Origin of the sequence: Halolamina rubra (assembly GCF_000739555.1) — an archaeon.
Taxonomy (GTDB): domain Archaea; phylum Halobacteriota; class Halobacteria; order Halobacteriales; family Haloferacaceae; genus Halolamina; species Halolamina rubra.
The window spans coordinates 1-99,563 of record NZ_BBJN01000002.1 but is presented as its reverse complement, the minus strand read 5'-3'; the positions used below and the strand labels follow the sequence as shown (position 1 = coordinate 99,563).

At 70.5% G+C, this 99,563-nt stretch carries 92 protein-coding genes, 1 tRNA gene and 4 pseudogenes; 48 read left to right on the top strand and 49 right to left on the bottom strand.

The window, feature by feature from the left end; all coding sequences use genetic code 11:
* The 4 genes and pseudogenes from ACP95_RS00520 to ACP95_RS00505 form a co-directional block, all read left to right on the top strand.
* Nucleotides 1–742, top strand: a 742-nt coding sequence (locus ACP95_RS00520; RefSeq protein ID WP_049979332.1) for an EamA family transporter, incomplete at its 5' end; no start/stop codon positions are given.
* Between the two features lie 63 nt (nt 743–805).
* A pseudogene (locus ACP95_RS00515) lies at nt 806–1,320 on the top strand (helix-turn-helix domain-containing protein).
* A 60-nt stretch (nt 1,321–1,380) separates the two neighbouring features.
* Complete coding sequence (locus ACP95_RS00510; protein WP_049979331.1) at nt 1,381–2,574, top strand: serine-tRNA(Ala) deacylase AlaX; 1,194 nt, start codon at nt 1,381–1,383, stop codon at nt 2,572–2,574.
* A 348-nt stretch (nt 2,575–2,922) separates the two neighbouring features.
* On the top strand, nt 2,923–4,068 hold the full coding sequence (locus ACP95_RS00505; protein ID WP_049979330.1) for an acyl-CoA dehydrogenase family protein: 1,146 nt from the start codon (nt 2,923–2,925) through the stop codon (nt 4,066–4,068).
* Between the two features lie 95 nt (nt 4,069–4,163).
* Here ACP95_RS00505 and ACP95_RS00500 read toward each other — a convergent pair whose 3' ends face one another.
* Together ACP95_RS00500 and ACP95_RS00495 are read right to left on the bottom strand one after the other, a co-directional pair.
* Nucleotides 4,164–4,817 carry a class I SAM-dependent methyltransferase gene (locus tag ACP95_RS00500; RefSeq protein ID WP_049979329.1) on the bottom strand — a complete coding sequence of 218 codons (654 nt, stop codon included), beginning with the start codon at nt 4,815–4,817 and terminating at the stop codon, nt 4,164–4,166.
* Complete coding sequence (locus ACP95_RS00495) at nt 4,814–5,584, bottom strand: hypothetical protein (RefSeq protein WP_049979328.1); 771 nt, start codon at nt 5,582–5,584, stop codon at nt 4,814–4,816. Before ACP95_RS00495 ends, ACP95_RS00500 begins: the two co-directional genes overlap by 4 nt.
* Before the next feature lie 82 nt (nt 5,585–5,666).
* On the opposite strand from ACP95_RS00495, the gene ACP95_RS00490 reads away from it, so the two are divergent.
* Nucleotides 5,667–6,179: an HAD family hydrolase gene (locus ACP95_RS00490; protein ID WP_049979327.1), complete on the top strand. Its 513-nt coding sequence runs from the start codon at nt 5,667–5,669 to the stop codon at nt 6,177–6,179.
* On the opposite strand, the gene ACP95_RS00485 is transcribed toward ACP95_RS00490, so the two are convergent.
* Nucleotides 6,180–6,419 carry a DUF5822 domain-containing protein gene (locus ACP95_RS00485; protein WP_049979326.1) on the bottom strand — a complete coding sequence of 80 codons (240 nt, stop codon included), beginning with the start codon at nt 6,417–6,419 and terminating at the stop codon, nt 6,180–6,182.
* Entirely contained in the window at nt 6,419–7,189 is a 771-nt protein-coding gene (locus ACP95_RS00480) for an alpha/beta fold hydrolase (protein ID WP_049979325.1), read from the bottom strand. Before ACP95_RS00480 ends, ACP95_RS00485 begins: the two co-directional genes overlap by 1 nt.
* Before the next feature lie 244 nt (nt 7,190–7,433).
* On the opposite strand from ACP95_RS00480, the gene ACP95_RS00475 reads away from it, so the two are divergent.
* Both ACP95_RS00475 and ACP95_RS00470 read left to right on the top strand, forming a co-directional pair.
* Nucleotides 7,434–7,685 (top strand): DUF7127 family protein, encoded by a 252-nt coding sequence (locus ACP95_RS00475; protein ID WP_049979324.1) that lies wholly within the window; start codon nt 7,434–7,436, stop codon nt 7,683–7,685.
* Nucleotides 7,682–9,964, top strand: coding sequence for a CDC48 family AAA ATPase (locus ACP95_RS00470; protein WP_049979323.1), 2,283 nt, complete (start codon nt 7,682–7,684; stop codon nt 9,962–9,964). The genes ACP95_RS00475 and ACP95_RS00470 overlap by 4 nt, the downstream gene beginning before the upstream one ends.
* A gap of 47 nt (nt 9,965–10,011) precedes the next feature.
* On the opposite strand, the gene ACP95_RS00465 is transcribed toward ACP95_RS00470, so the two are convergent.
* Nucleotides 10,012–10,977: an oxidoreductase gene (locus tag ACP95_RS00465; RefSeq protein ID WP_049979322.1), complete on the bottom strand. Its 966-nt coding sequence runs from the start codon at nt 10,975–10,977 to the stop codon at nt 10,012–10,014.
* Between the two features lie 113 nt (nt 10,978–11,090).
* Here ACP95_RS00465 and ACP95_RS00460 point away from each other — a divergent pair, with 113 nt between their 5' ends.
* From ACP95_RS00460 to ACP95_RS00445, 4 genes are all read left to right on the top strand, one after another.
* The gene (locus tag ACP95_RS00460; protein ID WP_049979321.1) at nt 11,091–11,828 is read left to right on the top strand and encodes an ABC transporter ATP-binding protein; all 738 of its coding nucleotides are present in this window, start codon (nt 11,091–11,093) and stop codon (nt 11,826–11,828) included.
* Complete coding sequence (locus tag ACP95_RS00455) at nt 11,821–13,266, top strand: hypothetical protein (protein WP_049979320.1); 1,446 nt, start codon at nt 11,821–11,823, stop codon at nt 13,264–13,266. Before ACP95_RS00460 ends, ACP95_RS00455 begins: the two co-directional genes overlap by 8 nt.
* A 65-nt stretch (nt 13,267–13,331) precedes the next feature.
* Entirely contained in the window at nt 13,332–13,625 is a 294-nt protein-coding gene (locus ACP95_RS00450; RefSeq protein ID WP_049979319.1) for a hypothetical protein, read from the top strand.
* A 76-nt stretch (nt 13,626–13,701) separates the two neighbouring features.
* On the top strand, nt 13,702–15,423 hold the full coding sequence (locus ACP95_RS00445) for a glutamate--tRNA ligase (RefSeq protein ID WP_049979318.1): 1,722 nt from the start codon (nt 13,702–13,704) through the stop codon (nt 15,421–15,423).
* A 51-nt stretch (nt 15,424–15,474) separates the two neighbouring features.
* On the opposite strand, the gene ACP95_RS00440 is transcribed toward ACP95_RS00445, so the two are convergent.
* Complete coding sequence (locus tag ACP95_RS00440; RefSeq protein WP_049979317.1) at nt 15,475–15,888, bottom strand: EamA family transporter; 414 nt, start codon at nt 15,886–15,888, stop codon at nt 15,475–15,477.
* A gap of 105 nt (nt 15,889–15,993) precedes the next feature.
* On the opposite strand from ACP95_RS00440, the gene ACP95_RS00435 reads away from it, so the two are divergent.
* On the top strand, nt 15,994–17,307 hold the full coding sequence (locus tag ACP95_RS00435) for an aminotransferase family protein (protein ID WP_049979316.1): 1,314 nt from the start codon (nt 15,994–15,996) through the stop codon (nt 17,305–17,307).
* 180 nt (nt 17,308–17,487) lie between these two features.
* Here the strand turns inward: ACP95_RS00435 and ACP95_RS00430 are convergent, their stop codons facing one another.
* Nucleotides 17,488–17,733 (bottom strand): DUF5816 domain-containing protein, encoded by a 246-nt coding sequence (locus tag ACP95_RS00430; RefSeq protein WP_202593742.1) that lies wholly within the window; start codon nt 17,731–17,733, stop codon nt 17,488–17,490.
* A gap of 45 nt (nt 17,734–17,778) precedes the next feature.
* Nucleotides 17,779–18,450, bottom strand: coding sequence for an SDR family oxidoreductase (locus ACP95_RS00425; protein WP_049979315.1), 672 nt, complete (start codon nt 18,448–18,450; stop codon nt 17,779–17,781).
* A 96-nt stretch (nt 18,451–18,546) separates the two neighbouring features.
* On the opposite strand from ACP95_RS00425, the gene ACP95_RS00420 reads away from it, so the two are divergent.
* Genes ACP95_RS00420 through cruF form a run of 3 tightly spaced genes read left to right on the top strand, consistent with a single transcriptional unit; the run spans nt 18,547 to nt 21,802 of the window.
* Nucleotides 18,547–20,106 (top strand): phytoene desaturase family protein, encoded by a 1,560-nt coding sequence (locus tag ACP95_RS00420; RefSeq protein ID WP_049979314.1) that lies wholly within the window; start codon nt 18,547–18,549, stop codon nt 20,104–20,106.
* A complete protein-coding gene (locus ACP95_RS00415; protein ID WP_049979313.1) occupies nt 20,106–20,948 on the top strand; it encodes a prenyltransferase in 843 nt (280 codons plus the stop codon). The genes ACP95_RS00420 and ACP95_RS00415 overlap by 1 nt, the downstream gene beginning before the upstream one ends.
* Nucleotides 20,945–21,802: a bisanhydrobacterioruberin hydratase gene (gene cruF, locus ACP95_RS00410; RefSeq protein ID WP_049979334.1), complete on the top strand. Its 858-nt coding sequence runs from the start codon at nt 20,945–20,947 to the stop codon at nt 21,800–21,802. Before ACP95_RS00415 ends, cruF begins: the two co-directional genes overlap by 4 nt.
* On the opposite strand, the gene ACP95_RS00405 is transcribed toward cruF, so the two are convergent.
* Entirely contained in the window at nt 21,799–22,752 is a 954-nt protein-coding gene (locus ACP95_RS00405; RefSeq protein ID WP_049979312.1) for a phytoene/squalene synthase family protein, read from the bottom strand. The genes cruF and ACP95_RS00405 overlap by 4 nt on opposite strands.
* Before the next feature lie 134 nt (nt 22,753–22,886).
* Nucleotides 22,887–23,018, bottom strand: coding sequence for an HVO_2523 family zinc finger protein (locus ACP95_RS16410; RefSeq protein WP_272913157.1), 132 nt, complete (start codon nt 23,016–23,018; stop codon nt 22,887–22,889).
* 94 nt (nt 23,019–23,112) lie between these two features.
* On the opposite strand from ACP95_RS16410, the gene ACP95_RS00400 reads away from it, so the two are divergent.
* Entirely contained in the window at nt 23,113–24,618 is a 1,506-nt protein-coding gene (locus tag ACP95_RS00400; protein WP_049979311.1) for a molybdopterin-dependent oxidoreductase, read from the top strand.
* An 86-nt stretch (nt 24,619–24,704) separates the two neighbouring features.
* Complete coding sequence (locus ACP95_RS00395; RefSeq protein WP_049979310.1) at nt 24,705–26,096, top strand: sensor histidine kinase; 1,392 nt, start codon at nt 24,705–24,707, stop codon at nt 26,094–26,096.
* A gap of 24 nt (nt 26,097–26,120) precedes the next feature.
* On the opposite strand, the gene ACP95_RS16670 is transcribed toward ACP95_RS00395, so the two are convergent.
* The gene (locus ACP95_RS16670; protein ID WP_449271568.1) at nt 26,121–26,717 is read right to left on the bottom strand and encodes a TSCPD domain-containing protein; all 597 of its coding nucleotides are present in this window, start codon (nt 26,715–26,717) and stop codon (nt 26,121–26,123) included.
* A gap of 249 nt (nt 26,718–26,966) precedes the next feature.
* Nucleotides 26,967–29,132 (bottom strand): annotated as a pseudogene (locus ACP95_RS00390) (adenosylcobalamin-dependent ribonucleoside-diphosphate reductase); the annotation flags it as partial.
* A 541-nt stretch (nt 29,133–29,673) separates the two neighbouring features.
* On the opposite strand from ACP95_RS00390, the gene truA reads away from it, so the two are divergent.
* A complete protein-coding gene (gene truA, locus ACP95_RS00385) occupies nt 29,674–30,477 on the top strand; it encodes a tRNA pseudouridine(38-40) synthase TruA (protein WP_049979308.1) in 804 nt (267 codons plus the stop codon).
* Between the two features lie 320 nt (nt 30,478–30,797).
* On the opposite strand, the gene ACP95_RS00380 is transcribed toward truA, so the two are convergent.
* Nucleotides 30,798–32,117, bottom strand: a complete 1,320-nt coding sequence (locus ACP95_RS00380) for a M20/M25/M40 family metallo-hydrolase (protein WP_049979307.1) — start codon at nt 32,115–32,117, stop codon at nt 30,798–30,800.
* Between the two features lie 202 nt (nt 32,118–32,319).
* Between ACP95_RS00380 and pepF the strand changes: the two are divergent.
* From pepF to ACP95_RS00340, 8 genes and pseudogenes are all read left to right on the top strand, one after another.
* Nucleotides 32,320–34,118: pseudogene (gene pepF, locus ACP95_RS00375) on the top strand (oligoendopeptidase F).
* A gap of 101 nt (nt 34,119–34,219) precedes the next feature.
* On the top strand, nt 34,220–35,446 hold the full coding sequence (pan2, locus tag ACP95_RS00370; RefSeq protein WP_049979306.1) for a proteasome-activating nucleotidase Pan2: 1,227 nt from the start codon (nt 34,220–34,222) through the stop codon (nt 35,444–35,446).
* 7 nt (nt 35,447–35,453) lie between these two features.
* Nucleotides 35,454–35,810 carry a hypothetical protein gene (locus ACP95_RS00365; protein ID WP_049979305.1) on the top strand — a complete coding sequence of 119 codons (357 nt, stop codon included), beginning with the start codon at nt 35,454–35,456 and terminating at the stop codon, nt 35,808–35,810.
* Between the two features lie 52 nt (nt 35,811–35,862).
* Nucleotides 35,863–36,318 carry a hypothetical protein gene (locus ACP95_RS00360; RefSeq protein WP_049979304.1) on the top strand — a complete coding sequence of 152 codons (456 nt, stop codon included), beginning with the start codon at nt 35,863–35,865 and terminating at the stop codon, nt 36,316–36,318.
* A 46-nt stretch (nt 36,319–36,364) separates the two neighbouring features.
* Complete coding sequence (locus ACP95_RS00355) at nt 36,365–36,802, top strand: hypothetical protein (protein ID WP_049979303.1); 438 nt, start codon at nt 36,365–36,367, stop codon at nt 36,800–36,802.
* A 39-nt stretch (nt 36,803–36,841) separates the two neighbouring features.
* Nucleotides 36,842–37,315, top strand: coding sequence for a pyruvoyl-dependent arginine decarboxylase (locus ACP95_RS00350; RefSeq protein WP_049979302.1), 474 nt, complete (start codon nt 36,842–36,844; stop codon nt 37,313–37,315).
* A gap of 59 nt (nt 37,316–37,374) precedes the next feature.
* On the top strand, nt 37,375–39,786 hold the full coding sequence (locus ACP95_RS00345; protein ID WP_049979301.1) for a DUF2298 domain-containing protein: 2,412 nt from the start codon (nt 37,375–37,377) through the stop codon (nt 39,784–39,786).
* A gap of 33 nt (nt 39,787–39,819) precedes the next feature.
* Nucleotides 39,820–40,194 (top strand): DUF5811 family protein, encoded by a 375-nt coding sequence (locus tag ACP95_RS00340; RefSeq protein ID WP_049979300.1) that lies wholly within the window; start codon nt 39,820–39,822, stop codon nt 40,192–40,194.
* A 943-nt stretch (nt 40,195–41,137) separates the two neighbouring features.
* Here ACP95_RS00340 and ACP95_RS00335 read toward each other — a convergent pair.
* Together ACP95_RS00335 and infB are read right to left on the bottom strand one after the other, a co-directional pair.
* Nucleotides 41,138–42,352: a hypothetical protein gene (locus tag ACP95_RS00335; protein ID WP_154018387.1), complete on the bottom strand. Its 1,215-nt coding sequence runs from the start codon at nt 42,350–42,352 to the stop codon at nt 41,138–41,140.
* A gap of 337 nt (nt 42,353–42,689) precedes the next feature.
* Nucleotides 42,690–44,501, bottom strand: a complete 1,812-nt coding sequence (infB, locus tag ACP95_RS00330) for a translation initiation factor IF-2 (protein WP_049979298.1) — start codon at nt 44,499–44,501, stop codon at nt 42,690–42,692.
* Between the two features lie 143 nt (nt 44,502–44,644).
* Between infB and ACP95_RS00325 the strand changes: the two genes are divergently transcribed.
* Both ACP95_RS00325 and ACP95_RS00320 read left to right on the top strand, forming a co-directional pair.
* Entirely contained in the window at nt 44,645–44,890 is a 246-nt protein-coding gene (locus ACP95_RS00325; RefSeq protein WP_049979297.1) for a PRC-barrel domain-containing protein, read from the top strand.
* Nucleotides 44,891–45,349, top strand: a complete 459-nt coding sequence (locus ACP95_RS00320; protein ID WP_049979296.1) for an NOB1 family endonuclease — start codon at nt 44,891–44,893, stop codon at nt 45,347–45,349.
* Nucleotides 45,350–45,352: 3 nt separating this feature from the next.
* Here the strand turns inward: ACP95_RS00320 and ACP95_RS00315 are convergent, their stop codons facing one another.
* Nucleotides 45,353–46,075 (bottom strand): CPBP family intramembrane glutamic endopeptidase, encoded by a 723-nt coding sequence (locus ACP95_RS00315; protein ID WP_154018386.1) that lies wholly within the window; start codon nt 46,073–46,075, stop codon nt 45,353–45,355.
* A 96-nt stretch (nt 46,076–46,171) separates the two neighbouring features.
* On the bottom strand, nt 46,172–47,458 hold the full coding sequence (locus ACP95_RS00310; RefSeq protein WP_049979294.1) for a hypothetical protein: 1,287 nt from the start codon (nt 47,456–47,458) through the stop codon (nt 46,172–46,174).
* A 98-nt stretch (nt 47,459–47,556) separates the two neighbouring features.
* On the opposite strand from ACP95_RS00310, the gene ACP95_RS00305 reads away from it, so the two are divergent.
* Nucleotides 47,557–48,027 carry a universal stress protein gene (locus ACP95_RS00305; protein WP_049979293.1) on the top strand — a complete coding sequence of 157 codons (471 nt, stop codon included), beginning with the start codon at nt 47,557–47,559 and terminating at the stop codon, nt 48,025–48,027.
* 46 nt (nt 48,028–48,073) lie between these two features.
* Nucleotides 48,074–49,270 (top strand): DHH family phosphoesterase, encoded by a 1,197-nt coding sequence (locus ACP95_RS00300; RefSeq protein ID WP_049979292.1) that lies wholly within the window; start codon nt 48,074–48,076, stop codon nt 49,268–49,270.
* Between the two features lie 55 nt (nt 49,271–49,325).
* On the opposite strand, the gene ACP95_RS15420 is transcribed toward ACP95_RS00300, so the two are convergent.
* The 5 genes from ACP95_RS15420 to ACP95_RS00280 form a co-directional block, all read right to left on the bottom strand.
* On the bottom strand, nt 49,326–49,487 hold the full coding sequence (locus tag ACP95_RS15420) for a hypothetical protein (RefSeq protein ID WP_154018385.1): 162 nt from the start codon (nt 49,485–49,487) through the stop codon (nt 49,326–49,328).
* 78 nt (nt 49,488–49,565) lie between these two features.
* A complete protein-coding gene (locus tag ACP95_RS00295; protein ID WP_049979291.1) occupies nt 49,566–50,000 on the bottom strand; it encodes a DUF5807 family protein in 435 nt (144 codons plus the stop codon).
* 49 nt (nt 50,001–50,049) lie between these two features.
* On the bottom strand, nt 50,050–50,481 hold the full coding sequence (locus ACP95_RS00290; protein ID WP_049979290.1) for a DUF7112 family protein: 432 nt from the start codon (nt 50,479–50,481) through the stop codon (nt 50,050–50,052).
* 18 nt (nt 50,482–50,499) lie between these two features.
* Entirely contained in the window at nt 50,500–50,895 is a 396-nt protein-coding gene (locus tag ACP95_RS00285; protein ID WP_049979289.1) for a 30S ribosomal protein S6e, read from the bottom strand.
* Nucleotides 50,896–50,969: 74 nt separating this feature from the next.
* A complete protein-coding gene (locus ACP95_RS00280; RefSeq protein ID WP_049979288.1) occupies nt 50,970–51,464 on the bottom strand; it encodes a DUF7529 family protein in 495 nt (164 codons plus the stop codon).
* Between the two features lie 83 nt (nt 51,465–51,547).
* Here ACP95_RS00280 and ACP95_RS00275 point away from each other — a divergent pair, with 83 nt between their 5' ends.
* Nucleotides 51,548–51,835: a DUF7573 domain-containing protein gene (locus tag ACP95_RS00275; RefSeq protein ID WP_049979287.1), complete on the top strand. Its 288-nt coding sequence runs from the start codon at nt 51,548–51,550 to the stop codon at nt 51,833–51,835.
* 70 nt (nt 51,836–51,905) lie between these two features.
* Here the strand turns inward: ACP95_RS00275 and mutL are convergent, their stop codons facing one another.
* From mutL to engB, 3 genes are read right to left on the bottom strand one after another with little or no spacing between them, the layout of a single operon-like run.
* Nucleotides 51,906–53,573 carry a DNA mismatch repair endonuclease MutL gene (gene mutL / locus ACP95_RS00270; RefSeq protein WP_049979286.1) on the bottom strand — a complete coding sequence of 556 codons (1,668 nt, stop codon included), beginning with the start codon at nt 53,571–53,573 and terminating at the stop codon, nt 51,906–51,908.
* Complete coding sequence (gene mutS, locus ACP95_RS00265; RefSeq protein WP_049979285.1) at nt 53,570–56,215, bottom strand: DNA mismatch repair protein MutS; 2,646 nt, start codon at nt 56,213–56,215, stop codon at nt 53,570–53,572. The genes mutL and mutS overlap by 4 nt, the downstream gene beginning before the upstream one ends.
* A gap of 40 nt (nt 56,216–56,255) precedes the next feature.
* Nucleotides 56,256–56,879 (bottom strand): GTP-binding protein EngB, encoded by a 624-nt coding sequence (engB, locus tag ACP95_RS00260; protein ID WP_049979284.1) that lies wholly within the window; start codon nt 56,877–56,879, stop codon nt 56,256–56,258.
* A gap of 126 nt (nt 56,880–57,005) precedes the next feature.
* On the opposite strand from engB, the gene ACP95_RS15040 reads away from it, so the two are divergent.
* A complete protein-coding gene (locus tag ACP95_RS15040; protein WP_237560365.1) occupies nt 57,006–58,451 on the top strand; it encodes a TIGR00341 family protein in 1,446 nt (481 codons plus the stop codon).
* Here ACP95_RS15040 and ACP95_RS00250 read toward each other — a convergent pair.
* Nucleotides 58,349–59,314, bottom strand: coding sequence for an NOG1 family protein (locus ACP95_RS00250; RefSeq protein WP_049979282.1), 966 nt, complete (start codon nt 59,312–59,314; stop codon nt 58,349–58,351). The genes ACP95_RS15040 and ACP95_RS00250 overlap by 103 nt on opposite strands.
* 378 nt (nt 59,315–59,692) lie before the next feature.
* Here ACP95_RS00250 and ACP95_RS00245 point away from each other — a divergent pair, with 378 nt between their 5' ends.
* Together ACP95_RS00245 and ACP95_RS00240 are read left to right on the top strand one after the other, a co-directional pair.
* Nucleotides 59,693–61,093 (top strand): ammonium transporter, encoded by a 1,401-nt coding sequence (locus tag ACP95_RS00245; protein WP_049979281.1) that lies wholly within the window; start codon nt 59,693–59,695, stop codon nt 61,091–61,093.
* Entirely contained in the window at nt 61,086–61,439 is a 354-nt protein-coding gene (locus tag ACP95_RS00240) for a P-II family nitrogen regulator (protein ID WP_082224509.1), read from the top strand. Before ACP95_RS00245 ends, ACP95_RS00240 begins: the two co-directional genes overlap by 8 nt.
* Nucleotide 61,440: 1 nt before the next feature.
* Here the strand turns inward: ACP95_RS00240 and ACP95_RS00235 are convergent, their stop codons facing one another.
* Both ACP95_RS00235 and ACP95_RS00230 read right to left on the bottom strand, forming a co-directional pair.
* Complete coding sequence (locus ACP95_RS00235; protein ID WP_049979279.1) at nt 61,441–62,610, bottom strand: CBS domain-containing protein; 1,170 nt, start codon at nt 62,608–62,610, stop codon at nt 61,441–61,443.
* A gap of 95 nt (nt 62,611–62,705) precedes the next feature.
* Nucleotides 62,706–63,203, bottom strand: a complete 498-nt coding sequence (locus ACP95_RS00230) for a DUF367 family protein (protein ID WP_049979278.1) — start codon at nt 63,201–63,203, stop codon at nt 62,706–62,708.
* A gap of 69 nt (nt 63,204–63,272) precedes the next feature.
* On the opposite strand from ACP95_RS00230, the gene ACP95_RS00225 reads away from it, so the two are divergent.
* The gene (locus tag ACP95_RS00225) at nt 63,273–63,623 is read left to right on the top strand and encodes a nuclear transport factor 2 family protein (RefSeq protein ID WP_049979277.1); all 351 of its coding nucleotides are present in this window, start codon (nt 63,273–63,275) and stop codon (nt 63,621–63,623) included.
* A gap of 261 nt (nt 63,624–63,884) precedes the next feature.
* Here ACP95_RS00225 and serS read toward each other — a convergent pair whose 3' ends face one another.
* From serS to ACP95_RS00205, 5 genes are all read right to left on the bottom strand, one after another.
* Complete coding sequence (gene serS / locus ACP95_RS00220; RefSeq protein WP_049979276.1) at nt 63,885–65,258, bottom strand: serine--tRNA ligase; 1,374 nt, start codon at nt 65,256–65,258, stop codon at nt 63,885–63,887.
* Between the two features lie 390 nt (nt 65,259–65,648).
* Nucleotides 65,649–66,041 carry a hypothetical protein gene (locus ACP95_RS00215; protein WP_049979275.1) on the bottom strand — a complete coding sequence of 131 codons (393 nt, stop codon included), beginning with the start codon at nt 66,039–66,041 and terminating at the stop codon, nt 65,649–65,651.
* A 92-nt stretch (nt 66,042–66,133) separates the two neighbouring features.
* Nucleotides 66,134–66,793 carry a potassium channel family protein gene (locus tag ACP95_RS16580; protein ID WP_394324963.1) on the bottom strand — a complete coding sequence of 220 codons (660 nt, stop codon included), beginning with the start codon at nt 66,791–66,793 and terminating at the stop codon, nt 66,134–66,136.
* Complete coding sequence (locus ACP95_RS00210) at nt 66,712–68,010, bottom strand: cation:proton antiporter (protein ID WP_394324962.1); 1,299 nt, start codon at nt 68,008–68,010, stop codon at nt 66,712–66,714. Before ACP95_RS00210 ends, ACP95_RS16580 begins: the two co-directional genes overlap by 82 nt.
* Before the next feature lie 87 nt (nt 68,011–68,097).
* Nucleotides 68,098–70,071, bottom strand: coding sequence for an AMP-dependent synthetase/ligase (locus ACP95_RS00205; RefSeq protein ID WP_049979274.1), 1,974 nt, complete (start codon nt 70,069–70,071; stop codon nt 68,098–68,100).
* A 372-nt stretch (nt 70,072–70,443) separates the two neighbouring features.
* On the opposite strand from ACP95_RS00205, the gene ACP95_RS15415 reads away from it, so the two are divergent.
* From ACP95_RS15415 to ACP95_RS15405, 3 genes are all read left to right on the top strand, one after another.
* Nucleotides 70,444–70,935 carry a DUF1102 domain-containing protein gene (locus ACP95_RS15415; protein WP_154018384.1) on the top strand — a complete coding sequence of 164 codons (492 nt, stop codon included), beginning with the start codon at nt 70,444–70,446 and terminating at the stop codon, nt 70,933–70,935.
* Between the two features lie 119 nt (nt 70,936–71,054).
* Entirely contained in the window at nt 71,055–71,507 is a 453-nt protein-coding gene (locus ACP95_RS15410) for a hypothetical protein (RefSeq protein WP_161782041.1), read from the top strand.
* Nucleotides 71,508–71,538: 31 nt separating this feature from the next.
* Complete coding sequence (locus ACP95_RS15405; protein WP_154018382.1) at nt 71,539–72,117, top strand: hypothetical protein; 579 nt, start codon at nt 71,539–71,541, stop codon at nt 72,115–72,117.
* Nucleotides 72,118–72,261: 144 nt separating this feature from the next.
* On the opposite strand, the gene ACP95_RS00200 is transcribed toward ACP95_RS15405, so the two are convergent.
* The 3 genes from ACP95_RS00200 to ACP95_RS00190 all read right to left on the bottom strand — a co-directional run bounded on the left by ACP95_RS00200 (nt 72,262) and on the right by ACP95_RS00190 (nt 75,143).
* Entirely contained in the window at nt 72,262–73,170 is a 909-nt protein-coding gene (locus ACP95_RS00200) for an MBL fold metallo-hydrolase (RefSeq protein WP_049979273.1), read from the bottom strand.
* A gap of 199 nt (nt 73,171–73,369) precedes the next feature.
* The gene (locus ACP95_RS00195) at nt 73,370–73,783 is read right to left on the bottom strand and encodes an OsmC family protein (protein WP_049979272.1); all 414 of its coding nucleotides are present in this window, start codon (nt 73,781–73,783) and stop codon (nt 73,370–73,372) included.
* A gap of 223 nt (nt 73,784–74,006) precedes the next feature.
* On the bottom strand, nt 74,007–75,143 hold the full coding sequence (locus tag ACP95_RS00190; protein ID WP_049979271.1) for a thiolase family protein: 1,137 nt from the start codon (nt 75,141–75,143) through the stop codon (nt 74,007–74,009).
* Nucleotides 75,144–75,257: 114 nt separating this feature from the next.
* Here ACP95_RS00190 and ACP95_RS00185 point away from each other — a divergent pair, with 114 nt between their 5' ends.
* Together ACP95_RS00185 and ACP95_RS00180 are read left to right on the top strand one after the other, a co-directional pair.
* Nucleotides 75,258–77,075 (top strand): flippase activity-associated protein Agl23, encoded by a 1,818-nt coding sequence (locus ACP95_RS00185; protein ID WP_049979270.1) that lies wholly within the window; start codon nt 75,258–75,260, stop codon nt 77,073–77,075.
* A gap of 26 nt (nt 77,076–77,101) precedes the next feature.
* Nucleotides 77,102–78,433, top strand: coding sequence for an ATP-binding protein (locus tag ACP95_RS00180; RefSeq protein WP_049979269.1), 1,332 nt, complete (start codon nt 77,102–77,104; stop codon nt 78,431–78,433).
* 18 nt (nt 78,434–78,451) lie between these two features.
* On the opposite strand, the gene ACP95_RS00175 is transcribed toward ACP95_RS00180, so the two are convergent.
* From ACP95_RS00175 to ACP95_RS00160, 4 genes are read right to left on the bottom strand one after another with little or no spacing between them, the layout of a single operon-like run.
* Entirely contained in the window at nt 78,452–79,279 is an 828-nt protein-coding gene (locus ACP95_RS00175) for an ABC transporter permease subunit (RefSeq protein WP_049979268.1), read from the bottom strand.
* Nucleotides 79,276–80,016, bottom strand: coding sequence for an ABC transporter ATP-binding protein (locus ACP95_RS00170; RefSeq protein ID WP_049979267.1), 741 nt, complete (start codon nt 80,014–80,016; stop codon nt 79,276–79,278). The genes ACP95_RS00175 and ACP95_RS00170 overlap by 4 nt, the downstream gene beginning before the upstream one ends.
* Entirely contained in the window at nt 80,013–81,950 is a 1,938-nt protein-coding gene (locus ACP95_RS00165; protein WP_049979266.1) for a right-handed parallel beta-helix repeat-containing protein, read from the bottom strand. The genes ACP95_RS00170 and ACP95_RS00165 overlap by 4 nt, the downstream gene beginning before the upstream one ends.
* Nucleotides 81,950–82,561: a nitrous oxide reductase accessory protein NosL gene (locus tag ACP95_RS00160; RefSeq protein WP_237560364.1), complete on the bottom strand. Its 612-nt coding sequence runs from the start codon at nt 82,559–82,561 to the stop codon at nt 81,950–81,952. Before ACP95_RS00160 ends, ACP95_RS00165 begins: the two co-directional genes overlap by 1 nt.
* Nucleotides 82,562–82,709: 148 nt before the next feature.
* On the opposite strand from ACP95_RS00160, the gene ACP95_RS00155 reads away from it, so the two are divergent.
* The 3 genes from ACP95_RS00155 (at nt 82,710) to ACP95_RS00145 (ending at nt 85,499) form a co-directional block, all read left to right on the top strand.
* Nucleotides 82,710–83,477 (top strand): Nif3-like dinuclear metal center hexameric protein, encoded by a 768-nt coding sequence (locus ACP95_RS00155; RefSeq protein WP_049979264.1) that lies wholly within the window; start codon nt 82,710–82,712, stop codon nt 83,475–83,477.
* A 63-nt stretch (nt 83,478–83,540) separates the two neighbouring features.
* On the top strand, nt 83,541–84,656 hold the full coding sequence (locus ACP95_RS00150) for a deoxyhypusine synthase (protein WP_049979263.1): 1,116 nt from the start codon (nt 83,541–83,543) through the stop codon (nt 84,654–84,656).
* Nucleotides 84,657–85,499 carry a fructosamine kinase family protein gene (locus ACP95_RS00145; protein WP_049979262.1) on the top strand — a complete coding sequence of 281 codons (843 nt, stop codon included), beginning with the start codon at nt 84,657–84,659 and terminating at the stop codon, nt 85,497–85,499.
* Here ACP95_RS00145 and ACP95_RS00140 read toward each other — a convergent pair.
* The 3 genes from ACP95_RS00140 to ACP95_RS00130 are packed head-to-tail and all read right to left on the bottom strand — an operon-like array spanning nt 85,496 to nt 88,141.
* Entirely contained in the window at nt 85,496–87,040 is a 1,545-nt protein-coding gene (locus ACP95_RS00140; RefSeq protein WP_049979261.1) for a TrkH family potassium uptake protein, read from the bottom strand. The genes ACP95_RS00145 and ACP95_RS00140 overlap by 4 nt on opposite strands.
* Nucleotides 87,041–87,064: 24 nt before the next feature.
* On the bottom strand, nt 87,065–87,301 hold the full coding sequence (locus ACP95_RS00135; protein WP_049979260.1) for a hypothetical protein: 237 nt from the start codon (nt 87,299–87,301) through the stop codon (nt 87,065–87,067).
* 45 nt (nt 87,302–87,346) lie between these two features.
* The gene (locus ACP95_RS00130; protein WP_161782040.1) at nt 87,347–88,141 is read right to left on the bottom strand and encodes a DNA polymerase sliding clamp; all 795 of its coding nucleotides are present in this window, start codon (nt 88,139–88,141) and stop codon (nt 87,347–87,349) included.
* A gap of 113 nt (nt 88,142–88,254) precedes the next feature.
* Between ACP95_RS00130 and ACP95_RS00125 the strand changes: the two genes are divergently transcribed.
* Nucleotides 88,255–88,812, top strand: coding sequence for a hypothetical protein (locus tag ACP95_RS00125; protein WP_049979258.1), 558 nt, complete (start codon nt 88,255–88,257; stop codon nt 88,810–88,812).
* 162 nt (nt 88,813–88,974) lie between these two features.
* On the opposite strand, the gene ACP95_RS00120 is transcribed toward ACP95_RS00125, so the two are convergent.
* The 5 genes from ACP95_RS00120 to ACP95_RS00100 all read right to left on the bottom strand — a co-directional run bounded on the left by ACP95_RS00120 (nt 88,975) and on the right by ACP95_RS00100 (nt 92,435).
* A tRNA-Ser gene (locus tag ACP95_RS00120) sits at nt 88,975–89,059 on the bottom strand.
* Nucleotides 89,060–89,100: 41 nt separating this feature from the next.
* Nucleotides 89,101–89,595 carry a DUF7519 family protein gene (locus ACP95_RS00115; protein ID WP_049979257.1) on the bottom strand — a complete coding sequence of 165 codons (495 nt, stop codon included), beginning with the start codon at nt 89,593–89,595 and terminating at the stop codon, nt 89,101–89,103.
* 55 nt (nt 89,596–89,650) lie between these two features.
* Nucleotides 89,651–90,925: a DUF58 domain-containing protein gene (locus tag ACP95_RS00110; RefSeq protein WP_049979256.1), complete on the bottom strand. Its 1,275-nt coding sequence runs from the start codon at nt 90,923–90,925 to the stop codon at nt 89,651–89,653.
* Nucleotides 90,922–91,485, bottom strand: coding sequence for a DUF7269 family protein (locus ACP95_RS00105; protein WP_049979255.1), 564 nt, complete (start codon nt 91,483–91,485; stop codon nt 90,922–90,924). The genes ACP95_RS00110 and ACP95_RS00105 overlap by 4 nt, the downstream gene beginning before the upstream one ends.
* Entirely contained in the window at nt 91,482–92,435 is a 954-nt protein-coding gene (locus tag ACP95_RS00100) for a DUF4129 domain-containing protein (RefSeq protein WP_049979254.1), read from the bottom strand. Before ACP95_RS00100 ends, ACP95_RS00105 begins: the two co-directional genes overlap by 4 nt.
* A gap of 94 nt (nt 92,436–92,529) precedes the next feature.
* Here ACP95_RS00100 and ACP95_RS00095 point away from each other — a divergent pair, with 94 nt between their 5' ends.
* Nucleotides 92,530–93,573, top strand: coding sequence for an NAD(P)/FAD-dependent oxidoreductase (locus tag ACP95_RS00095; RefSeq protein ID WP_049979253.1), 1,044 nt, complete (start codon nt 92,530–92,532; stop codon nt 93,571–93,573).
* Here ACP95_RS00095 and ACP95_RS00090 read toward each other — a convergent pair.
* Entirely contained in the window at nt 93,570–94,625 is a 1,056-nt protein-coding gene (locus tag ACP95_RS00090; RefSeq protein WP_049979252.1) for a zinc-dependent alcohol dehydrogenase family protein, read from the bottom strand. The genes ACP95_RS00095 and ACP95_RS00090 overlap by 4 nt on opposite strands.
* Before the next feature lie 253 nt (nt 94,626–94,878).
* Between ACP95_RS00090 and ACP95_RS00085 the strand changes: the two genes are divergently transcribed.
* The 3 genes and pseudogenes from ACP95_RS00085 to ACP95_RS16205 all read left to right on the top strand — a co-directional run.
* Nucleotides 94,879–96,078 (top strand): glycosyltransferase family 2 protein, encoded by a 1,200-nt coding sequence (locus ACP95_RS00085; RefSeq protein ID WP_082224507.1) that lies wholly within the window; start codon nt 94,879–94,881, stop codon nt 96,076–96,078.
* Nucleotides 96,079–96,193: 115 nt separating this feature from the next.
* Nucleotides 96,194–98,479, top strand: a pseudogene (locus tag ACP95_RS00080) (type II/IV secretion system ATPase subunit); the annotation flags it as partial.
* Nucleotides 98,480–99,010: 531 nt separating this feature from the next.
* Nucleotides 99,011–99,563: type II secretion system F family protein (locus tag ACP95_RS16205; RefSeq protein WP_237560366.1), on the top strand; the 553-nt coding region annotated here is incomplete at its 3' end.

Genomic DNA, 99,563 nt, shown 5'->3' with positions numbered 1-99,563 from the left:
GGGCGGCGACGCGTTCGCGGGGCTGACGACCGAGACGCTCGCGGTGTTCGTCGCCGCGGGCGTCGTCGGCACCGCGCTGGGCAGGCTGGCGACGTTCGCGGGCGTCGACCGCGTGGGTGCGAGCGTGAACAGCGCCGGCGTCTCCGCGCGCCCGCTGTTCGCGACGCTGCTCGCGGTCGGCTTCCTCGGCGAGCCCGCGGCCCTGACCACCGCCGTCGGCGTCGTCGTGCTCGTCGTCGGCCTCGCGGCGCTCGCGCTGGCGAAAGGCGGCGACATCAGCGGCTGGGAGCCGTACGAACTCCTGTTCCCCGTCGGTGCGGCGGGCTGTTTCGCGATTGGCAACGTGCTGCGGCGCTACGGGTTGACGAGTTCGAGCGTGAGTTCGCTCGAGGCGGTGGCGCTCAACGAACTCGCCGCGCTGGCGGTGCTGGCCGGCTACGCCGTCGCCCGCGGGCTGCTGGGCGACCTCCGCACCGCACCGCGGGAGACCTGGAAGTACTTCGCCGGCAGCGGCGCGGTCACCGCGGTCGCGCTGCTGTCGCTGTTCGCCGCACTCGGCCACCCGGACGGGACCGTCGCCATCGTCGACCCGCTGGCGGCGACGGCGCCGCTGTTCACCACGGTGTTCGCGTACTTCCTGCTCGGTGATCTGGAACGCGTGACCCGCGGCGTCGTCGCCGGCGCGGCGCTGATCGTCCTCGGCGTCGCGCTGGTGACCGCCGGCCCGGCGCTGCTTCCCTGACTCGGGGGCAGGCGAGCGAGGCGACGACCACGAATTAATGTCGCCGCGGCACGTACGCCGGCCATGGCCAAGTACTCGACCGGCGGCGCCGGCGGCGGCGACGACGGGGACGCCTGCGAACTCTGCGGCACGGAGTCCGCCTCGCTCCGGAAGGCGAACGTGGCGGGCGCGGAGCTACTCGTCTGCTCGGACTGCGAGCCGATGGGCGCCAACCGCAACAAGGACCGCAAGAAGCGCGAACAGCAGGAGGGGACCCGGGACGGGGCACGGACGAACCGCAAGAAGCGCGCGGCCCAGAACACCGCGAAGCTGATCGACTCAAACGAACCCGACACCGACTGGGTCGAGGACACCGACTACGACGACGACAGCCTCCCGTACCTCGTCTCGGGCTACGGCGAGATGGTCACCGAGGCCCGACAGGACGCCGGACTCACGACCGACGAACTGGCCGCCGAACTCGAGGTCGACGAGGACGACCTGCTCGCCGTCGAGGACGGGCGCGCCATCCGCGCCGACGTTGGCGGGAGCGTGATCGCCAAACCGAGGACCGGTTCGGGATCGAACTCGCAGAGTAACCGACTACGGAGTTAGCCGGAGCCCGCGGGTTTTTGCGGGCCGGGCCACTTCCGGCGAGCATGGAGACGCTCGCCCCGGACAACCCCGAGACGCTATCCTTCGACACGACGGTCGCGGCCGTCGACGGCCGCGAGGTGCTCCTCCACGAGACGTACTTCTACCCGGAGGGCGGCGGCCAGCCAGCCGACCGCGGCGTGATCGACGACCTCCCGGTGGTCGACGTGCAGAAGTCGTCCGCCGGCGTCGCCCACACGCTCGCCGAGGAACCGGAGTTCGAGAAGGGCGACACCGTCCACTGCGTCGTCGACGCCGCGTTCCGCACCTACTGCAAGCGCGCCCACACCGCCAGCCACGTGCTGTTCGGCGCGGGCCGGCGCGTGCTCGACGACGTTGGCTACGCGGGTTTCGACATCGGCGAGGAGACCGTCCGCGTCGACTTCACCGCCGACACCGAGATCACCGACGAGCGCATGGTCGAGATGGAGCGCCTCGCGAACCGCGCGGTCTGGGACTCCCTGCCCGTGACGTGGGAGTACGAGGACACCAAGACCGCCCGCGAGCGCGAGGAGGTCGCGTTCAACACGAAGACCGAGGAGGGCGCGATGGCCGACGCCGACGAGGTGCGCGTCGTCACCGTCGAGGGGTGGGACGTGGCGGCCTGTGGCGGCACGCACGTCGCGAACACCCAGGAGATCGGCCCGATCAGCGTGCTCGAGCGCTCGAACCCCGGCGAGGGCGCGACCCGCGTCGAGTTCGCGGTCGGCCCGACGGCCATCGACGCCGCCGCCGACCGCCACGTGGCCGCCCGCGAGGCCGCACAGGCGCTCGACGTGTCGCCACCGGACCTCCCCGACGCCGTCGAGCGACTGACCGACGAGCGCGACGACCTGCGCGAGCAACTCGCCGACCTGAAGTCCGAACTGCTCTCCCTCCGCCTCGACGACCTCGAGGCCGTCGAGCGCGACGGCGGGCGCTGGCTCGTCGGCGCCGTCGAAGGGGCGACGCCGAACGACCTGGAGGGCGAACTCGCGGCGTACCTCGGCGACGACATCGACGGCGTCGCTGTCACCGGAACCTCGGGCGAGACGTTCGTCGTCGTCGCGACCGCCGGCGACGCCGACGCGAACGCGGTCGTCCAGGACGTGACCGGCGAGTTCGGCGGCGGGGGCGGCGGCAGCCCCACGTTCGCCCAGGGCGGCGGCATCCCCGTGCCGCCGCTGGAGGTCGTCGGCTACCTCCGGAACGGCGACTGAGCGATAGCTGCTGGTTCTGCTGCTGGATTTCGAGATGATTCTTGGCGCGAAACGGGCGCGGCCTACTGTCGCGCCTCAGCGCGAGGGACGAGTGAGCGACCGCAGGGAGCGAACGAGTCGGCTGGGGAGGCTCGTGGGCTGTGCGGGCGGGTGGGACTGAAAGGGGCTGTCGGCTCGACGAACCCCGGGGACGCAAGCACCGCAGGCCGAAGGCCGAGGAGCGAAGCGAGCCGCGGGAGTCGAGCCGGCAGGGGCTTTCACGGTGTTGGTGGCCAACGAACGGTCATCGACAGCTCCGAATATTCAGAAGTCGGACCGTTTTTGCGCCGTCCGGCCCACCACTCGCCCATGCATCTGCAGACCGACTCCGCGCTGACCGACGAGCAGCGCGCCATGCGGGACGCCGTCGAGGAGTTCGCCCTCGAGGAGCTCCGGCCCGAGGCGCAGGAGCTCGACGCCGAGGAGACGTTCCCCGAGGACGCGTGGGACGACCTCGCGGAACTCGACCTCACCGGACTAACGGTGCCCGCGGAGTACGGCGGCTTCGACGCCGACAAGACGACCTATTCGGTCGTGAACGAGGCCGTCGCCTACGGCCACCTCGCGGTCGCCACCGCGCTCTCGGTCCACTGCCTCGCGACCTCCTGCATCGCGGAGTTCGGCAGCGACGACGTGAAAGACGAGTGGCTGCCGGAGATGGTCGACGGCCGCCCCGTCGGCGCATTCTGTCTCTCCGAGCCCGGCGCCGGCTCCAACCCCGCGGAGATGACCACGCGCGCCGAGAAGACCGACGACGGCTACCGCATCACCGGCGAGAAGCAGTGGATCACCAACGGCGAGCGTGCCGGAGTGTACATCGTCTTCGCGAAGACCGACCCCGAGGACCGCGGCTCCATCACGCAGTTCCTCGTGCCCGCCGACTACGACGGCGTCGAGGTCGGGAAGAAGGAGCACAAGCTCGGTCTGCGGGCCAGCGACACGACGGGGATGACGTTCGACGGCGTCGAGATCCCGGAGAAGTACCGCCTCACACCGGAGGGGAAGGGGCTCTCCGCGGCGTTCAAGATCCTCACCGGCGGCCGACTCGGCATCGCCTCGCAGGCCGTCGGCGTCGCCCAGGCCGCGCTGGACGAGGCGATCGCCTACGCCGGCGAGCGCGAGCAGTTCGGCAAGCCCATCGGCGACATCGGCGCCATCCGGCAGAAGGTCGCCGACATGTCGACGCAGGTCGAAGCCTCCCGCCTGCTCTGTCGGGAGGCCGCCCGGCAGGCCGACGCCGGCGAGGACTCCCGGGTGATCGCGTCGATGGCGAAGTACTTCGCCAGCGAGGCGGCGGTGGACGTGACCAACGAGGCGGTGCAGATCCACGGCGGCTACGGCTACATGGCCGAGTTCGACGTGGAGCGGTTCTACCGCGACGCGAAGATTACCACCATCTACGAGGGGACCAGCGAGATCCAGAAGACGATCATCGCGCGGGAGTATCTGGACTGAATCGGTTTCGGGTGTTTTCGCGGCGTTCGTGGCCGCTCGAACGGCGGTTGCCGGCCGATTCGCCAAAACCCGGCCCAACCGTCCTCGATACGTGTTCACCGATACCCAGCACTCACCGTGATCGTCCCGAAGACGTACGTCTCGCTCTCGACCTGCTTCATCGACGCCTCCAACCCGGACCGGGCGGCCGCCGTCCGGCGGTCCAACTGCGCGAGCGCGTCCGTCCCCGAGGCGTCGAACAGTTCCGTACTCAGCCGCGTGAACGCCCACAGCGTCGCGTTCGCGAGCCGATTTCCTCGCGGCGCGAAGCTGGCGAGGACGACGGTGTCGGCCAGCCCGCACCACTCGCGAACCACCACCTCGGGGTCGGGAAACAGCGACGTGACGAACGTCGACAGCACCGCGTCCGCCGACTCGATCGGCGGCGTCGCGGCGTCGGCCTGCACGAGCGAGACGTTCGCCCAGCCGCGGCGGGCGACCAGCCGCCGCGCGCGGTCGAGCATCCGGTCGGTCACGTCGACGCCGACGACGCGGCCCGACGGCCCCACGGCTTCGCGGAGCGCCGGGAGGTTCGGGCCGGGGCCGCAGCCGAACTCGACCACCGTGTCGCCTGGGTCGAGCTCCAGCGCGTCGACACAGGCCGCCCGGACCCCACCCACGTCCGTCGTCGCCCGCGCGAACCAGTCGTAGAGCCGCGCCCAGCGACGGTAGCTCTCGCGGATGCGACGGCGGTGGGCGGGGTCGCTCATGCGCTGGGTTCGTCCTGGATCGCCCCGGGCGGCGTCTTGGGCCACCAGCGCTCGGGGCTCTCGCGGGCGACCGTGGAGTAGCACTGCTCGGAGTCCGCACAGCCCCGCGGGCGCTGGTAGTCGATGCCGCGCTCGGCGAGGTAAGTGACGTAGCCGTCGTCGACGCGGTCGAGTTTCTCGTGGCAGACCCAGCGTTTCCCGCAGCGGTCGGCGCCGAGGTTCCGGTACGGGCAGGTGAACGTCGTGCGCTCGGCGCCGTCGGCGGCGGTGTCGTCGATCCGGACGCCGACGGCGCGGTAGGCGAGCCTGAGCCGCCGAACCACCGACCGTGGTTCTCCGGCGCCGAGAAACAGCACGTGGGCGGCGACGTAGCCGAAGTCGTGCAGCGCGCGCTCGAACAGGGTGAGGTCGCCCGGGTCGTCCTCGAGGAGGGTCCGCAGGTCGCCGTACCACGCCGAGAGCGCGGCGATCTCTTGGTGCTCGTCGGCGGCGTCGAGGAGCGCCGCCCGGCGGGCCGGCAGCGGCGCGGCGCCGTCGCTGAGGCGGACGGACGGGACCCCCTCGACGTGTTCGAGGACGGTCTCGCGGAGGATCTCGCCCGCGGCGTAGGCGTCGACGAGCCGCCGGAGTTCGTCGCGCCACTCGCCCGCGATCCGGCGGTACGTGTCGCGCACGCCGTCGTCGACGGTCGAGAACTCGGGCTCCGCGGGCGGCTCGGGGAAGCGGTCGAGCAGGCGGCGAAGCTGCTGGGGGTCTGGCCCCGCCATACGCGATACTGGGCGCGAACGGCCTTGAAACCACCTGCGTGGGTGACACGACGCTTTTCCGCGTCGGCCGCCTCGATAGGCTATGCAGCGCGACCCAGTCGTCTACGACCTCGACGGCACGCTCGTCTCCCTCCCGGTCGACTGGGGGGCCGCACGCGACGACTTCGCCGCCGATCTCCGCGGCCTCGGCGTCGACCCTGGCGATCGGGACCTCTGGGGCCTGCTCGAACTCGCCGAGACGGCGGGGTACCGCGACCGCTTCGAGGCCGTCGTCGGCGAACACGAGCGCGAGGCCGCCCGCGAGGCGCCCGCGCTGGCGCTGGCCGACGAGCTCCGCGCCCACGACGGGCCGGCGGGCGTCTGCTCGCTCAACAGCGAGGCCGCCTGCCGGATCGCGCTCGACCGGCACGGGCTCGACGCCGACGCCGTCGTCGGCCGGGACAGCGTCGGAAGCTACAAGCCCGACCCCGAGCCGCTGCGGGCGACGCTGTCGGCGATGGGCGTCGACGGCGAGACGGCGGTGTTCGTCGGCGACTCCGAGCGCGACCGCGTGACCGCCGACCGCGCCGGCGTGCGGTTCCGCTGGGTCGAGTAGCTACTCCTCGCCGTCCCGCCAGCGCGCGTAGAGATAGACACAGAGCCCCGTGAGCACCCAGACGGGCGCGCCGACCCGGATCGCGAAAGAGACACGGGAGGGCCAGTCCGGCAGCGCCGCCTGCGTCGACAGCAGCGCCACGACCGGCGCGCCGACGAGGATCGTCAGCACGAACGTCACCTGCATCACCCAGCCGAAGTCGACGCCCTCGGGGTCGGTGGTGGCGACGCGCTCGGGCATCAGAAACGGTCGAGGAACGACTCGACGGCGCCGTTGAACGCGGCGGGCTGTTCGAGCATCGCCAGGTGGGCGGCGTCGTCGACGGTCGCCACCTCGCAGTCGGGGATCGACTCCGCCAGCGCCTCGTGGTAGTGTGGCGGCGTGAGCTTGTCGTGCTCCCCGACCACCGCCAGCGTCGGCACGTCGATCTCCTCCAGCCGGTCCCGAACGTCGAACTCGTGGCAGGTCCGGAAGTCCCGCGCGGTGGTCGCCCGGCCCGTCTCGCGCATCGCCGCCTCGCTGATTCCGACCAGCTCCTCGCTCGGCTCGTGGAACAGCCGGTCCGGCCCGTGGAGGAACTCGATCGCGCGGTCGAAGTCCTCCTCCAGCCAGACCAGCAGGTCGTCGAGCACGGGGAGCCTGGCGCCGGCGCCCGCGAGCACGAGCCCGTCGAGGTCGATCTCCCGGTCGAGCGCGACGGTCAGCGCGACGGCGGCGCCGAGGGAGTTGCCACAGAGCACGCGATCGCCGGTCTCCTCGGCGACGGCGACGACGTCGTCGGCGTAGCCCGAGAGCGCCTCGTACCCCGCCTGTGCGGTCAACGACCCGCTCTCGCCGTGGTCGCTCAGCTCCATCGCCGTCACCGGCGTCCGATCGGCCAGCCGCGACTGGGACTTCCAGACCCCCGCCGCCCCGCCGCTGCCGTGGATACAGAGCAGCCCCGGCCCCGCCTCGGTCCGCGCCGAGCGGCGGTACGCCGTCCCCCGACCGTGGTGCGAAACCCGCTTCATACCGTCGTGTCTCCCGCGCGCAGCATAAAGCCGCGGGACACGCGCCGCGGCCGCGGAGCCGCTCCCGCTCACGATCCCGCGACCGTCGCAGCGATCGGGGGGCGAAACCGACGGCGAGAGGGGCGTGGCCGACGCGTCCGCGAGTCTGAACCGCTACCCCACCCGTAATCTGTCGTTGTGCTCCCGTATGGCGATTTGCTGGCGACAGGTATAAATACTCTCGCCGATTACTTGGGGTTAGCTAATGACCACTCACCAACGCAGTATCAGTGACGAGGAGTTCGGTCGCGTCTACGAGTACGACGACAGCCTCGTGGTCGCGCTCGATCTCGCCGACGCCGAGGGGGAGGTCGCCGTCGACACCGTCGGCGAGACCGTCATCGTCGTCGTCGAGGGCGACGACGGCACGTCCACCGAGACCGAGTTCGAGCTGCCGGGCGAGGCCCGGGAGAGCACCGTGAACAACGGCGTGCTGACCGTGGAGGTGGACGCATGAAGCTCACCGTCAAGCCGCTGAAGCAGAAGGACGCCGGGCGCCGCCTCGCCGCGGTCGACCGCGTCGCCGCCGACGAGATGGATCTCTCCGGCGGCGACTTCATCCGCATCGAGGGTGGCCAGGGCGCCGCGATCGCCCGCGTCTGGCCCGGCTACCCCGAGGACGACGGCACCGGCGTCGTGCGCATCGACGGCCGGCTCCGACAGGAGGCCAGCGTCGGCATCGACGACCGCGTCGAGGTCGCGCCCGCCGACGTGAACCCCGCCGACAGCGTCACCGTGGCGCTCCCCCAGAACATGGGGATCCGGGGCGACATCGGCAGCCTCGTGCGCAAGGAGCTCTCCGGCCAGCCGGTCACCACCGGCCAGGACGTACAGCTCCCGCTCGGGTTCGGCCTGATGGGCGGGCAGGGGCAGGCGGTGCCGCTGAAGATCGCCGAGACCGACCCCGAGGGGACGGTCGTCATCACCGACTCGACGGAGGTCGAGATCAGCCAACAGCCCGCCGAGCAGATCCGCGAGGAGCGCGGCGCCGCGGCCGGCGCCGGCGGCCCCGGCGGCGCCGAGGGGCCAGACGTGACCTACGAGGACATCGGCGGCCTCGACGACGAGCTCGAGCAGGTCCGGGAGATGATCGAGCTCCCGATGCGCCACCCCGAGCTGTTCGGTCGGCTGGGGATCGAACCCCCGAAGGGCGTGCTGCTGCACGGCCCGCCCGGCACCGGGAAGACGCTGATCGCCAAGGCGGTGGCCAACGAGATCGACGCCTCGTTCCACACCATCTCGGGCCCCGAGATCATGTCGAAGTACTACGGGGAGTCCGAGGAGCAGCTCCGCGAGGTGTTCGAGGAGGCCCAGGAGGAGAGCCCGGCGATCATCTTCATGGACGAGCTCGACTCCATCGCGCCCCAGCGTGACGAAGCCGGCGGCGACGTGGAGCGCCGCGTCGTGGCCCAGCTGCTCAGCCTGATGGACGGGCTGGAGGAGCGCGGCGAGGTGGTCGTGATCGGCGCAACCAACCGCGTGGACGCCATCGACCCCGCGCTCCGCCGCGGCGGCCGCTTCGACCGCGAGATCGAGGTCGGCGTGCCGGACACCAACGGCCGCGAGGAGATCCTGCAGGTCCACACGCGCAACATGCCGCTTGCGGAGGGCGTGGACATCGAGGAGCTCGCGGAGAACACCCACGGGTTCGTCGGCGCGGACCTCGAGTCGCTGGCCAAGGAGTCGGCGATGATCGCGCTACGGCGGTTCCGCCCGGAGCTCGACCTCGAGGAGGACGAGATCGACGCCGAGACGCTCGAACGCCTCGACGTGACCGAGAAGGACTTCCGCGAGGCGCTGCGCGGGATCGAGCCCAGCGCGCTGCGTGAGGTGTTCGTCGAGGTCCCCGACGTGACCTGGGCGGACGTCGGCGGCCTCGAGGGGACGAAGGAGCGCCTGCGCGAGACGATCCAGTGGCCGCTCGACTACCCCGAGGTGTTCGAGCAGATGGACGTCGACAGCGCGAAGGGCGTGCTGCTGTACGGCCCGCCCGGCACCGGGAAGACGCTGCTCGCGAAAGCGGTCGCCAACGAGGCCGAGAGCAACTTCATCTCGGTGAAGGGGCCCGAACTGCTGGACAAGTACGTGGGCGAGTCCGAGAAGGGCGTCCGCGAGATCTTCAGCAAGGCCCGCGAGAACGCCCCGACGGTGGTGTTCTTCGACGAGATCGACGCCATCGCGACCGAGCGCGGCCGCAACTCCGGCGACTCGGGCGTCAGCGAGCGCGTCGTCTCCCAACTCCTCACCGAGCTGGACGGGCTCGAGGAGCTCGAGGACGTGGTCGTCGTCGCGACCACGAACCGGCCGGACCTGATCGACAGCGCGCTGATCCGTCCCGGCCGGCTGGACCGCCACGTCCACGTCCCCGTGCCCGACGAGGACGCGCGCCGCGCGATCCTCGACGTGCACACGAAGCACAAGCCGCTGGCCGACGACGTGGATCTCGACGAGATCGCGGCCCAGACCGACGGCTACGTCGGCGCCGACCTCGAGGCGCTGGCCCGCGAGGCGTCGATGAACGCCACCCGGGAGTTCATCAACAGCGTCTCGCCCGAGGAGGCCGCCGAGAGCGTGGGCAACGTCCGCGTGACGATGGCCCACTTCGAGGAGGCGCTCGACGAGGTGGTGCCGTCGGTCACCGACGAGACCCGCGAGCAGTACCGCAAGATCGAGGAGCGGTTCCAGAAGTCCGAGGTCGAGACCGAGGAGGAGCCCGCGGCTCCGACGTTCCAGTAACGCCGCGCCCGACGATTTTTCGGTGTTTTCGAAGCCGATAGCGGTAGCTACGCCTCGGGCAGGTCGTACGTGACGCCGGTGAGCGCCTCGGACACGTCCCAGAGTCGGTCGGCGGCGTCCTCGTCGTAGGACAGATCGCTCGACGCCTGTTTCGCCGGCGCGCCGCGCATGTTCAGCAGGCCGCCCGGGCCGACGTAGTCGCCGCCGTCGACGCCCTCGGCGGTCGCGGCGTACAGCATCGGCAGCGCCCCGCGCGTGGCCGACTGGCCGAACAGGGCGTTGGCGAGCTTCATCGCGTACAGCCGGACCGTGGCGCCTTCCGCCTCGGGCCCGCGGGCCTGGAGGTTCGTGTCGGCGTACCCCGGGTGACAGCCCACGCTGACGACCGCCGCCCCCGCGGCGTCGAGCCGGCGGTCCAGTTCGTAGGCGAACAGCAGGTTCGCCAGCTTGCTCTGGGCGTACGCGCCCCACTTGTCGTACGCCGCCTCGTGCTGGAGGTCACTGAAGTTGATGCTCCCCTGCTCGTGGACGCCGCTGCTCTGGGTCACCACGCGGGTCTCGCCCGCGGTGTCCCGCAGCGCGCCGAGCAGGTGGCCCGTGAGCGCGAAGTGGCCCAGGTGGTTGACGCCGAACTGGCGCTCGAACCCGTCTGCGGTCTCGCCGCGGGGGATCGCCATCACGCCGGCGTTGTTGCAGAGGACGTGCAGCTCGTCGAAATCCGCCGCGAACGTCTCGGCGAAGCTCGCGACCGAGTCCAGATCTCCCAGGTCGAGCGCCATCACGGTCAGCGAGCCCGCGTCGGGCGCCGACGCCCACGCGGGGCCGTCCGCCAGGCGCTCCCGGATCTCCTCGGCCGCCGTCCGCCCGCGGTCGAGGCTGCGACAGCCCATCACCACGTCGGCGCCGTGGCCCGCCAAGGCCAGGCTCGCCTCGTAGCCGAGCCCGCTGTTGGCGCCGGTGACGACGGCGGTCCGGCCGCCCTGTGCGGGCATCGACGATCTGTCCCAGCTCATGCCGGACCGGTCGGTCAGGGACGGGGTAACCGTTGGGGTGCCGGGGGGCGCCGAGTTTCAGAACCGATAGCCGGCGCCCGAGAACTATGGGCTCGCGGCCAGACCGGGCGTCCATGACCGCGATCCGGACCGACGACCTGCGGAAGGCCTACGGCGACGTGGCCGCGCTCGCGGGGCTCTCGCTCTCGATCGACTCGAGCGAGCTGTACGGGCTGCTCGGCCCCAACGGCGCCGGGAAGACCACCGCGATGGAGCTGCTGACTGGGCAGATCGTCGCCGACGCGGGGTCGGCCGAGGTGCTCGGCGTCGATCCCGCGGCCGACCCCCTCGGCGTCCGCGAACGGGTCGGGATCCTCCCCGAGAAGGAGTCGCCACCGAGCTTCTCGACGCCCCGTGAGTACTTCCAGTTCGTCGGCGCCGTCCGGGGGATGGCCGACGACGAGGTGGACGAACGGACCGAGCGCTGGGCCGAGCGCCTCTCCTTCACCGAGAAGCTGGACACGCTCTCGACGGATCTCTCGCGCGGCCAGCAGCAGAAGACGATGATCGCCGGCGCCTTCCTCCACGAGCCCGAGGTCGTGTTCATCGACGAGCCGCTGGCGAACCTCGATCCGATCGTCCAGGAGCGCGTCAAGCGGTTCCTGACGAACTACCGCGAGGCGGGCAACACCGTCGTCGTCTCGACGCACAACGTCGACGTGGCCGCGGAGCTCTGCTCGCGGGTCGGGATCGTCAACGCCGGCGAGCTGGTCGCGGAGGTGGAGCCGTCGAGCCTGAGCGCCGACGAGACGCTGCTCGACGCCTTCGTCGCGAACGTCGACGCCGGCGAGGAGTGGGACGGCGATGCCTGACGGAGAATCCCCTTCACGGTGGGAACGCGACAAGACCGTCTTCCGCGAGATGCTGCGCGAGGAGTGGCGCCTCCACAGCGAGCTGCTCGGCGGCGGCCGCTTCGGCGCGTTCCCGCTACTGATCGTCGCGCTCGTGGCGGGCGCGGTGTGGCTGCTCGACTTCTCGGGCACCGACCCCGGCGCCGTCGTCGCGGGGATGCACGCGCTGGCGTTCGTGTTCGGGCTGCACACAGGCTCGATCGGCTTCGTCGGCCGCGACGCGGTGGCGAACGTGCTGGGCGACGTGACGCTGATCGTCTTCTCCGCGCGCACGCTGCCGCTCTCCCAGAGCCGTCTGCTGGGGATCTTCGTCGTGAAGGACGTGCTCTACTACGCGGTCCTGTTCCTGCTCCCGATGGCCGTCGGCGTCGCCCCGGCGGCGCTCGCGGGCGCCGGGGTCGGACTGGCGACGATCCCGCTGCTCTGGGCGACGCTCGTGACGACGTTCGTGCTCGGGATCGGGCTCACGATCGCCGGCGTCGGCCTGTCGGCGAACGGGCTCCCGGGTCGCGCGCTCCTGCTCGGCCTCGTCGGCGGCGCCGTCGCGGCGTGGTACACGGGCGTCCCGGTCGTCGGCTACACACCGTACGGCCTCTACCTCGACCCGGGGCCCGAGAGCGCCGGCGCCTCCGCCGCGCTGATCCTCGCGGCCTACGCCGTCGGCGCGGCGACGTTCGACCCGCAGACGCAGTCCGCCGATCGCTCCGTCGGCCCGGCGTTCCGGCGCTGGCTCGCCCGCGTCGGCGACCCCGTGGCGGCGAAGACCCTCCTGGACGTGCGCCGCAGCTCCGGCGGCGTCGGGAAGCTGCTGTTCTCCGCCGCGGTGCTGCTGGGCGTCACCGCGGGGCTTGTCGACCTCGCCGCCGACATCACCGGCGTCGCGCCCTCGGTCGGTGTCTCCTTCGGCGCCGTGCTGGGGCTGACTGGGTTCACGACGTACAACTGGCTCACGACGAACGACGACGTGGAGAGCTACCTAGCCCACCCCATCGACACCGCGGCGGTGTTCCACGGGAAACTGCGGGCGTTCCTGCTGCTCGGCCCCGCGGTGGGGCTGGCGTTCTACGCCGTCGGCGTCGCCTGGCGCGGGACGCCGATCGCCGAGGCGGTCGTGGGCGCCGTCGTCCTCGTCGGCGTCGCCTGCTACGTGTTCGGGCTGACGATCTACCTCGCGGGGCTGTCGCCCAACGAGTTCCTGTTCGACACGGGGCTGTACGCCGCCTTCGGCGCCGCGATCGCGCTCCCGCTGGTGCCGATTCTGGTCGTCGCGTTCGCGTTCGCGCCGGTGTCGTCGACGCTGCTCGCGGCGCTCGGTACGGGTGGCGCGGTGCTGGGCGCGGTGGGGTTCGGGCTGTACCGGCGCTCGCTCGGGAAGTGGGGCGCGTACCACCGGGCGTAGCTCTGGACGGCGTCCGACTGGCGGGCCCACGAAGCTATAACTGAACCCCGGTACAGCACCCGCCCATGTTCGACGCCGACGATCCGGGCACCGTGATCAACGAGTTCCTGATCGTCCTGTTCGTGCCGGGTATCCTGCTGTTCGTCGCGCTCTGGGCGGCGTTCCGGCTCGCATTCGACGACGCGCTGCGGTCGGTGGGGCTAGCGCCGATCGAGCCCGCGATGGGCGCCGGCGCCATCGCCAGTGGGTACGGGCGGTTCTTCCTGCTGATCGTCGTCACGACGGCGCTGTTGCTACCCTACGCCGCCGTCTACCGGCGGTTCGTTCGCGACACGCTCCGCGCCCGAGGGATCGTCTGAGCGGCACGGTCGGCGCGTCGAGGGCGCTCGGCCGATTCACACCCCTTTTTGCGACGCCGGGCAGTACGATCCGGTAATGGACGAGGATCTCCGCGAGCGGGTCGAACGGGAGGCCGAGAAGCACGCCCTGTTCAACGCGCTCGAACACGGCAGCGACGCCGAGGTCGGCCCGATCATGGGGCCGCTGATGGGCGAGAACCCCGAGTTCCGCCAGCACGGCGACGAGATCGCGGGCGTCGTCGCCCCGGTCGTCTCGCGGGTCAACGGGATGGACGCCGACGAGCAGGAGGCGCGCCTGCAGGAACTGGACGAGGAGCTCTACGAGGAGCTGATGGCCGAGGAGGAGTCGGACGATCAGGTCCTGCCCGACCTCCCGAACGCCGACGAGTACGACGAGATCCGGATGCGCGCGGCGCCGAACCCCAACGGCCCGTGGCACCTGGGCCACGCCCGGATGCCGGCGGTGATGGGCACCTACACCGAGGAGGTGTACGACGGCCACTTCATCGTCCGGTTCGACGACACCGACCCCGAGACGAAGCGCCCGGACCTCGACGCCTACGACGCCATCCTCGACGACATCGACTACCTCGGGTTCACGCCCGACGAGGTGCTGAAAGCCTCCGACCGCGTCGAGACGTACTACGAGCACGCCCGGAAGCTCATCGACGAGGGCGGCGCGTACACCTGCTCCTGCTCGGGCGAGACGTTCTCGGAGCTGAAGAACGACGCCGAGGCCTGCCCGCACCGCGACAAGGATCAGGAGACCGTCCACGCGGAGTTCGACGACATGGTCGCCGGCGAGTACTCCTCCGGCGAGATGGTGCTCCGGGTGAAGACCGACATCGAGCACAAGAACCCCGCGCTGCGTGACTGGGTCGCGTTCCGGATGGTCGACACCCCGCACCCGCGCGAGGAAGCGAGCGAGTACCGCTGCTGGCCGATGCTCGACTTCCAGTCCGGCATCGACGACCACCTCACCGGCGTCACGCACATCATCCGCGGCATCGACCTGCAGGACTCCGCGAAGCGCCAGCGGTTCGTCTACGACTACTTCGGCTGGGAGTACCCCGAGGTGCTCCACTGGGGCCACGTCCAGATCGACGCCTACGACGTGCAGATGAGCACGTCGACGATCATCGAGAAGATCGAGAACGGCGAGCTCTCGGGCTGGGACGACCCGCGCGCGCCGACGATCGCCTCAGTGCGCCGGCGCGGGATCCGGGGCCAAGCACTCGTCGACGCGATGCTCGAACTCGGGCTCTCGACCTCCGACGTGGATCTCGCGATGTCGACGGTGTACTCGAACAACCGGAACCTGATCGACGACGACGCCGACCGGCGCTTCTTCGTCCGCGACGGCGTCGAGGTGCCGGTCTCGGGCGGCCCCGACGTGGCGAACCCGCCGCTGCACCCCGACCACGAGGAGCGCGGCACGCGGGAGATCCCCGTCGGCGACGCGGTGCTCGTCGAGGAGGAGGATCTCCCCGAGGCGGGCGAGAGAGTCTGGCTCAAAGGGTTCGGGCCCGTGCGGCGCACCGCCGACGGGTTCGAGTACACCGACGACGACCTCTCGGTCGTCAAGAGCGGCGACGTGGACGTGATCCACTGGGTGCCCGCGTCCGAGAGCGTCGACCTGCGCCTGCGGACGATGGACGGCGACGAGACCGGCCACGCGGAGCCCGGCTACGCCGACTACGACGCCGACGAGATGCTGCAGTTCGAGCGCGTCGGCTTCGCCCGCGTCGACGAGCAGCAGGAGGGCGGCGAGTCGGTGGCGTACTACGCCCACCCGTAGTCGGGAGCGGCGCCGTCGACGGCCGGATCGACCGCTCGCGCGGAGCCGGCGTCAGGAGGAGATGAGGACGACGGCGACGATCGCCAGCCCGACGCCGGCGACGTTCGCCGCGCTGAGCTCGGCCTCGAAGTAGAGCACGCCGACGATCACGGGGACGACGAAGTACAGCGCGGCGATCGCCGACACGATCGCGACGCTCCCGCGCTCGAGCGCGGCGTAGAAGCTGATGCTCCCGACCGCGAGAAACGCCCCCGACAGCAGCGCGAACGCCACGTCCGTCCCGGTGCCGCTGATCGGCCGCCGCGCCGAGAGCACGTAGCCGCCGACGAGCGTCAGGCTCGCCACGTACGAGAGGAACACGGCGTTGACGGCCGACAGCGACCGGGTGGCGACGCCCGCCGCCACCGCCCAGCCGCCGAACAACACCAGCGCGCCGAACGCGAGCACGATCCCGAGGTTGAGCACGTCGGTGGAAACCGAACCGGACGGAGAAGGGCTTCGGTCTCGACGGACGGGACCTCACAGTAGCCTGAGAGACAGAGTTAACCACGGGTTCGCCTTTGACAGCGTATGGCACGGACGGGCCGATCACGGAACATCCCGCACTGGTACGGGGGCGATGACGACGAGGTGCTGTCGCTCACCTCGGGCGAGGGCGCCCGAGTCACCGACGACGACGCGGCACAGTACCTCGACTTCATGGCGCAGCTGTACTGCGTGAACGCCGGCCACTCCTGTGAGCCGATCGTCGACGCGATGACGGCCCAGGCCCGGGAGATCCCGTACGTCTCCTCCTCGAAGACCACCCCGGCCCGCGACGAGCTGGCGGCGCGGCTGGCCGACCGCGCGCCCGGGGACCTGAACGACGTGTTCTTCTCGGTCTCCGGCAGCGAGGCCAACGAGTCGGCGATCCAGATCGCCCGGGAGCTGCAGGACGCGCCGAAAGTGCTGACGCGCTGGCGCTCCTACCACGGCTCGACGTACGCGGCGGGGGCGCTCTCGGGCGACCCCGAGACCCGGGCCGCCGTCGAGCGCCACGCCGGAACGACAGGCCACGGGAAGTTCCTTCCGCCGATGGTCAACAACTCCCCCTTCGACGGCGACACGCCCGAGGCGATCGCCGAGCAGGCCGCCGACCACCTGGAGTTCGTCATCAAGAACGAGGGGCCGGACTCCGTCGCCGCCGTGCTCACCGAGCCCGTCGCCGGCACCTCCGGCGCCTACCCGGCACCGCCGGGCTACTTCGAGCGCGTGCGGGAGATCTGCGACGCGTACGACGTGCTGCTGATCGTCGACGAGGTGATCTCGGGGTTCGGCCGCTGTGGCGACTGGTTCGGCATTGGGACCGAGGGCGTGGAGCCGGACATGATCACCTTCGCGAAGGGGGTCACCAGCGCGTACGCGCCGCTGGCGGGGGTGATCGCCGACGAGGGGATCGCCGCCGAGATCCGCGCGGAGGGCCACCCGCTCGGGCAGACGTTCGCCGGCCACCCCGTCGCCTGCGCCGCGGGCAACGCCGCGATGGACGCCTACGCCGACGGGCTGATCGAGAACGCCCGCGAGCTGGCGCCGTACCTCGAAGCCCGGCTCCGCGACCTCGAGGAGCAGCACGACGAGGTCGCGCACGTCCACGGTCGCGGGCTCCTGTGGGCGGTCGAGTTCGCCGACCCGGAGACCGGCGAGCCGTACGTCGATCCGCGGGTCGAGCCCGACGCCGACAACCCCGTCGAGGACGTGCGCGAGGTGGCGCGAGAGCACGGTGTGCTGTTCGGCTCGGGCCGGCCGGACACGCAGGTGCTGTGTTCACCGCCGCTGTGTATCGACCGCGACGACGTGGAGGAGGCCGTCGACGCGCTGGCGGCGGGGATCGAGGCGACGTTCTGAGTGGGGCGGCGCGGGTGGCAAGTCGTTCGCCGTAGTTACTCGTGAGAGAACCGCGGCATCGCGCTCCGACGGGCGACACGGCGGTCGACCGTGGTCACGCGCCGCGGTTCACTCGTGAAAAAATCACGCCAGAGTCTCCGTGGCCGCGCGACAGAGCGCGCGGCAGGTCGTTCGCCGAGATTATTCGTGCGCCGCGTCCCACTCGTCGGGCTTCTTCGCGTTCCCGCAGACGTTGCACTCGATCCGGCCCATCGGGTCGACCGCGTTGTCGGTCGTCTCGCAGTTGCCACAGAAGTAGCCCCAGCGCTCCTCGCCGGCCTCGGAGACGTAGGCGACGTAGAAGATCCCCTTCGACCCCCGCTCGCCGTCGGTGTCGTCGACGTACACCGTCTCGCCCTCCGCCGTCCGGATGGCCTCCAGTTGCATGGCCGAACCAAGACGGTGGGGGGTGAAGAACGTACGGCTCCCGCCCTACCGCGTCGCCCGCTTCCACTCGGCGAGCCCGAGCCGCCCGCCGTCGAGCTCCTCGGCCGGCGCCTCCGTCGCCGCCCAGCGGAACAGCCCGACCACGTCCGCGGGGTCGCGGCCCTGCCCGCCCGTGAGGTCGCTGTCGACGACGCCGGGGTCGACGACGCCGACGGGCTGGTCGACCTCGACGGCGAACTGCCGCGCCACGGCCTCCGCTGCGGCTTTCGACACGGCGTAGCCGCCGTAGCCCGCCTTGGCGTCGGTGGCGACCGACCCCGAGGGGACCAACACCCGCGCGTCGTCGGCGAGGTGGGGGAGCGCCTCCCTGATCGCGACGAACACGCCGCGGGTGTTGGTCCGGAGCTCGTCGTCGAAGGCGGCGTAGCTCTCCTCGGCGAGGCGCTGCTCGCCGGGCGCGCCGTGGAACACTGCCGCACAGGGGATCACGAGGTCGATCTCCGTGCCGGCCTTCGCCGCGCGCTCCATCAGGTACTCCACGTCGAACTCGTCGCGGGCGTCGACGCGCATCGTCTCGACGCCCGCGATCTCCTCGAACCGGCCCTCGTCTGCGTGGACGCCGGCGAGCACCGTCGCGCCCTCGTCGGCGAACGCCTCGGTCAGCGCGCCGCCGACGGCGCCGCCGGCGCCGGTGACGACGACTGTAGAGTTCTCCATGGCGGAAGATGGGGCGGCCGGAACTTAGCCGTACGGCTCCCGGACGGTGGGGGCCGGCGTCGCCCGTTTTAAGCCCTCCGCGCCCCTCCTCCGTGCATGGACGTAGCCCCGGACCTCGCTTCCCTCGCCGGCCGCGATATCGTCGTCGTCGGCGGCGGCGTCGGCGGCCTCTCGACGGCCTGCTACCTCGCCGACGCCGGCGCCGACGTGACGCTGCTCGAACGCAACGAGCAGTTGGGGGGCCGCGCGAGCGTGATGGAGCGCGACGGGTTCCGGTTCGACATGGGGCCGTCGTGGTACCTGATGCCCGACGTGTTCGAGCGGTTCTTCGCCCACTTCGACCGGGACGTGAGCGACTACTACGAGCTGAACCGGCTCGACCCCCACTACCGGATCCAGTGGAAGGACGGCGACTCGCTGGATCTCGCGCCGGACATCGAGACCAACGTCGAGCGCTTCGAGGCGTACGAGGCGGGTGCCGGCGACGCGCTCCGCTCGTACCTCGACGAGTCGGAGTACACCTACGAGGTCGGGATGGAACACTTCGTCTACGAGGACCGCCCCCGGCTCCGGGACTACCTCGACCCCGAAGTCGGGAAGCGGGCCCAGGGGCTCGCCCTCCTGGGGTCGATGCAGGACCACGTCGAGGGGTACTTCGACCACCCCAAGCTCCAGCAGGTGATGCAGTACACCCTCGTGTTCCTCGGGGGGTCGCCGCACAACACGCCCGCGCTGTACAACCTGATGAGCCACGTCGACTTCGACCTCGGCGTCTACTACCCAGAGGGCGGCCTCGCGGCCGTCATCGACGGGCTCGTCGACCTCGGCGCGGAGCTGGGCGTCGAGTACCGCGCCGGCGCCGACGTGAGCCAGATCCACGGCCGGCGCGGGGGGTTCAAGGTCGACTACGACGCCGCCGACTCCGCCGACTTCGCCCCGAGCGACCGCCACGAGGACTGGCGCGTCGATTCCGGCGGCTACGAGCTCGCTGACCTCGTCGTCAGCGACGCCGACTACGCCCACACCGAGCAGGCGCTGCTGCCCGAGAACAAACGGCAGTACGACGCCGACTACTGGGACTCCCGCACCTACGCCCCCTCGGCGTTCCTGCTGTACATGGGCGTCGAGGGCGACCTGCCCGAACTCGCCCACCACACGCTCGTCCTCCCGACGGAGTGGGACCAGCACTTCGAGACGATCTTCGACGAGCCGGCCTGGCCCGAGAATCCGGCGTACTACCTCTGTGCGCCCTCGAAGACCGACGACTCGGTCGCCCCCGAGGGCCACAGCAACCTGTTCGCGCTCGTCCCGATCGCCCCCGGCCTGGACGACGACGAGGAGACCCGCGAGGCGTACCGCGAGACCGTGCTCGACGACGTCGCCGCGAACACGGGTACCGACCTGCGGGACCGCATCGTCGTCGAGGAGACGTTCTCGGTGTCGGAGTTCGGCGCGCGCTACAACTCGATGCAGGGGTCGGCGCTCGGCCTCGCGCACACGCTCCGACAGACCGCGCTCCTGCGCCCCTCCCACGCCTCCAGCGAGGTCGACGGGCTGTACTTCACCGGCTCCTACACCACCCCCGGGATCGGCGTCCCGATGTGCCTGATCAGCGGCCAACTGACCGCCGAGTCGATCGCCGACCGCGAAGCCTGATGCTGCGCTATCTGCTGACGCTCTCGCGCCCGCGCTTCTGGCTGTACACCGCCGGCCCCGTCGTCGTCGGCGTCGCCTACGCCGCCGACGCGGTGGCCGACCTTTTCACTCCGCTCACGCTCGGGCTGTTCGCGTACTTCCTGCTGCCCGCGAACGTCTACCTCTACGGCGTCAACGACCGGTTCGACCGCGAGATCGACGCCGGGAACCCGAAGAAGGCCGCCGAGGGGAGCCCGGAAGCCCGCTGGCGCGACTCGCCGGCGGTCACGGCCGTCGTCGCCCTCTCCGGACTCGTCGGGCTCGCGCTGTTCCCGTTCACCCCGCGGGTCGCGTGGCCGTACCTGGCCGGCTTCTTCGCGCTCGCGACCGCCTACAGCGCGCCGCCGATGCGGTTCAAAGCCCGCCCGCTGCTGGACTCGCTCTCGAACGGGCTCTACCTCCTCCCGGGCGCGGCCGCCTACGCCGCGGTCACGGGGGGCCACCCGCCCGCGCCGGCGCTCGTCGGCGGCTGGCTCTGGACGATGGGGATGCACACGTACTCCGCGATCCCGGACATCGAGCCCGACCGCGCGGCCGGCGTCGACACCACCGCGACCGTGCTGGGCGAGGCGCGAACGTACCTCTACTGCGGTGGGTGCTGGGCGCTCGCCGCGGTCGCGTTCGGCCTGCTCGACCCGCGGCTGGGCGCGCTGCTCGGCGTCTACCCGCTGTTCCTGCTCGGCACCGTCGGCGCCGGCGTCGACGTGGACCGCGCCTACTGGTGGTTCCCGTTCGTCAACGGCGTCGTGGGGATGACGATGACCCTCGGCGCGCTGTTCGCGCTGCGGGGGTGGATCGCGTGAGCGTCGCCGCGTGGCTCCCCGAAGACCTCTCGGACCGCCGATCGTGGGAGGCGGCGCTGGAGGAACTGATCCACGATAACCGGTTCACGATCGCGGTCGTGTTCCCCGCGATCGGCGCGCTCTCGCTGGTCGCCAGCGCCGAGGGGTGGCTCCCGAAGCCGCTGGCGTTCAACCCGCTGCTCGTGCTGACGGGCGTGCTGGTGATGCGCTCGCCGCTCGTCGTCGGCGTCCTCCCGGTCGTCGACCGCCGGGCCGCGCTGGGCGTCGCCGCCCTCGCGGCGTACAGCTACGCCATCGAGATCGTCGGTGTCACCACCGGCTGGCCGTACGGGTTCTTCGAGTACGGCGTCTCGCTCGGGCCGATGCTGGGCGGCGTCCCGCTGGCGCTCCCGGTGTTCTTCCTCCCCCTCGTCGCGAACGCCTACCTGCTCTGTCTGCTCCTGCTCGGCACGCTCGCGGACCGCGCGCTCCCCAGACTGCTCTCGGTGATCGCGCTGGTGCTGGCGATGGACGTGGTGCTCGACCCCGGCGCCGTCGCGCTGGGGTTCTGGCTGTACGAGGGCGGCGGCGCGTTCTACGGCGTCCCGTGGTCGAACTACGCGGGCTGGATGCTCTCGGCGACGGTCGCGGTGGTCGTCCTCGACGCCACCTTCGACCGGACGGCGCTGGGCGCGCGGCTGGAGAGCTGTGAGTTCGCGCTGGACGACATGGTGAGCTTCGTGCTGCTCTGGGGCGGCGTGAACGCCGTCTACGGCAACTGGCTGCCCGCGGTCGTCGCCGCCGGTATCGGCGCCGGGCTGCTCCGGACCGATCGCTTCGACGCGCCGGTGCTGCCGTGGGTGTCGAAACGTTAGGGCACCGGCAGCCGGCCGGTGACGCGCTGGAGCCGCTGGTCGGTCTCGTCGCTCGGGATCGCGCTGACCGAGCGGAACACGGCGACAGGATCGGGGTTTCGTTGCCACGCCAGCCGCGCCCGGGCGGCGAGCCAGAGCTTCCGCGGCGTCGACAGCGAGGGCGTCGTCGACACCACGTCGTAGTCGAGGTCCCGGATCAGTCGGTGGTGGTCGACGTAGAGGATCGCCGCCAGCAGCACCGGGAACTGGCAGTCAGTCGGCAGCAGCTCGATGCCGGCGACGCCGTCGCGGTACAGCGCCTCCGCCCGGGTGAGCTCGGCCTGCACCGCGTCGGCGACGTTCCCGTCGAACTCCAGGCGGGCGATCTGCTCGTGGCTGGCGCCGTGGGCCTCAAGCGTCGCCGCGGGGAGGTACACCCGGTCGCGCTCGATCACGTCCTCGCGCACGTCGCGGACGAAGTTGGTGAGCTGGAACGCCTCGCCCAGCGCCGTCGCCGCCGGGAGCGCCGCCTCGGCGCGGTCCGGCGCCATCACGGCGGTCATCATCCGCCCGACGGCGGCGGCGGAGCCGTCCATGTACTGGCGGAGCTCGTCGTACGTCCCGTAGCGGGCCTTCGCCACGTCGGTCGCCATCGCGTCGACGAACGTGTTCACGTCCGATTCGGGGATACCGTGTTGCTCGCGGATCTCGGCGAACGCCGCGAGCACGGGGTCGTCGGTCGGCTCCTCGCCGAGCGCCGCGCGGCGGAACTCCTCCAGCCGCTCGGCGCGCTGCTCGGGGTCGAGGTCGTTGTCGCCGTCGACGACCTCGTCGGCGACGCGGAAGAAGGCGTACAGCACGTACGTCGGGTGGCGCACGCGCTCGGGGAGGAAGCGAGTGGCGACGTAGAACGTCTTGCCGGTCTCGCGGTGGATCTGCTTGCTGCGGGCGAGCTGTCGTTGTTCGACCATGGAGAGGCGGGTGACCCTCGCCGGCTACGGCGCGCGCCGTCGACACCGAGCGAAAAGTCAGTACCGTACAGGCAGTTGGACCCGGAGTGGCTTAACTGTGCGGTGCGGTGACATCGATTGAACGCGCCGCGCCGTCAGTAGAACGTGTCCGCGCAGTCGAAGACGACGCCGTGCTGGGGGCAGACGTACTCGCAGTGGCGGTGAACCATCGTCTCGCCGCAGTGGGGGCAGGGCCGCCCCGGCGCCGTGTGGCCGTCGTCGCTCACGCCCGCCAGTCGAACCCCCGGCGAGAAAGCAGTTACGGGCGGCGAGCGTGCCGCTGGGGGAACGCTTTCCCTCGCGGAGGCCTACCACACCGACATGAACCGCCCGAGCAGCGCGGGGTTGGTCGAGGCCGGCGTCGGCGTGCTCGTCGGGGTCGGCGCCGTCGCCGGCTCCCTGCTGGTCGCGGGCGACAGCCCGGCGTTCGTCGGCGCCGCCGCGGCCGCGGTCGTCCGCGACACGGCACCCGGGTTCGTCGCCGACGACGTTCGGTCGCTGGGTGAGCTGGCCCAGCCGCTGCTCGTGGCCACGACCGGCGTCCTGCTGCTGGGCGCCTACGCCGCGATCTCGGTCCTCGCCGGGCGCTACCTCCCCGACACGCGCAAGCGAGCGCTCGCAACGCTCGGCCTCGTCGGCGCCCTCACGCTGGCGCTGTCGGGAGCCCTCCTCGGCGCGCTGGCGGCCGGGATCGGCGCCGCGCTCGTCACCGTCGCCGCCGACGCCACGCTAGATCTGGGTCGGCCGGGCAGTCGCGAGACGCCGCCGGGGCGTCGACGCCTGCTCCAGGCTGGCGCCGCCACCCTCGCGGCGCTCGCGGCGAGTGCGATCCGCCTCCGCGAGCCGGCGTCGACGGCGGGGACGGCCCGCGAGCCGCCGGACCCCGGCGCCGCGGAGCTGCTGTCGGCCGCCGACGAGCGCTCGCTCTCGCTGCCCGACACCGACCCGCTCGTCTCCGACGGGTTCTACACCGTCGACATCGCGTCGGTCGACCCACAGCTCGGGCCGAGCGACTGGGAGCTCACCGTCACCGGAGAGGTGCCCGACGAACGGACGTTCACGCTCTCGGAGCTCCAGGCGTTCGACGCCGAGCGCCGGTTCGTCACGCTGCGCTGCGTGAGCGACCCGCTGAACGGGACGAAGATCGACACCGCGCTCTGGGACGGCGTCCCCGTCTCGACAGTGCTCGACGAGGCGGGCGCGCCCGAGAGCTGCTGTGTCACGCTCCACGGCGCCGACGACTACTTCGTCTCGTTCCCCCGCGAGGCGCTCGACGGCGGGCTGCTCGCCTGGGGGATGAACGGCCGGCCGCTCCCGCGGGGCCACGGCGCGCCGCTGCGCACGCTCGTCCCCGGCCACTGGGGCGAGACCAACGCCAAGTGGCTCACCGAGATCGAGATCCGGACCGAGCCCGAGGACGGCTACTGGGAGCAGCGCGGCTGGGAGGGCACCGGCGAGGTCAACCCCGTCGCCAAGCTCCACAGCACGACCGTCGACGGCGACACGGTCCGGGTCGGCGGCCACGCCTACGCGGGCACCCGCGGCGTCGACGCCGTCGAAGTGTCGACCGACGGCGGCGACAGCTGGACCGAGGCGACGCTGTCGGAGCCGCTGCCGGGCGCGGTGCCGCTCGACGCCGAGGCGCCCGAGCCCGACGGCGAGGCCGCCGACGCCTGGCGCATGTGGGAGCACGAGTACGAGGCCGGCGGCGACCACGAGGTGGTCGTCCGCTGTGTCGACGGCACCGGCGAGACCCAGCCCCGCGGGGAGGCGGAGGTCCGCCCCTCGGGGGCGACGGGGTGGGTCCGGAAGACGATCGAACTGTAACGTCAGGGTATATCGCGGAAGAACGGCAGGTTCGAAAAACCGGCCGTCCCGTGAGAGTTATCCCCATACGGGTTAATTTAGGGACGATGAAACAGTCCGAATCACTCGGACTTCTCCTGGATCACACCCAGGACAAGATCGCCCTCCTCGACGCCGACGGGACGTTCACGTACGCCAACCAGGCCGCGGAGCGGATCCTCGGCTTCGAGCCGAGCGAGCTGATCGGCGAGAACGCCTTCGAGTACATCCACCCCGACGACGTCGACGAGGTCCGGGCGGCGTTCGACCGCGCGATCGAGCGCGACACGCTCGTCGAGGAGACCGTCGAGTACCGCCACCGGACCGGCGACGGCGGCTGGGTCTGGCTGGAGAGCCGGATGTACAACCTCGCCGACGACCGGCTCGACGGCTACGTCATCAGCTCCCGCGACGTGACCGACCGCGTGGCGGCCGAGCGCGAGCGGATGGAGACCGCCACGCGCCTGGAGGAGCTCGCCACGATCTCGCCGGACGTGCTCTGGATGGTCGACGCCGACTGGTCGGAACTGCTGTTCGTCAACGCCGCCTTCGAGGAGGTGTACGGGATCGACGTCGAGACGTACCGGGCCGACCCCAGCACGTTCCTCGAGGCGGTCCACCCCGACGACCGCGACGGGGTTCGGGATGCGATGGCCCGCCTCTCCGCCGGCGAGTCGGTGGAGATGGAGTACCGCGTCAACCCCGAGGAGGCGTACGATCGGTGGGTCTGGGTGCAGGGGGAGCCGATCGTCCGGGACGGCGAGGTCGTCCGGATCACGGGGTTCACGAGGGACGTGACCGAACGGCGCCGCCGCGAGCGCCAGCTGGTCGTGATGGACAACCTGCTCAGACACAACCTCCGGAACGACCTCAACGTCATCCTCGGCCGGGCCGAGCTCATCGACGACGAGCTGTCGGGCGCGACCGAGCACACCGAGGCGATCCGCCGTGTCGGGGAGAAGCTCCTCGAGACCGCCGAGAAGGAGCGGGAGGTGATCGACCTGATCACCGGCCAGCAGGCGAGCGAGGCGATCGAGCTCCACCGCGTCGTCGAGGAGAGCGTCGAGTGCGTCCGCGATCGCCACCCCGAGTGCACCGTCGAGATCGAGTCGGTAGAGCCGACCGTCGTCGACAGCCGCCCCGAGCTGGTGCTGGCGGTGACGGAGCTGCTGGAGAACGCGGTCCAGCACTGCGACGCCGAGCGGCCGCGGGTGACGGTCACGCTGGCCCACGCGGGCGATCGCGCCGAGCTCGTCGTCGAGGACGACCACGAGCCGATCCCGTCGTTCGAGTCCGACGTGCTCACGGGCGACCACGACATGACGAACGTCTACCACAGCAGCGGGCTGGGGTTCTGGCTCGTCTACTGGGCCGTGGAGCTGTCCAACGGCACCGTCGACGTCGAGACCGGCGAGGAGTCCGGGAACCGGATCACGGTCTCGCTACCGCGAGCCGAGTAGCAGCGAGAGGGGAACTGCGCTAGCTCAGCACTCCGACCAGCCGCAGGACTCGCAGGTCTTGCAGCCCTCGGAGTAGTAGAGGCTCATCGAGCCACACTCGGGACACTCCGGGCTCTCGCCGGAGGCGATCAGGTCGCCCGTGGCGTCCTCCTTCGCGGCGTCGTCGGCTCCGGGCTCGGCGTCGACGTCGACGCTCGTCGGCTCGGACGGCGCCTCCGCCGCCGCCGCACCGCCGTCGGTCGACGCGTCGGCCGCCTCGTCGTCGAGCTCGTCGATCGTCTGCTGCTGGGGGATCCCCTTGTCGATCTCGCCGTCGAGGTACCGGCGCATCGCCGTGCCGATGGCGTCCGGGATCGACTGGATCTGCTCACCCTTGTCCCAGGCGACCTTCGGGCTGCGGATGCCCTGGAGCTCGCTGGCGATCTCGTCGGGGTCGACGCCCGAGCGCAGCGAGGTGGAGATCGTCTTCGCCAGCGCCTCGGTGAAGGAGGCGGTGAAGCCGCCGGAGTTGCCGATGTTGGCGAACAGCTCGAACGGCTCGCCGGTGCTCGGGTCCTCGTTGATGTTCACGTACAGCTTCCCGTAGCCCGTGTCGATGCGCTGGGTGACGCCGTGGAGCACGTCCGGGCGCGGGCGCTTGCGGCCGGGCGGCGTCTCGTCGCCGTCGGCGCTCGCGAGCAGGCTCTCGACCTGCGTGTCGAGGGCGGCCTGCACGTCCTCGTTGTCGAGGAACCCCTCGATCCCGCCGAACACCTCGGTGATCTGCTCGACGAGCGCCTCGGCGGCCTCGTCCTCGTCGGCGAACTCGGTGTTCTCCGCGCGGGTGGTGAGCACCTGCTTGCTGCGGGTGCCGTCGCGGTAGTAGGTGACGCCCTTGCCGCCGTTGTCGTACACGTACTCGAAGGCGTCCTTCGCGTCCTCGAGGCTGGCGTCGTTGGGCGCGTTGACCGTCTTCGAGATGGCGGAGTCGACGCCGGCCTGCGCGGCACACTGGATCGAGGCGTGCTGCTTGGCGCTCAGGTCGCCGGTGACGACGAACAGCTCGCCCAGCGCGTCCGGGACCGTCTCCAGCCCCTCGACGCCGTCGAACTCGTTGTTCGCCATCTGCTCCTGGGCCTCCTCCTTGACGGCCTGCACGTCGAGGTCGTTGTCCTCCAGCGCGCGGAGGAAGTAGTCGTCGAACTCGACGAGCATCTCGTCGCCCTGCACGTCGCCGCTGACGTTCTTGTAGTAGGCGACGTTGTAGATCGGCTCACAGCCGCCGGTCGTGTTGCCGATCATCGACGTGGTGCCCGTCGGCGCGATCGTCGTCGTGTTGTGGTTGCGCAGCGGGTAGCCGTCCGCCCAGTCCTGCGGGTCCTCGCCCGTGTGGTGCTCGAACCAGTCGGGGTAGGCCGTCGGGTCGGCGAACTTCGAGTCCTCCCAGTCGGCGAACACGCCGCGCTCCTCGGCGAGCTCGTGGCTGGCGTCCTTCGACCCGTGGTTGATGTGGGTCATCAGCTGCCGGGCGATCTCGTCGGCGTCGTCGGTGCCGTAGCGGACGCCGAGCTGGATGTACAGCTGGGCCAGCCCCATGACGCCGAGGCCGATCTTGCGCATCTGCCGGACCTTCTGCTCGATCTCGTCGACCGGGAAGTCCGACATCGTGACGACGTTCTCGAGGAAGCGCGTGCCGTAGGCGATGCGGTGGTCGAAGTCCTCCCAGTTCATCGCCTCGTCGAGGAACGCCGAGACAGCGTCCTCGTGGGAGTCGTACTCGTCGGCGTGCTCGTCGGCCCAGACGCGCCAGTCCGGCGCGTCCTGCGCCGCGAGCGTCGAGAGGTTGATGTGGCCGAGGTTACAGGCCTCGTACTCCTCGAGGGGCTGCTCGCCGCAGGGGTTCGTCGCGAGGATGCGGTGGTCGGGGTGCTCCTCCACGTCGAAGGAGTGGCGCTTGTTCACGCGCTCGAGGTAGATGACGCCCGGTTCGCCGTTCTCGTGGGCGCCCTCGATGAGCTGGTCCCAGAGCGCCTCGGCGGGCACCGAGAGCTCCTCGCCGACCTCGACGTACTCGCCGAGCCCGAACATGTCGTACAGCTCCTTCGTCTCCGGCGTCGCGATGTGGGGCTCCTCCGTCCGAGGGTTGGTGAAGGTGAACTCCTCGTCGTTCTTCAGCGCCTCCATGAAGTCGTCGGTGATGCCGACGGAGATGTTGAAGTTCGAGAGGTGGCCCTCGACGGCGTTGCGCAGGTGCTCGGGGACGCGACCCTCGTCGTCGATGAGCTCGCGGGCCTCCTCCAGCGCGTCCGCGAAGGAGTTGTGCGTGAAGTCGTCGGGGTCGTTGAGCCGCAGCGTGTTCGCGAGGCTCACGTCCTTGTTCTTCGCGTGGATGAACTGGATCACGTCCGGGTGCGAGACGCGCATCACGCCCATCTGGGCGCCCCGCCGGGCGCCGCCCTGCGCGATCGTCTCACACATCTGGTCGAACGTCCGCATGAACGTGATGGGCCCGGAGGCGATGCCGCCGGTCGAGCCCACGGAGTCGCCGTAGGGGCGGAGCTTCCAGAACGCGTAGCCCATGCCGCCGCCGGACTGGAACACCTCGGCGGCCTCCTTCGCCGTCTGGTGGATGTCCGTGATGTCGTCGGCGGGGGAGTCGACGAAACAGGCAGAGAGCTGCTGGAGCTCGTCGCCGGCGTTCATCAGCGTCGGCGAGTTCGGCATGAAGGAGAGATCCGTCATCAGCGTCTCGAACTCCTCGCGGGTCTCGCGGACCGACGAGGCGATCTCCTCGTCGAGTTCGGGAACGACGGTGTCGTAGGCGAACTTGTTGACGTTGTGCTCGGTCAGCACCGTCTCGGTGTCGGCGTCGGCGTCGAACCCTTTGCCGAACACCTCCTCGGCGAGCTCGTCGCGGCGCGGGTGGTCGGGCTTGAGCTGGTCGGGCGTGACGGTCACGTCGACGCCCTGCCGCTCGGCCTCGTAGACGGCCTCGGCGAGCGCGATGTTCTTGGCGACGCGGGCGAACAGCTCCTCCTGATCCTCGGTGACCTCGCCGTCGGCGTTCTTCCGGAGGTAGCGAGCCGGCAGGATGTTCTCGTAGGCGTTGTCGGTCAGGCGGTCCTCGAGCGTCTCCCCGTCGGTGCGCTTGATCGGCAGGGTCAGCTCGTCGGCGCTCAGGTCGGGCGTGCTCACTGCGCGCTCACCCCGAACGCGGCGCTGTCTGGCCGAACGCGGGTCTCGATGGTGGTGGGTAGATCGGACATCTGTGACGGAGAAGTCCTATCTCGTGGACCCCCATTAACCGTTTGGTTCCCGGTGCGGTTGTAGTAGTACAAACTCGGTTGTTTACTCTGGGTGCTGTTGCTGGTCATCGTGTGAGGCGTGTGGCCGCCGTCGCGGCACTCGTGTGGGGCTACGTGCGGGACGAACATAACGCTGACCGAACCGCGGTGAAAGTGAATCGACGCCGGCGACGCCGCCGCGACTTCGGCGAGTTTTCGACCCGAACGGAAGGGGTGTCGGCGGGGGCGAGAGGGGCTGCTCGGCGCCGCGGGTCGGCACCGTTTTTGCCCCGCCGGCCGGACTCGACCGATAGATGCGCGCGTTCAGGCTGGCCTACGACGGCCGGGAGTTCTACGGGTTCCAGCGCCAGCCCGACGTGCCCACCGTCGAGGGGACGCTGCTCGAAACGCTCGCGGCGGCGGGCGTCGTCGACGACGGCGAGACGCCGCCGGGGTACGCCGCCGCGGGCCGCACCGACGCCGGCGTCTCCGCGGTCGCCCAGACGGTCGCGTTCGACGCGCCGGACTGGTGCACCCCCGCCGCGCTCAACGGCCGGCTCCCGGGGTCGATCCGCGCGTGGGCGGCCGCCGACGTGGACGACGAGTTCCACGCGACGCACTCGGCCACGGAGCGCAGCTACACCTACCACCTCCACGCGCCGGACGCCGACGACGACGCCGCCGAGGCGGCCGCGAGCCGACTCGCCGGCGAGCACGACTTCCACAACCTCACCAGCGACGAGACGGGCACCGTCCGCGACGTGACGATCGGGGTCGACCGCGACGGCGAGTTCCTCGTGATCACGGTCTCGGCGGGCGGGTTCCCCCGTGAGTTCGTCCGCCGACTCGTCGGCGTCATAGACGAGGTCGCCGTCGACGGCCAGCCGCGCTCCCGGGTCGACGAGGTGCTGGGCGAGAGGTCGCTGCAGGGCGGCAAGGGCGTGCCGCGGATGCCGCCCGAGCCGCTGGTGCTGACCGGCGTCGCCTACCCCGGCGTCGAGTTCGCGGTCGACGGGGAGGCTCTCGAGAGCGCCCGGGGCGTGTTCGACCAGCGGCGCGTCGACGCGCTGGAGCGGGTTCGCGTGGCGGAGACGGTGCTCTCTGGGTTGGGCGAGTGAGCCGGGGTCTGGGGGAGTCACGCGCCAAGGTCGGTTACACAACCACGGCATCGGCTCCGCAGCCGCGCGACGGAGCGCGCGGGAGGTCGCACAGTCACGGGATCCGCTCCGTGGCGACGGCACAGAGGCCGTCGCCGGTCGCTCCCCGTGACTGGCTTCGCTCGCCGTGATCGGTTACACAACCACGGCATCGGCTCCGCAGCCGCGCGACGGAGCGTGCGGCTGGTCGCGCGCCGTGGTTGGTGTTACTACACGATCACGGCATCACGCTCCGTCGCCGAGACCTTCGGGTCTCGGCGGGTCGCTAGCCGTGATCGGTTCTACTCCCACCCTTCGGGCCACAACGACGCCGCCTTCATCCCGGTCTCGAACTCCAGCTCCCGGAACGCCTCGGCCAGCTCCTCCTCGTCCAGCCGGTCCGCCCGCGTCGACGCCAGCTCGTCGACCAGCAGCGCGGTCAGCACGCCGTGCTCCCGGAGGTTCCGCTCGTCGACCTTGTCCCGGGTGTCGGCGTGGGTGTGCCCCCAGCCGCGCCCGCGCTCGCCGCTGTCGCTGTGGAGCTGCACCGACGGCACGCCGCCGCGGACGAACGGCCACTGGTCGCTGAAGGGATGCGGGTCCGACTCCACCTCGACGGGGTGGTTCGCGCGCTCGCTCACGCGCTCGGCGGCCTCGGCCGTCGACTCGGAGGTGTGCGTCAGCGCGACCAGATCCCGGTAGCGCCCGCCGCCGTCGACGTTCACCACCGCCGCCACGTCGTCGAAGTCGACCGACTCGGCGAGGTGTTCGGCGCCGAGCAGCCCCACCTCCTCGCAGCCGACGGCGACGACGCGCACGCCGCGGGCGAGGTCCGCCTCGGCGTCGCTCAGCACGCGGGCGGCGGTCAGCACCGTCGCGACCCCGCAGCCGTTGTCCAGCGCTCCCTCCGCGATGTCGTGGCCGTCGTAGTGCGCGAGCAGGAGCAGTTCCTCCTCCGTGTCGGGGCCGAGCCGCCCCTGGACGTTCTGGCTCCGGCCCGCAGTGGTCTCGGCCTCGACGGTCAGCCGGACCCGGGTGTCCTCCGCCGCGAACTCGGTGAGCCACGCGCCGGTCTCCTTGCTCACGCCGACCGCGGGCGCCTCGGCCTCGCGACCGAACGTGAGCGACCCCGTCGGCGGCAGCTGCCCGGGGACGTGGTTGACGAACACGAACGCCGCGGCGCCCTGGCCGACCGCGTAGCCGAACTTCTCCATGCGGTGGATGAACCGGCCGCCCTCCGGCGTCGTCGTCGAAGCGACGACGATCTTCCCCTCGACGTCGAGCTCGTCGATTTCCTCGGGCGTCCCGTAGCCCGCGTCGACCAGTTCGCCCTCGACCTCGCCCGCGGGGGAGTACGGCAGCGCGACGGTCTCGAACTCCCGCTCGACGGGGCTGTGGACCCGCAGCGAGGAGTCCCCGCGGTGCCAGGCCTGCATCTCGAAGGGGTCCTGTTCCACCTCGCGCACGCCGGCGTCCCGGAACGCGTCGGCGACGATCTCGGCGGCCCGCGCCTCGCCCTCGCTGCCGCCCATCCGGCTCCCGATCGCTGTCAGGTCGGTGAGGAACTCGCCCGGCTCGTCGTCGGTCCACGTGCGCCCGATCGCGGCGTCGAACCCGTCCATGTCCCGGCGTGTGGGAGGGCGACGCAAAGGCGTTCCGGCAGAGGGGCCGGGCGGTTTCACGCGGTCACGGCATCGCGCGCCGATGGTGGGTCCACGCAGGCCGCGAGCCGTGACCGGCAACCCGGCAAATACGGCCGTCTCCTGCGGTCTCGCCGCGTGAAGTGGGAAGACTTACCACCGGATCCGACACTACGCTATCACGATGAGCACTGTCCCCGAGCGTGAGGACATCGACGAGGAGTACAAGTGGGATCTGGCGTCCATCTTCCCCGACGAGGAGACGTGGCAGGAAGCGTACGACGACGTGGAGGCGCGCGTCGACGACCTGCGGGAGTACGAGGGGCGCGCGACCGAGAGCGCCGAGACGCTCGCCGAACTGCTCGAAGCGTACGAGGACGTGATGCGCGACGTGGCGAAAGTCGCCGCCTACGCCCGCCTGCGGTCCTCTGAGGACACGCGGAACCAGGAGTACCAGGCCATCGCCGCCAAGGCCGAGTCGCTGCAGTCGGAGGCGTCCAGCGCCACCAGCTACCTCGAGCCCGAACTCCAGGAGCTCGACTGGGAGGAGGTCGAGGCGCTGATGGCCGAGGAGCCCGCCCTCGAGGAGTACGAGCACTTCTTCGACGACGCGCTGCGGATGAAGCCCCACACGCGCTCGGCGGAGGTCGAGGAGCTGCTGGCCGAGCTCTCGGAGATCACCGGCGCGCCCTCGGACATCTACGGGATGCTCTCGAACGCCGACCTCACGTTCCCCACCGTCGAGAAGCCCGACGGCGAGGAGGTCGAGATCACCCAGAGCAACTTCACGAAGCTCCAGAAACACGAGGACCGCGAGTTCCGCCGCGAGGTGTACGAGCAGTACTACGAGACCTGGGACGACTACCGCAACACCGTCGGCACGTCGCTGCAGAACTCCGTGAAGAAGGACGTGAAGCTCGCCGAGGCGCGGAACTACGACACCGCCCGCGAGGCCGCCCTCGACGACACCAACGTCCCGACCGCGGTGTACGACAACCTGGTCGACACCGTTCACGACAACCTCGACTACCTCCAGCGCCACGCCGACCTGAAGCGGCAGGCGCTGGGCGTCGACGAACTGGGGATGCACGACGTGTACATGTCCCTGACGGGCGAGGAGGGGCCGGACGTGACCTACGAGCAGGCGAAGGAGTGGGTCGTCGAGGCCGTCGCGCCGCTGGGCGAGGAGTACCAGGCCCGCATGGAGCAGGGCCTCGAGAGCCGCTGGGTCGACGTGTACGAGAACCGCGGGAAGCGCTCGGGCGCGTTCTCCTCGGGGACGTACGACACCCAGCCGTTCATCCTGATGAACTACCAGGACGACGTGAGCTCGATGTACACGCTGGCCCACGAGCTCGGCCACTCGATGCACTCCGAACTCGCCGCCGAGGAACAGCCCTGGCAGTACTCCAGCTACGAAATCTTCGTGGCCGAGGTCGCGAGCACCGTCAACGAGACGCTGCTCACCCACTACCTGCTGGAGAACGTCGACGACGACGAGATCCGCGCCCACGCGCTGGACCAGTACCTCGAGCGGTTCCGCTCGACGCTGTACCGCCAGACGATGTTCGCGGACTTCGAGCAGCGCGTCCACGAGCGCGCCGAGGACGGCCAGCCGCTCACCCCCGACGCGTTCGACGAGGTGTACGGCGGGCTGAAGGCGGAGTTCTACGCGAACGCCGACGTGGACGACCTGATCGCCAAGGAGTGGATGCGCATCCCCCACTTCTACTACAACTTCTACGTCTACCAGTACTCCACGGGCATCTCGGCGGCGGTCGCGATCGTCGAGAAGATCCGCGAGGAGGGCGAGTCCGCGGCCGCGGACTACCGCGCGGCGCTCGAGGCCGGCGGGAGCGAGTACCCCATCGACGTGCTCGACGTCGCCGGCATCGACATGACCAGCCCCGACCGATCGAGTCCGCGCTCTCGGTGTACGGCGACCGACTCGACGACGCCGCCGAGCTGATGGACCTGGAGTAACGCCCGTTCGGGCGCCTCCTCGCTCCGCCGTCCGGGCGTGTCGGCGCCGATTCCCCGACCCAAAGGCACATTTACGCCTACCCCTAAACCCGTACAGAGAGATGTCACGCAGTCCTTCCCTTCCCGACCGTCCCCGGCTCGACCTGGACCCCGAGATGTCCCAGGCCGAGCGGCTGGAGGCGATCCGGGAACACTTCGAGCGGCTCGTTCAGGTCAACGAGGAGCTGGACGAGCGCCTCCACGACGCCGAGGGGCGCAAGGAGGAGCTCCGCGAGGAGGTCGACCAGCTCAAACGACGCAACGAGACGCTCAAGACGTCCTCGCTCTACCTCGCGACGGTCGAGGAGCTCACCGAGGACGGCGTCGTGATCAAGCAGCACGGCAACAACCAGGAGGTGCTCACCGAACTGTCCCCCGCCCTCGAAGGGGAGGTCGAGGCGGGCGACCGCGTCGCGATCAACGACTCCTTCTCGGTCCAGCAGCTGCTCGACGACGAGACCGACGCCCGGGCGCAGGCGATGGAGGTCGAGGCGTCGCCGGACGTGACGTACGACGACATCGGCGGCATCGACGACCAGATCCGCGAGGTGCGCGAGGCCGTCGAGGACCCGCTGATCAACGCCGAGACGTTCCGCGAGGTCGGCGTCGAGCCGCCGAGCGGCGTGCTGCTCCACGGCCCGCCCGGCACGGGGAAGACGATGCTCGCGAAAGCCGTCGCCAACGAGACCGACGCGACGTTCATCAAGATGGCCGGCTCCGAGCTCGTCCGGAAGTTCATCGGCGAGGGCGCCCGGCTCGTGCGGGACCTGTTCGAACTCGCGAACGAGCGCGAGCCCGCCGTCATCTTCATCGACGAGATTGACGCCGTCGCGACCACGCGGACGGACTCGAAGACCTCCGGCGACGCCGAGGTCCAGCGCACGATGATGCAGCTGCTCTCGGAGATGGACGGGTTCGACGACCGCGGCGAGGTGCGCATCATGGCCGCCACCAACCGCTTCGACATGCTCGACGAGGCGATCCTGCGGCCCGGCCGCTTCGACCGCCTCATCGAGGTGCCCAAGCCCGGCGTCGAGGGGCGCAAGCGCATCCTCGAGATCCACGCGAGCGAGCTCAACCTCGGCGACGACGTGGACTTCGACGAGCTCGCCGAGGAGCTGGAGGAGTACTCGGGCGCCGACATCGCCGCGCTCACGACCGAGGCCGGCATGTTCGCGATCCGCGACGAGCGCGAGGAGGTCCGGATGGCGGACTTCCGGGACGCCCACGAGAAGATCGAACAGGCCTCCGGCGAGGGGCCGACGACCGGTCCCGTGGCGTTCCAGTAACGGGCGGATGAGCCGGCCGGGCCCGGACGACGGCGGGATGCCGATCACGGGCAGTCGGCCGGCACGCGGGCTCGCCGCCGCGGCGCTTCTGGCGTTTCTCGGCGTCCTCGTCGTGTACCTGGACCGGCCGGGCTACACCCCCGCGCGGCTGGCGCTGTTTCTCGCACTCGGCGGCGCCGCCACGCTGGGCACCACCGGCGCCGTGCTCGGGCGGGCGTCGATCGCGGCCGTCGGCGCGCTGCTGCTCGCACTGCTCGGGTTCTGGCAGGCGACGCTGTGGATCTTCGTGCTCCCGATGGCCGGCGTGCTTGCGGCCGCGAGCCTGCTGATCGCGCTGGACGAGCGCACGGTCGAGGACCGCTAACCGCCCCGTCCACACCACAAAACGTTTCTCGGCACCGACACCATCGCCGGACATGCTCCCCGGTATCGTCCCCGACCTCCTGCTGGGGCTGCTGGCGCTGACCGCGTTCGACGCCGTCGCCCTCCTCCCCGTACTGCTCTCCGGGGCGGTCCGCCGACTGGGCCGTCGCTGGCCGACCGACTGGCTGCCCGCGAACTACCTCGTCGCCGTGACGGGGTTCGCCGCTACCCACTTGGCGGCGATTATGGCCGCCGTCGCGCTCCACGGCGGCCGGCTCCAGCAGGACGTGCTCCAGTGGGTCGCCGGCATCACGCTCGGGAACGCGCTGCTGTGGTGGGTCGCCGTCGCGGTCGTGCTCCCGATGCGCGGCGTCTGGGCGCCGAAAACCGACGGCGAGTACGACGGCCGGATCGCGCTGACGGTCGGGCTGCTGGGCTACGTCGTCGCGACCGGCGCGGCGCTGCTGGTGATCGTCGTCGTCGCCATCGCGTTCTACGCGCCCTGGTAGCCCGCGTCGCCGGAAAGCACTTACTGGCGCCGGCACCGCCCTCACCATGGACCCCATCGCTCCCCTGCTCCTCCTCGGCGTCTGGCTGTTCGACGTGGCCGCGCTGTCGCCGCTGCTGCTGTTCGACGCGACGAGACGGCTGCTCGCCGGGCGACCCACGGACAGCCTCGTCGCGAACCACGTCCTCGCGGCGACGGGCTACGCCGTCGTCCACGTGCTCGTCGCGTTCGCGCCCGGTATCGCGACCGGCAACGTCGGCTTCGGGTGGCTGGCGGCGTCGACGCTCGGGCTGCTCGGCGGGGCCTGGGTCGCGCTCGCCGTCGTCGTGCCGCAGGTCGGCTGGTGGGACCCCGCGGAACGGGACGGCCGGGACGGGCGGCTCGCGCTCGGGACGGTCGCCGGTGGCTACGTCGGCTTCGTCGCAGCGTTCGCGGTGGTCGCGGCGCTCGGGCTGCTGGCGGTGTTCGCTGCCTACCCCGGCTGACTCCGTAGCCCCTTTCTCCACCGGGCGCCGCGTTCGACCGTGAGCAGCACCATCCACGTCGTCGGCGGCGCCGGCACCGCGCCCACCGAGAAGGCCGCCTACGACGCCGCCCTCGCCGACGCGAACCTCCACAACTACAACCTCGTCCCCGTCTCCTCGGTCGTCCCCGCCGACGCCGAGGTGGTCCGGGTCGAGGAGGCGCCCGACCTCGGCCCCGCGGGCAACCGCCTCAACGTCGTGCAGGCCGAGGCCAGCGCGGTCGGCCCCAAGACCGTCGCCGCCGGGATCGGCTGGGCGACCGGCCCCGGCCCGGGGCTGTTCTACGAGGCCGACGCCGAAGCCGAGGCCGACGTTCGGGACCGCCTCGAAGCCGGACTCGACACGGGCCGCGAACTGCGGGACTGGTCGTTCGACCACGAGGAGACGCTGATCGAGAGCGCCGAGGCCGCGCCCGGCGAGCACACCTGCGTGGTCGTGTTGGCGGCCTACGGCGAGAGCGAGCCGATCTGCTGAGCCAAGTCGACCCTCCGCGTCCCAGAAAGGTGAAAACGGTTGGGCCGTAGGGCTACCCCATGGAGTGGATCCCCGTTCTCGCGTACCTCCTCGTGGCCGCGGCGTTCACCGCCGTCGGCGCGCCGATCGCCGCCGCGCTGTTCCGGCATCTCCCCCGGAACGGCGCCGCGTTCGCGCTCCCGACCGCGCTGGTTCCCTTCGCGATCGCCGTCTTCTGGATCGGCCAACTCACCTTCGGCCTCCACACGCTGCTGCTCGGCGTCGGGATCGTGCTCGCCGGCGCCGCCGTCGCGTACCGCGTGGGCGCCCGGCCCGACTGGCGGTCGGTGGCGGCGATGTACGGCGTGTTCGTCGTCGGCTTCCTGATCATGCTCGCGTTCCGGGCGGCCGACCCCGCGATCACGCCCCAGGCCGGCGAGCAGTTCCTCCACTTCGCGCTGGTCAACACGCTCGAACGCGCCGAGAGCCTCCCGCCGGAGGACATGTGGTTCGCCGGGGAGCCGCTGCGGTACTACTACGGCACCCAGCTGCAGGTCGCCAGCCTCGCGATGCTGACGGGGACGGCGATGCGCTACGGCTTCAACCTCGGCATCGCGACGTTCTACGGCATGCTGTTCGTCGTCGCCTACGGCGTCGGGAGCGCCGTGGTCGCCCGCCGGGGGCTCTCGGCCCGGGCCGGCGGCGTCGCCGGCGCGTTCTTCGTCGCCCTCGGCGGCGCAGCGACGACGGCCGTCCGGCTGGCGACGCCGTACCTCCCCGACTCGATCCGGGGCGTCGTCGAACAGGCCGCGTTCGGCTTCGTCGCCCAGCGCTTCGAGGGCGGTGACCTCGCGTCGACGGTCGAGAACCTCTCCCGGCCGCTCGACTGGGGCTGGTGGTACACCCGCTACGTCATCCCGGGGACGATCCAGGAGGTGCCGCTGTACTCCTTCGTCAAGGCCGACCTCCACGGCCACACGTTCGCCAACCCATACGTGCTGTTCGCCGGCGCGCTGGCGCTGGCGTACTACGCGACGCCGGCGGCGGAGCGCAAGCGCCGGCTCGCGCTGGTCTTCGGCGGGCTCGGCGCCGTCGCCGGCCTGTTCGGCTTCATGAACACGTGGTCGCTCCCGACCGCCGCGGGGCTGGCCGCGCTGACCGTCGGCGCCGCCGACGCCCACCCGGCGACGCTGCTGCCGGACTCGCTCGCGGACCGGCTGCGGCCCGACTCGGCGGCCGAGAGCCGCGCGGCGTGGCTCGCCCACGAGCTCTGGCGGGTGGTGCTGGCGGCGGTCGCCGGCGGCGTGGTGCTGCTGATCGGGATCGCGATCGCCTCGCCGTTCCTGATCTTCGGCCACGTGCCCAGCAACGAGGGGATCGGCTTCCTCCCGCCGCGGAGCCCGCTGCCCGCGTTCCTCGTCATGTACGGCGCGCTGATCGTCGCCGTCGCGGCCTACGTCGCGAGCCGGGGGTGGCCGGCCGTCGACGACCTCCCGGCGCCGTGGCTGGGGGCGGCCGGGCTGCTCCTCCTCGGCGCGGTCGGGGCGGCGCTGGTCGTCGAGAACCTCGCGGTGCTGGCGCTGCTCGGGACGCTGATCGTCGCCGGCTGGCTGCTCGTGCGGTCGGGGCGGGCCGGCTTCGGGATGGTGCTGCTCGTCGCCGGGCTGGGGCTGCTGGCCGCGCTCGAACTGGCCCACGCCCGCCTGCCGCTGATCGACAACCCGCGCTGGAACACGTCGCTGAAGGTGGGCGTGCAGGCGTGGACGCTCGGCGCCGCCGGCGCGGCCGCCGCGTCGGTCGTCCTGCTCCGGCGCCACGGCGGCCGGCTGGCGTCGCAGGTCGACGCGCTGGGCGCCGACACGGCGCCGTCGCCCGACGCCCGGGGGGCGCTGACCGCGGCGCTCACCGTCGCGCTGGTCGTCGGCGTCGTCCTCACCACCGCGGTGTTCCCGGTGATGATGTTCGCCGCCGAGGTCGGCGGGCCGGTCGCCGAGGGGCACTACGACCCCTCGCTCGACGGGACGAAGGCGGTCCAGAACTTCCACGCCAACGAGTACGAGGCGCTGCAGTGGCTCGCCGACCGGGAGGGCCGGCCGACGATCGTCGAGGTGCCGGGCGGCTCCTACGGCTGGACGAGCCCGGCGTCGACGTTCTCGGGGCTGCCGACCGTCGTCGGCTGGGACCACCAGGCGGAGTACCGGGGGATGGACGCCTACGAGCGCCGGGTCGGCCACGTCGACACGATCTACGCCGGCGACTGGGAGCAGGCCGCGCCGCTGCTGGAGCGCTACGACGTGACGTACGTGTACGTCGGCCCGAACGAGAAGGAGCTGTACGGCGACGCGATGCGCTCGTTCGACCGCGAGGCGTTCTCGGTCGCGTTCCGGGAGGACGCGGTGACGATCTACGAGGTCGACCAGTCCGAACTGCCGGACGACGACGGCGCGGCGTCGACGCGGTCGCCCGACTCGGCGGCGCTCCACCGCCGGTGACTTTATCAGTGGATACCGCCAAACACCGACGACATGAACGGGACTGATTACGCCGGGGCCCCCGGAATCATGGGGGGGTCGTCGAAGGATATCGAACTCTCGCCCGACGAGAAGCGGGGGCTGCGGCGCGCCGTCGCGGGGATCGTCTCCCGCACGGAGTCGTACCTCCCCGAGGGGTACGTCGTCGGCTCGGAACTCACCTACGGCTCGAACGGGCCGGAGGCGACCGTGGCTGTCCGCCCGCCGGCGGGTCACCCCGTGAGCGCGGGGTTCCAGCCCGACGCCGACGACATCGAGGCGGGGCTCGACGACGCCGACCGCGACGAGGTGGCGAAGGGGCTGGCGGCGAGCGCCGCGGCGCAGGTGATGTACGCGATGGGCGACGATCCGGTGCCGGTCGCTCGGTAGCAGGAACGGTTATTGCGGTTCTGTGGTTCGTTTTTCGCGAATTCGGAGCAACCGCTCGGTGTGAAGGCTATCAGCGGTTGCTGGCTCGGCGGTCGAAACGCTGGAAGATTGGGAGCGTTCGAGGGTGGTCCGGTTGAACGCTCTTCGTTCAAGACGACTTTTGGTGAAACAACCGGCAAGTGGGGTTGCAGATATACCATCTATGAACATTCGACGGTGACTATTGGGACCCCAACAGCGAGTTCCCCGTGTTGGCCGTGCTACCGGGGGGAGTTTGACGTACCGAGCCCGAGCACCGGCGAGAAGTAACCTAGGTGCCGAACCCGCCTAAGACACTATCACAGGAGGGGCAGACAACTAAACCGACACTCACCTCGGAGCCGATGCCTTGCAACCAGCCGGTCCCTTGAAGGTTATCTTGAGCTATATCTTCACTATGTCCACATTCTGGACAGGTCGCCATACTGGACAGGATACACGGATTCATATGAAGGTTTGTTTGAGGTAATGTAATGCATCCACCGTTCGAGGTGTGTCACGGTGTCCGGGAACGTCGTGGTTTATTACAAACACCGATGCACACTATTTTCTCGCGGTGATGAACACCCACATTGCACTGAACGGTAGGTATGCTCTCACCATCCAATCTGAAGTGAAACAGCCGTTAAGTTGGATTGCTCATTGACCGCTGGAATTCCTGCCCATCAGCGTATCTATTTGAAGGGTCGTGATGAGTACACAGCGCATATTACAGCATTTCACTCGGCACGAACGTCACGGGCACTGAATAGAGATAATCGGTACGATCAACTCGAAGGAGCAGATTGAGGGCCGGTACCGAGCGGAACAGCCATTTATTCGGCGCGGTTCCAAGCCTCGCGAGACCACCGATAGAGGATCCGGGAGGTGATCACCCCCGGTGGCTGATCTGCCGGGTCCCGGGCTACTCTTCGACCTCCCACTCGGCTTCGCCGCACGAAGCCAAGTCAGTGTATTCCCTGGTCGTCGCGACGGGGTCGCTCAGGGTGCCGTCAGTCAGGTCGACCGTGTACCACTGGCCACCGCCTGCCGCATGGGCCCAGAGGGTATCATTCTCGAAAGCAAGCTGCTTGCCCGTGGCGAACTCCGTCGAGCCCGCGTTGTCCTGCACGATCAACTGCTGATCGGACGTGTCGTTCAGATCGACGCTAAAGAAGATCGACCCGATATTCGAACTGGTGGTGCTCACGTAGAGCATCTCGTCCTCGTCGACGGCGAGGTCTCCGAGTCCGATGTCGGACCAGTTCAGACCGGCAAACGTGGAACTGCTGACCGAACCGCTGCTAATGTCGGCCGTCCAGAGCTCATCGCCGCCATTCGGAATGTAGTAGTAGAGCCCATCGTGGAAGGTCGCTCCGGCAACGGGTTCGTCGCCCGGGGTGATGACGCCGTAGGTCTCGATGCCGAGTGCGCCGTCCTCGTTCATCGTCTTGAGGACGCCGTTTTCCTCTGCGAAGTACCAGACGTCGTTATCGTCGTCGAAGGCCAGCCCGTTGGGGTAGTTGCTGTTATCGAAGTCGTCTGGGATGTCACCAACTACTGTCTCAGTAATCTCGTCGGCGTCCGGATCGTAGCTAATGCTGACGATGGACGTCGGATCCTCCCGAGAGGTGCCATAGAACGGGCATTCCGGGAACGGCGTCTCTTCGAGGCAGAACTGAAGGTTGCTGATCGCAGCTGTGTTCCCGCCGTTGTTCTCGAGACCCGACGTGTAGCCGGTACCCGGATCGCCCACTGTGTCACAGTCGTTACCGCCGAAGGCCATTACCGTCGTCGCGACGTATCCGTCTGCCTCCCATTCGACGGAGACTGGCTCGCATTCCTCCCCGTCTTTGCTGTCCCAGTCCGTTATCTCGACGAGTCCAGTGTCCGTCTCCTCCTCAAAGTAACAATCGGTGGTGTTCCCGTCTTCGTCCGTCTCAATAACGAACTCGAATTTGACGTAGGTTCCACCTTCGTCACATTCGAAGTCTTTGTGGCAGGGTCCCCCGTGTCCCTGCGCTGCGCCCACGCCACTGAACGACGCTCCGACGAACGCTGCACCAGAGGCTGCCCCCGTGCTTTTCAGTATAGTTCGCCGGTTTATACTACACTCCTTGTTGGATTCCTCGTCTGTCATGGTAATTACCAGAAGTTCAGAGCATCGTATCCCGACGGCTGAGAAATTCGTCCCAGTGTCGTGTATGAGCTCTGAAAATGTCAATACACCGCAGACATCATATGGTTATTTACCACTTCTATATGCTATAGTTACCAATTGAGTAATCGCTGTATTTGAAGAATCACATCAGTTATTGTGACATAATCCGAATTGCCACCTGATCATATTTATCAATATAACTATATTAACAGCTATCAATCACGTCCATTCCGAGATTGGGAACTGTTTGAACTGTACTTGCCAAACCACAACATACCGACCACCGGCCGAAAGAATGCAACAGAACCGATGAGCGTCACTTCCCCCAGAACGGATCGCGTTTCCGCATCTTCTCCAGGTACGCGTTCAGCGCCTCGCGCTCGTCCGCCGGGATCTCCTCTTTCAGCTCCTGCTCCAGGATCTTCGCGTGCTTCTCCGGCAGGTCGATCCAGAGCTCGTCGCCCTCCTCGATGTCCCGGCCCACCGTCGGGCCGTCGATGGCGACGCTGACGCGGCTGCCGGCGCGGGCCTCGTCGACGTCCTCGCCCTGCTCCTGCATCCCCGAGAGTTCGCCCACCCGGGTCGACTCGCCGTTCTCGAACTTCGCGACCCGGCGGTTGTTCTCGATCGTGCCGGCGAGGATCTCGACGCCGACGACCGCGGGGTTGTTCTGCCGGAACGTGTGGTCCTCCAGGATGCGGAACCGCGCGGGGCGGTGGATCTTGTCCAGCACCGTCTCCTGCTGTTCGCGCTCGCGCTCCTCGACGAACGCCTCGTACTCCTCCACCAGCTGGTAGATCACGTCGTCGTTGAACAGCCGCACGCCCTGCTGGTCGAGCTCGCGCTCGGCGTCGGGGAGCACCTCGACGTTGAAGCCGAGGATGACGCGGTGCTCGGCCTCGTTGGCGGTGCTGGCGACCGCCACGTCCCGCGGCGCCACGTCGCCGACCTCCGCCCGGAGGATGGGGATCTCCGACTCCCGGAGCGCGTTCGCCATCGCCTCCAGGCTGCCGAGCGTGTCGGCCTTGACGACGACGCCCTCCTCCTCGGTGTCGACCTCGATTTCGGAGAGCTCCTGCTCGACCTCCTCGATCACCTTCTCCAGATGCCGGCCCCTGACCACGCGGACCGGCGCGCCGGCCATCGCGTCGTCGAGATCCGGCGCCGCGAGCTTCACGCCCGAGGCGGCCTGCACGGAGTCGAGGCGCTCGAACTCCGCCTCCGTGCGGATCTCCGAGAGCGCCCGCGGGCGCAGGAGCGCGCGGACCTCCGTGACGATCGGCCCCTCGACGCCGCCGACGACGATGCGGTCGCCCTCCTCGACGGTGCCGTCGTACAGCACCACGTCCAGCGTGGCGCCGAACCCCTTCTCGTCTTTCACCTCGAGGACGGTCCCCTTCCCGGGGCCCGTGAGGTCGATCTCCATCTCCTCCTTCATGTAGCGCTGGGAGAGCCCCATCAGCACCGCGAGCAGGTCCGGGACCCCCTCGCCGGTCATCGCCGAGATCGGGACGACGCCGATGTTGTTCTGGAAGTTCTGGACGCGCCAGTAGAGATCCGCCGAGAACCCCGCGTCCGAGAGCTGGCCGATGATCTCGTACAGGTTCTCGTCGAGCCGCTGGCGGGCGCGGTCGGTCTGGTCCTCGTACGTCTGCTGGACCGGCGCCTCCGGGTTGGGGTTCCAGCCCGGCGTCGTGTCGATCTTGTTCGCGGCGACGACGAACGGGGTCCCCGTGCGCTGGAGGATGTCCAGCGCCTCCTCAGTCTGGGGCTGGAACCCGTCGTTCACGTCGACGACGAGGACGGCGATGTCCGCGAGCGCGCCCCCGCGGGCCCGCAGCGTCGAGAACGAGTGGTGGCCCGGCGTGTCGATGAACAGCAGGCCCGGGAGGTCGAAGTCGTCGGCCATCACGAGCTCGCCGGCCATCGACGACACCGTGTCCAAGGGGACGGCGGTGGCGCCGATGTGCTGGGTGATGGCGCCGGCCTCGCCCTCGCTGACGGCCGAGCCGCGGATCTTGTCGAGCAAACTCGTCTTCCCGTGGTCGACGTGACCGAGCACGGCGACGATGGGTGTCCGGAGCGAGCCCGGGTCGGCGCTGGCGTCGGCGTTGTTGGCGTCAGGCATCGAAAATCACCGAGAGAACGTCTCTTGACTGAAGCGAGTCGCGGGCGCCAGTTACCTGTTTCGACTCTCCGCCGGCTGTCGTCGGCGCCGCCGCCGACGGCGCCCCCGTGGCGTTTATCACGCCACGGCCTGTGTAGGGCCGTATGGCCGACATACTCGCCGAGAACCTCTCGGGGAAGGCAGTCATGGGCTCGGACGGCACCGAGCTCGGCATGCTGTACAACATCACGATGGACCTCAAGACCGGCGAACTCCACGACCTGCTGGTCTCGCCCAACGAGGACACCCCGCGCGGCAAGATCAACTTCGAGCGCGACGAGGGCGGTCGGTTCCGGGTGCCAGTCTCCCGGGTGCAGGCCGTGAAGGACTACATCGTCATCCAGCGATAGATGCAGGTCCTCGACACCTCGGCGTTCATCCACGAGTACCACACCGACGACGAGCAGGTGTCGATCCCGCTCGTCAAGGAGGAGCTCGAGGGCGGTAACGAGTACCGCTTCGACGCGATGGAGGGCGCGGGGATGGAGCTCCACCTCCCGGCCGAGGAGACGGTCGACCGCGTGCGCCGCGCCGCCGGCGAGACCGGCGACGCCGACGAGATCTCCGACACCGACACGCGCCTGCTCGCGACGGCGTTCGAGCTCGACGCGACGCTCGTCACCGACGACTACGCGATGCAGAACGTCGCCGAGAAGCTCGACATCGACGTGCAGGTGATCGCCCGCGAGGGGATCGAGGAGGAGCGCGACTGGAAGTTCCAGTGTGCGGGCTGTGGCCGCGAGTTCGACGAGGACCGCGAGCGCTGCCCCATCTGCGGCAGCGACCTCTCCCGGAAGAACCCCGCCTGATTCTCAGCCGAACGTTACGTACTGGACCGCGTAGATGATCGCGTTGTAGCCGCCGTGGGCGACCATCGGCACGAACAGGTTCCCGGTTCGCTCGTACAGGTAGCCCAGCAGACAGCCCAGCAGGAACGAGAACGCCACGTACGCCAGCGCGCCGGTGCCGCCGCCGATGTAGTGCAGCGAGCCGAACAGCGCGCTCGCGCCGACGATGCCGGGCCACGGCCCCCACGCCCGCGTCAGCAGCCCCTGGATCCCGCCACGCACGAGGAGCTCCTCCGCGGGCCCGACGACCAGCAGCGAGAGGGGGATCATCAGCAGGAAGTACGTCGCCTGCCGCCCCGACGGGTCGACCGCGGGGTTCTGTGACGGGGACACGTCGATCAGCGAGAACGCGCTGAGCAGCGCGATCTGGCCGAGGTAGAGCGCGACGACGGCGCCCACCGCGATCGCCGCCTGCCGGGCGTCGGGCCGCCCCCACGAGAGCAGTTCGCGATCGCCCGCGGCGGCGACGAACAGCCCGACCGGCGCCACCAGCCCCGCGAACTGCGCGACGGTCTCGGCGATCTCGTAGGCGGTCGTCCCCTCGGCGACGCCCAGCGCCGGCGCGGCGCCGGCCCACAGCGAGGTGCCGACGGCGCCGCCGACGATCGCCGCGACGAACAGCACCAGCGCCTGGAACGTCCGGAGGGCTTTCGACCCCATCGCCGATGGCTCTGCGGGCTGGCTCATTACCGGAGCCAGCGGCCCGGGCGGCAAATCGGTGACGGTCGGGGGCGGCGAGGCAGTCGAGCACCTCCCCACGCCGTCCCGCGGGGCGTCGACGCCCTACTCCACGACCAGCCGGTCCTTCCCGCGCACTGCCTCGGCCTCCGCGAACTCGCCGCCGCCGAGCAGGCCGCGGGCGGCCCGCTTCCCCCACTCCACGGCGGGCTGGGTGAACGTCGAGAGGTCCGCGAGCTCGCCGTAGCAGACGCAGGCGGCCTCCATCCCGAACAGCAGCTCGCCGAGGCCGCGCTCGTCGACGCGGTCGATCTCGAGCCGGATATTCGGGCAGTCCGCAGCCGTGAGGCTCGCCTCCGTCGCCTCGAACTCGGCGTCCAGCAGCGTGCCGAGCGACTGGCCGCCGAGGTAGGAGAGCCCCTCGAGGTCGGTCTCGGGAATCCCGCGGTCCGCGCGCTCGGTCGGGCGCACGAGGGTCACGAGCTTGTCCCGCGGGCCGGCGCGGTAGAGCTGGAGCTGTGAGTGCTGGTCGGTCGCGCCCAGCGCGCGGGCCGGGGTCTGTCCCCGCCCGTCCTTCCCGAGGCTCTCGGCCCAGAGCTGAGCGAACCACTCGGCGAACGTCTCCAGCGATTCGGCGTAGGGCATGAACGCGTTCGTGACGGCGCCGCGCTCGGCCAGCGCGTACGTGGTGGCGCCGTAGGCGTAGGCGGGCGAGTCGTACAGCGAGCCCGCGAGCCGGTCGCGCTCGTCGGCGGCGCCGGCGAGCACGGCGTCGATATCGTGACCCTGGATCGCCGCGACGGCGAGCCCGACCGTCGAGAGCACCGAGAACCGACCCGGGACGCCCGCGGGCACGTCGAGGGCGGGCAGACCGTGCTTCTCGGCGAGGTTCCGGAGGTTCCCCTCCGGCCCCGTCGTGACGAACGTCCGCTCGGTCCAGTCGACGCCCGCCCGCTCCATCGCCTCGCGGACGACGAGGAAGTTCGACAGCGTCTCCGCGGTCGTGCCGGAGTTCGAGACGACGTTGACGGCGGTCCGGGAGAGGTCGAGGCTGTCGAGCAGGCAGCTCGTGTGCTCGGGGTCGACGTTGTCGAGGAAGTACGCGTCGACGTCGCTCGAAAGCGCGTTCGCGAGCGTCGCCGCGCCGAGGGCGCTGCCGCCGATGCCGACCGTGAGCACCGCCTCGCTGTCGGCGAAGGGGGCGACCGCGCTCCGGATCCGGTCGGGGTCGGCCGTCTCGGGCAGGTTGAGCGCGGCGTAGCCGAACTCGTCGTTCCCCATCCCGGCGGCGATCCGCTCGTGGGCCGCGGCCACGTCGGCGTCCAGTTCGTCGAGGGCGTCGCGGGTCAGGGCCGGCTCCCCGCCCAGCGCGTTGCCGATGTCGGTGCGCATGGTCGTGTGAGTGGTCGGTACGGGGAAGTAGCTTCTGAGAGCGCGACGCCCCAGTGCGGGCCCGTCGGAGTTATGCCCCCAGGCCCGAACCTACACCCATGTTCGACACCATCGTCATCGCGACCGACGGCTCCGCCAGCGTCCAGCGGGCGGTCGACGTGGCGCTCGACTTCGCCGAGCGGTTCGACGCCGACGTGCACGCGCTGTTCGTCGTCGACGAGGGGGAGGTCGAGTCCTCGCCCGAGAGCGTCCGGGCGGAGCTCCGCGAGGGGCTCCGCGACGACGGCGAGGACGCAGTCGCCGCGGTCGCCACGCGCGCCGAGCAGCCGGTCACCACGGCGGTCCGCGAGGGGCGGCCGGCCGCGACGATCTCCGACTACGCCCGCGAGGTCGGCGCCGACGTGGTCGCCACCGGCACCCGCGGGCGCCACGGCGAGAACCGCTACCTCATCGGCGGCGTCGCCGAGAGCGTCGTGCGGCGCTGCCCGGTGCCGGTGCTGACCGTCCGCCAGCTCGAGGGCGAAGCCGAGACCCAGACGGGCGGGCAGGACGCCGAAACGACGGCGTAGCGGACGGTTCCACGGTTCTTTTACCCCGGCTGGGCGTCGATCCCGTATGGACGACGAACTCATCGAGGTCGACGACCTCTCGCTACACCGCCGCTCGCTGCTGCCCGGGAAGGGCTTCTTCTACCCCGACTCGCTGGACGAGGACCGCACCGAGGAGCGCGTCGCCGAGGCCGTCGACGGCGCCGAGGCGGTCGTGATCACCGACTCCGACGCCGACGGGCTGGGCTGTGTCGCGCTGATCCGCGAGGCCCGCGACGCCGCGCTCGACGTGGCGCCGTTCGAGGAGGCGCTGGCCGAGGCGATGGCAGACGAGGAACCCGAGGCGGACGAGGACCAGGCTGAGGCGGACGAGGAGGACGACGAGCCCGAGCCCCACGAGCGATCGACGGTCGCGCTGGTGGCCTCCGGCCCGGGGGACATCGAGGAGTCGCTGGAGCTCGTCGCCGAGTACGCGGAGGCGGGGACGGACATCTACGTCTGCGACATCTGCCCGGACAGCTACGAGTACGTCGCCGAGGACCTGGAGACGCTGGTCGAACTCGGCGGCGGGGTGCGGTGGTTCGACCACCACCAGTGGGACGAGGCGCTCGAACGGCAGATCCGCGACGCCGGCGTCGACCTCGTGATCGGCGACAGCGAGGAGGAGTGTACGACCGACGTGGCGCTGCGCTCGCTCGACTACGCGTTCGACGAGCGCTACGCCGAGCTCGCCGAGGTCACCCGGGACCACGACCTCTGGCTCAAGCAGGACGAACGCAGCGACGACCTCGCGGACTACGCCTACTGGAGCGGGCCGGAGGAGTACGCGACGATCGTCGGCGAGTACGGCGCGGCGCTCCCGGAGACGGTGCTCAAGTACGTCGCGCACCGCCGCGTGGAGAAGGAGCAGCGCATCGAGGCCGCGGTGTCGCGGGCGAACGAGCGACAGATCGGCGACTGGACCGTCGGCTTCACGTACGGTCGCTGCTCGCAGAACGAGGTCGCCGAGGCGCTGCGGGAGGACGGCTGCGACGCCGCGGTGATCGTCAAACCCTCCGGCAGCGCGTCGATCCGCGGCTCCGAGGGGTTCGAGCGCTGCCACGAGGTCGCCGGCCAGGTCAACGGCGGCGGCCACCCGAAGGCCGCCGGCTGTAAGCCGGAGATCTACGACGACATGCTGGACATGGCCCAGCACTGGACCACTGAGGGGCAGGCCGCACGGACCGTGATCCGGCGGGCGTTCGAGGAACTGGTCGAGGCGTAGCGCGGCGACGACTCTCGGCGGGTCCCGTGAAAACGGCGGGGAGGGTGTCCGGTTCTCAGGCGCCAGCCGTCACCAGCACGTACAGCAGCAGCACGGCCGTGCTGGCGAGGAGGAGGTGTCCCACGACGCCGATGATCGCCGGGATCCCGGCGAGGACACGCTCGGCTGGCGTCAGCGGTTCTCCGAAGAACTCGGCTTCGAGTGCTGTGAGAGCCATTGTCCCTCTACTTCGACGTAGGCGCCGACGGGAAAAGGAAGGCGCGGCGATTCCGTGGAACTGGGAACGGGCGAGGGGTTACTCCCCGGACCGACTCCCGACCACCCACTTCTCGGAGTACGACTCCCCGCAGGCACACTTCGCGTAGGCGTGGATCACGTCGCCGTCGGCGTACATGCCGCCCACTTCGGGGTTCTCGGCCTCCGCGAACGCGAACACGTACCGGACCTCGTGCTCGTCGCCGTCGCCGGCGGGGCAGTCACCGCCCGCGAGGTCGGCGTCGACGCTGCCGCCCTCGCCCATCGCCTCCTTCGCGAACTCCATCGCGTCCTGCCCGGTGCCGGCGCTGAACAGCTTCCGGCCCTGCTCGCCCGGGCGCACGAGCACGACGCCGCCGTCGACCGCCTCGCCGGCCTCTGCGAGTTTGCCCGCCTCGTCCAGCTGGTCCTCGGCGAGGAACAGCGCCACGTCCTCCAGGCGCTCGCCCGCGAGGAACTCCGAGAGTTTGCTCATACGGGCCGGAGGCGCTTCTCCGGGAAAAAGCGACCGCGTTCCGCTCGGCTCAGTCGCCGTCCAGATCGCTCGCGATATCCTGCAGCGATCCACCGGGGCCGCTGGCGTCGCGGTAGAACGTCCGCTCGCCCGGGAGCCGCAGCCCGTAGCGCTCGCCGGCCTCGATCTCGTCGATCTCGACGGGGTCGCCCGGCTCGCGGTTCTGGGCCTGCAGCCACTCGACGAGCCGGTTCTCGGCCCGGCCGGGGTCGCGGGCCTCGCTCTTGAGGTCGTAGGCACCGCGGAGCAGGAACCCCGACCGGTGCTCGCGCACCTCGGCGTGGTACTCGTCGCCGTCCATCACGAGCCGGACGAACGCGCCGGCGTCGAGATCCAGATCTCCGGGAAGGTGGAGACAGGGCCGGCTCGTGCCGCCGCTGCGGGCCACCTCGGCCCGTTCGGTGCGAACGCTGGCGTGGTCGCTGGGGATCCGGTCGGCCATCGAGAACTGGGAGAGAACTTACTCGGCGTCTTCTTCGTCGCCCTCGCCGAAGGCGGCGGCGACGTCCTCGTCGCCGACGACGCTGGCGTTGACCTGCGCGCTCTCCTCGCTGAACTCGGCGCCGCGGACCGTGATGCGCCGACGCTCGCCGTCCTTCTCGGGGTTGAAGCCGACGCCGCCCTCGAGCAGCAGCTGCTTGAGGTTGGAGCCGGGGACGTCCTCCCGCATCGGTCGGCCGGCGGCGTCCGAGCCGCCGGTGAGCTTCAGCGTCGACTCCGAGAGCCCGACGACGTCGCCGTCGACCTCCTCGCCCAGCGATCGCCCGAGGAACCGGTTGGCGTCCTGTCCGTCGACCTCCGTCTGGTACGTGTTGCCCGTGTCGGGGTCCGACACGACGAGCTTGAGTTCGGCCATACGCGAAAATCAGGGCCGCGGCTGAAAAACACGTCGAAACCGCCCGTTCCGGCAGGGGCCGACCGAACGCGGCGTTACTCCTCGCCCGGCAGCAGCGCTTCTGGCTGCTGCTGGACGAACAGCACGCGCTCGCTGTCGTCGAGCGGCCGGACGAACAGCCGGCTCTCGCCGGCGGCCTCGATGCGCTGGACGGTCTCGACCGCCTCGTCGGCGCGGTAGTAGATGGGGACCAGCACCGCCCGGCCGGCGTCGGCGGCCTTCATCACGACGACCGCGAACACGACGCCGTTGGCCTGGGCGTTGTACGCCTCGTACTCGTCGTACTCGGCGCCGTCGACGGCGTCCTGCACCGCGGAGAACTCGTTGCCCGGCACGAGCACGTCGAACCCCGTGCGGTCGTCCTCGTAGCCGTCCTCGGTCTCCAGCCGCGGCAGCGGCGTCACCGCGCCGGGGTGGAGCTCGACGGTCTCCCAGCCCTCCTCCCGCAGTTCGGCCGCGGTGGCCTCCATGTCCTCGACGGTGTCGTCCCAGAGGTCGGTCATGCCCTGCAGCGGGTGTCCGGGGTCCATGCCCGCCTCTCGGCCCGTCAGGGGTGAAAAGCGTTCGCTTGCGGGACGCCAACGCTAAGCCCCCGCCGGCCCCACCTCGGCCCATGAGCGACGACGCCAGCCTCACGGATTTCGCGGGCGGCGACGCCGGGGAAGCGGACGACGAGGCAGGGGCGGGCGACAGCGAGATCGACGAACTCGAGCGCGACGAACCCGACGCCGACGCGACCGAGACGCCGACGTACACGTACACGTCGACGCCCGACGGCGCCGAGTGCGACGCCTGCGGCGAGACTGTCGAGACGCGCTGGCACGCCGGCGAGGGCGGCGCCGCCGACGCCCCCGATCTCGACCCCGACGCGCTGGTCTGTCCGGACTGCAAGGAGTGGTGAAACGCGACCCCGGCGCGCGACCGGCGACGGGGGCCTGCCCGTCGTCCCGGAGCGACTGCCGGGTCGTGGCCTACTCCCGTTCGAACCCTGCAGCGAGGGTCTCCTCGCTCACGCTGAGCACCGTCGGCCGGCCGTGCGGGCAGGCGAACGGCTGCTCGCACTGCCCCAGCCGCTCCACGAGCGCCTGCGCTTCCGCCGTCTCGAGCGCGTCGCCGGCTTTGAGCGACGGGTGACAGGCCAGCTCCGCCAGCGCCGACTCGCGGGCGTCGGCGGGGTCGTCGCCGCCGGCCAGCGCCGCCAGCGTCTCCCGGAACGCCCCGGCGTCGGCCGGCCGCCCCATCGGCGCCGGCACCGTCGAGAGCTTCGCCGTCGTGCCGCCGAACGACTCGGCGTCGAACCCCAGCGCCGCGAGCGCGTCGGCGTGCTCCTCGACGACGGCCGCCTCCGCGGGGGCAAGCGACACCGTCTCCGGCGGCGAGAGCTCGGCCCGCTCGACCGACTCGCCCGCGACCGCGGCCCGCAGGCGCTCGAAGTTCACCCGCTCGTGGGCCGCGTGCTGGTCGACGACGAGCAGGTCGTCGCCCTCCGCACAGAGGACGTACGTGTCCCGGAACTGCCCGAGCACCTCGGCCTCGGCGAGCGCGGACTCCTCTGCCTTCGGCGCCAGCGACTCCTCGAGCCCCATCGCCACCTCGCCCGAGCGCCGGAGGTCGGCGGTGGTGAGCGCGTCGCTCACGCCCGTCTCGACCGCCGCCTCGACGGCGTCGCGGACCGAGAGCGCGACCTCGGCCTTCGCGGGGTGGACGTTCGCGTCGACGCTCGCGGGCGGGATCGAGACCGAGACGACCGCGATCGGGTGGCGGCCGTCCGGGAGCAGCGTGCCGTAGCCGCGCTCGACAGCGCGCCGGACCCCCTCGTCGACGACCGGGCGGTCGTTGATCGCGGTCCGGAGGTGCGAGCGGTCCGCGCGCGTCGTCGACGGGGAGACGAGCACCCCCTCGACGCCGATCGCGGCGCCGTCGAACTCGCCGCCCGAGAGCGTCGTCTCGTGGGTGAAGGTGGTCGCCCGTGCGGCGACGTGGCGGTCGTACACCGCCGCCAGCGCGTCCTCGGAGGCGCCGCTTCCGGGCGTCTCGAACAGCTCGCGGCCGTCGTGAGCCAGCGAGAACGACACGTCCGGGCGAGTCAGCGCGTAGCGCGCGACCAGCGCGGACACCTTCGCGAACTCCGCGCCCCCGCCACCCAGCGCCTCGCGGCGCGCCGGGCGGTCGGCGAACAGGTCCCGGACGGTCACCGTCGTCCCGCGGGCCCGCCCGGCGTCGCTGACCTGCACGTCGTCGCCGTCGACGGTCAGCCGCGTCCCCGGCTCGCTGCCGTCGCTGGTGACCAGTTCGAGCCGGGCCGCGTCGGCGATGCTCGGGAGCGCTTCGCCCCGGAAGCCCAGGCTCGTGGTCTCGGGGAGGTCGGCGGCGTCCCGGAGCTTGCTGGTCGCGTGGCGCTCGATCGCCCGCCGGGCGTCCCGCCGGCCCATCCCGTGGCCGTCGTCGGCGACGCGGATCCGTTCGGTGCCGTCGCCGTCGATCTCGACCCGGATCGCCTCGGCGCCGGCGTCGAGCGCGTTGTCCAGCAGCTCGCCCACGACCCGCGCGGGCCGGGTGACCACCTCGCCGGCGGCGATCCGGTCGACCGTCGCCTCGTCGAGGCGCGCGACCGTCGGCGGGTCGGTGGCGTCGCTCATTCGTCGGTGACGCGGTCCTGCAGCGCCTGCAGGCGGTTCAGCGCCTCGATCGGCGTCGTCCGGGCGAGGTCGAGCTCGCGGAGTTCGGCCGCGATCGCGTCGAGGTCGTCGTCCGGTTCGACCCCGGGCAGCGTCTGCTGGCCCGGCGGCGGCGAGGAGTCGCCCCCCTCGGCGGCGTCGACGCCGGCGCCGTCGGTCGCCGCCTGCGCCGCGTCCGGGGCGGCGTCCGTGGCGGCCGCGTCGCCCTCGACCAGCTCCCGCGAACGCTCGACGACCGGTTCGGGAACGCCGGCCATCCGCGCGACCTCGACGCCGTAGGAGGAGGAGGACGGCCCCTCGTCGACGCGGTGGAGGAAGGTCACGTCGTCACCGTCCCGGATCGCGGTGAAGTGCAGGTTGAACACGCGCTCGCGCTCGTCGGCCAGCGCGGTCAGGTCGTGGTAGTGAGTCGCGAACAGCGTCCTGGCGCCGACCTCGTCGTGGAGGAACTCCGTTGCGGCGCGGGCGATCGCGAGCCCGTCGGCGGTCGAGGTGCCGCGCCCGACCTCGTCGAGGAGGACGAGGGAGTCCTCGGTGGCGTCGTGGAGGATGTCCGTGAGCTCGCTCATCTCCCGCATGAACGTCGACTGGCCGCCCGCGATGTCGTCGCTGGCGCCGACGCGGGTGAACACGCGATCGAGGACGGGGAGGCTCGCCGACTCCGCGGGGACGAACCCGCCCGCCTGCGCGAGCACGCAGATCAGCCCGACCTGGCGCATGTACGTCGACTTCCCGCTCATGTTGGGGCCGGTGATCAGCGCGACGCTGCCCGCGGGCAGGTCGGCGTCGTTGGGGACGAACTCCTCCTGGGCCGCCGCGACGACAGGGTGGCGCCCGGCCTCGATCGCGAGCGGCTCGTCGCCGTCGTGGAACGTTGGCCGGCAGAACTCCGGCCCCACGGCGACGGTCGACAGCGAGAGCAGCGCGTCGAGATCCGCGAGATCGTCGGCCAGCGCCTGCAGGCGGTCGGCGGCGTCGGCGACCTCCGCGCGGACCGCACAGAAGATCTCGTACTCCAGCGCGTCGGCGCGCTCGGCGGCGCCGAGGATCTCGTCCTCGCGCCGGCGGAGCTCGGGCGTGACGAAGCGCTCCGAGTTCTTCAGCGTCTGTCGCCGGCGGTACTCCTCGGGCACCTCGTCGAGGTGGCTGTCGGTCACCTCGATGTAGTAGCCGTGGACCTGGTTGTGGCCGACTTCGAGGTTGTCGATCCCGGTCCGCTCGCGCTCCTGCTCCTCGAGGTCGGCGACCCACGCCCGCCCCTCGCGTTCGGTGCGCCGGACCTCGTCGAGCTCGTCGTCGAACCCGTCGCGGATCACCCCGCCCTCGGTGATCTCCTGGGGCGGGTCCTCGGCGATCGCGCGCTCGATCAGCTCCCGGGTCTCCCGGAGCTCGTCGAGGTCGTCGCTGAGGCGCCGGAGCCGGTCGGAATCGGCGTCCTCGAGCGCGTCCTTCAGGTCGGGGACGATCGCGAGCGTCCCCGCCACGGAGCGCAGGTCACGCGCGTTCGCCCGCTCCCGCGACACCCGGGAGACGAGCCGTTCGAGGTCGTACGCCGCACCCAGTTCGTCGCGCAGCTCCTCCCGCAGCAGCGTGCGCGTCGAGAGTTCGTCGACGGCGTCGAGCCGGGCCTCGATCGCCCGGCGGTCGACCAGCGGCCGGCGGAGCCACGACGAGAGCCGGCGGCGCCCCAGCGCGCAGACGGTCTCGTCGACGCGCTCGAACAGCGTGTCGCCGTCGCGCTCGCCGCCCGCGCGGTTCTCGAACAGTTCGAGGCTCCGGAGCGCGGCGGCGTCCAGCCGTAGGCAGTCCGCGGGGTCGTAGCGCTGCACCCGCGAGACGTACGCGAGCGGGCCGTCGTCGCCCTGCGTGTACTCGGCGTACGCGAGCAGCCCGCCGACGGCGCGGGTCTCGACGGTCGAGAAGCGACCCGGGTCGGCGTAGGCGTCGAGGGTGTCGGCGGCCGCGCCGGCGTCGAACGCGGCGTCGTCCCAGTCGGTGACGGGGCAGTCCGGGTCGACGTCGGGCGCACCCGGGCCCGCGAGCAGCTCCGCGGGCCCCACGCGGGCGACCTCCTCCTGGGCGCTCGCGCGGTCGGTGGCGCCGGCGACCCGACACTCGCCCGTCGACACGTCGACGCTGGCGACCGCGAAGTCGGCGTCGTCGGCGTCGCTCCCGACGACCGCCGCGACGTACGTCGAGTCCGGCGAGAGCAGTTCGTCGTCGACGACCGTGCCGGGGGTGACGATCTGGGTGACCGCGCGCTCGACGATCCCGTTGGTCTCGCTGGGGTCCTCGACCTGGTCGGCGATGGCGATCCGGTGGCCGGCGTCGAGCAGGCGCTCGACGTACTCGGCGGCGTTGTCGACGGGGATCCCCGCCGCGGTGTACGTGCCAGTCGAGTCCTCGCGCTCGATCAGCGTGAGCTCGCAGATCCGGGCGACCTCCTCGGCGATGCCGCAGAACGTCTTGTAGAAATCCCCAACCCGGAACAGCACGAGCGCGTCGTCGTGCTCCCGGCAGCGGTCGACGTACTGCTGGAGCATCGGCGTGAGCTCGTCACGGCGCTCGTCGAGCTCCGGCGGGGGCCCGGTGACCGCAGACATGGCCGAAGGAGGGGGGCCGAGGCGGAAGAGCGTTACGCGCTCAGCTGACGAACTGCAGCAGCTCGTCCCGCTTGGCGTCGCGGAACCGTCGGGCCAGCGCGTCCTCCAGCGGTTCGATCGAGCCCGTCTTCGCGGTGATCGGACAGATCGTCTCCCGGTACTGCTGCCACGGCGGGAACAGCCCGAGTCGATCGCAGAGCTCGTCCAGCCGGTCGTCGCGGTCGTCGACCTTGTCCATCTTGTTCACCGCGACGATGGGGTCGATCCCCACGTCCTGCAGGAACTGGAACATCTCCACGTCGTGGGGGATCTCGCCGTTCCCGCGGTGGCGGTCGATGATGTCGATGACGGCTTTGCCGTCGACGACCAGCACGCCCGCGAGGATGTTCTCGGCGTTGTCCTCGACGTAGCGCACCACGTCGGTCTTGATCTGCTCGCGTTTCCCCTCCTCGACCCCGGACATGAAGCCGAACCCCGGCAGGTCGGTGAACATGAAGTCCGGGCCGGCCCAGTCGTAGTGGTTCGGCTGGCGAGTGACGCCGGGCTTCCCCCCGGTGTCGAAGCTGTGGCCCGTCAGCTCCCGCATCAGGGTCGACTTCCCGACGTTCGACCGGCCGACGAGGACGACCTCGTCCCCGCGGTCCGGCCGGTTCTCGAAAGGCATGCCCGACCGTAGCCGGTTCGCGGGGTTAACGCTCACGGGTTACAGTGTAAACCACATACAGCGATATCGAATCTCGATGGTCGGCGCCACCGCCGGCTATTTGCCCGGTCCCCGAGAGACACAGCCGTGCGACTCGTACAGGTGATGATCCCCGCCGGGAAGCGCGAGGCCGTGCTCTCGGTGCTGGACGACAACGGGATCGACTACGCGCTCTCGGACGAGACCAGCGGCCGGCGCTACACCGGGCTGGTGTCGTTCCCGCTCCCGACCAACGCCGTCGAGCCGGTGTTGGACCAGCTCAGGGAGGAGACCGGGATCGACCGCGACGCCTACACGGTGGTGCTCGACGCCGAGACGGTGGTCTCCGAGCGCTACGAACAGTTGGAGAAGGAGTGGACCGAGGGGGAGGAGGGCGAACGCATCGCCCGCGACGAGCTGGTCACCCGGGCGTCGGATCTGGCGCCGGACTGGGTGCCGTTCGTGGTGATGACCGCGATCAGCGCCGTCGTCGCGACAGCCGGGCTGCTGATCGACTCGCCCGCGGTCGTCGTCGGCTCGATGGTGATCGCGCCGCTGATCGGGCCGGCGATGGCGACCAGCGTCGGCTCGGTCGTCGACGACCAGGAGCTGTTCGTCCGGGGGATCAAGCTCCAAGCCGTCGGCGCCGTGCTGGCGGTCGGCAGCGCCGCCGCCTTCGCGGGGCTGTTACGCTTCGGCAACATCGTCCCCCTCGGCGTGAGCGAGGTGTTCGCCATCGGCGAGGTGCGCGAGCGACTCTCGCCGGGGGTCCCCTCGCTGGTCGTCGCGCTCGCGGCCGGGATCGCGGGCGCGCTCTCGCTCTCCTCGGGGATCTCCTCGGCGCTCGTGGGCGTGATGATCGCCGCGGCGCTGGTGCCGCCGACCGCGGTCGTCGGGATCGGGATCGCGTGGGGGCGGCCGGAGGCGGTCGTCGGCTCGGCGGTGCTGGTGGCGGTGAACTTCCTCTCGATCAACCTCGTCGCGCTGGCGACGTTCTGGTACCAGGGGTACCAGCCCGAGGACTGGTTCGACGTGGGCGAGGCCCGCCAGGACACCGCCAAACGCATCGGCGCGCTCGCGGTGACGATACTGGTGCTGTCGAGCGTGCTCGCGGGGGCGACGTACGCCTCCAGCCAGCGCGCGGCGTTCGCCGACGACGCCCGGGCGGAGACAGCGTCGCTGCTCGCTGGCGAACCGTCGCTGTCGCTGGTCGACTTCGAGGTCGAGGCCGGGACGGCGTTCCCGTTCCGGAGCCCCCAACGCGTGGTGGTGACGGTCGGCTACCCGCCGGGGGAGGAGCCGCCGGCGCTGGCCGAGCGGCTGGCCGCGCGGATCGGCGCCATCGAGAACGGGCCACTGGGGCTGGGGAGCGGGGAGGGCGTCGCGGTGTCGGTGCGCTACGTCGCCGTCGATACCGCGGGCGAGGACTCGGCGGCCGGCGCGTCGACGGCTCAGGCGTTCCGCGACGGCGGGATGTCCGGCGTCCAGTCGACGGCCGCGACCACCGTGTCGAGCACGTCGTCGACGTTCTCGCCCTCGGTCACGCTCATGTAGGCGTCGGCGTCGACGTCGGTCGACACGTCGGACTTGTTGCAGACGGTGACCATCGGCGCGTCGAACTGCCCAGCGAGCTCGTCCCGCAGCTCGAGCTGGGCCGGCAGCGGGTAGCCGCACTGGCCGGAGGCGTCGACGACGAACAGCACGGCGTCGGCGAGGTGACGCAGCGCGGAGACGGCCTGGGCCTCGATGTCGTTGCGCTCGTCCTCGGGGCGGTCGAGCAGCCCCGGCGTGTCGACGATCTGGTAGCGGATCCGGTCGTGCTCGAAGTGGCCGACGTGAACCGCCGTCGTCGTGAACGGGTAGGACTCGATCGCGTTGCGCGCGTTGGTGACCTCGTTGACGAACGAGGACTTCCCCACGTTGGGGTAGCCGGCGACGACGATCGCGGGCTCGTCGGGGCGGATGTCCGGCAGCGTCTTCAGCTCGTCACGGGCCTCGCCGACGGCGAGCAGGTCGTCCTCGATCTCGTCCATGATGTCGGCCATCCGGGCGAACGCCTGCTTGCGGTGTTTCTTCGCCGTCTCGGTGTCGCTGTTCCGGATCTTCGAGGCGTACTCGTCGCGCAGCTCCTCGATCTGGTTGCCGGCCCAGGTCACCTCGCTCAGCGCCTGCCGGAGGCGGTCCACGTCGACGATGGCGTCGGCGAGCTCGTAGTAGAACGGGTCGACGTAGTCGAAGTCCGGCCACGCGGTCGCGACGTTCTGGAGGTTGTCCGAGAGGATGTTCCCGGCGGTGCGCAGCATGGCCTCCTGGGCCTCGTAGGGCTCCTTGGCGCGTCCGGTCCGGGCGGCCCGGGAGAACGCCTTGTCGAGGAGCTCCTCCGACCGGGGCGTGGTCGGGAGATCTTCGAAAGTCATTGATTACGGGAGCGTAGCCGCCCAGCGCGTAAAAACGCGTCCGTTCGGTGAACGGTCGCCCGCGCCCGCCAGGCCCGGGCGTCGACGACGCCACATCGGTCGCCGACGACGAGACAAAGAAACACCGTATCTATCACGATTTTACACTACAGACACCGCCGTTAAACCTCTACTACTGGCTGTTTGTCCATATATTCACCATAGAGATTTAGATACGCAACCAAGGGATTAGGTACCACGGGTCGCAGAGAGTCGACTGCACATGGAGTCAACGAACGTCGCGAACTCGTCCGCAGACGCAAACGAACGTCGTAGTCTTTCCGGAAGAACTGTGGAAAACCGAAGCGAAACGCGCGAAACAGTCGGAGGTGTGTGGTGATGCCCGTCGAACCCGCCGTCGCCGACGGGATCAACACGGTCTGGGCGCTGGTGGTGGCGTTCCTGATCTTCTTCATGCAGCCGGGGTTCGCGCTGCTGGAGGCCGGCCAGGTCCGCGCGAAGAACGCGGGCAACGTGCTGATGAAGAACATGACCGACTGGACGCTGGGCGTGCTGGCGTACTTCGTCGTCGGCTTCGGCCTCTCGGCCGTCGTCGCCGGCCTGACGAGCGCGTCGGCGGTCGACGTGGGGAGCGCCTTCGCGTACCTCTCGGACTCGGGCGCGTGGGTCGGCTGGCTCGTCGGCGCGGTGTTCGCGATGACCGCCGCGACGATCGTCTCCGGCGCCGTCGCCGAGCGGATGTCGTTCGGGGCGTACGTGTTCGTCGCGGCGGCGATGACCGCCGTGATCTACCCCGTCGCCACCGGGATCACCTGGGGTGGCGGCCTGCTGGCCGCGGGGGAGAACCCGGGCTTCGTCGCCGACCTGCTCGGCGTCGGCTACCTCGACTTCGCCGGCGCGACGGTCGTCCACATGCTCGGCGGCCTCGCCGGGCTGACCGGCGCGTACATGGTCGGCCCGCGCAAGGGGCGCTTCGACGAGCACGGCGACAGCCAGCCGATCCCGGGCCACTCGATGCTGCTCGCCGTGCTGGGGACGCTGATCCTCGCGTTCGGCTGGTACGGGTTCAACGTCGGCACCTCCGCGATCTTCGACGGCAGCAACGAGCTGCTCACCGCCCAGCTGGGTCGCGTCGCGCTCAACACCACGCTCGGGATGGGCGCCGGCGCGCTGGCGGCGATGGCGGTCTCGGCGTACTGGCAGGGGAAGCCCGACCCGCTCTGGACCGCCAACGGGCTGCTCGCGGGGCTGGTCGCCGTGACCGGCGCCGTCCCCCACGTGACGTGGTGGGGCGGGCTGGTTCTCGGCGGCCTCGGCGGCGCGATCGTGCTGCCGACGTACCGCTTCGTCGTCGACGACCTGGGCATCGACGACGTCTGCGGCGTGTTCCCCGTCCACGGCGCCGCGGGCGCACTGGGGACGATTCTGATCCCGGTCTTCGGCGTCGAGGGCGGCTCGTGGTCGTTCCTCGGCGTCGATCAGCTCCTGATGCAGCTCGTCGGCGTCGCGGTCGTCGGCACCTGGGCGGTCGTCGGCAGTGCGGCGGCGTTCGCGGTCGCCGACGCGCTGTTCGGCCTGCGCGTGAGCGAGGAGGCGGAGGAGCTCGGCCTCGACGAGGGGGAACACGGCGTCTCGGTGTACCCCGAGTTCACCGGCGACGGCGGCCCCGAGCCGACGGTGGCCGCCGACGGCGGCAGCGTCGAGACCGACGGCGGCGTCCCGATGGGGGAGCCGATCCGCGACGACGCCGCGGTCGACGGGGGTGGGGCCGATGAGTGACGCCGACGTGGAGATGGTCGTCGCGGTGATCCGTCGGGAGAAAGTCGGCGACGTGAAGGCGGCGCTGGCGGAGGTCGGCGCCCCCTCGCTGACGGTGACGGAGGTCACCGGCCGGGGCTCCCAGCCGGCGAAAACCGAGCAGTGGCGCGGCGAGGAGTACACGGTCGACCTCCACGAGAAAGCCAAGATCGAGTGCGTCGTCGCCGACGCGCCCACGGCGGCCGTCGTCGACGCGATCCGCGACGCCGCCCACACCGGCGAGAAGGGCGACGGGAAAGTGTTCGTGATCCCGGTCAGTCACGCGGTCCAGATCCGGACCGGGAAGGAGGGGCCCGAGGCGGTGTAGCCTACGAGCGCGGGCGCAGCTCCTCGCCGCCCAGCCCGGCGAGCCCGCCGCTGCTCTGGGAGATGTTGAACGCCATCACGAGGTCGGTCTGGGAGAGCAGCCCGACGATGTTCCCCTCGCTGTCGGCGACGGGAAGCCGCCCGGTGCGGTGGGACTGCAGCGCGTCGAGGGCGTCCATCACCTCGCTGTCGGGTGAGAGCGTCGGGGTGTCGTAGTTCATCACGTCCTCGACGCGGTAGGCGTCGCGCTCGACTTCCGGCACCGACTGGGTGTCGTCCAGGGTGACCATGCCGACGAACTCCCCGTTGCGCATCACGGGGTAGCCGACGTGGCGCTCGCGCAGCATCCGCTGGATGAGCTCGGCGATCGTCGTCTCCTCGTCGACGGTCTGGAGCTCGGCGGCGGGGGTCATGATCTCCCGGACGGTGACGCCCTCGAACGCCGCCTTCAGCACGCTGCGCTGGGCCTCGCTCGAGGCGCCCATGTAGATGAAGAAGGCGATCGCAAGCAGGATCAGGTCGAAGCCGATCAGGCCGACGAACCCCATCAGGATCGCGAACCCCTTGCCGACCGTCGTCGCGATCTGGGTCGCGCGGACGTGCGAGCGGTTCCGCGCAAGCAGCGCGCGCAGCACGCGCCCGCCGTCCATCGGGAACCCGGGAAGCATGTTGAACACCGCCAGCATCACGTTCACCAGCGCGAGGTAGCCGAACACGAACTGCACGGCCGGGAGCTCGGCCGGGATCGTGGTGAACACGCCGTAGGAGACGACGCCCACGAGCACGCTCACGATCGGGCCGGCGACGGCGACCGTGAACTCCTGTCTCCAGTCCTCGGGCATCTCGGTGAACTGGGCGACGCCGCCGAGCAGCCAGAGCTTGATCGAGTCGATCTCGAAGCCGTAGCGCATCGCGACCAGCGAGTGGCCGAGCTCGTGCAGGAGCACGCCGACGAACAGCCCGATCGCCGACGCGGCGCCGATGAGCCACGGCGTGTTCCCCGCGGTCAACGGCGCCTCGCCGGGCACGCTCGAGGGCAGGATGCCGAGGATGTCGACCCAGAAGCCGACCTGCGAGCCGATCACCCACGCGAACAGCGGTAGCACCAACAGGAACGTCACGTCGATCTTGATCGGGATCCCGTAGATCCGCCCGATCTGGAAGCTCGCCATGTCTCTCGGTAACGGGGCGCCGCAGGTAAGTTGACTGGTGGGGTGAACAGGCCGGAGGGAGGCCGACCCAAAGATTCTGTATCGCTAAATGTGGTTTATCGATCCAGATACTCCTGCTGGATCGCCACGACCGCCGCCGAGTCCTCGCACTCCGAATAGCGCCGCAGCGGCTCCTCGTTGAGTTCGAGGAACGTCTCGCCCCAGGTGAACTTCGAGAGGATCCGCTCGGCGTGGTCGGCCTCGCCGAGGATCACCAGCGCGCCCGCGAACGCCTCGACGGTCGTGAGCTGCATCGGCTTCCCGAAGTTCACGGGGTTGGCGGCGACGAGGTACGGCAGCGCGCGGTGGTCGCCGTCGATGGTGAACTGCTTCTCGCCGGCGGACTCCCAGGAGCAGTCGAGCGCGACCAGCGCGTGCTCGGCGGCCTCGCGGTCGGCGGGCGACAGCGCGCGCTCGGCGTGGGGGTTGAGCACCACCCCGTAGGGTGTCGCGCGGTCCGAGCGGTGGAGTTCCGCGAGGTCGAACCGCGCGAGCTTCCGGGCGGTACATTTCTCGGGGTCGTCGTCGCCCTCGTACCGGACGTGCAGGTCCACACCCGGGCTCGGCGCCCGAGCGACAAATGCTCCCCGACCCTTCTTGGGGCCGCTCCCCCGACGTGGCGTATGAGCCACACAGAGTTGGTCGAGCGCTACTACGAGGCCGTCGACGCGATGGACGCCGAGGGCCTCGAGAGCGTGCTGGCCCCCGAGTTCCGCCAGGAACGGGGCGACAGGAGCTTCGAGGGGCGCGACCGGTTCGTCGAGTTCATGATGACCGAGCGACCCCGCACCGACACGGTCCACGCGGTGGATACGCTGTTCCGCCCGGCCGTCGACGCCGACGACGCCCGCGGGCGCGAGGTCGCGGCCCACGGGCGACTGTTCGGCGAGGACGGCGAGGAGCTGTTCGCGTTCGTCGACCTGTTCAGCGTGGAGGACGGGGAAATCGTCGAGCTACGGACGTTTACCAAATGAGCCGCGGCGCGCGACCGGCGGCGGCCTCTGTGCCGCCGCAAGGAGCCGATGCCGCGGCTCTGTGAACTGAAACGCAGTTCCTGACCGCGTGGATCCTCCCCTCCAGTTCGCGGGGGCTCCGTCGCCGGCTGCTCGCGGGCCCGGCGGTCCCGCGTTGCTCCAGCCTCGTTCTACTCACGCTCGCTACCGCTCGCCGTTCGTTACCCGGGACTGTTTGCCTCCGCTCGGTCGCTAACTCCCTCGCGAAGTTTGCCTGTCCCGTTACTCGTCCCCCACCGCGCTCTCGCCGACCGGCTCCTGCCCCTCGATGACCTCCTGGCCGCCCATGTACGGCTGGAGGGCCTCGGGCACGTCGACGGTGCCGTCCGCGTTCTGGTAGTACTCCAGGATCGCCACCACCACGCGCGGGACGGCGACGCCCGAGCCGTTGAGCGTGTGGAGGTACTCCGCCGACTCGTGCTGCTCGGGTCGGTACTGGATCCCCGCCCGCCGCGCCTGGAACTCACGGAAGTTCGACACCGACGACACCTCGAGCCAGCGGCCGCCCTGCTCGGGGCCGTCGGCCATGTCGTCGCCGGGCGCCCACACCTCGATGTCGTACTTCTTGGCCTGCGTGAAGCCGAGGTCGCCGGTACACATCTCGAGGATGCGGTACGGCAGCCCCAGCGCCTGCAGCACCGACTCGGCCTCCGAGACCAGCCCCTCGAAGCGCTCCTCGCTCTCCTCGGGCCTCACGAAGTTCACCAGTTCGACCTTGTTGAACTGGTGGACGCGGACGATCCCCCGCGTCTCGGTGCCGTGCTCGCCGGCCTCCTGCCGGAAGTTCGGCGAGTACGCCTGGTACTTCAGCGGCAGGTCGTCGTCGAGCAGGATCTCGTCGCGGTGGAGGTTCGTGACGGGCACCTCCGCGGTCGGGAGCAGCCACAGGTCGTCGTCGTCGTACGGCTCGTCGTGGCTCCCCTCGAGTCGGTAGGCGTCCTCGGTGAACTTCGGGAACTGGCCGGTTCCCTCCATCGACTTGCTGTTCACCGGGATCGGCGGGAACACGTCGGTGTACCCCTGCTCGCGGTGGGTCTCGAGGAAGAACTGGATCAGCGCGTGCTCGAGCCGGGCGCCCTCGCCCTTCGCGAAGTAGTAGCCGCCGCCGCTGACCTTCGCGCCGCGTTCGAAGTCGAGGATGTCGAGCTCCTCGCCGAGGTCGTAGTGGGGCGTCACCTCGTCGGGGAGATCGCGCAGGTCGTCGAACCCCTCGCGCCGGCGCTCGACGTTCTCGCTCTCGTCGGCGCCGCGGGGCACGTCGTCGTCGGGGAGCATCGGGATCCGCATCATGCGCTCCTCGAGCTCGGCTTCGAGCTCGTCGGCGCGATCCTCGACCGCCTCGAGGCGCTCCTTGAGCTCGCTCGAGCGGTCGATGGCCTCCTGCGCTTCCTCCTCCTTCCCGTCGCGTTTGAGCTCGCCGATCTCCCGGCTGACCTCGTTGCGTTCGTGGCGGAGGTCGTCGCCCTCGGCCTTCAGGTCGCGCCACTCGTCGTAGATCTCGAGGATCTCGTCGAGCTCCACGTCGTCGACGCCCTTCGCGTCGAGCGCGTCCCGAACGCGCTCTGGCTCCTCTCGGAGGGTCTGTCGGCTGATCATGGGCGGAATTCTCGGTGATTCGGGAAAACCGTGTCGGGTCCGTGGGAAGATATGGCGGGAGGTGGGGTGGAAGACGCCGGTTGCGCTTAGGGCGTGATCAGCGGCTCGAACGGCGCCCGCAACAGCATCTCGATCGTTGGCCACTTGCGACCGCAGGCTGCCGGGCACAGGGCCCGGCACAGTTTCGAGTCCCCATCCCTCCCCCCGCGAGCAGCCGGCGACGGAGCGACCCCCGAGCAGTGAGGGCTGTGTGGGCGGTGGGGTCGCAAATGGTCTATCCTCGAGACGCTGTTGCGGTGCGGGCAGACGCTACAGATCCCGCCCCGAAACCAACGTCGCCGTGGCGACGTCGTTCTCGCTGTTCCGCCACACCGACGAAACGATCCCGTCTCAGTCCTGGCCCGCGAAGAACATCTCCAGCCCGTTGCGCGTGATCCGCACGTCGATCGTCCCCGTCCCGGTCACGTCGACCTCCTGAACGTCCTCGTACGGACCGGTGACGACGTGAACCCGGACCGGGATCGCTGCCTCGCCGTCGCCGGGCGAGGGCGCCACGTCGGGGATCAGCTGCCGGGAGCCGGGCGGGACCGTCCCCTCGAAGTCGGGCTCGGGCGGGTCGTCGGCGTCGTACTCCGCGACCGGCGTCGCCGTCGCGGTCACGTCCCGCGAGCCGCCGCTGCGGTTCTCGATCGCCATCTCGACCTCGTCGTTGGTCAACGAGGTACAGCCGGCGAGCGCGACGGCGACCGGGAGGGGCAGGAACGAACGACGGGAGAGCGCCATCACCGGGAGTCGGCGTTCCGGAGAGAAACCGTCGTCGGTATCGGCCGACGGGCGACTCCGTCGCGCGGGTAGCGCGACGGTTTCCCACCTCGCTACTCCTCGGGGTGGGCCCACTTCATCGCCTCGCGGACCGACTCCTTCCGGCCGATGAACGTGACGCGGTCGCCGCGTTCGAGCGTGAGGTCGGCCTCGGGCACGAACGTCTCCTCGTCCCGGGCGACTAGCCCGATCAGGCAGCCATCGGGGAGTTCGGGGCCGAGTTCGCGGATCGACTGGCCGATCAGCGGGTCGGCGGTGACCTCGATCTCCTGCACGTCGCCGGTCTCGCCGATCCCCTGCATCCACCGCGCCATCGACGGGCGCTCGATGTAGTCGTCCATCGCCTGCGCGGTGGCCATCGCGGGGGCGATGGTCCGGACGCCCAGCTCCTCGAAGGCGTCGACGTTCTCGGGGTTGTTCGTCCGGGCGATCACGCGATCCGGCGAGAACTTCGACTGGGAGAGCTGGGAGATGAGCAGGTTCGCGTCGTCGTCGCCGGTCGCGGCGACGATGATCTTGGCGTTGTCCGCGCCCGCGGCCTGGAGCACCTCCGTGTCGGAGCCGTCGCCCTTGTGGACGGCGAACCCCGCGTTGCGGGCCTGCTCGATCCGCTCTTGGTTCTCCTCCACGATCACGACGTTCTCGCCTCGGTCTTCGAGGCGGGTCGCGAGCTCGCGCCCGACCGACCCCCCTCCGACGATGATGACTCGCATGGGTATGACGTGAGTTTCTCTGCGATCTGGCGGGCCAGCCCCGCCTCGAACACGACTGTCAGCAGGATGGTCAGGAACACGGTGCCGACCAGCACGTTGGCGGCGTCGGGCATCCCGACGGCCTCGCTCCGGAACTCGATCGCGAACAGCGTCGCCACGGACGCGGGGATGATCCCGCGCGGGCCGACGAAGCTCATGAACAGCTTCTCCTCCCGGGTGAAGCGGTCGCCCGCGCTGGAGACGAACACCAGCAGCGGCCGCAGGATCAGCGCGACGACGACGACGACGCCCAGCTTCCGGAGCCCGAGCTCGAGCACCACGCCGAAGTCGAGCAGCGCCGCCAGCGTGATGAACACGAACGAGAGCACGATCAGCGTTATGTCGCCTTTGAACGCCGCGATCTCGTCCTCGTACGGCACGTCGGCGTTGCCGAGCAGCACGCCCGCGACGGCGACGGCGGCGACGCCGGCCTCGCTGGCGAGGTAGTTCGCGGCCGCGTAGGCGACCAGCGCGCCGGCGAGCACCAGCAGCCGAGCGTTCCGCGGCGCGTTCCCCGGCGAGAGATCGACGTACTGGAGCGCGTAGTAGAGCGCCCCCGCGACGAGGACGCCGACGAACAGCCCGTAGGAGAACCGCCGGACGAAGTCGACGACGATCGCAGTCGGGCCGGAGACCGGTCTCGTGATGATGTTGAAGATCACGACCGCGGTGATGGCGGCGGTCACGTCGTTGACGATCCCCTCGGTGTCGAGCGCGATCCCCACGCGGTCCCGGACGGGGACCACGTCGAGGATCGGCGCGATCACTGTCGGCCCGGTCGCGACCAGCAGCGAGCCGACGAGGAAGGAGACCGGCCAGCCGACCTCCAGCAGGTAGTGGACGGCGATCCCCGTGCCGACCAGCGCGATCAGCGCGCCGACGGTGACCAGCCTGAAGGCGGTCTTCGGCGCCTCCCGGATCTCGTCGATCCGGAGGTGGAACGCGCCCTCGAACACGATGATCGCGACCGAGAGGCCGACGATCGCCGACAGCGCCGGCGTCCCGAACGACTCGGGGTTGAGCAGCCCGGTCACCTCCGGGCCGAGCAGGATCCCCGCCGCGATCAGGAACACGATGCTCGGCACGCGGAAGCGGTCCGAGAGCACCTGGGCGATCACGCCGATCCCGATGACGCCGGCGACGACCGCGATGAGCACGGCTGCCTCGTTCCCGGCCATCTACGGCACCTCGGTTTCGACGACGCTGTTCGCCTGCACGTTTGTAGGAACCGCTGGGGGCCGCTTAAACGTGGCTACCGCGGTCGATTACTCGTAGAGGTCCTCGACCTCGTCGCTCCAGCGGTCCAGGATCTTCCGGCGTTTCTTCTTCATCGTCGGCGTCAGCAGGTCGTTCTCGGGCGTGAACTCCTCGGGCACGAGCCGGAACTGCTTGATCTGCTCGTGGCTCTCGAACTCCTGGTTGATCGCCTCGACCTCCGACTGGATCAGGTCGCGCACGCGGTCGTCGTGACAGAGCGCCTCGTCGTCCGCGGGGAGGTCGAGCCCCTCGCGCTCCCCCCACGCCCGGACCGACTCGAACGCCGGCACGATCAGCGCGCCGACGAACTTCCGGGCGTCGCCGACGACCATCGCCTGCTCGATCAGCTCGTTGTCGGCGAACGCGTCCTCGATGGGGCCCGGCGGCACCATCTTCCCCGTCGAGAGCTTCAGCAGCTGTTTCGCCCGCTCGCGGAACGCGATGTAGCCGTCGGGCCGGATCTCGACCACGTCGCCGGTCCGGAACCACGGGTCGCCGCCGTCGTCGGCCTCGTCGAACGCGTCGGCGGTCTCGTCGGGCTTCTCCCAGTAGCCGTCGGTGACGTTGGGGCCGCGGACGAGCAGTTCGCCCGTCTCACCCTCGATCTCGTCGCCCATCACGCCGATGGACTCGTCGAGCTTCGTCTCGACGTCGACGACCGGCGGGCCGATCGTGCCCGGCTTGGGGTCCTCGATGGGGTTGACGGTGAGCACCGGCGCCGTCTCCGTGAGCCCGTACCCCTCGAGGATCGGGATCCCCATCCCGTGGAACAGCCGGCAGAGGTCCTCCGAGAGGCTGCCGCCGCCGGAGACGAAGAAGTCGACGTTGTCCCCCAGCGCCTCGCGGACGCTCGAGTAGACGAGCTTGTCGCCCACGTCGTGTTTCAGCGAGAGCAGCGTGCCGGGGTTCTCGGCCCGCTCGTACTCCCGGGCCACGTCGACGGCCCACTCGAAGATGCGCTGTTTGATCGGCGACTCGCTGGCCTGCTCGCGCACCGCGGCGTAGAGCTTCTCGTACACGCGCGGGACGCTCGTGAACGTCGTCGGCCTGACGAGCTTGAAGTCCTCCCGCAGCGTATCCGGGCTCTCGGCGTAGGCGATCGTCGCTCCCGAGGCGAACATGAGGAAGTGCCCCGAGAGCCGCTCGAACACGTGCGCGAGCGGGAGGAAGGAGAGCGCGACGGTGTCGGTGTCGGTCGTCGGCATCTCCGGGTCGCGGTCGGGCCGCGGGCCGAAGCGCCGGTAGCACTGGTTCACGTTCGACCGGAAGTTGCGGTGGGTGAGCTTCACGCCCTTCGGCTGGCCGGTGGTGCCGGAGGTGTAGACGAGGCTCGCGAGGTCGTCGGGATCGCGCTCGTCGAGCCAGCCCTGGTAGGCATCGGCGTCGAACGCCTCGGCGCCGCGGTCGTGGAGCTGGCCCAGGGTGAGCACGTCGTCGCGGTCTCGGACCGCCGCCGCGGCGCCGCTGCCGTCGGCGGGCTCGTCCATCACGACGACGAAGGAGAGGTCGAGCTCGTCCTCGACGTTCAACACGGTGTGCAGCAGGTCGCCGTTCTCGACGACGACGCCGTCGGCGCCGGCGTCGCCCAGCAGGTACTCGGTCTGCCCCTCCGAGGAGCCGCTGTAGACGGTGTTGACGACGCCGCCGGCGGCGAGCACGCCGAAGTCGGCCTGGGCCCACTCCATCCGGGTGTCGGCGAACAGCCCCACGCGGTCGCCGGCCTCGATGCCCAGCTCGCGGAACCCGGCCGCGAGGTTGCGCACGATCTCCTGGGTCTCCCCGTACTGCAGGTCGGCGAACTCGCCCGCGGGCGCCTCGGGGATGACGCCCTCGGCGACCAGCGAGCGGTCGTAGATCCCGCCTTTGTAGCGCTGGGCCACCTCGTCGGCGTTGCGCTCGGCGCTGGCCTCGAACATCGCCGGCAGCGTGTCGTCCTCGATGACGGGGTGATCGAACCCCCGTTCGGCGTCGCGGATATCCATGAGTCGGGGCTGTGTCGGGAACGACCATAAAGTTCCGTACACCACGGGGGTGTTGCTCGGGGTTGATTCGGCGGGCGTCGACGCCGATTCGGCAACGCGAGGGCAGTTGTTCAGGGTTGTTTCTCGATCGGCGGGTTCGCGGTGAAAACGGCCGACGGGAGCGGTTTCGGCGGTCGTCTCAAGAACCGCTTGAGGCGGTGTCAGACCGGGGCTGTGGGTTCGCGGGCGGTTCTCAGGCCGGGCGGGAGACGTTTCGTGTCGCTAACTGGTTCGGTCTGAATCGTGTCAGCTGTGTCAATACTACTTACAAAGGGGGGTATTTGTCGGGTGAAGCGTTCCCGAGGGAGCTCGGGGGCGCGAGGTAATACGACAATGGATCGACGAAAGTTCATCGCAGGGCTCGGATCGCTTGTCGCCGCCGGGGCGGCGGGCATTGGTACAGGCGCGTTCGAGAGTGTTGAAGCAGAGCGTGACGTGACCGTCGAAGTCGGGGGCGACAACAGCGCATATCTTGGACTGGAGGCAGTGCGCGACGACATCATCAGCGATGACGGTGCCTCTGGGCAGCTTACCCTCGACCTCGGTTCGCAGCAGATTGATAACGGTACGAACCACGAGGGTGACGGATTTAATGCAGATGCTGTGACCGAGATCAACGGTGTGTTTCGGATTAAGAACCAGGGGACGAAAAGTGTCAGTATCACGATTGACGAATCGGCTCTTGACGATGGTGTCTCGTTTGAGGCACAGACGTCAAACTTGGGTGTTGGTACCGGCACACTCGTTGATCTTACCGTTGACACGCTTAACGAGAGCCCCGCAGGTGACGCAGGTAGCGTGACCATCCTTGCAAACGCAAATTAATAACAATGAAACGACGTAACTTCGTCGCCGGTCTGGGCGCATTGACTGCAAGTACCGCTGCTGCTGTGGGGACTGGTGCGTTTACTAGCGCTGCATCAGTCCGTTCTGCCACAGTTAACGTGGCTGGTGACTCAGCAGCGTACCTTGCTTTGGAGTCAGCGAGTGAATACGCCGTAGAACGTAGTAATACTCTCGAAGTAGACTTTGGTCAGGCCGTGAGTGGCGGTGGCCAGAATGTGGGGGAAGATGGATATACAACTGTAGATCCGGCATTTCGCGTTAGGAACCAAGGAACTAATACTGTCGAAATAACCCCTCAATGGATTGAAATTGCATATGACACCGACGGGGATATTCTACGAAGAGCAACCTCTGAGAATGGAAAGCAGTCGGTCTTCACAGCTACTCCAGAGGGAACTGAACTTGCAATAGGGATCTACAATAAATTTTACGAGGGGGCAGCAGAATTAGATGCCGGGGATTCACTTGATTACTATGTTAATGTCGCTACTCTGGACGAAACGCCTAGCTCTGTGAGCCCGACATTCGAGATCAACGCGAACGAGGTCTAAAAAGGAGTCTTCGAAGCCCCACACCCAAATTATGAAACGACGTACATTCGTACTCGGCTTGGGCACGACGGCCACTGGAGCCAGTACATTGATCGGTAGTGGGGCGTTCTCAAGCGCCGAAGCAGAGCGCGCTGTTAGCGTCGAGACTGCTGACGATGACGACGCATACTTGGCGTTAATTGAGGGAGAGAGCGCTACTGATGATCGGTCATACAGAGACGATGGACAACTGAGCTTCAGCTTCCCCGGCCTTCGAGAGAGGCTCGATGGGCCAGGAGATACCAACCCAGAGAATCCGGAAGGGCTCGGGGAAGACACAGTTTACCGATTCGGGAGCGAAACCGACGGAGACCCGCTGTTCTTTGCGAGGAACCAGGGAACGCAGACGATTGAGCTCTACAGTCGGCAAGATGATACAGACGGACTCCCCCACGTTAAAATATTCAACAGGAACACCGGGAACCTGCTAACCGAAAACGGAACTAAGGCAGTTCTGGAGAGTGGTGAATCCGTACCGCTCGGCCTCCTGATCGATACGACGGGAATTGACGCACAAGAGAGTGCATATAGTGTACCGCTGACAATTGTTGGCAAAGCGATGAATGGGTAACCTTCCAGTATACGGGACGAGCGACCAACTGGAGGCGATGCACTCGCCGGACCAACCACTTTTTATCCGGTTATGAAGGAGGAAGCGGGTGACTTACAGAGCAAACAGGAACGAAGCGAAAGATGATTTACTGACTCCCGGGACTCACTCCTCCTCCCCCAAGTACGCCAACACCCCCCGCGTATTCAGCCGCGCCTCCGCCTCGGCCTTCCGCTGGCCCCACACCTCGGCGCCGGCCATCTCGTCGGCGTGCTCGACGAAGTGCTGGATCACCGCGTCGTCGTCGCCAAGTTCCGCCCGCTTCCGCCGAACCGCCTCGACCCACTCCATCAGCGTGCGCTTGTAGCCGTTCAGGAACGCCTCGTCGAACGCCCGCGGGCCGAAGTGCGAGAACGCCAGGATCTCCGGCTCCAGGTCCGCGATCGTCGACACGTCCCGGCGAGCCTGATCCAGGTCGAACTGCGGCGGCGGCGTCGTCTCCCGGATCGAGTCCACCGCCGGGACGTACAGCCCCGCGGCGTCGCCGGTGAACACGATCCCCGCGTCGGCGTCGTGGAACACGTGCTGGTGGGGGGCGTGCCCCGGCGCCTCGTGGGCGACGAGCGTGCGGTCGCCGAGATCCACCGTGTCGCCGTCCGCGAGGCGGGTGACTCGCTCGTCCGGGATCGGCTCCGGTTCGGCGTAGTACTGCCACTGGTCGCCGACGGCGTCCTTGGTGCCGGCGACGAGCCGGTCGGGCTCGATCAGGTGCCGCGCGCCGCGCTCGTGGATGTACGCCTGCGCGTCCGGGTGGGCCGCGAGCAGGTGGCCGGCGCCGCCGGCGTGGTCGAGGTGGACGTGCGTGAGCACCACCGCGTCCAGTTCGTCGACGCCGAGTTCGTCCAGCGCGCCGGCGATCCGCTCGTAGTCGCCGCCGGTGCCGGAGTCGACGACGGCGGTGCGCTCGCCGTCGATCACGTACACCGAGCCGTACTCGGGCACGTCGTACATCCCGGTGTCGACGTAGTGGACGTCCTCGGCTCCTTCGACCGCGGTCACGTCGCCGATAGCCATGGCCAGGCGTTGGTGGCTGCGGGTGAAAGCGGTTCGGGTACGTCGACTTCGGTCACAGGGACGCAGTTGGTTCCGGTTGAACCCGCGATCGCTGGTCAGTTGTCTCGACTCGACTGCAGAGACAGCCCCCATCGACGGCCCTCGAAAAAGGCAGCATACGCGTCCCAACCCCTGTGGGCCGGATCTCACGCGGTTCTGTTCAATCGATCGAGACCGAGACGCCGGTCTCGTTTTCGACGTTATCAGTGACCGGGCACCGATCTTTCACATTCGACAGCCACGCGTCGAGGTCCGCATCGCCCGCCGTCTCGACCGACAGCGAAACCTCGACGCCCTGGAGCCCCGCTCGGTCGTCGACGTCTTCGCCCCGGTACGTCGCGTAGTTCACGTCCCCCTGGATCGTCGCCTCGAGGGACTCGATGTCGATGTCCATGTCTCGTGCGACCATCGTCCCGGTCAAGTTGAGACAGGCAACCAGGGAGCCGAGCAAGTACTCGACGGGGTTTACGTCCTTACCGACGACGAACTCGGCGTCACCAGTACTGACTTCCGTCCGTCGGGGGCTGAGACGCGATGCTGTGAGTTCGTAGTTCGAGAGTTCTGAATCGCCCATGTGTGGACAGTTACGCGGCCAAGAGTATACCGTTTGTTTTCCCGCCCGGGAGCGGCGTCAGCTAGCCGCTCCGAGCCAGGAGCGAACGGAGCGTCCGGTTCACCCACCGAACTCGACTGGGAGGCCCCAGCGGTGGGGCGGTGCGGTCGCAAGTGGCCAAGCAGCGAACGGTTGGCGCTGGTCGCCGTCGCGGTCGACCAGCCACAAAACCGCAGTCGCGGCCTCAGTCCATCAGGAACTCGATCGCGGCGCCCTGGCCGAAGCCGACACAGAGCGTCGCCAGCCCCCGACTATCCCCGCGCTTCTCCATCTCGTGCAGCAGCGTCACCGGCAGCCGCGCCCCGCTGGCGCCGAGCGGGTGACCGATCGCGATGGCGCCGCCGTTGACGTTGAACTGGTCGTCGTCGATCCCCAGCTCCTCCTGGGCGTACACACACTGGGAGGCAAAGGCCTCGTTCAGTTCGACGAGGTCGTAGTCCTCGATCTCCGTCCCGGCGCGCTCGAGCAGCCCCTCCGTCGCCGGCACGGGACCGATTCCCATCACCGTCGGGTCGACGCCGGCGACCTCGTTCGTGCCGATCTCGGCCACGATATCGAGGCCGTTCTCCTCGGCGAACTCCTTCGAGGTCACCATCACCAGCGACGCGCCGTCGGAGATCTGGCTGGAGTTGCCCGCGGTCACCGTCCCGTCGCCCGTAAACGCCGGCGGGAGGCCGGACAGCTTCTCGGCGGTGGTGCCGGGGCGGATCCCCTCGTCCTCCTCGACGACGCCCTCGTCGGTCTCGATCGGGACGATCTCGTCGTCGAAGCGGCCGGACTCGGTGGCTTCGACCGCGCGCTGCTGGCTCCGGGCCGCGTACTCGTCCTGCTCCTCGCGGGAGACGCCGTACTCCTCGGCGACCTTCTCGGCGGTCATCCCCATCTGGAGCTGGAAGATGTTGTACTGCTCGCCCAGTTCGGGGTGGAGGTGCTCGTAGGAGTCGCCGTCCATCGGCACGCGGCTCATGTTCTCGACGCCGCCGGCGACGATGCAGTCGCGGTTCCCGGCGGCGATCGCGTCCGACGCCGAGATGATCGCCTGCATCGAGGAGGCACACCAGCGGTTGATCGTCGTCGCCGGCGTCCCCTCGCCGAGCGAGGAGAGCAGCGCGATCACGCGGGCGACGTTGTTGTCCTGCTCGCCGCGCTGCTGGGCGACGCCCCACATCAGGTCGTCGACCTGCTCGGGGTCGACGCCGGTGGTCTCGAGCGCGTCCTCGATCAGCGGCACCGAGAGGTCCTCGCTTCTGGTCTCCGCGAAAACGCCGTCCTCCTTCCCCTGCGGGGTCCGGCGCGCGTGTACGACGACAGGTGTCGACATACCCCGGACTCCGTTCGGGACGGGCATAAATCCGACCGAACGCCGCGTGCGTGGTCGAGGGTTTCCGCCGGCGACGGGGAAAGTACTTACAGCGCCGCCCGAACCCTCATCACCGTGTCACGCCCCGCTCGCTGGGCGCGCCGCCGGCCGGTCGCGGCCGTGCTGGCGCTGACGGCGCTCGCCCTCCTCCTCCGGCTGGTCGCGCTGGGCGACCGAACGATGCACTGGGACGAGGCCCGCGTCGCCTACTGGACGCTGCGCTCCGTCCGCGGCGCCGGCGTCGCCTACCGGCCGATCATCCACGGCCCGTTCCTCCCGATCGTCGTCGGCGCACTGTTCGAACGCCTCGGCCCGACCGCGTTCGCGGCCCGGCTCCCGGTCGCGGTCGTCGGCGGCCTCGCGCCGCTGTCGGCGCTGCTGTTCCGCCGGCCCGCCGCGTCGTCGACGACGGCCGCCGGGAGCGCCCGGTTCGGTCTGAGCGACGAGGAGACCGTCGCGCTCGCCGCCCTCCTCGCGGTCACGCCCAGTCTCGTCTACTACTCGCGGTTCATGCGCTCGGACGTGCCGCTGGCCGTCTTCGCGCTGTTCGCGCTCGGCTTCGCGGTCCGGGCGCTCGCCACGGGGCGCCGACGCCACGTCGTCGCCGCCGGCCTCTTCGTCGGCCTCGCGGTGCCGACGAAGGAGAACGTGCTGCTGTACGCCGCCTGCGCGGGCGGGGCGGCGGCGGTCGCGGTCGGCTGGCCGGCGGTCGCCCCGCTGCTCCCGTGGCGCGAGGAGGGCGACCCCCGACCCGCGGCGTCGGCGGCGCTCCGCGACTCGCTCGCCCGGGCCCGGCGCGTCGCCGCCCACCACCTCCCCGCAGTCCCCCTGGCGCTACTCGTCGCGCTCGTGCCGGTCGTGTTCTTCCTCGCCCCGCGAGGGCCGGCGGGCGACCCCAATCTCGGCATGGCGCTGGCGGGCGACGCGGGGTGGCTCGCGCTGATCGAGCGCGCCACCGTCGGCACGTGGGAGACGTTCCGGTCGAGCCTCTGGACCGGAAGTCGGAGCCACTCCTACCCGGAGTACGCCGGGAAGCTCTGGGGCTACGTGCTCGTGGGGGCGCTCCCGGTCGCCGTCGGCGCCGGCGCCGCGTTCGTCCGGGAGCTGCGCTCGCCGTCGCGGCCGCTGGTCGTCCCGCTGGTCGCGTGGGGCGTCGCGTCGCTGCTCGGCTACCCGCTAGCGACGGACATCCCGGCGCCGTGGCTCTCGATCCACCTCGTGGTGCCGCTGCTCGTTCCAGCGGCGGTCGGCTGCGTCGCGCTCGTCCGCGAGCGGGCGTGGGAGTTCGAGGTCGATCCCCCGGACGCCGACGCCCGCCGGCGGTACGCCCGCTACGCGCTGGCCGCGCTGGTGGTGCTCTCGGCCGTCCAGGTGCCGCTGGTGCTCGCGGCCACGTCGATCACCCCGCCGCTGTACGTCAACGTGCTCGCACAGACCGCCCAGCCGCCGGAAGACCTCTCGCCGATGCGGGAGACGGTCGCGGACGCGGCCGACGACGGCGGCGTGCTGTTCTACGGCGAGGAGTACCACCTGCCCGACGAGCGCGTCGCCGACCGCCCGCCAGCAGAGGGCGAGAACTGGCTCGGCTGGTGGCTGAACCGCCTGCCGATGGCGTGGTACGCCGAGCGGGCGAGCGCGCCCACGGCCCACGTCGGCGACGCCGAATCGCTTCGCGAGACGGAGCCGATCCCGCCGGTCGTGTTCGCCGACCCCAGTGAGGCCGAATCGGCGGCGGCCGTGCTGGAGCCTCGGGGGTACGAACGGACGCGCTACGAGCTCGGGCTCTACCACGAGCAGGCGGTCGTGGTGTTCGTCGACGCGTCGCGGCTCGACCGTCGTGGAACGGACAGATCCGTGCACTCCCCGCCGATGGTGGGGGTCCGACGCGCTTAACCGACTGGGGTGGCAACCTCGATGGGATGAGCGACCCCGCCGTCGACGTCGTAGAGTTCCTGTTGACTGCACACACGTACACCGAGGCGGAGGACCTCGACGAGGACGACCTCCCGCCCCGGTACCGGCAGGTGTTCTGGTCCGACGGGTCGATCGAGCGCCCGCTGGCGGTCACGCAGGACCGCGCGCGCACCGCCACCAGCGTCGATCACCCGTGGGACGCCGTCTCTGATCTGCTCTTCACCCAGCGGACGGAGTTCTCCGGCGAGATCTCGCTGACCCAGCCGGAGATGGCGCTGGAGTGGTACCTCGACCACGTCGACGAGGACCGCCTCGCCGCCAACCCGACGCTCGCCTACGCCGCGGAGCACGACGACGACGCGAACGTCGACGTGAGCCGCGAGCAGGCCCGCGAGGAGAACCAGCCGATCCAGGCCGACCGCGTCTGGATCGACTCGCTGCTCGACGAGTACTTCGACGAGGATGACGACGCCGAGATGCTCGACCTCGTCCACATCCTCGCGCCCGAGGAGATCGAGACCACGCTCGACGACCTGGTGCTGACCGAGGACCAGCAGGAGGAGGTGAACAAGATCGTCACCGCGATCGAGAACCGCGACTACCTCGCCAGCATCGGCCTGAGCGAGATCGGGAAGATCCTGTTCGTCGGCCCGCCGGGCACCGGGAAGACCACCATCTCCCGGGGGCTGGCCCACGAGCTCGGCCTCCCGTTCGTCGAGGTGAAGCTGTCGATGGTCACGAGCCAGTACCTCGGCGAGACGGCGAAGAACGTCGAGAAGACGTTCGAGGTCGCCAAGCGGCTCTCGCCGTGTATCCTGTTCATCGACGAGTTCGACTCCGTCGCCAAGACCCGGAAGTCCGACGAGCACGCCGCGCTGAAGCGCGCGGTCAACACCCTCCTCAAGAGCATCGACGACATCTCGCTGGTGCGCGACGAGGTGCTCACCGTCGCCGCGACGAACCACCCCGACCAGCTCGACGCCGCCGCCTGGCGGCGCTTCGACGAGGTCGTCAACTTCCCCAAGCCCGACCGCCAGATGCGCGCGGACATCCTCCGCATCGTCACCCAGGACATGCAGATGGCGGAGTTCGACCCCGAGGCCATCGCCGACGAGACCGAGGGGCTCACCGGCTCCGACCTGCGGATGGTGCTCCGCGAGGCCGTCCTCCAGGCGCTCACCGAGGGGCGCCGCGAGCTCACCCAGCAGGACGTGATGAACGCCGTCCAGGGGTTCGAGGAGCGGGACAACCTGAAGAACATGGACATGATCGACGGCGAGGGCGCCGCGATCGCCGGCGACGGCGGCCACGACCACGGGCACGACCACGACCACTGACCGCGGCCTCCCGTCGCGCTACTTCTCGACCGGCCGCCACACCGCGACCGCCGCGACCGCCAGCGCCGCCACGGTCCAGCCCGCGAGCCCGAACGCGCTGACCAGCGGATGCGCCGTCGCGACCCCCGGGTCGGCCGCGATCGCGGGCCGGATCGCCAGTTCGAGCACGAGCCCGCGGAACGCGCTCGCGGGCGCCAGCCCGACCAGCACGCCGATCAGGTCGCCGACGAACCCCGTCGTGAGCAGCGCCACGAGCGCGAGGTCGGCGAGGAACGCGACAACCACGACGACGCCGACGCCGGCCGCGAGCGCCTCTCGGTCGGTCCGGGCGAGCGCGGAGCCCGCGAGCACGAACGCGACCGTCGCGAGCGTGTACCAGCCGGCGAACAGCACGAACCGGCCGTAGATCAGCGGCGTGTCGCCCGCCGAGTGGGTCGCCAGGAACGACGACGTCTCCGGGGCGCCCAGCCCCGCGACGACGCCGGCGGCCGCGAGCGCCGCGACGACGAGCACGAACGCGGGGAGCGCGCGGCCGACGAACACGCCGAGGACGTACTCCGCCCGCGAGACCGAGTACGTCCGGAGGATCGACAGCGTGCCGCGCTCGTCGTCGCCCCGGATCGACTGGAACGCGACGGCGAACGCGAGCACCGGGACGAGCAGTTCGACCGGCAGCAGCAGGTCGTACGTCAGCGAGACGTAGCCGCCGGGCGAGCCCATCGAGGCGCCGCCCAGCCCGACCACGACGGCCGTAAACACCGCCGCGACGGCCAGCAGCGCCCGGTTCCGCAGCAGCGTCCGCACCTCCCGGTTCGCGACGGCGACGACCGGGCGAGCGCGGATCACTCCCCACCCCCGTCGGTCGGCGCGTCGACGTCGACTGCCGCCCGCCCCGAGCCGGCGACCGTCGCCGAGAACACGTCGCGGAGGCTTGTCTCGCCGGCCCCCTCGAGCAGCGCGTCCGGCGAGCCGTCGAGCACGAACTCGCCGTCGGCGATCAGCAGCACGCGGTCGGCGTAGCGCGAGACGGCCTCGAGGTCGTGGCTGGTCGTGAGCACGAGCCGGCCGTCGGCGGCCATCGCCGCCGCGGCCTCGAAGATGTGGTCGGCGATGTCCGGGTCGAGCCCGCTGGTCGGCTCGTCGAGGACGACGACCGGCGGGTCGCCGATCAGCGCCTGGGCGAGCCCCAGCAGCCGCGTCATCCCGCCGGAGAGCGCGTCGACGCGCCGGTCGGCAGCGCCGGTCAACCCCACCCGGCCGAGGATCGCGTCGGCGTCGACGTCGGTCTCGACCAGCGAGCCGTAGAAGTCGACGACCTCGCGGACGGTGAAGCCGGGGCGGAACCGTGGCGACTGCGGCAGGTACGCGACGGTCCGGCCGGTCGTCGTGGGCCGGGTGACCGTCCCGGCGTCGAGCGCACGCAGGCCGGCGAACAGCTCCAGCGCCGTGGTCTTCCCGGAGCCGTTCGGCCCCACGAGCGCGACGAACGTGCCGTCCTCGAGCGCGACGCTGGCGTCGTCGAGGATCGTCACGTCGCCGAAGGAGAACGAGGCGTCCTCGAACGCGAGCACGGGGTCGCTCATCCGGCCACCTCCGTGGCGTTCCCGGAGTCGCGCAGCTCCGCGAGCGTCTCGGGGCGGGCGGGGGTGGTCCGCGGCGCCACGTCGACGACGCCGGTCGCCCGCAGGCCGGGGACGGTCTCCTGCACCGTCCGGACGAGATCGACCGCCGGCGAGCGGGCGAGCGTCCACGCGCCGGGGGTCGTCTGCACGCGCCCGTCGACCGAGCCCGTCGGGCGGAACGCGCGCTCGTAGTGGCCGTCGGCGTCGGTGTCGGTGCCCGGCACCGCCCCCCAGTAGTTGCCGCTGTCGCCGACGGTCCAGACACGGAGCGGGCCGATGCTGGCCGTCGCCGCCTGCCCGTTGCCGACGACGTCGTTGTCGGTCAGCAGGTTGGTCGCGAGCGCGTCGCCGGCCCGGAGCCCCACGTCGTTGCCGACGACGGTGTTGTGGGTGTACAGCGACTGCGAGCTGTACACGTTGAACCCGCGGCCGTTGTCGGCGACGACGTTGCCCGCGACGTACGACCGCGAGCCCGCGGTGGAGATGCCGACCCGGGAGTCGCGCACGTCGTTGTCGACGAGCAGGTTGCCCGAGGGGCGGGTCATCAGGAAGATGCCCGCGTTCGAGTCGCGGGCGGTGTTGTTCCGCAGCAGCGAGTCGGAGGTGTACATCTCGTGGATCCCGAAGCGGTGGTCGGTGAACGCGTTGTCCCGGACGACGAGCCCGTCGGCGCGGTGGGTGTAGACGCCGTCGCGGCCGCCAGTGAACTGGCTGCGTTCGACGACGATCGGCTCGTACATCGCGACCAGCCCCATGAACCCGTCCTGGCTGCCGCCGGAGACCGTGACCGTCGACTCGCGGATCACGCTCCCCCGGCTGCCGAGGACGACGATCCCCGACGCGGGCGTCTCGATCGAGACGTCCTCGATCCGCGAGCGCTCGGCGTCGAGCAGGCGGACGGCGGCGTCGCCGCGGCCGTAGGCGAGCTCGACGTTCTGCGACCAGTTCAGCCCCTCGATCTCGGTGGCGTTGAGCATGCTCCGGCGGCTCCCCACGTCGCCGACGCCGTCGATCCGGAGATCCGTCAGCGTGGTGCGAGCGGCGGCGATCGTGAGCACCGTCCCGTTGCCGTCGCCGCGGATCGTCGTCTCGTTCCCGGCGCCGGCGATCGTCAGCGACTTGTTCACGACCAGCCCGTCGGTGCGGTACGTCCCCGGCGGGAGTTCGACGGTCGTGTTCGGCGGGGCGGCCGCGACCGCCGCGTCGAGGCTCTCGGCGTCCTCGCCGACGACGATCGAGGTCGGTCGCTCCCGCTCGGCCGTCGCCGCGACGGCGTCGTTCGCCCACGCCGAGCGGTTCTCGACGGCGCCCCGGAGCGCCGACGCCGAGGCGGGGTCGCGGGCCGGCACCCGGTCGGTGACCGCGCTCCAGGGGACGATCTCCCCGCCGTAGGCGTCGACGAACGCCGCAGCGGCGTCGCGATCGGAGAACGGGACGGCGACGGGGCCGCTCGGCAGGCGGGCGCGGCTGTCGACGACGACGACGCTCTCCTGAGCGGGGGCGAAGCCGACCTCGCCCTCGGCGGTCAGGTACCCCTCGTCGGTGAGCGAGGCGTTGGCGCCCGCGTAGTCCGAGACGAACGCCGCGACCGGCTGGCCGAATCGCTGCTCGTGGCCGGTGCGGCCCTGCTCGGCGACGTAGGAGCCGACGCTGTTGAACCCGACCACGTACTCGTACGCGGAGTAGTACACCTCGACCCGGGGGATCGAGAGCCCCTGGGCTTCGGTTTGCCGGACCGTCTCGTCGGTGAGCCCGAGCCGGAACGTGTCCTCGAACGGGACGGGCTCCACGTCGTCGGCGGCGCCGACGGGGACGACGAGCGTGACGCTCAGCACCACCAGGGCGGCGACGAACACGGTCGCGAACGCGGTAAGCGGCAGTGTTCGGCCGACCATCACCGCCCGAGCGTCGAGATGAGTTCGGGGTTGACCTCGTCGAAGGTGACGACGTCGCCGCCGTGGTCGGCCTGGAACGACTCGGCGTCCGCCTCGTCCGAGAAGCCGATCAGGTCCTCGCCCATCGCGCCGACGACCTCGGAGCCGGCGACGAACGTCACGGTCGTCGCGTCGGCGAACGACTCGGCGTCGTAGTGGGTCGAGATCACCTGCTGGTCGTCGTCGGTCCGGATCTCGTAGTCGACGGTCGAGTAGTCGGTGACGTAGAACGCCTCGCGGTCCCAGTCCTCGTGTTCGAAGTCGAACTGGAACGCCTCCCACGTGCTGTCGAACCGGGCGGGGTTGTCGTGGCCGCCCGGGCGCTGGTCGGCGTAGAAGATCTCCGACGTCGGCCCGGGGTGCTGGGAGATGACCATGCCGCACACGTCACAGGTCGCGTCGTCGGGGAGCGTCACCGCCGCGGGCGCGTCGCCGCCGTCGCCGCCGAGACAGCCGGCGAGCCCGGCCGTGATCCCGACGGTCGCCGCCATCGCGCCGCGGCGGGTACAGCGCACGTCCCGCGAGAGCGCGTCCGAACGATCACCGCAGTCATCGTGTTTGCTGGGAGTCATGGGCAGAGGGGGGCGATCGCCGCCCGCTGGGGCGGCGTCGCTCACGTACCGTAACGTACGCGTTACCGGCGCAAAGGGGTGTTGGTGCGACAGTCGAACGACGGCCCGAGCCGGGGGGTACAAACCGCCGGCGCCCCACCGCCCGCCCATGGACCGCGCCGACTTCGTCGACAGCCTCGACGAGACGCTCCGCACCGACGAGTACGCCGACGTGGACGCCAGCCCCAACGGGCTCCAGGTCGGCCGCCGCGAGGGGGAGGTCGAGACCGTCGCCTTCGCCGTCGACGCCGCCGCGGCGACGATCGACGCCGCCGTCGACGCCGGCGCCGACGCGCTGGTCACCCACCACGGGCTCGTCTGGGGCGGGCTGGACCGCGTCACCGGCCGCGAGTACGAGCGCGTCGAGCCGCTGATCCGGCACGACATCCCGCTGTACGTCTCCCACCTCCCGCTGGACGGCCACCCGACGCTGGGCAACGCCGCCGGGATCGCCGACCTGCTCGACCTCCACGCGCGGGAGCCGTTCGGCGAGATCGGCCCGGAGACGGTCGGCATCGCCGGCGAGCGCGAGGCGCCGATCGGCGTCGACGCCCTCGCGGACCTGCTCGCCGACGAGCTCGAAACCGGCGGCGAGGGCGTGCAGACGCTCGCGTTCGGTCCCGAGGAGATCGAGCGCGTCGCCGTCCTGACCGGCAGCGGCGTCGACTGGCTGGACGAGGCCGTGGCGGCCGACGCCGACGCGCTGATCACCGGCGAGGGGAAACAGCAGGCGTACCACGAGGCCCGCGAGGCCGGGATCAACGTGCTGCTGGCGGGGCACTACGCGACCGAGACGTTCGGCGTGCGCTCGCTGCAGGCGCTGGCCGAGGAGTGGGGGCTGGACACCGTGTTCGTCGACCACCCGACCGGGCTCTGAGCCGGCGGCGACCGCGGCCCACGTATCGGGTCCTTCAAGCCCGCACCGCCACGAGACGGGGGTATGAGCGAGGACGCCGACTCCGAGGAGACCGAACGCCGGGAGTTCCAGCACGACCCCATCGGCCACGCCTCCGTCAGCGCGGGGATGAGCGTGGGCGAGCTCGTCGAGCAGTACGGCGACGCCGGCATCGGCGCCGCCGCGGTCCACGACGCCGCCGACGTGTACACCGAGATGCTCGAGGACGACGACTGCGCCGTGTTCCTCTCGCTGGCGGGGGCGATGGTGCCCGCCGGGATGCGTGAGGTCGTCGCCGGCCTGATCCGGGAGGGCCACGTCGACGCGCTGGTCACCACCGGCGCGAACCTGACCCACGACGCGATCGAGGCGATCGGCGGCAAACACCACCACGGGAGCGTCCACGGGCACGGCCACGGCGAGGGTGACCACGGCCACGACGGCGAGGGCCACGGCGACGATCACGGCCACGACGGTGACCACGAGGGCGCCCACCCAGACCACGCCTCGGGCACGCGCGACCACGACGAGCGCCTGCGCGAGGAGGGCGTCGACCGCATCTACAACGTCTACCTCCCCCAGGAGCACTTCGCGCTGTTCGAGGAGCACCTGCGCGAGCACGTGTTCCCGCCGCTCGAGGCGGAGGGGATCGTCTCGATCGAGCGGTTCACCCGCGAGCTGGGGCGGGCGAACAGCGAGGTGAACGCCGAGGAGGGGATCGACGAGGGGCCGGGGATCGCCGCCGCGGCGTACGAGAACGACGTGCCGATCTACTGCCCCGCGGTGCAGGACTCCGTGCTGGGGCTGCAGGCGTGGGTGTACTCCCAGACCTCGGAGTTCTCGCTCGACGCGCTGGCGGACATGACCGGCCTGACCGACCTCGCCTTCGAGTCCGAGCGCGCGGGCTGTCTGCTGGTCGGCGGCGGCGTGCCGAAGAACTTCACCCTGCAGACGATGCTCGTCACCCCGGGCGCGTACGACTACGGCGTCCAGATCACGATGGACCCCGAAGCCACGGGCGGGCTCTCGGGCGCGACGCTCGACGAAGCGCGGTCGTGGGGGAAGTTCGAACCGGACGCGCGCAACGCGACGATCGTCGGCGACGCGACCGTGTTCCTGCCGATGCTGGTCGCGAACGCCCTCGAGAAGCTGGACGGGTAGATGGACGCCGCGACCTGGGCGGCCGTCGAGTCGTGGGCCGGCGCGGCGATCGCCGACGCCGCCGAACTCGACGGCGGCGAGGTCGGGAGCGTCCACCGCGTCGACCTCGCGGACGGCCGCCGCGTCGTCGCCAAGACCGCCGGGACGGATCTCCGGATCGAGGCGCGGATGCTGCGCCACCTCGCCGAGCACGGCCTCGCGGTGCCAGCGGTCCACCACGCCGCCGAGGAGCTGCTGGTGATCGAGTACGTCGACGGCGAGTCGACGATCACCCCCGCGGTCGAGCGCGACCTCGCGGACCGACTCGCCGCGCTGCACGCGAACACGGCGCCGACGTTCGGCTTCCCGTTCGACACGCTCACCGGGAAGCTCGACCTGCCGAACCCCCGCGAGGCGGACTGGCCGACGTTCTTCGGCGAGCACCGACTCGGCTACATGGCCCACCACGCCGAGACGGAGGGGCTGCTCCCAGCGAGCGACGCCGAGCGCGTCGACGTACTCGTCGACGACCTACCGACGCTGCTGGATCACGACCCCGAGCCGTCGCTGATCCACGGCGACGTGTGGCGGGCGAACCTGCTCACCGACGGCGAGTCGGTGCGGGCGTTCCTCGATCCCGCCTGCTACTACGCCGACCCCGAGGTCGAACTGGCGTACGTCGACTGGACCGAGACCGGCGGCGACGCCTTCTTCGAGCGGTATCGGGAGCGGGCTGTGGTTCCCGACGGCGCCGCGATCAGGCGGCCGATCTACCGACTGCTGCCGTTACTGGTGCACCTGCGGCACTTCGGCGAGGAGTATCTGGCGCCGATCCGGGAGACCCTCGCCGAGCTGGGGTACTAGCGCGTCCAGAACGACGGCGTGAAGATCACCAGCACCGAGAGGATCTCGAGTCGGCCGATCCACATGAGGAACACCATGTACAGCTTCGCGGCGCCGGAAAAGGGCAGGAAGCTGTTCATCGGGCCGACGGGGCCGAACCCGGGGCCGACGTTGCCCAGCGTCGCGATGGCGACGCTCATCGCCTCCAGCCCCGACAGCGAGAGCCCCGACCGGAAGCTGTCGAGGTAGAGCAGCACCGTCGAGACGGCAAAGAGCACCACGAACACCGTCACGAACACGAACACCTCGCGGATCGTGTCCTCGTCGATCACCTCGTCGTTCAGTCGAACCGGCCTGACGGCTTCGGGGTGGGCGGCGACGAACAGCGAGCGGTCGGTCGCCCGCTTCGCGATCACCCAGCGCACGATTTTGATCGAGCCCGCCGCCGAACCCGCAGAGCCGCCGAGGAAGTACGCGAACAGCAGCACCGTCTGGGCGGAGGCGTCCCAGGTGTTGAAGTCCATGCTCGCGTAGCCGGTGGTGGTGACGATCGCGACGGTCTGGAACAGCCCCTGCCGGAGCGCGTTCTCGACGTTGCCGGCGACGGCGTCGACGTTCGTCGGCGTCTCCGCCATCCCGACGCCGGCGAACAAAAGCGCCGAGACGACGGCGCCGAACCCCGCGACGACGAGGAGGTACGCGCGGAACTCCGCGTTGTCGGTCAGGTGGCGTGGCTCGCCGCGGAAGACGTGCCAGAACAGCGCGAAGTTGGTCCCCGCGATCAGCATGAACGGCATCATCGCCCACTGGATCGCCGGCGCGAACGCCTCGGCGCTGCGGGCCTCCGGCGAGAACCCGCCGGTCGGGAGCGTGGTGAGCGCGTGGGCGACGGCGTTGTAGAGATCCATCCTGGGGGCGACGTCGACGACCCCGAGCGCGAAGAACACCAGCGCCGCGAGCAGGGTGAAGCCCGCGTAGATCCCCCAGAGCGCGCGGGCGGTCTCCTGGATCCGGGGGGTGAGCTTGTCGAGCGAGAGCCCCGGCGCCTCCTGGTTCATCACCTGGGCGCCGCCGACGGACATCTCCGGCAGGATCGCCACCATCAGCACGAGGATCCCCATGCCGCCGAGCCACTGGGTGAGCTGGCGCCACAGCAGCATCGCGTGGCCGTGGCGCTCGACAGAGATCTCGCCCAGCACGGTCGCGCCGGTGGTCGTGAACCCGCTCATGCTCTCGAACAGCGCGTTGATCGGCGAGGCGACCGTGCCGGTGCCGGCGACGAGGTACGGCACCGTCCCCGCGATCGGGACGACCAGCCAGGCGAGGCTGACGAGGAGGAACGCCTCACGCCGGCCGAGTTCGTCGTCGCTGCCGAGGAGCTCGAACAGCAGCCCCGCCCCGAGCATCACGGCGCTCGTGGCGACGAAGGGGACGGGGCTCTCGCCGTAGTAGAGGGCCACCAGCAGGGGCGCGATCGGCGTCACGCCGAGATACTTCAGCACCCGACCGACGAAGCCGATGCTCACCCGGTAATCGACGTACGTGTTCGGGAGTGAAACCATCGAGTAGCGTCTCGGTCGGCGGTGTCAGTTCGCGCCCGAGCAGGGCGAGAGGGCGATCTCCTCGATTCGGGCCTGTTCGTCCGCGATCCGTCGGAGTTCGACCGCCATCCCCTCGGCGTCGCCGTCGCTCTCGACCTGCGCCATGCGGTCGGCGGTGCTGGCGAGCAGCGCCGCCGCCTCGGCGACCGTCTCCCGCTCGCCGTCCTCGAGCCGGGTGACGATCTCGGAGTAGCAGCGTTCGGTCGGCTCTTCGGTGCTCATACCTGCCGTTCTCGGGGCGGGACTATCAAACCCCGCCGTGCCGGCTCAGGCGACCGACCGCCGCGGCGAGAGCAGGAACCGCGCGTCGCCCGCACCCCCGGCGAGCCCGAAGCCGAGCGTCACCGGCTGCTCGGTTCCGAGCTCCACCCGCAGCTCGCTGTCGGCGGGAATCGGGCGCACCATCTCCCGGAGGTAGTCGAGGCTGAACAGCGACTCGGCGTCCGCGGGCGAGAGCGCGGCGAGGTCGTCGCCGTCGAACGCCAGCGCCACGTCGTCGGTGTCGCCGGTCGCCTCGGCGTAGAACGTCCCCGCGTCGGCGTCGACGCCGAGCGTGAGGTGGCTCGACACCATCCCGGCGGCGTCGACGATTCGGGACACGTCGCCGCCCGCGATCGTCAGCTCCGCGGGGCAGTCGTACTCCATCTCGGCCGGGTCAAGCGGCTCGCGGATCGCCTCGGGGTCGATCAGCCCCAGCGTGTAGGCGAGTTCGCCGACCAGCACGTGGAGTTGGCGACGATCGGCGTCGAGCACGAGCCGGACCGAATCGCCCGGCTCCGCGAGGCCGACCACCTCCCCGAGCCGGCTCACGTCGACGCCGACGGTCTCGCCGCTCGCGTCGTACGCCGCGAACGCCTCGGCTGGGAGATCGAGCGACACAGCCGCGACGCTCGCCGGATCGACCGCGCGCACGTGGAGCCCGTCGGCGGCCAGTTCGAGCCGGCACTCGTCGACGAGCGCACCGAGGACGGCCAGCGCGTCGTCGAGTCGGTCGGCGTCGATCGTCGCGTCGACAGCGGGGTCCTGCGGCAGCGACACGGTGGGGGAGACGGCTTCGGACATGAGCACTCGGTCGGTCGGAAACCGCATAAGCGTTTTTCACAGAAATCCGATTGATAATCGTTAACCGAGTATAGAACGCCACCTTTATCGAGATTCATACCCCATTATCGAGTATGGCTGGCGACGAACGCGACCGAGGAATCCTGAGCGAGGCCGACCGCGCGTACCTGCGCGGGGAGAAGACGTTCTCGAGCGTCCAGTCCGAGCGGAACGCCCGAGCACGGGTCCGGGACCGACTGTTCGAGGCGGTGCGGGACTTCGAACTCCTGGTCGAGGCGCTCGACGACCACGACCGGGAGCTGGTGTTCGAGAAGCGCTTCGGCAACATGGCGGGCGCCGACGCGTTCGACGCGCTCGTGTCGGCGCAGGCGCTGCTGTATCGCGGCGTCGACGACACCGATATCGACTTCGAAGCGGTACTACACGAGGCAGTGAACGTCGCCGAAGCCGGCGATGGGCGGGCGGCGACGGTGGATCTCGACGTGACGTACGAGCGGCTGAGCCCGGAGAGCCTGCTGCACAAGCTGGAGAGCGGCGAGGAGCTGTCGCTGACGGAGCTGGCGTACCTCCACGGCCACGACGACGTGAGTCGGGACCGACTGGCGCGCTACGTCGCCGACGACGAGACCGTCGACGACGGCCGGATCCAGTCGAAGGTGACGGAGTTCTGAGCGTCGGCGTCGAGTTCGTGATGGCCGGGATTTGAACCACAGTCACTCGCTCGCGGGGCTCGCTCGTTCCCTGCTTCAGATCCCTTCGTGCGGCTCCGACCCGATAGCGCCGGCTTCGCAGCGCGATGAAACGCGCTGCTCGCCGGGTTGCTGTCGAGAGAACGCCGAGGAAGGGATTTGAACCCTTGAGTCCGTGAGGACAGTAGATTTCGAATCTACCGCCTTGGCCAGGCTAGGCTACCTCGGCTCACCTAACCGTCGTACACGCTCCGGTTAATCGGTTACGGTTCAACGCAGCGCGTTGATCAGCGCGACGGCGCCGACGACGAGCAGGAACACCGACGCGATCGGCTGGCCCCCGGCGGCGGCGAGATACACCGCGTAGCCGACGGCGACGGCGAGGCTGCCGACCAGCACCGACGAGACGACGTGGACGATCTCGCCCCGGGTCGTGTCGGTCTCCTTCCCCAGCTGCTCGCCGACCGAGACGGCGTTGCTGGCGGCGTCCCACGCGAGCACGCCCGTCAGGGCGCCGACGAGCACCAGCAGCGGCGGCGCGCCCGTGTAGCCCGCGTACAGCGCGCCGAGCAGCAGCACCCCGCCGCCGTTGGTGATCAGCCGCCGCGACGCGACCGCGAGCCCGGCGAGCAGCACCACCAGCCCCAGCCCCGCGACGGCGCCGCCGGCCGGCACCACGACCGCCGTCGCCGCGACCGACAGCAGCGCCAACCCCGCCGCGACGGCGACGCCGAATCGGGACGGCTCGCGGGTGATCTCGGTCATCGCGACCACCTCCGACTGCGTCGGCAGTCGGTCCTGTGGGGTCGAGGAGCGCAGGTCATCGCGACCACCTCCGGGTCGCCCGAGCGAGTTCGACCGCCAGCGGGCGCTCGCCCCAGTCGATCACCCGGATCCCGTGGCTCCGGAGCCGGCGGAGCCGCGTGTCGCGTTCGAGGCGGGCGAGCCGGTGGGTCGCCGTGTCGTCGACCGTCGGGTCGGGGCTGATCAGCGTCAGCTGGTGGCCGTAGGCGTCCAGCCGCTCGGCGACCGTCGCGATGTAGTCGTCGGTCACGGGGCTGAACAGCACGATCTGGGCGTCCGCGGGCAGTCGGCGCCGGAGCCGTCGCAGCGCGATCGAGGGGTAGAACGGCTCCTCGGAGGGCGACACCGAGAACGCGGGGTGGTCCGCCAGCAGGCGCCGGGCCGTCGCGCGGTGCTGCTCGCCCGTCGTCGGCGCGAGCCAGCACGCCTCCGGCCCGTAGCTGGCGATCCCGACGCGGTCGCCCGTCGAAAGCAGCGCCGAGAACGCCTCGCCCGCGGCCTCGACGCTCCGCTCGACGGCGTTGGGCGTCTCCTCGTCCGGCGCGCGGTAGGCCGCCTCCCGGGAGTCGATCAGCAGCACCACCGTCGCCGCCCGCTCCTCCCGGAACGACACCGTCGAGAGCTCGCCGCTGCGGGCGTAGCGGTTCCAGTCCACCCGGGAGAGCGGGTCGCCCCGGCGGTACTCCCGGGTGGAGTGGAACTCCAGCCCCGAGCCGGCCACGTCGGTCGCGACGCGGCCGGAGTACGGCGTCGTCAGCCCGCGCAGCGGGAGATCGCTGCTGGCTTCGAGCGTCGGGAGACAGCGCAGCGTCGTCTCGTGATCGACTTCGACCCTGCGCTCCCGCGAGCCGCTGGCGTTCCGAACGATCGCCGTCAGCGGCGCCCAGTCGTGCGCGCCGCGGGTCGCCGTCACCGTGTAGCTGAACGTCGCGCGCTTGCCCGGGCGGAGCGCGGTCCCCAGCCTGGCGGTGCCGTCGGTGACCGAGAGCCCCGGCGGCACGCCGTCGACGAGCCGCAGGTCCGGGATCGTCGACGACCCGGCGTTCTCGACCGTCACGGTCACCGTCACCTCGTCGTCGGGCGACGGCGAGGGGTCGGAGAGCTCGCGGTCGAGGGTGAGGTCGGCCGCCGGCGCGTCGCCGAACCGGGCGTACGCCGCGAAGCCGACGCCGACGAGCGCGACGAGGAACAGTCCGGGGCGCTGGAACGGCAGGCCGAGCGCGAACGCCGCGAACGCCAGCGCGCCGATCCCCGCCCAGTGTTCGGTGTCGACGGCGTCGACGTAGCTCATCCCCCACCCCCGTGGGCGACGAGGTCGTCGACGACCGCGACGGTGCGGGCGAACGCCGCCTCGTACTGCGAGAACGGCGCCGTCGCGAGCAGGCGGGCGCGTTCGGCGGGCGGGAGCCGGACCTCTTCGCCCAGGAACCACGCCGCGACGGGGTCGTCGGTCCACTCGCCGCTCTCCAGTTTCTCGCGGGCCGCGGCCTCGCTGCAGTCCTCGGCGTCGGCGACGGCCGCGACGGCGACGCTCGCGATCCGCTCTCGAATCTGCTTCCGCGGGCGGTCACCCCGCCGGGACGACCGCCGCGCGAACCGCAGCGTCTCCCGCAGGTCGTCGCCCGGCGCCGGCGCCTCGTAGCGGCGCTCGGGGTCGCCGGTCTCGGCCCCCCGGAGCGGCGTCCGCCGGCGAGCCAGCGCGGTCGTGACCGACTGGACGCCCGCCGCGACCGCGATCAGGAGCACGAACACCCAGCTCGCGGGGATCAGGCCGGCGAACTCCTGCTGGAACGAGACGAACAGCCCGACGAGCACGGCGACGGCGCCGAGGGCGGCGAGCCGGCGCCTCATTCCTCGGCCTCCGCGTAGCTCTCCTCGATCCGGCGCAGCGCCGCCGTCGCCCGGCGTTCGCGATCCTCGGTCACGTCCCGATCGCCGTACCGGACCTCCTCGAACAGGTCGGTGAGCTCGTTCACGTCGTCTGGCGCCATCCCGGCGTCGACGGCCGCCGTCGCGAACTCCGCCGGCGTCGACGACTCGGGGTGTTCGACCGCGAGGTGTTCGGTCATCTCGGCCCACGCGCGGAACACCTCGTTGTCGAATGCGTCGCCGGTCTCGATGCGGTCGGCGGCCTCGCCGGCCACGCGCCCCACGGCGGCGATGTCGGTCTCCTCGTCGTCGGCGTCGCGCTCGCGGTCGACGACCGAGTCGACCACGTCGTCGGCGGAGGCGACGTACAGCAGCACGATCGCCGCCAGCACCAGCACGACGAGCACGATCACGAGCAGCACCGACGGCTGGCTCGTCGCCGTCTCCGCGGCGGCGCCGAGGCTGCCGCCGCCGGTCTCGTTGGCGCTGGTCGTCCGGTTCGCCGGTTCGGCCGGTGCGATCCCCTCCTGGATCGTCTGACAGCCGGCGAGCGCGAACCACATCAGGTAGACGATCGGCCCGTAGAGCAGGGCCGTCAGGATCCCCATCCCGAGAGACTCGGTGCGCCACCAGACGTAGCCCGCGAGCGCCGCGACGGTGCCGGCTATCAGCAGCTTCGCCGGCAGCGTCTGGAGGACGCTCATACAGGCGCCGCTGATCTCGCCGGTCCACTGCATCCCACCGCCACCGCCGGTACTCGAGTTGCTGGCGGCGTCGCTCCCGTCGCCGCTCCCGAGGCCGCCGCCGCTACCGTCGCCGAGACCGGCGCCGGAGTCGGACGCGACGGGGTTCTCGAGCGTGGCGCCCGCGGCGCCGATCGCGAGGAGGGCGAGGAGAGCGAGGACGACGGCGACCGCGGTGTCCCGCTGCACGCGGTGTGCTAATCACAACCGAGGTATAGTGGTTTCGTTGACGGATCCTGCCGCGACCGCGGGCCTTGATGCCTCGGGCGACCGGAGTACCCCCATGGCCAGCATCGGCGTCGTCGGCGCCGGCGTCGCGGCCGCCGCGGCGACGTTCGTCGTCGACGGGGCGCGCCCGGACGCCGACGTGACCGTCCTCGAGAAGTCCGGCGGCCTCGGGGGCCGCGCGGCGACCCGCCGCCACGGGGCGTTGACCTACGACTACGGGGCGAACTACGTGAAGTCCGACAGCGAGCGCGTCGCGGAGCTGTTGACCGAGACGCTCGACGACGACGGGCTCGTCGACGTGACGGAGCGCGTGTACACCTTCGACGAACGGGGCGAGGTGACGCCGGGCCGCGAGCCCGACGGCCAGAAGTGGTCCTACCGGGCGGGGCTGACACAGATCGCCAAGCGACTGTTCGCGCGGACCGACGCCGAAGTCCACCGCCGCACCCGAGTCGAGACGCTCCGGCACGACCCCGAGACAGGGACGTGGACGCTCGTCGACGCCGACGGGGAGGCGTGGGGGCCGTTCGACGCCGTCGTCCTCAACCCACCCGCCCCGCAGACCACCGACCTGCTCCGGGGCGCGGAGTGGGCGTCGCCGGCGAAGCAGCCCCTCGTCGACGCCGTCGCCGATGTCCCGTTCCGCACGATCTGGACCGCGGTGCTGCACTACCCGTTCGAACTGGACCGCCCGTACTACGCGCTGGTGAACACCGACAAGGAGCACGCGGTGGGCTGGATCTCCCGCGAGGAGTGCAAACCCGGCCACGTTCCCGACGGCGAGTCGCTGCTGGTGGTGCAGGCCAACCACGAGTGGTCCGTCGAACACTACGACGAGGACCCGGCGGCGAACGTCGACGCGCTCGCGGTCCACGCTGCCGAGATCGTCGGCGACGACCGCCTCGCGGAGCCGGACTGGACGGACCACCAGGGCTGGCGCTACGCGCTGACGGAGGGGAGCGCGCTGGCCGGCCCGCTCGACAGCGCCGAGGACGAGGGGCTCTACTGCACCGGCGACTGGGTCGCCGGCGAGGCGCGCGTCCACGCGGCGCTGGAGAACGGCCTCGAAGCCGGCGAGAAACTGTCGTTCGGACTCTAGAACGTCAGGATCTCGATCCCGTCCGTGTCGTAGGTGGTCATCGCCGCCAGCCGGTCCGACACGTCGTCGAGGCCGACCTCCCCACCCACGAGCGCGCCGGGGTCGAGCGTCCCGTCGTCGACCATCGCCAGCAGCTCGTCGAACCGGGCGGGCGGCATCCCGCGGGAGCCGAGCCAGTCGATCTCCCAGCGGGTCATCCAGTCCGTCGGGAGCGAAACCTCCCCCTTCTCCGCGTCGGTGGTCAGCCCGACCTGGACGTGGGTGCCGCGCGCCCGGAGGCACTCGACGGAGTTGCGGGCGGTCTCGGCGCGGCCGAGCGCGTCGAGGCTGACGGCGGCGCCGCCGTCGGTGATCCCGTGGATCGACTCGACCACGTCGGTCTCGCTGCCGTCGACGATCTCGCTCGCGCCCACCTCGGCCGCGCGGGCGAGCGCCTCGTCGTTCACGTCGACGGCGATCGGCCGGGCGCCCAGCGCGTCGGCGATCTGGATCGCCGAGAGGCCGACGCCGCCGCAGCCGTGGACCGCGACCCAGTCGCCGCCGCCCACGTCGGCGCGGTGGGCCAGCGCGTGGAACGCGGTCATGTACCGACAGCCGACCGCGGCCACGTCGCGGAAGCTCACGCCGTCGGGCAGTGTCTGGAGGTTGTGGTCGGCGTGGGGGACGGCCACCTGCTCGGCGAAGGCGCCCGGCACGTCGGGCTCGAACCCCAGCGCGTGGCCGTCCTCGCAGGTGTTGCCGTGGCCGGTCCGACACTCGCCGCAGCCCCCGCAGCCGAGGCTGAACGGGACGACGACGCGGTCGCCGACTGCGAACCGCGCCACGTCGTCGCCCACCTCGACGACGCGGCCCGCGGGCTCGTGGCCCAGCACGTAGTCCAGCGGCACCTGATCGTCGGCCCACTCGCCGTGGCCCTGCCAGGCGTGCCAGTCGCTCCGGCAGATGCCGCAGGCCTCGACGGCGACGACGGCGCCGTCCGGATCCGGTTCCGGCTCCGGAACCTCTGTCACGTCGAGCGGTTCGCCGTACTCGCGGAGGACTGCGGCGCGCATTTGGCCGGGGTTGGGGTGGGGTGTGTGTAGGGCTGTCGGTGGGGGCGCCCCTGACCAGCTGGCAGACGCGTTCGGCAGTGTCGCGCCAGCCGCCGCGCCCCGCGGTGGACCGTCGTTCGGCGCCTGGCGAGCGCCGGATCGGCGTTTCAGGGCCGAACCCCGGCCGTACTCCGATTAATCGGGGTTAACCGCGCCCAAGGCGGCTCCAGCGTTTCCCCGGTTGAAGTGGGTCGAGGCGCGCCTCCCGAGCGAGATGAAACCAGAACGCATCGGTCTCGCCGGCGGGGCGGTGGTGCTCGTCGCGACCGCTGTCGCGACGGTGGCGCCGTGGCTCACCCTCGGCCTGATCGACTGGGGCGGCCTGTTCGAGCTCCTGATCGCCGGAACGACGCTGCTGTTCACGGCGACCGCGCTGACGTGGGTCGTCCTGACCTACGTGATCGGCGCGGGGTACGAGTCGCCCGAACCGGTCCACGGCGCGGACGACATCCACGTCCGGATCCTGACCGTCGACGCCGAGTCGGTGGTGCAGCAGACCGTCGACTCGCTGCCCGCCGAGTTCGACGACGTCCACGTGATCGCCGAGGCGGCGATCGACGTCGACGGCGCCGACGTGCACGTCGTCCCCGACGGGTTCGAGGCCGACGCCGTCCGGAAGGGGCGGGCGATCGAGTGGGCCCGCCAGCACGTCGCGCACGACCGCGAGTTCGTGCTCTACCTCGACGAGGACAGCCTGCTGGAGTCCTTCGAGGGGCTGCCCGACGCCGACGTGGTCCAGCTCCGCGAGCGCCCGCGCCGGACCGGCTCGGTGCTCTCGTACCTGGGCGACGTGTACCGGATGGGCGTCCAGATCGAGCAGCGCGCGTTCGCGCGGCTCTCGGTGCCGCTGTTCGCCTGGGGCGGCGGCATCGCCGTCCGGCGCGAGGTCGAGGACGGAGTGACCTGGGACCGGGAGACGCTCGTCGAGGACACCGCGTTCGTCTGGGCGGCCGCCCAGCAGCTCCCCGAGTTCACGTTCGAGCTCGCGACGGCGACGTGTGCCAACGAGGCGCCGCCGTCGCTGACGGAGATCACCCAGCAGCGACGGCGCTGGGCCGCGGGCAACGTCCGCGCCGCCGCCGAACTCCCGGCCGGCTACCAGCTCCTGACCCGCGTGCGGAACTACGCGTGGGCGCTCTCGCCGGTCGTCACCCTCGTCGTCGTCCCGCTGGCGGTCCTGGGCGTCGGCGTCGCCGCGACGGGCGCGTTCGCGATGCTCTCGGTCGCGCTGGGGCTGCTAACGGCGTTCTGGTACCTCCGCGGCGTGCTCTACTACGGCGAGGAGCAGCTGAGCTGGGCGGTGGCCGTGCCGCTGGCGCCGGTCGTGACGCTGGTCCACTCGATGGGGACGATCGCCGGCATCCTCGACCCGCCCGAGGAGTTCCGGGTGACCGAGAAGGTCGGCGACGCCTGAGGACCCCTGGCCGTCGTTTCCCGGCTACGTTCCGCTTCCCGAACGCTCCTTTCGCCGTCAGTTCGAATAAACCAAATCCTTTTGTTGGAGAACGAGCCAACGCCGGCCAACCGGTATGTCCGCGTCATCGACACGTTTCGACCGCGTGCCGGCACCGAGGCCGCCCCAGGACGGCGACGCGTGGTACGCGCCCGAGACGCTGGCCCAGTACGAGAGCGCGCCCGGCGTCGTCGCCAGCGTCTCCCGGCGCGACGCCGACGAGCGCGGCGGGGAGGCGACCGAGTTCGCCTACGACGCCCGCGAACCGCCGCTGTCGGCCAGCGAGCAGGCCGAACTCGAGCGCGTCCGCGAGCATTTCGCCGACACGCAGCGGCGGCGCCCGCTCACGCGGCAGGGCGCCGTCGAGCGCGCCGAGTCGGGGTTCTCGCCGAAGTACGAGCGCACGCTCGACCGCCTGCTCTCCGGCGGTCCGGGCGCGCGTCGACGGCTGAACTACCACGCGCTGCGGGACCTCCGGCTGCTGGGCGACGCCACGCCGCTGGCGCTGGACGACGACGTGGGCGTCGCCGACAGCGAGGCCGCCGCGGACGGGAAGCTCGTCGTCCACACCACCGACTTCGCGCCCGCGGTGACCGAGCTCGACGCCGACAGCGAGTTCGTCGACCGCGTCGCCGCCGAGCGCCTGCGGCGCTACGAGGTCGAGTTCGCGGGCTACCCGGTCCCGGTCGTCGTCTACCGCGACGGGCTGCTGGGGAGCGACCGGTTCGCCACGCGCTACGCGGTTCTCGAGCCCGACCTCCTGCCGGGCGACGAGGCGCTCATCGCGGAGTGCAAGCAGCGCGTCTGGGAGGCCAGCACCGAGGACGTGATCGGCGGCGGCACCGACCGCCGCGCGTTCGTCGCCGAGCGCGCCCGCCGGCTGCTCTCCCGCCGACTGACTGGGCGCAACACCCGAGAGTGGCTCGCCTCGGCGCGCTACCGGGTCCGCTCGGCGCTCGCGGATCTCGGGGTCGGGGTGCCGCCCGTCGACGACCGCTACGCCGAGGACCGGCTGGACGACCTCGTCTACCACGTGCTGCGGGACTACGTCGGCCAGGGGCCGCTGACGGTGCCGATCCGGGATCCGAACCTCGAGGACATCGAAGCCAACCGCGTCGGCGAGCGCGTGAAGGTCGTCCCCCGCAGCGACGTCGCCGACGGCGCCCGGGTGCCGACGAACCTGACGTTCGAGGCCGAGAGCTCCTTCGTCAACGTCGTCACCCAGCTCGCGGCGGGCGACGGCGTCGAGCTCGACGCCTCGAACCCGAGCGCGAAAGTCAACCTCGACCCGCCGGGCGTCGACGAGACCGTCCGCTGTGCGGTCGCGCTGCCGGTCATCAGCGAGGGCGGCCCGTACGTCTCCATCCGGAAGCAGGCCGCCGAGGCGATGACGCCGGTGGATCTGCTCCGGAGCGACACGCTCTCGGTCGACCTCGTCGCGCTGCTGTGGCTCTGCTACGAGCACGGGCGCGTGGTGCTGTTCTCCGGCCCGACCGGGGTGGGGAAGACGACGCTGATGAACGCCCACATGCCGTTCGTCCCCTTCGACGACCGCCCGGTGTCGATCGACGAGGGGTCGAGAGAGGTCCGCCTGCCCCACGAGACCGGCGTCTCGCTCACCACGCGCGATCACGAGAGCGAGTACAAGCGGGTGACGATGGCGGACCTGATGACGGAGTCGAACTACCTCAACCCCGACACGGAGGTGATCGCGGAGATCAACACGCCCGAGAGCTTCGCGACGTTCGCAGAGACGGTCAACACGGGCCACGGCGTCGTCGGCACCACCCACGCCGAGGACGTGCGGACGCTCGTGAACCGCGTCGTCGAGCAGGACGTGCCGGCGTACCTGCTCGAGGAGATCGACCTCGTCGCCTTCCCCCACCACTCCGACGGCGATCGCTACGTCGCCCGCGCGGTGGAGTTCCTCTCGCCCGAACAGGCCGAGCAGCTCCCGCCGGGCGCGGGCGAGGTGATCGAGAAGGGCGACACCACGATCCACTTCAACGAGGTGTTCAGCCGCGACGTGGACGGCTCCTTCTCGCTGTCCGGCCCGACGGCGCCCGCGGACCCGGACGATCGCGGCTTCCGCCTGCTCCACCGGATCGCGGCGGCGACGGACCGCTCGGCTGACGCCGTCGAGCAGGAGTTCCGGCGCAAGCGGCGCTACGTCGAGTTCCTCGACGACGAGGGGGTGACCGAGTTCGACGCCCTGTTCGACCTGCTCGCGAACCTCCGCACCGACGAAGCCGCGACCGTCGAGCGCCTGCGCCGGACCGCGGTCGCGGACGGCGGTGACGGCGACGACGGCAACGACGGCAACGACGGCGACGACGGCGACGATGGCGACGACGGCGACCCCCCGGAGGGAGCCGATGAGCCTCGAGCACGGCGGCTCGACCGGCGAGCGGGGGACGGGAGACGCCACCGCCCGGCTCTCGGTGCTCGACCGGACGCTGTACACGCTGTTCGCGAGCGAGGCCGACGCCGCCCGCCACAGCGCCCACCGCGAGCAGTACCGCGGGACGGATCTGGGGATCGGCTTCGACGTGTACGTCGCGCGGCTCCACGGGCTGGCGTGGCTGACCGCGGTGCTGGCCGTCGTGCCGACGCTCGCGATCGCGCTGGCGGCGCCCGCCGGCGCGTACGACGCGTCGCGAGACTGCTCGCCAGCGTCGCGCCCGTCGGCGTCGCGCCGCGCCCGCCGCGCCTGCTCGTCGGCGTCGTCGTCGGGGGCGCCGTCGGCGTCACGACCCGCCTCGGCGTGATCGCGCTCGGCGGGCGCTACCTCGGCTGGCTCGCGAGCGCCCGCCAGGCCGACATCGAGCGCACGCTCCCCGGCGCGGCGCGGTACCTCCACGCGCTCTCCTCGGGCGCCGACGGCCCGCGGGCGATGCTGCGGAAAGTCGCCGAGAACGACGCCTACGGCGAGACCGCCGTCGCCGCCCGGAAGGTGCTCAACACCGCCGCGCTCACCGGGAGCCTGAACGAGGGGCTGCGCCGGGTCGCCCGCGACACCCCCTCACGGGACACGCTCGCGCCGTTCCTGCTGAAGTTCCGCGAGCACAGCGAGCAGGGCGGCGACGCGCTGGCGAACTACCTCGACCTCGAGGCGCGGATGCTGGGCCACCAGCGCTCGCAGACCCAGCGGCGCAACGAGGGGTTCCTCGAACTGATCGCGGAGCTGTTCGTCGTGCTGCTGGTGATGCCGGCGCTGCTAGTCGTCGTGCTCACCGTGATGAGCGTGCTCGCGCCGGGGCTCTCGCGGGCGATCCCGACGCCGCTGGGGTCGATCACCCCGCGGGCGGTGCTGATCTACGGCGCCGCCGGGTTCGTGCTGCTCGTCGGCGCCGGCGCGGCGGCGACGGTCGGCCGGCTCCGACCGACCGAGCGACAGGTGACCTACAGCCGCCCCGAGGGCGCGCTGGCCACGCTCCGCACGGCGC

Excerpts from the sequence above, each read along its gene's own strand:
- ACP95_RS00200 (WP_049979273.1), bottom strand. The coding sequence starts at position 73,170 with ATGGCTATCGGCGACGTGACCGCGGTCGAAGGAGCCGAGGACGTCCAC.
- truA (WP_049979308.1), top strand. The coding sequence starts at position 29,674 with ATGCGCGCGTTCAGGCTGGCCTACGACGGCCGGGAGTTCTACGGGTTC.
- ACP95_RS00170 (WP_049979267.1), bottom strand. The coding sequence starts at position 80,016 with ATGAGCGACCCCGTGCTCGCGTTCGAGGACGCCTCGTTCTCCTTCGGC.
- ACP95_RS00340 (WP_049979300.1), top strand. The coding sequence starts at position 39,820 with ATGAACGGGACTGATTACGCCGGGGCCCCCGGAATCATGGGGGGGTCG.
- ACP95_RS00215 (WP_049979275.1), bottom strand. The coding sequence starts at position 66,041 with ATGGCGCTCTCCCGTCGTTCGTTCCTGCCCCTCCCGGTCGCCGTCGCG.
- ACP95_RS00475 (WP_049979324.1), top strand. The coding sequence starts at position 7,434 with ATGACCACTCACCAACGCAGTATCAGTGACGAGGAGTTCGGTCGCGTC.
- ACP95_RS00445 (WP_049979318.1), top strand. The coding sequence starts at position 13,702 with ATGGACGAGGATCTCCGCGAGCGGGTCGAACGGGAGGCCGAGAAGCAC.
- ACP95_RS00470 (WP_049979323.1), top strand. The coding sequence starts at position 7,682 with ATGAAGCTCACCGTCAAGCCGCTGAAGCAGAAGGACGCCGGGCGCCGC.
- ACP95_RS00090 (WP_049979252.1), bottom strand. The coding sequence starts at position 94,625 with ATGCGCGCCGCAGTCCTCCGCGAGTACGGCGAACCGCTCGACGTGACA.
- mutS (WP_049979285.1), bottom strand. The coding sequence starts at position 56,215 with ATGTCTGCGGTCACCGGGCCCCCGCCGGAGCTCGACGAGCGCCGTGAC.
- ACP95_RS00125 (WP_049979258.1), top strand. The coding sequence starts at position 88,255 with ATGGCTGGCGACGAACGCGACCGAGGAATCCTGAGCGAGGCCGACCGC.
- ACP95_RS00225 (WP_049979277.1), top strand. The coding sequence starts at position 63,273 with ATGAGCCACACAGAGTTGGTCGAGCGCTACTACGAGGCCGTCGACGCG.
- ACP95_RS00320 (WP_049979296.1), top strand. The coding sequence starts at position 44,891 with ATGCAGGTCCTCGACACCTCGGCGTTCATCCACGAGTACCACACCGAC.
- ACP95_RS00245 (WP_049979281.1), top strand. The coding sequence starts at position 59,693 with ATGCCCGTCGAACCCGCCGTCGCCGACGGGATCAACACGGTCTGGGCG.
- ACP95_RS00405 (WP_049979312.1), bottom strand. The coding sequence starts at position 22,752 with ATGGTCGAACAACGACAGCTCGCCCGCAGCAAGCAGATCCACCGCGAG.
- ACP95_RS00115 (WP_049979257.1), bottom strand. The coding sequence starts at position 89,595 with ATGACCGAGATCACCCGCGAGCCGTCCCGATTCGGCGTCGCCGTCGCG.
- ACP95_RS15415 (WP_154018384.1), top strand. The coding sequence starts at position 70,444 with ATGGATCGACGAAAGTTCATCGCAGGGCTCGGATCGCTTGTCGCCGCC.
- ACP95_RS00145 (WP_049979262.1), top strand. The coding sequence starts at position 84,657 with ATGGACGCCGCGACCTGGGCGGCCGTCGAGTCGTGGGCCGGCGCGGCG.
- ACP95_RS00300 (WP_049979292.1), top strand. The coding sequence starts at position 48,074 with ATGGACGACGAACTCATCGAGGTCGACGACCTCTCGCTACACCGCCGC.
- mutL (WP_049979286.1), bottom strand. The coding sequence starts at position 53,573 with ATGAGCGACGCCACCGACCCGCCGACGGTCGCGCGCCTCGACGAGGCG.
- ACP95_RS00290 (WP_049979290.1), bottom strand. The coding sequence starts at position 50,481 with ATGGCCGACCGGATCCCCAGCGACCACGCCAGCGTTCGCACCGAACGG.
- ACP95_RS00180 (WP_049979269.1), top strand. The coding sequence starts at position 77,102 with ATGAGCGACCCCGCCGTCGACGTCGTAGAGTTCCTGTTGACTGCACAC.
- ACP95_RS00285 (WP_049979289.1), bottom strand. The coding sequence starts at position 50,895 with ATGGCCGAACTCAAGCTCGTCGTGTCGGACCCCGACACGGGCAACACG.
- ACP95_RS00355 (WP_049979303.1), top strand. The coding sequence starts at position 36,365 with ATGGACCCCATCGCTCCCCTGCTCCTCCTCGGCGTCTGGCTGTTCGAC.
- ACP95_RS15405 (WP_154018382.1), top strand. The coding sequence starts at position 71,539 with ATGAAACGACGTACATTCGTACTCGGCTTGGGCACGACGGCCACTGGA.
- ACP95_RS00165 (WP_049979266.1), bottom strand. The coding sequence starts at position 81,950 with ATGGTCGGCCGAACACTGCCGCTTACCGCGTTCGCGACCGTGTTCGTC.
- infB (WP_049979298.1), bottom strand. The coding sequence starts at position 44,501 with ATGCCTGACGCCAACAACGCCGACGCCAGCGCCGACCCGGGCTCGCTC.
- ACP95_RS00415 (WP_049979313.1), top strand. The coding sequence starts at position 20,106 with ATGCTGCGCTATCTGCTGACGCTCTCGCGCCCGCGCTTCTGGCTGTAC.
- ACP95_RS00205 (WP_049979274.1), bottom strand. The coding sequence starts at position 70,071 with ATGGATATCCGCGACGCCGAACGGGGGTTCGATCACCCCGTCATCGAG.
- ACP95_RS00380 (WP_049979307.1), bottom strand. The coding sequence starts at position 32,117 with ATGGACGGGTTCGACGCCGCGATCGGGCGCACGTGGACCGACGACGAG.
- ACP95_RS00240 (WP_082224509.1), top strand. The coding sequence starts at position 61,086 with ATGAGTGACGCCGACGTGGAGATGGTCGTCGCGGTGATCCGTCGGGAG.
- ACP95_RS00435 (WP_049979316.1), top strand. The coding sequence starts at position 15,994 with ATGGCACGGACGGGCCGATCACGGAACATCCCGCACTGGTACGGGGGC.
- ACP95_RS00315 (WP_154018386.1), bottom strand. The coding sequence starts at position 46,075 with ATGAGCCAGCCCGCAGAGCCATCGGCGATGGGGTCGAAAGCCCTCCGG.
- ACP95_RS00310 (WP_049979294.1), bottom strand. The coding sequence starts at position 47,458 with ATGCGCACCGACATCGGCAACGCGCTGGGCGGGGAGCCGGCCCTGACC.
- ACP95_RS00450 (WP_049979319.1), top strand. The coding sequence starts at position 13,332 with ATGTTCGACGCCGACGATCCGGGCACCGTGATCAACGAGTTCCTGATC.
- ACP95_RS00105 (WP_049979255.1), bottom strand. The coding sequence starts at position 91,485 with ATGAGGCGCCGGCTCGCCGCCCTCGGCGCCGTCGCCGTGCTCGTCGGG.
- ACP95_RS00110 (WP_049979256.1), bottom strand. The coding sequence starts at position 90,925 with ATGAGCTACGTCGACGCCGTCGACACCGAACACTGGGCGGGGATCGGC.
- ACP95_RS00425 (WP_049979315.1), bottom strand. The coding sequence starts at position 18,450 with ATGGAGAACTCTACAGTCGTCGTCACCGGCGCCGGCGGCGCCGTCGGC.
- ACP95_RS00420 (WP_049979314.1), top strand. The coding sequence starts at position 18,547 with ATGGACGTAGCCCCGGACCTCGCTTCCCTCGCCGGCCGCGATATCGTC.
- ACP95_RS00235 (WP_049979279.1), bottom strand. The coding sequence starts at position 62,610 with ATGGCGAGCTTCCAGATCGGGCGGATCTACGGGATCCCGATCAAGATC.
- ACP95_RS00505 (WP_049979330.1), top strand. The coding sequence starts at position 2,923 with ATGCATCTGCAGACCGACTCCGCGCTGACCGACGAGCAGCGCGCCATG.
- ACP95_RS00500 (WP_049979329.1), bottom strand. The coding sequence starts at position 4,817 with ATGAGCGACCCCGCCCACCGCCGTCGCATCCGCGAGAGCTACCGTCGC.
- ACP95_RS00085 (WP_082224507.1), top strand. The coding sequence starts at position 94,879 with ATGAAACCAGAACGCATCGGTCTCGCCGGCGGGGCGGTGGTGCTCGTC.
- ACP95_RS00400 (WP_049979311.1), top strand. The coding sequence starts at position 23,113 with ATGAACCGCCCGAGCAGCGCGGGGTTGGTCGAGGCCGGCGTCGGCGTG.
- ACP95_RS00490 (WP_049979327.1), top strand. The coding sequence starts at position 5,667 with ATGCAGCGCGACCCAGTCGTCTACGACCTCGACGGCACGCTCGTCTCC.
- ACP95_RS00345 (WP_049979301.1), top strand. The coding sequence starts at position 37,375 with ATGGAGTGGATCCCCGTTCTCGCGTACCTCCTCGTGGCCGCGGCGTTC.
- ACP95_RS00335 (WP_154018387.1), bottom strand. The coding sequence starts at position 42,352 with ATGACAGACGAGGAATCCAACAAGGAGTGTAGTATAAACCGGCGAACT.
- ACP95_RS00190 (WP_049979271.1), bottom strand. The coding sequence starts at position 75,143 with ATGTCGACACCTGTCGTCGTACACGCGCGCCGGACCCCGCAGGGGAAG.
- ACP95_RS00495 (WP_049979328.1), bottom strand. The coding sequence starts at position 5,584 with ATGGCGGGGCCAGACCCCCAGCAGCTTCGCCGCCTGCTCGACCGCTTC.
- ACP95_RS00130 (WP_161782040.1), bottom strand. The coding sequence starts at position 88,141 with ATGTCCGAAGCCGTCTCCCCCACCGTGTCGCTGCCGCAGGACCCCGCT.
- engB (WP_049979284.1), bottom strand. The coding sequence starts at position 56,879 with ATGCCTTTCGAGAACCGGCCGGACCGCGGGGACGAGGTCGTCCTCGTC.
- ACP95_RS00160 (WP_237560364.1), bottom strand. The coding sequence starts at position 82,561 with ATGACTCCCAGCAAACACGATGACTGCGGTGATCGTTCGGACGCGCTC.
- ACP95_RS00465 (WP_049979322.1), bottom strand. The coding sequence starts at position 10,977 with ATGAGCTGGGACAGATCGTCGATGCCCGCACAGGGCGGCCGGACCGCC.
- ACP95_RS00325 (WP_049979297.1), top strand. The coding sequence starts at position 44,645 with ATGGCCGACATACTCGCCGAGAACCTCTCGGGGAAGGCAGTCATGGGC.
- ACP95_RS00195 (WP_049979272.1), bottom strand. The coding sequence starts at position 73,783 with ATGGGCGATTCAGAACTCTCGAACTACGAACTCACAGCATCGCGTCTC.
- ACP95_RS00365 (WP_049979305.1), top strand. The coding sequence starts at position 35,454 with ATGAGCCGGCCGGGCCCGGACGACGGCGGGATGCCGATCACGGGCAGT.
- ACP95_RS00360 (WP_049979304.1), top strand. The coding sequence starts at position 35,863 with ATGCTCCCCGGTATCGTCCCCGACCTCCTGCTGGGGCTGCTGGCGCTG.
- ACP95_RS00140 (WP_049979261.1), bottom strand. The coding sequence starts at position 87,040 with ATGGTTTCACTCCCGAACACGTACGTCGATTACCGGGTGAGCATCGGC.
- ACP95_RS00395 (WP_049979310.1), top strand. The coding sequence starts at position 24,705 with ATGAAACAGTCCGAATCACTCGGACTTCTCCTGGATCACACCCAGGAC.
- ACP95_RS00275 (WP_049979287.1), top strand. The coding sequence starts at position 51,548 with ATGAGCGACGACGCCAGCCTCACGGATTTCGCGGGCGGCGACGCCGGG.
- ACP95_RS00280 (WP_049979288.1), bottom strand. The coding sequence starts at position 51,464 with ATGGACCCCGGACACCCGCTGCAGGGCATGACCGACCTCTGGGACGAC.
- ACP95_RS16580 (WP_394324963.1), bottom strand. The coding sequence starts at position 66,793 with ATGCGAGTCATCATCGTCGGAGGGGGGTCGGTCGGGCGCGAGCTCGCG.
- ACP95_RS00305 (WP_049979293.1), top strand. The coding sequence starts at position 47,557 with ATGTTCGACACCATCGTCATCGCGACCGACGGCTCCGCCAGCGTCCAG.
- ACP95_RS00155 (WP_049979264.1), top strand. The coding sequence starts at position 82,710 with ATGGACCGCGCCGACTTCGTCGACAGCCTCGACGAGACGCTCCGCACC.
- ACP95_RS00135 (WP_049979260.1), bottom strand. The coding sequence starts at position 87,301 with ATGAGCACCGAAGAGCCGACCGAACGCTGCTACTCCGAGATCGTCACC.
- ACP95_RS00430 (WP_202593742.1), bottom strand. The coding sequence starts at position 17,733 with ATGCAACTGGAGGCCATCCGGACGGCGGAGGGCGAGACGGTGTACGTC.
- ACP95_RS00460 (WP_049979321.1), top strand. The coding sequence starts at position 11,091 with ATGACCGCGATCCGGACCGACGACCTGCGGAAGGCCTACGGCGACGTG.
- ACP95_RS00095 (WP_049979253.1), top strand. The coding sequence starts at position 92,530 with ATGGCCAGCATCGGCGTCGTCGGCGCCGGCGTCGCGGCCGCCGCGGCG.
- ACP95_RS00455 (WP_049979320.1), top strand. The coding sequence starts at position 11,821 with ATGCCTGACGGAGAATCCCCTTCACGGTGGGAACGCGACAAGACCGTC.
- ACP95_RS15420 (WP_154018385.1), bottom strand. The coding sequence starts at position 49,487 with ATGGCTCTCACAGCACTCGAAGCCGAGTTCTTCGGAGAACCGCTGACG.
- ACP95_RS00485 (WP_049979326.1), bottom strand. The coding sequence starts at position 6,419 with ATGCCCGAGCGCGTCGCCACCACCGACCCCGAGGGCGTCGACTTCGGC.
- ACP95_RS00250 (WP_049979282.1), bottom strand. The coding sequence starts at position 59,314 with ATGACTTTCGAAGATCTCCCGACCACGCCCCGGTCGGAGGAGCTCCTC.
- serS (WP_049979276.1), bottom strand. The coding sequence starts at position 65,258 with ATGATCAGCCGACAGACCCTCCGAGAGGAGCCAGAGCGCGTTCGGGAC.
- ACP95_RS00480 (WP_049979325.1), bottom strand. The coding sequence starts at position 7,189 with ATGAAGCGGGTTTCGCACCACGGTCGGGGGACGGCGTACCGCCGCTCG.
- ACP95_RS00295 (WP_049979291.1), bottom strand. The coding sequence starts at position 50,000 with ATGAGCAAACTCTCGGAGTTCCTCGCGGGCGAGCGCCTGGAGGACGTG.
- ACP95_RS00150 (WP_049979263.1), top strand. The coding sequence starts at position 83,541 with ATGAGCGAGGACGCCGACTCCGAGGAGACCGAACGCCGGGAGTTCCAG.
- ACP95_RS00510 (WP_049979331.1), top strand. The coding sequence starts at position 1,381 with ATGGAGACGCTCGCCCCGGACAACCCCGAGACGCTATCCTTCGACACG.
- pan2 (WP_049979306.1), top strand. The coding sequence starts at position 34,220 with ATGTCACGCAGTCCTTCCCTTCCCGACCGTCCCCGGCTCGACCTGGAC.
- ACP95_RS00210 (WP_394324962.1), bottom strand. The coding sequence starts at position 68,010 with ATGGCCGGGAACGAGGCAGCCGTGCTCATCGCGGTCGTCGCCGGCGTC.